Here is a 115,343-nt window from a genome sequence, read left to right on the forward strand (position 1 = left end):
CAGTTATTCGAGCAAGGCGTTCTAGCCGAAGGCGAACTGAAAGACTACTACACCACCTTTATGGCCAGTATTTTCCGCTCCGTTCGTTTTGGTGCTTCAAGTGCGCACGGCAAAGCCAACATGATCCGCTTTAACTACTTTGCCGACGCAGGTGCCTTTGAGCGTAACGCCAGCGGCCAATACGCCATTAACATGGAAAAAATGCGTGGCGCCATGAACAGCCTGTCAGAAAAAATTCTGACACTACAAGGCGACGGCGATTACAACGGCGTAGCTGAACTAGTCGCAACGCTAGGCGTTGTCAGCCCACAGTTAAAAGCCGACCTGGACAAACTAACCGACGCCGGCATACCAGTTGACGTCACCTTTGACCAAGGCAAAGAGGTGCTGGGGCTGTAGCCTGGGCGCTAACGGGACAGGTTGCTCACTTTTTTCGCTTGAACATTGAGCCCCTTGTGACGGAGACGCTACGAGTTCATCCATGAACGCTTGACGAAGGCCATCCTTGGCCTTCGACACTCCGCCACAAGGGGCTCAACATTCATAACGCTTAAAGTGAGCAACCTGCCCTATCTACATCTGCGAGATCCAGCCTGGCATTGATATTAGGATAGGGACTGAAACAGGAGCGCGTACGACGGTTACAGTGGACCACGGTGAAGGTGTGCAGCGCCACGGATGGCGCTCTTGGTTCAGTCCCTATCCTGTTGCACCTTCTACATATTCGATCTACCATATATATGAAATATCGAATATATGGTGATACCCATGACCATGAAGGTTCTATTTCTCTGTACCGCCAACTCGGCTCGCTCTTTAATGGCCGAAGCCATTTTGCGACAGTTTGGTAATGATGAGCTGGAAGTTTACAGTGCTGGCACTGAACCAACCCAGCCTGAACCTAAAGCTATTGAAGCGCTGCAAGCCCTTGGGATTAGTACCGAAGGGTTATGCTCAAAGACCATCTCAGATTTAAGCATTGATGAATTTGATTACGCTATCAGCCTGTGTGACCGCGCCCGCTCTGAATGCCAGCTACAATACAAAGAAAATCACTTTATCGCCTGGAACTTCCCCGATCCGGTAAACAGTAAAAAGCCCAATGCCTTTAAGAAGACCGCTCATGAACTGAGTGAGCGTATCAAAATGTTTTTGCTCATTTTGCGCAAAAACATTGGCAACCCGCATTTATTTAATGCACCGGAAGATTTCTTCAAAATTATGTCGGACCCGCTACGTTTAACCATGATAAGCCTGTTAGCAAAACACCAAGAACTGTGTGTATGCGAGTTTGTTGATGCTACCGCCATGTCGCAGCCTAAGGTTTCGCGCCATTTGGCACAGCTACGCGAATACGGCCTATTGATTGACCGCAAAGACCAACGCTGGGTTTACTACCAGCTGAATCCGGCACTGCCTGACTGGATGCGTAAAATCATTATCACCACCGCCGACTATAATCCCCAACTGATAAAGGACATCGATAATGGGTGTGTTTGAACGTTTTCTCTCTGCCTGGGTAGCTTTAGCTATTATTGCCGGAACCGCCCTGGGCAGCTTCTTCCCTAGCGTTTTCGAATGGCTTTCAGCTTTTGAATTTGCTCAGGTTAACTTAATTATTGCAGTACTTATCTGGCTGATGATTTACCCGGTCATGGTGCAGGTGAACTTTGCTGCTATCACGCAAATAGCGAAAGAGCCCAAAGGTTTAATTCTGACGGTTGTCATTAACTGGCTCGTGAAACCTTTTACCATGGCCTTGGTGGGCTGGTTATTCTTCAAAGGTATATTTGCCGACTTTATTGAGCCCGAAACTGCAAATGAATACCTGGCCGGAGTCATTTTATTAGGTGTTGCGCCCTGTACTGCCATGGTTTTTATCTGGAGCCAGCTGACCAAAGGCGACGCTAACTACACGCTGGTACAAGTGTCGGTTAACGATATTATTATGATTTTCGCCTTTGCGCCTATTGCCGCCTTGTTACTCGGTGTTACCGATATTATTGTGCCCTGGCAAACCCTGCTATTAAGTGTGGGGCTCTATGTTATTGCCCCGCTTATTGCCGGATTTATAACGCGTCAGTACATTACACGCTCAAATTCAGACAGTGATAAAGCACTCGCGAACTTTGACCAGAACATGAAGCCCTGGTCAATTGTGGGTCTGCTTCTGACTGTGGTGTTGCTGTTTGGTTTTCAAGCCGAGGTTTTGCTGAGCCGTCCGCTGGATATCGCCATGATTGCTACGCCATTATTGGTACAGACGTACGGCGTTTTTGCTATTACCTTTATTATTGCGTTACTCATTAAGCTGCCCCACCGCATTGCGGCTCCGGCCTGCTTAATTGGTACCTCAAACTTTTTCGAGTTAGCAGTAGCCGTTGCTATCAGCCTTTTTGGTTTACAGTCCGGTGCAGCGTTAGCCACGGTTGTTGGTGTGCTGGTAGAAGTACCGGTAATGCTCTCATTAGTCTGGTTCGCGAATAAAACCAAACACTGGTTTGCATCAAGTTAAGGCGTGGAGTGATGAGCGCAAAAACCCTTTAGATATTGGAGGGGGAGTTTGTTGTCTTGTAAGCGTTATGAGTGTTGCGCCCCCTGTGGTGGAGTGTCGAAGGCCAAGGATGGCCTTCGTCAAGCCCTCATGGATGAGCTTGTAGCGTCTCCGCCATAGGGGGCGCAATGCTTAAGCGAAACAAGACAGCAAACTCCCCCCGAGCCCTATAGCAGGCAGGTAAGAGATACACAAAAGGAGTCTTTTATGACTATTAAGGTTGGAATTAACGGTTTGGGTCGTATTGGTCGTTTGGCGCTTCGCGTAGCATGGGAAAACCCTGATCTGGAAATTGCTCAGGTGAATGACCCGGGCGCTGATGCGGCTACTTTTGCCCATTTACTGAATTTTGACTCGGTACATGGTCGCTGGGGTTATGAAGCCGAAGGTCAGGACAACGCCATTCAAATTGGTGATGAACGCATAACTTTCACTCAACACAAAACCATTGCTGACAATGACTGGAGTGGTTGTGATGTGGTTCTGGAAGCCTCCGGCAAGATGAAAACAGTGAAAGTGCTCAACGACTACCTGTCACAGGGCGTTAAGCGCGTGGTGGTTTCAGCTCCGGTCAAAGAGCCCGGCGCGCTGAACATTGTTTTGGGCGTTAATGATCACCTTTACGACCCTGAGAAGCATCAAATACTCACCGCTGCATCCTGCACCACCAACTGTCTGGCACCTGTGGTCAAAGTACTGCAGGACAAAATTGGTATTAAGCATGCGTCAATTACCACCATTCATGATTTAACCAATACGCAGACCATTCTGGACGCGCCACACAAAGACTTACGGCGCGCACGCGCCTGTGGCATGAGCCTTATTCCGACATCCACCGGTTCGGCAACCGCCATTGTGGAGATTTTCCCGGAACTTAAGGACAAAATTGACGGACACGCGGTACGTGTACCTCTAGCAAACGCGTCATTAACCGACTGCGTGTTCGAGGTGGAAAAAGCCACTTCTGTTGAAGAAATTAATGGCTGGATGAAAGAGGCTTCTGAAGGCGAACTCAAAAACATTCTTGGCTATGAAAAGCGACCGTTAGTATCAATAGATTACAAAACCGACCCTCGCTCCAGCATTGTGGATGCGCTGTCGACCAAGGTTATTAACGGCACGCACGTGAAAATTTATGCCTGGTACGACAATGAATGGGGTTATGCCAACCGCGCGGTTGAACTGGTCGAAAAGGTCGGCTAATGCTGAGTCAGCTGTCGCCGGCTATACGCCAATACTTAATTGTTACGGGTAACTACTGGGCTTTTACCCTGACCGACGGCGCACTGCGCATGCTGGTGGTGCTGCACTTCCACCAGTTGGGTTACAGTGCGCTTGAAGTGGCTATGTTGTTCCTGTTCTACGAGTTTTTCGGCATAGTCACCAACTTATTTGGTGGCTGGCTGGGGGCTCGTTGGGGGCTCAATCGCACCATGAACATTGGGCTCGGTATACAGATTGTGGCGCTTGCCATGCTGCTTGTACCGGGTTCTATGCTCACCGTCATTTGGGTGATGGCCGCACAGGCGTTGTCTGGCATTGCCAAAGACCTCAATAAAATGAGCGCCAAAAGCACCATTAAACTGCTGGTGCCGGACGACAAACAAGGCCAGCTATATAAGTGGGTCGCCATACTAACCGGTTCAAAAAACACCTTAAAAGGCGTTGGCTTTTTCCTTGGTGGCTTGTTGCTTACCTTAATTGGCTTCCAGGGTGCCGTGCTCGCCATGGCGGTTATGCTCAGCCTGGTCTGGGTAGCCAGTTTAATTTTCCTGAAAAAAGAGTCGGGTAAGGCCAAGTTCAAGCCTAAGTTTAAGGACATTTTATCGAAAAGCCGACCTATCAATATTTTATCGGGCGCTCGCTTTTTACTCTTTGGTGCCCGCGACGTCTGGTTTGTGGTTGCCTTACCCGTGTTCTTAGCCAGCCAGCTGGACTGGAACCACTGGCAAGTCGGCAGCTTTTTGGCCTTGTGGGTTATTGGCTACGGTTTTGTGCAAAGCATTGCGCCTAAATTCACAAAAACGGGCAATGATGTACCGAAAACTCAGGCCGTGGTATGGAATGCGCTACTGACTCTTAGCCCTATAGCGCTTGCTCTGGCACTTTGGCAGGGCTTACCCGTTACCCAGAGCATTATTATTGGCTTAGGACTGTTCGGCATTCTGTTTGCCATTAATTCGTCGCTGCACAGTTACCTTATTGTCTCTTACTCACGCGCCGACGGCGTATCTTTAGATGTTGGCTTTTACTACATGGCCAATGCCGCCGGGCGTCTATTGGGTACCGTTTTATCCGGTTGGGTGTATCAGCAATGGGGGCTGGTTGCTTGCCTAATGATATCAACGCTGTTATTGCTATTATCCACCGCCGCTATTAGTTTTTTACCAGCGCGGGATTCAGTTAAGGAGGAACCACAATGAAATATTTAGTGTTTTTAGGCACGGTACGTGACAGCACTCCACCCAAACCAGCCAGGTTGGGCGAACGTGTCGCAAAGGCCTGTGTTAACTACCTGGAGCAAAGCTTCGATAACGCAGAGGTCGAACTTATTGACCCTTTAGATTACTCATTTGACGATGTTTTTAAGCCACATTTTTCATACCATGAAAAAGACGTTCCAGAGCAATTGGACGCCCTGGCTAAAAAAATAGAAGCCGCCGATGCTTACGTGGTGGTCAGCCCTGAGTACAACCACTCCATGAGTCCTGCCTTAGCAAACTTACTGAACCACTTCGGTGCGTCTTTGTACTCTTATAAACCCAGTGCCATTGTGACTTACTCGGCTGGTCAGTGGGGTGGCGTTCGCGCGGCGGTTAATATGCGCACCTTCCTGTCTGAATTAGGCTGCCTGCCGGTATCCGCTATGATCCACGTGCCTAAAGCGCAAACCGTGTTTGAGGAAAACGGCAAATTCACTCAGGAGGTTGAAGACACTGAGCGCTGGATCCAATATTTCGGCCGCACTCTGAATCAGTTATTCTGGTGGGCCGAGGCGGCACAAAAGCAACGCGAAGCGCTGAACCCGCGCAAGCTGGTCAGCGAATTTAAAAGTGACCCGTCACAACGCAATGCACCAGACAGCAACCGAAAATAATTTTTTCGGTTGTAGTTGGCACATTTTATGCTAAAATTCGCGCTCTTTTTTTGACCAGCCTCAAACTATAAGGAGCCACCTACGTGCTGACGCGTATTACGCCACCCTAGCCGTCACTTTCCTGTCACAGGTGCGCAGTAGGCTGTTCACTGCTTTTCTGGCCATTCCGGCCGCTTTATATTTACGATTAAAATTTGGTGTTATCTATCTATGTTGAAGTCTATCCAGCAGAACTGGTTTTCTAATATACGTGGTGATTTGCTCTCAGGTATTGTCGTTGCTCTAGCGCTTATTCCTGAAGCCATCGCATTCTCTATCATCGCCGGCGTTGACCCTAAAGTGGGCCTGTATGCCTCTTTCTGTATTGCCGTTGTTATTGCCTTTACCGGCGGTCGTCCGGGGATGATATCTGCCGCAACCGCCGCCATGGCGTTGCTTATGGCGTCGCTGGTCAAAGAGCATGGGCTTGAGTACTTGTTGGCGGCCACCTTACTGACCGGGTTGCTGCAAATTGCTGCCGGCTACCTTAAACTGGACGAGCTTATGCGCTTTGTCTCGCGCTCGGTGGTCACCGGTTTCGTAAATGCTCTGGCCATTCTTATTTTTATGGCGCAGTTGCCTGAACTGACAAACGTCACCTGGCATGTGTATGCCATGACCATAGTTGGCCTCGCCATTATTTACGGTTTCCCGTACATTCCGGTGATTGGCAAATTCCTGCCGTCGCCGCTTATTTGTATTGTTGCGCTGACTATTACCTCGGTTCTTTTAGGACTAGATATTCGTACCGTTGGTGATATGGGTAAATTGCCGGACACCCTGCCTATTTTCCTATGGCCTGATGTTCCATTAAACTTCGAAACCTTAGCCATTATCTTCCCTTACTCGGCGGCGCTTGCCGTAGTGGGTTTACTTGAGTCCATGATGACGGCGACTATCGTTGACGACTTAACCGATACCCCCAGCGATAAAAACCGCGAATGTAAAGGTCAGGGCATTGCTAATATAGGTTCAGGTTTACTCGGCGGTATGGCCGGTTGTGCCATGATTGGTCAGTCGATTATTAATGTGAAATCGGGCGGGCGTACGCGGTTGTCTACATTAGTTGCCGGCATCTTCCTGCTAATTATGGTTCTGGTTCTGGACAATCTGCTAGTACAAATTCCTATGGCGGCACTGGTTGCCGTAATGATCATGGTCTCTATTGGTACCTTCAGCTGGAGTTCTATTAAGAACTTAAAGAAACATCCGCTGTCCACCAATATTGTCATGGTTGCAACAGTTGCGGTCGTTGTCGCAACGCATAACCTGGCTTATGGTGTATTGGTTGGTGTTCTGCTGGCTGCCATGTTCTTTGCGAACAAAATTGGACATTACCTGTACATTAAGTCGGAGATTGACTCTGACGGCATAAAACGCACTTATCGGGTCATTGGTCAGGTATTTTTCAGTTCATCTGAAAAGTTTCTTGGCGCATTTGATTTCAAAGAAGGGGTTGAGCAGGTTGTCATCGACCTCAGCCAGGCTCATTTCTGGGATATCACCGCCGTCGATGCTCTTGACCGTGCTGTAGTAAAATTCCGCCGTGAAGGTGCTGAAGTGGAAGTAATAGGGCTTAATGAAGCCAGCGCGACCATCGTTGACCGCTTTGGCGTGCATGATAAACCCGACGCTGTTGATAAGCTGATGGGCGGACACTAATGGAAAAGGATTCAATAATGAAACATGTTGTTGCTTGTATTGATGGTTCTGCGTCAACTCAATCTGTTTGTGATTACGCCAGTTGGGCGGCCTTACGCTTACAAACGCCTTTGACGCTTTTTCATGTTCTGGACGAAGCACGTTACCCGACCGAAACCAATATGACCGGGAACATCGGCTTAGGCAGCCGGGAAGCTTTGCTTGCGCAGCTAGCAGAACTTGACCAGCAACGCAGCAAGTTGGCCTTAGAACAAGGCCATCACATGTTGGAAAGTGCAAAATTGCGCGCCGCCCAAAGTGGTGTTGAACAGGTTAATTTACGCCAGCGACACGGCGACTTAGCGGAATCCTTGTTAGAAATAGAGGATTCCATGAGACTGCTTGTTATGGGTCTTCATGGCGAAGAAACTACCCGTACCAACCGTGTCGGAAGCCAACTTGAGACCGTTGTAAGAACCATGCACAGACCGATTCTGGTCGCACCTGAGGAATTTGCTGAGCCTAAAAACGTGATGTTAGCATTCGACGGCAGTGATTCCTCCCGTAAAGGTATTCGCATGCTTGCGGAAAGCCCGATATTCAGAGGCCTTCCGTTACATTTGGTTATGGTCGGCGCTGATACAAACGACAGCCGCGCATCCATCGAAGCGGCCTCTAACCACTTGCGAGAGCTGGGACATGACTCGCGGTTTGAAATACGCTCGGGCGAAGTTGAGCCTGCACTTCATGCGTACCAGGAAGAGCATAATATTGATCTTCTGGTCATGGGAGCTTATGGTCATTCACGTATTCGTCAGTTTTTAGTAGGCAGCACCACAACCAGCCTGCTACAGACAACTAACTCCGCTTTATTGCTGCTACGTTAATTGCAGCAGACAAGACGATTTCAAGGAAAATAACATGACGCCAGACTGGGAAGAGTTTGACCTCGATGACCGCTTAATAGCGGTTCTTCGCGATGCCGAACTGAACAAACCAGCAAAAGTACAACAGCAAAGTATTCCTGCCGCTCTGGATGGTCGCGATCTTCTTATTAGCGCACCAACCGGAACAGGTAAAACTTTGGCTTTCCTGCTGCCGGCACTGCAACATTTGCTGGATTTCCCGCGTCAGCAACCGGGACCAGCTCGTATACTGGTGCTGGCACCAACGCGCGAACTGGCTGAACAAATTCATGAGCAGGCAAAACAGTTTGAGGGCAAAACCGGATTAACCTCTGTGGTTGTTACCGGAGGCATCAACTATGGTTCGCAGCTGTCGGTATTAGAGAAGACACACGACATACTGGTAGCGACTCCTGGGCGACTTATGGATTTGCTCGAAGCCGAGCAATACAACCTGGAAGGCATTGAATGGCTCATTATTGATGAAGCCGACCGCATGCTGGATATGGGGTTTGCCGCAACAGTAAAAGAAATGGCATTGCAGGCACGTCATCGCCAGCAGTCGTTATTACTTTCGGCAACGTTAAACAGTTCTGGCGTTATTAAGTTTTCCCGCGAGTTATTAACTGAGCCCGAATACATTGATGTGCAGCCACCTAAACGTGAGCGCGGTAAAATTCTTCAATGGGCTCATTTAGCGGATACCGATGAACATAAGCGCAAACTGTTAATGAGTGTGCTTCAAACGCACCCTGGCCGGCAGTTTGTCTTTGTCAGAACGCGTGAGCGCGTGGAGCTTATTGCAAACTTTCTGCGCAGCCAGTTTGGTACCGGCCGTAAAATTGTGACGCTACGGGGCGATATGCCACAAAGCGATCGCCAGCGCATTATGAATGAGCTTAAGCAAACGACAGACATTACCTTAGTAGCTACTGATGTTGCAGCGCGAGGACTGGATGTAGACGACATTACTTTGGTAGTTAACTACGACTTACCTAAGCAGGCTGACGTTTATCTACACCGTATTGGGCGCACAGCCCGTGGCGGACAAAAAGGAACGGCCATATCACTGGTAGAAGCGCACGATGCTCTATTACTGGGGCGTGTCGAGCGTTACCTGGACGCCAAACTCGACAGGCGGACAATTGAAGGATTAAAGCCTCAATATAAATTTCCGTCGACTGAAAAGTCCCGCTCGAAGAAAAAAGTGAAGAAGAAAACGGATAAAAAGAAGAAGTCGCGTTAACGCGGCTTCTTGCTTAATAAATGGTGCAAAATAAAGTAAGCAACAACCCCACTGGCATCCGCTAACCAATCGTAAACATCAGCACTACGCCCGGGCGCATAAGACTGGGCTATTTCTATTAATAAGCCATAACAAACTAAAATCAGTAGCGACAGTTTAACTGACAATGCAAACGCTCTGTGAAAGGTCAGTGCCAGAAAAAAGAAGATGCCAAAGTGAACCAGCTTATCCAGGTGCGGAATGCTCTGAGCTCCGGCACTTGGGAATTGCCACAAAAAGAGAAAGGTGGCTGTCGATAACACAATTAAAAAAAGGGCTCTTGCCAGCATAGTTTCCTTCTCTCTTATTTAGGGCTTATAAACCGATACGTTGTTATAACCACTTTCGTGCAATAACAAGGCTTGCATCCGACTCATAATGCCTTGATCACAGAACAGCAAGTATTCCCGGCTTTGATCCAGTTCAGCAAACTGAGTGGCTAGCTTAAAAAATGGAATTTCAATAACCTCGGCTGTTACTGACAAAGGCGCTGCTTCAATTTCTTCCGCGTTTCGAATATCTATGATGGTTGTCTGGCTACTGAGTTCCGTTGTGGTATCCGGCAGTGCCAGTTCTGCGTCTGTTTGCGTCGCTATATCCTGCATGCTCAGTACGTTTGCCGCCTGAACCACCTGCTCCAGTAAATCTTTGTTAAGCTTCGCTTCTTCGGCTTCGATAACCGCCGGAATGGCTTTAACTGTGGGCTTATTAGAAATAACACCGCAATATTCAGGAATGGATTTAGCCAATGGCTCGGTGCCAATGCGCTTTGCTTCGTCCACAATTTCCTGTTTGTCTTTGGTTATTAACGGGCGTAAAACCAAAGCAGACGTAGCCTGATCAATTACCCTCAGGTTAGACAGAGTCTGGCTGGACACCTGCCCCATAGCTTCACCAGTGACCAACGCTTGCGCTTTGACATAACGAGCAACTTTATCCGCAGCCCGCAGCATTTGCCGTTTTAATACCACGCCCATCTGACCGTTATCCACGTTTGTCAGAATGTCGTCAACAATAGGGGCAAAATCAACACTGATAAACTTAATGGGGTGCGAGGAGCTGTAACGCTTCCACAAGTAATAGGCTATTTGGCGAACCGCCAGCTCGTGGGCGTCACCACCTAAATTAAAGAAGCAAAAGTGAGTTCGTGCACCGCGCCGGATAAACTCATAGGTTGCAACGCCGGAATCGAAACCACCACTTAACAATGACAGTACGGTTTCCTGAGTAGGAATGGGAAAACCACCTAAGCCGTTAATTCGTTCACCGACCAAATGCACAATCTGGTTAGTAATTTGCAGCGCAATGTCCAGGTCCGGATTAGAAAGTTTTACAGAAGTATCCGGAGCTCGCTCCAGCAAATAGCCACCCACATAACGTTCTAACTGCTGTGAATTAAACTCGTGGTGACCTTTACGTTTAACCCGCACAGCAAAGCTTTTACCCGGTAAGCGCTTTAACCAGTGTTCACCAACTAATTCGGCAATCGCCTCAAAATCGGTTAGTGGCCTCTCTATAACTTCTGCAAACCAGGAAATACCGGGAGTGCTTTGTAAAATGTCATTGATTTCACTACGCACCGCCGCGTCATCACCACGAGCTGAGACTTCGATGCGATCCCACAACCATTTGACGTATATCGAGTCGTCGACCGGAGCCAGAATTTTACGCAGGTTATTGGTCAGTACTTTACCGTGACGCTTACGAACAGAACGGCTTTTTATGGTAATTTCAGCGTGCAGGCGAACAACAAACTTCATAGCAAAATCGTCAAGTCTTTAGGAAAGTGCGCAATTATACGTGTCCTGCCCGGCAGAAACCAGCGCTCAGTCGATAACATCAACGGGGTCTGATTCTGCCGCCTTACCCTGCATGACCGATATTTCAACACGACGGTTTCGCTTACGGTTCTCTTCCGAGTTATTCGGTACCAGCGGTTTTGTGTCGGCGTACCCCATCACCACCAGCCGCTCTTCGTTAAAGTCATCCACTTTCAGCATTTCTTCTGCAACCGCAACCGCCCGCTTACTGGAAAGGTCCCAGCGTGACGAGTAAATTTCAGATACCAGGCGCTCGTTGTCGCTGTGACCCGAAATGGCCACCTCACCGGGAATATCTTTCAGTGCCCCGGCAACTTGCTGAATGATAGGCCGGAACTGCGGCTGTAAAAATGCCGAGCCCTCTGGGAATGAGCCCTGTTCGCGTATGCGAATAATAATTTGCTGCCCGTGCTGCTCAAGCTCAATCGTGCCGGCTTTAATCTCATTCTCAAGCTGTCGCTCGATACGACGCATAAGTTCCTCGGATACTTGCGTCATAGCCTCGGTGTTTTCCGCTTCGGCCTCTTTTTGGTCTTCCGCGCTGTCGGACTCCTGTCCGCCACGCTCAGTTTGCTGACCACCGGCAAAGTCAGACTCGCCTTCCTGGAACTCAAGCATCTGCTGCGTCATTTCCACGGTCTGCTGCTGGATAGTTTCAATGGGCGTTGGCTCCGGCCGCCCGGGCCGGAACTCCTGGGCAATAACACTGGTGCCTTTCGGTATGTCTTTGACTTCTATTTTATTTTGTACACCCAAAGCGTATTTCATTGAACCCGCTATTTGCTTAAACTTCAGCACGTCCATTTCTGAGAAAGCCAGCAAAAGCACGAAAAAGCACATGAGCAAAGTCATGAGATCGGCAAAGGTTGCCATCCACATAGGCAGTCCCGGGGGCGGACAGTTGCAGTCCTCTTCTTCTTCGTCTCTGACTTTCTCTGAGGCCATAACTACTCGTCCTCATCCTCATTGCCAATACGCTTAGATTCCGCTAAATAATTACGTAAAATACCTTCAATGACTCGAGGGTTCTGACCGTCCTGAATACCTAAAATGGCGTCCAGTATCAATTGTCGGTTCAACTTTTCCTGTTCAGCACGCAACAACAGTTTATTCGCAATAGGGATGGCAATAACGTTAGCTAAAAAGGCACCATAAAGCGTTGTTAACAAAGCAACGGCCATCGCTGGCCCTATCGCTTTAGGGTCATCCATATTAGACAGCATAGCCACCAGACCAATCAGGGTACCAATCATACCCATAGCCGGTGAAACTTCACTAAGCACCTTAAAGACGCGAGCACCTTCCTCATGGCGGGCAAAGCTCATTTTTATGTCTTTCGACAAAGTTTGGCGGACAACTTCGGCATCGTGGCCGTCAACCAGCATGTCTACGCCTTTACGAAAAAATTTATTCGGAATTTCTGCTTCTTCAAGCGCCAAAAAACCACCTTTACGCGCAGAGTCGGCCATCTCAACAGCAGTATCGATAAGCTCTTGTGGATGTTCTATTTTAAAGAAAAACGCTTTAACGACCACCTTTCCTGTGCCCAGAAACTGACTCAGAGAAAAGTTTGCTAAGGTTATAAATAATGAGCCACCGAATACGATAAAGAATGATTGAGTCTCTAAAAACAGCCCTATATCCCCACCCAGAACCATAGCGGCGACGACAAAGCCGATGGCCCCTATAATTCCTAAGAGCGTTGCTATATCCACTCAGTCTTCCTCCCCGATTTGAGTTTTATTTACGCTGTTGTGCTCATTCTTAAACAATCACGTCGCGCTTACAAGCGACATCTGTTCATCTTACACAGGAATAATGAGATCATCGGCTGACATTCCGGATTCTTTATCGGATAATTAACTTTCATTCTAGTAGCAATGCAGCTCATTACAGATTTTAAGGCAGACTCAGCTATGGCAGACGAACAGAAACAGCAATCCTTTGAACAAGCTCTGGATCAGTTAGAACAGCTGGTTAATGAACTGGAACAAGGCGACTTGCCGCTTGAACAATCGCTGAAGAAATTCGAACAAGCCATTGCCTTGTCATGGTCCAGCCAGCAGCAGTTGCAGCAAGCCGAGCAAAAAGTGACAACCTTACTGGCCGAGCAGCAATCTGGAAATGATGAAAGCAATGGAGAACTGATGTGACGATTAACTCGTTAACAGCAGCAACACGAGAACAAGTCGATACCTTCTTAAAGCAAACGCTTGCGCAGTTAACCCTGAATTCGCGTCTGAGTCAGGCCATGCAGCACGGTGTGTTAATGGGCGGAAAACGTATTCGCCCCTACCTGCTAATGAGCGTTGCCGACATTTGTGGCGCCAATAAAAATGATGCTCTGCGAGCCGCTGCCGCAGTTGAGTTGATACACGCGTATTCGTTAATTCATGACGATTTGCCAGCAATGGACGATGACGACTTACGCCGTGGTCAGCCAACTTGCCACATTGCTTACGACGAGGCGACAGCCATTTTAGCCGGAGATGCGCTACAGACACTGGCTTTTGAAGTCTTAACCGAAAGCCGTATGGAACAATTGCCCAGTGAACGGCAACTGCAATTGGTTCAGGTACTGGCTAAAGCCAGCGGTGCCCGAGGAATGTGTGCAGGTCAGGCAATCGACTTACAGGCAACAGCAAAACGTCTTACCGAAAGTGCGCTGGAGCAAATGCATTTAAGTAAAACCGGTGCATTGATAACAGCCGCCGCCACTATGGGTGTGTTGTGCGGCAATGACAATTCACAACCATGGCGGGAAAAGTTTGAGCAGTTCGCTCATTACCTGGGGCTGGCATTTCAAGTACAGGATGATATCCTCGACGTAACAGGTAACACTGAAGCTCTGGGGAAACCTCAGGGGTCAGATACCGCGTCTGAAAAGTCAACTTATGTGCGTTTGCTTGGTATAGAAGGTGCTCAGCAACGCCTGCAAAACTTACATCATAAAGCACTACAGTCGTTAAGCGATATCCCTTACAATACAGACAGACTTGAACAATTTTCCGACTTGCTGTTAAAGCGGGACCACTAACTGAATGACTCAACAATATCCGTTACTTGATAAAATTAATTCCCCCGCTGACCTGCGCCGTTTACCACGGACGCAATTGCCGGAACTGTGCGCAGAAATCAGACAGTTTTTATTAACTTCAGTGAGCCAAAGCAGCGGCCATCTGGCGTCAGGTTTAGGCACCGTAGAACTCACGGTTGCCCTGCATTATGTATATCACACACCAGAGGATAAGCTGGTTTGGGACGTTGGCCATCAGGCTTACCCACATAAAATTCTGACCGGGCGTAAACAGCGGTTGCACTCTATTCGTCAAAAAGACGGGCTTCATCCTTTCCCCTGGCGTGAAGAAAGTGAATACGATGTCCTCTCAGTCGGGCATTCAAGTACGTCTATATCAGCAGCTTTAGGAATGGCGGTTGCAGCACAAAGACAAAGCCTGCGACAGAAAGTTGTCTCTATTATCGGTGACGGTGCAATGACCGCCGGTATGGCATTTGAAGCCATGAATCATGCTGGTGATATAAAACCGGATATGCTGGTCGTACTGAACGACAATGACATGTCTATTTCAGAAAACGTTGGTGCTCTGAACCATCATTTTGCCCGCTTATTGTCAGGTCGCTTTTATACCTCATTGCGGGAAGGCAGCAAAAAATTACTCAGCCCGCTCCCTCATATTCGCCATTTTGCCAGCCGTGCCGAAGAGCACATGAAGGGCATGATGGCACCAGGTACCATTTTTGAAGAGCTGGGATTCAATTACATCGGTCCGATAGACGGTCATGATGTCGATACCCTGGTTGAAACCTTATCGAACATGCGCAGTTTAGGCGGTCCGCAATTGCTGCACATTGTGACGCAAAAAGGCAAAGGTTACCGACCTGCGGAGAAAGATCCGATTGGTTACCATGGCGTGCCAAAGTTTGATCCTGCGGAGTCTAGCCTGCCTCAGAAAGCACCAGGCATTCCCAGCTATTCTGAAATTTTTGGTCAATGGCTGTGCGATACCGCGCGTAATGACAAGTCACTCATGGCAATAACACCAGCCATGCGTGAAGGCTCTGGTATGGTGACGTTTTCACAGCAATTTCCACAACAGTACTTCGATGTTGCTATTGCTGAGCAGCACAGTGTGACTTACGCAGCGGGTCTGGCTATTTCAGGACTTAAGCCTGTTGTCGCCATTTACTCCACCTTTTTACAGCGCGGTTACGATCAGCTCATTCACGATGTCGCTTTGCAAAACCTTGATGTGCTCTTTGCCATTGACCGTGCTGGCATTGTCGGTGCCGACGGCCCCACTCACCAGGGCGCATTTGACTTAAGTTACCTTCGCTGCATACCCAATATGATAGTCATGGCCCCCAGTAATGAACAAGAGTGTCTGGACATGCTAACCACTGGCTACCAGCACAGAGGCCCGGCAGCGGTTCGTTACCCTCGTGGAGCCGGCGTTGGCCTGGAGGTTCGTCAGGGTAAAGTTATTGAGATAGGAAAAGCTCAAACCCTTACTCAGGGACAGAATATTGCTTTCCTTAATTTTGGTACCCTGCTGCCTGAGGTAGAAGCCGCGGCAACCAAATTTAATGCCACCGTCGTTGATATGCGTTTCGTAAAACCTCTGGACACTGCTTGTCTGGACCAGTTAATGACAACCCATTCAGTGCTGGTAACCGTAGAGGAAAACGTCATAACAGGCGGTGCAGGCAGTGCCGTGAGCGAATACATTGCCCGTCAGGAAGCAAGCCCGAAAGTGTTAACAATAGGCTTACCGGACGAATTTATTAAACACGGTTCGCAAGGTGAAGTTCGTGCCGAACTGGGCCTGGATGCTGCAGGTATTGAACGTCAGGTGAATGACTTTACTAAGAAAAATTGAAGTATGATAAGGTCAGGTTTGCTTTAGCCAAGCAGACCTGACAACCACCAGCCTAAATGCAGTATTACTGCCGAGAAAATCCCCGCCAGCACGTCATCCATCATAATACCGTTACCGCCGCTTAGCTTTTTATCTGCCCAGCCTATAGGCCCGGGTTTCAAGATATCAAAAATACGAAATAAGACGAAAGCTGCCAACAACCAAAGAGGCTCTACCGGTAACGCAAACATGGCGATGGCATAACCGACTATTTCATCCCAGACAATAGACGGATGATCATGTTCACCCATTGCCTTAGCGGTGTATTGGCATATCCAGATACCGACCAGGGTCATTACCACAAGAGCCAGCAGATATTCCCACCAGTTAAGTGAAGCTAATAAAAAAACGGCCGGAATTCCAATCAGGGTTCCAAAAGTACCCGGCGCTTTGGGAGCAAGACCGGAGCCAAAGCCCAACGCAAGCCAGTGTATGGGGTTACACCATGAAAGTTTCGCATGAGACATGGGCTTGCGGCTCCTTTAGCGTCTTATTTAGTGGCTTCGTTCTGTGGAAAATGATTAAAGCTGCTATAACCTTCAGCCAACAACCAGTCTTCACCATTATAGCGCAGCTGAATGTCACCGGGCTCACCGTTCGCTACGCGACCAATACACACCGGCCGGGTCTTAAGGTGCGTGGTTAATGTTTCCATACGCCCCCGATGTTCCTCGGGTAAAGTAAAGCAAAGCTCGTAGTCGTCTCCGGCGGTCAAAGCCAAAGCAAGTGCGTCATCCACCTTAAGGGTTTCGGTTAACGCCAGCGACAGGGGCAGCTTTTCCAGTTCCAGTTGCGCCTGAGTGCCGGCTTCTTTCATTAGATGTCTTAAGTCGGCCAGAAGACCGTCAGAAACATCAATGCAGGAGCTTGCGACGCCCCGCAGGCTTTGTCCTAAAGCGACCCTGGGAGTGGGGTAATGCAGTCGTTCTATTACCTGCTGCAAATGTCGTCCGGTCGCGCTCACTTTATTCTGCGTAACCTGCAAGCCCAGGCCCGCATCACCCAAAGAGCCGCTGACGTAAATCCAGTCGCCCGCCTTTGCCCCGGAACGCGGTATCGCGCTACCCGAGGGCAGCTGACCATGAGCTGTAATGGTTATTGTCAGCGGGCCTTTGGTTGTGTCGCCCCCAATTAACTGGCAGTCGTAATAACCGCAAATTTCATCCAGGCCACCACTAAATTCCTGAAGCCAGTCTTCATCCATACTAGGAAGCGTCAAGGCCAGATTAATCCAGCATGGTTGCGCCCCCATAGCTGCCAGGTCGCTTAAATTGACAGCAACACTTTTATGACCAATAGCACGGGGTGGTGTGGTCATATCAAAATGCACACCTTCTACCAACGTATCGGTAACAATGACCAGGTCATGCTCAGGCATTGGCCGGACAACAGCGCCGTCATCTCCAATGCCCATAGCAACATCGCCCCGTTTTGCGGAGCGATGAGTGAAGTATTCATTAATGAGCGAAAATTCATCGCGGGGCATAAGTTACTGCCTGGTTGGGCGGAGAGTGTCTACAGCTTTATCGAGTACACCGTTGACAAAACGATGGCTTTCGTCGGCACCAAAAGATTTAGCCAATTCTATTGCTTCGTTAATAGCCACTTTATAAGGAACATCAACGCGTTCGCGCAATTCATAAGCAGCCAACCTAAGAACAGCCAGTTCAATCGGGTCAAGCTCTTTAATCGGCCTGTCTAAAAATGGTCCCAGCGCTTCGTCCAGTGCCCGGCAATGCCCGCCAACACCACGAAGTAACTCTAAAAAGTAGTCAACGTCCACTTTGCTGGTGTCATTTTCTGTTAAAAATTGAGCCTCAATATCGCTAAAGCTATTTTGCGATAATTGCCATGAGTAAATTGCTTGCACGGCCAACTTACGGGCCTTTCTTCTTGCTGCGGGTTTCATTTGAAGTATCTCAGAGTTGTTTCAGTACATTGACCATTTCAAGCGCGCTTAATGCGGCTTCCGAGCCTTTATTTCCGGCTTTAGAACCACTGCGCTCAATGGCTTGTTCCAGGGTATCAGTAGTGATAACGCCAAATGCAACAGGTAAATCAAACTCGGTCGCAACCCGGCCTAAACCACTATTACATTCACCGGCAACAAACTCGAAGTGTGGCGTACCACCGCGAATAACCGCGCCGACCGCAATAATTGCGTCGTATTTACCAGATCTGGCCAAGCGTTTCGCTGTTACCGGCATTTCATAAGCGCCGGGAACACGCACAACGGTTATATCGTCGTCCGCTACTTCACCATAATGCTTTAATGTCTGCACAGCACCGTCTAATAAGCTTTCAACCATAAAATGGTTAAAGCGAGAAACGATAATCGCAAACTTTTTACCAGCCGCGTTTATTCCACCTTCAATTACCTGCATGAGTTTTCCTTATTAACCGTTCGTTAATTGCGCGCGATCATAGCACAGTGTGGGGCTATTTGCGTGAAATTGAGTAGGAGAAATACTTTTCTTCGGCATCTAAGTCACGACCCAGCGAGCGGGCACTACTACTTTCCAGCAGCTGCAAAGCTGTTTCGTTATTTTCTGATACGGGAAACAGCACTTGGCGCCAGGGCCAACTTGCTTCAAGCCAGTCTTTTAAAAGCACAAAAAAATCATTATGCAAGTTGTCGTCAATAGCCGATTTTAAAAGCCACCAACTGACTTCTGCGTTATACGCAGTGAGTGGAATGCCATTTTTTTCTTGTCTACTGGCAGCCACCGGTACCATATAAACGGCACCAATAATCGACTTATCTTCCTTATCAATCACCAAATACGTAAATGCCGTTTGCGCTTTTGCCTGCTCGAGATGGTAATTCACCATGGTTTCGTTTTGCTGAGATGTACTTTTTTCTGACGGCCAGGACCAGCCCAGGCGCTCATAAAGCCACCTCTGCGAGGTCATATAGCTGTGGAAGAAACGAGCAGTGTCGGAGCGTTTAATGGGGCGGATAATTAAGCTGTCACCCTCAGCGTATTCAGGAACAGCCCATTCTTTTTGCCAGAAGTCTGCCGCTGCTGCCGCATTAAATAGCGGCAGTATCGACATGAGCAGAAAAATGCGAAGCAGCATTTTCAACACGCTTCTCCATGCTTACCCTGCGCATGCTCGAAATACGATTTAACCCTGGCAAGCTCTTTTTCCAGTTCGTCGCCAATCATTAGTGCTGGGCCTATATCAATGGCTTTGCGCGCATAATCAAAAGCAATAGGAACAACTGGGACACGAGCTTGTTGTGCCATGTGCAAAAAGCCTTTTTTCCACTCTTTTACGCGCTTTCTTGTGCCTTCCGGAGTTATCACTAAAATCAGTTCATTTTTTTCGCGAAACTCTCTCACCATATTACCTACAACACCATTCGCACTGCTTCTGTCTATAGGAAGCCCACCCAGTTTGGTTAACAAACCTTTCAGTGGAAAGCGGAACAAACTGCTCTTTGCCAAGTAGTTAAGCTTTAAGCCCATAGCCAACATGACGCAGGCCCCAACCGGAAAGTCCCAGTTAGATGTGTGCGGCGCAACCGGAAGAATCGCCTTTCTTACGTGAGGCATTTCGCCATTAATTTTCCAACCGCCCAATACGCGTAAGCCAAAGCGACCCACCCAACGTAAAAAGCGGTTCTGGGTAACAGGGAATTCGCCTTTAACGAATTCCGGGATTACTTGTTTATCGGTCATAAAATTACTTTAGTACCTGTCTTATTTCGCGTAACTTTTCTTTCACTCGCTGAATATTTTCAGGTCCCATGCGCAGTAATTGCTTTTGCGCTGCGGGTAAGGACTCATAAGAATCGTTAGCGAAAGTATACATAACGCTGTCATCTTTTACCTGTACCAGCCCTTCTGGCACCGGCGTTTCAAGCATGACATTAATGGCTTCCAATAAGGTGTCATCAAAATCTGACTCCGGATAGCCAATTTCGGCGTAAGCTTCCTGTACTAATGGCTTAAACAAGTCATAATTTTCCGCCAGCGCATCAGGTTGCAGGCTCACAAACCAGTCCACTAGAGTGTCGTATCGACGATAGCTGTTTTCGTCAATATAGAGCTCACCATCAACCTCCAACACACTAAAGCGACCGTCGGGGCGCTGAACAATCGTGCGTTCACGAACAACGCTGCCATTACTGATGTTATCCATCAGCACAACTGCGTCGCGAATAATCTGAGAGCTTTTTAATGGACGAATGTTGACGTCGGTTGAATCTAGATTCTGAAGCACCGTCGGTGTGCTGTTGTCCAGCTCCGGTAAAGCAATAGGTTCTGGCTCAGGTTCAGCCTGCTCTTGTTCCGGTTCAGACTCTGGTTCGGTTGGAACCGGTTCTGGCTCAACTTCAGGCTCAGGTTCTTCAGACGCTTCTTCATAATCCTCAACCTGAACTTCGGTTGATTGTTGTTGATCAACCTCTACCGTTTCGGTTTGTTGCTTCTTGTCTTCAGAAGCCGGCAGCCACCACCATACTATGGCAGCGATAACCGCTAACACAATAAGCGTAACAACAACCCAAGTCGTTTTGCGACTTGCTTCTTCTGTTGCCGTTGATGTTTCAACCTGGTCGTCACTCATTGTGCGCTCCTTTATTTTTGCTCAGCACGACAAAAAACCAATTGTTTATCGCTGGACATAGCTTCATTAAAACTATAGCCATTTGCATCAAATTCTTTTAAATCAGACACGGATTTTGGCTTTTGGTTCAGGATAAATCGCGCCATTAGCCCCCTTGCCTTCTTGGCATAAAAACTAATGACCTTATATTGACCATTTTTTTCATCCTTAAACACGGGAGTAATCACGTCCGCATTAAGCTCTTTTGGCTTGACCGCCGAGAAATACTCATTGGAAGCTAAATTCACTAAAGTTGAACTACCCAGCTCAGCTAAGTCATCATTTAGCATCTGCGTAATGGTATCGCCCCAGTATTCATACAGGTTTTTGCCTTTAGGGTTATCCAGCTTGGTCCCCATTTCCAGTCGGTACGGCTGCATCAAGTCCAGAGGACGTAAAACACCATAAAGACCAGACAAAATCCGCAACTGCTTTTGTGCCGTATCAATGGCCTCTGAATTCAGGCTGGCAGCACCTAAACCAGTATAGACGTCACCATTAAATGCAAACATGGCCGGACGTGCATTATCTTCATTAAAAGGCCGTTGCCACTCCTGAAAGCGAGCAGCATTCAAGCCCGCTAGCTTGTCGCTAATTTTCATTAGCGACCCCAGTTGTTGCGGGCTTAATTGCCGACAAACCTCAACCAGTTCCTCAGCGTTATCCAGCAAACGTGGCTGAGTAGCATTCAGTTCCGGCAAGTCACTTTCGTAATCCAGGTTTTTAGCAGGTGAAACAACGGCCAACATGTCTATGCGCTCCATTCAAATTATACCGTAAGACTAGTTCAGCGGATCTTGATCCGCGCCTTCTTTTTCCACTTCTGGTGGCATTAAGTCTTCACGACTCACACCAAATTTCAGTGCGACGGTACTGGCGATATAAATGGATGAATAGGTACCAATAACCACACCAAATAACAGCGCCGTAGCAAAACCATGAATTAATGGTCCACCCAGGAAGAATAAGGTCAATAACACCAGTATCGTTGTCAACGAGGTCACTATTGTACGGCTTAATGTGTCGGTTAGTGCCCGATTGACGGTTTGAATTGGCGTCAATTTAGCAAACTTACGGAAGGTTTCCCGAATACGGTCACAAACCACCACCGTATCGTTAATTGAGTAACCGATAACCGCCAGCAAAGCCGCTAAAACCGTTAGGTCAAACTCTAACTGCAATATGGAGAATAACCCTAAGGTTAAAGTGACATCGTGCGCTAGTGCTGCTACAGCCCCCACGGCTAAACGCCACTCAAAACGCATCGCAATGTAGAGCAAAATACAAATAAGAGCGGTTAGCATCGCCAGCCCGCCCTGCTCGATAAATTCGTCACCCACATTTGGGCCAACAAATTCTATACGACGCATTTCAACGGTCTGATCAAACTCGGCACGCAACGACTCGAGTATTGTAGTACCCAATTGCTCAGCTTTAACCCCTTCACGAGGTTCCAGGCGAATCAGTATGTCTTCCTGCGACCCGTAGTTCTGCACTACAGCGTCACCGAAATCACTTTCATCTAATGCACCACGGACACGACTTAAATCAGCTGCACTTTCAAATCCAACTTCAAGCAAGGTTCCGCCAGTAAAATCCAACCCTAAATTGAGCTTATTCACTGACAACGAAACAATGGATGCCACCACCAGTAATGCACTGATAATGCCCATAATTCCGCGGAAGCGCATGAAGGGAAGTCGTTCATCGGTTTTAATTATCTCTTGCATGGCTCCCCCTAAATAGACAGCTTAGACAGCTTTTTGCCGCCCCAAACTGAGTTAACAATGGCACGGGTTCCAACTATCGCAGTAAACATGGACGTGATAATTCCGATAGCAAGAGTGATGGCAAAGCCTTTAATAGGCCCGTTACCAATAGCGAACAAGATAAGCGCTGCAATCAGCGTGGTTACGTTCGCATCGGCAATGGTCGACAAGGCACTGTCATAACCGTGATGAATTGCCTGTTGAGGGCTTCGTTTTGCTTTTATTTCTTCGCGTATACGCTCAAAAATCAGTACGTTAGCATCGACTGCCATACCAACCGTCAGTACAATACCTGCCATACCCGGTAAGGTCAGTGTTGCTCCCGGAATCATCGACATAACACCGATAATAAGAATCAGGTTTGCTGCCAAAGCGCAGTTTGCAACTAAGCCAAACTTTTTGTAGTAAAGCACCATAAAGGCCAGAACTAATACAAAGCCCCAGAAAATAGCCTGGGTACCAGAATCAATGTTCTGCTGACCTAAGCTTGGACCTACAGTGCGCTCTTCGACAATTTGAATAGGTGCGATAAGTGCACCGGCGCGAAGTAACAGCGCCAGATTCTGAGCTTCGTTAGCGCCCACTCCGGTAATACGGAAATTGCTACCTAAGCGAGACTGGATTGTTGCCACATTAATAACTTCCGCGTTCTTGGTGAACTGCAAGTTACCTTCTGCGTCGCGCTCGTCTGTGGCTTTATATTCAATAAAGACGGTTGCCATAGGCTGACCAACATTGTCTTTAGTTGCCATAGACATTTTATTACCACCGGCGCCATCCAGGGTAATATTAACCTGCGGACGGTTGTACTCGTCGTAACCAACGCCTGCGTTAACAATATGGTCACCAGTCAGAATAACGTCTTCTTTCAGCAATTGAGTCGGACCGTCGCGCATTGGCATTAACTCGCTACCGAAAGGTACCCGACCGTTCTGGGCGTCACGCACATCATTCTCGGAGTCAACCATACGGAACTCCAGCGTTGCTGTAGCTCCTAAAATCTCTTTCGCCCGTGCTGTATCCTGTACCCCCGGCAGCTCTACCACAATGCGATTTGAACCCTGACGCTGAATAAGCGGCTCGGCAACACCTAGCTCGTTAACCCGGTTACGCATAATGGTAATATTCTGAGATACTGCGTAGTCACGCGTTTCTGCAAGCTTCTGCTCGCTCATCTGTAGTTGCAGCAGTTGGTTTTCATCGTCTTCCAGCAGCGTATACCCCTGATAACGACCATCCAGATACTCAGCAGCTTCCGCGTAAGCTTCTTCATTACGAAGTTCAATTTCAACCGTCGTATCATTAACGCGTACAGCGCTGTAACGAATACGCTCCTCACGCAGTTCGGCACGAATCGTGTCCTTCATGCCATCGACTATTTTGCGGACGGCTTCGTCCATGTCGATTTCCATTAAGAAATGCACACCGCCACGTAAGTCCAGCCCTAATTTCATTGGTTGCGCACCAATGCTCTTCAACCACTCAGGAGTTGCAGGAGCAAGGTTCAAAGCGACAATATAATCATCACCTAAACTCTCCAGGATGCTCTCCCGGGCTTTTAACTGCTCATCATCGGAGGTTAGTCGAACTAAGAGTTGCTCTTCTTCTAAAGCAATACTTTTAGCTTGTATCCCAACGCTTTCCAGACTGCTCTTTACGCGATCCATGGTGCTGGTATCGATGGTCGCATTTCGATTTGCGGAAATTTGAACTGCTGGATCTTCACCGTAAATGTTTGGCAGCGCATAAAGCGCTGCCATCAATACAACAAAAATAACCAGCAGATTTTTCCACAACGGGTATTTATTTAACACGTCGTGCCCCTGTTTCTAATGTCAGAGATTAGAGAGACTTCATTGTTCCTTTCGGAAGAACGGAAGTCACAGAACCTTTCTGAATGGTTACTTCAAGCTCGTCAGTCAAAGCGATAACGAGAAAATCTTTATCTTCGCTTACTTTAGTGATTTTACCGACCAAACCACCTTGAGTCAGCACTTCGTCGCCCTTGCTCAAAGCCCCCATCAGCTCTTTATGCTGCTTGACACGTTTTGCTTGTGGACGATAAATCATGAAGTAAAAAATTAACGCAAACATGACCAGCATGAAAATCAGTTCCATACCGCCACTGCTCTGGCCGCCGGCCTCTTGCGCGTATGCTGAGCTAATAAAAAAGTCCATAAAATTCCCTCAGTTAATTTAAATTTATTATTAAATTTTGGATAACCATCTCACGATATGGGGACAGTTACTCCAGAATGCAATTCAATTTTTCTAAGGCGGCTATACTACCAGAAAGTTTAACGCCGCTCAGTATTATCAAATATCATATCCCAAACTTTTAAGCCTGCGCCGTAAACCTATTTGAGACACCTGCAAATCCCACATCATTTTTTCGGTGTCAGAACGGTTCTGCTCATAACTTTTTTTAATCTCTTCTTCGGATAAATCCTGCGCTGTGTGAACCCCTTCAAAACGCTGAATAAGCTGATATACCGATGCCCGGGAGATACCCAAAGTTTTAGCGGTTGCCTGCAGCTCAAACCGGCAGTTGCGCAATGTTTCCAGTAGCTCATCTCGACTAACGCTGTTGGGTTTGCGATGAACACTGGTTTCATCTTCCCAATGGCCGGAGTTGCTCGGCTTAAGCATAGATAAAAGCTGCGGGTCGAGGTGCAATTGCTCTTGCTCGCGGCTATCAATAACGACCTGACGCGCTACATTTCGCAACTGGCGCACATTACCAGGCCAATGGAAGGTCAGCAGCTGGCTCATCAATTCACCGGGAATCTTGACATCATGAGAGCGGTCAGCGTAAAGCTTACGCCACTGCTCACGTACAAAATAATCGAATAACAAACCGATATCTTCACGACGCTCGGTTAATGGCGGGATGAATAACTGATAAGCCGAAAGCTTTTCAATTAACATGGACAGCGTTGAGTTCTCTTCAAAGCCGCCAGAGTCCTGATGACTGGTCAGCATAATACGGCATGTAATTGGCTGCGTTTCTTCTGCACCAACCGGTACAACAGATTTGCTTTGCAGAACAGTATAAAGCAAACGGTGTAAACTCGGCGAGGCATCCTCGATGTCTTCCAGTACAATAGTACCGTCGCCAGCTTGCTCAAAATAGCCAGGTTGTCGGCTACCGCCACGATAACTACCAAACAATTCAGCTTCTGCAACTGCATCGTGTATTGCAGCCAAGTTTACACTAATAAAAGGCTGCTCCCGACGTTCGCTGGCCTGATGAATTGCAAAGGCGGCCTGTTGCTTACCCACTCCGGCAGCACCTCTAATCATAACCGGCAGGTCCATACCGGCCAGTTGAGAAACGCGATCCCGAATGGCTCGAATATCAGAGCTAATACCAAACAGCACATCGTTGTCATCTACCGAGGAATCTTGCAGTGGCAATAATTTTAAAAGTAAAACAATACGGTGGTTTAGACCAATAACGACACCGTTATCGAGGTCACTTTCTTTCAGAATATATTCGTCCTGAACACCACGCCCGGCAATGGTGACCGTTGTTTTTGTGCTATGCGCTTTTAGCTTAATACGACCACCCGACTCGCGCTGAAAAATGATTGGCGAGCGGCTGATAAATTCATCAAGTAATGCTCTGCCAGCATTACCATTTTTGGCAAATTCAGGCTTTACCCTACTTAGGTAGTCACTCCCTTCACTGTGTAAATCTATTAACGCTGCGCGTTCACCTATCCGCGACCGGTCAGGATGCGCTGCGATCACTAACATGGGAACTCGTTGGTAGCTACTAACGAGATCATCAACTGCATGTTTTGTCGTGTACTCGGTTGCACTCATTCTCGCTGTTCCTTAGCTCAATAGCAGCTTTTAAATTGATGCCATCATAAAATTATGAAGTCCAAATAGCCAATCAATTTATGCTGGGAATCTATAAAGGTTAATGACAAACTAAGTCATACCATTGCTACTTTTTGATGACTCATGGAATTAATATTTTACTGGACGGACCATGCCGGTGTCGCGGTTTTTGCGGTAGCCGGTACGTTATTAGCGTTTCGCAAAAAGATGGATGGTTTTGGTGTACTGGTTTTAGCCTCAGCGACAGCGATTGGTGGCGGTACAACGCGCGATCTCATTCTTGGCTTGCCGGTATTCTGGACCCACGACCCAGTCTATCTATACACCATAATTGTTGCCGCTCTGCTCACCATTATATGGCTGCGATTTAAAGCCTATATTCCCATGAACACACTCATGGTTGCAGATGCTATTGGCCTGGCCTTTTTCGCCACTATGGGCGCGGAGAAAACACTATCAGCCGGTTTCCCACCCTTTATCGCTATCATCATGGGCACTATATCGGCCTGTTTTGGTGGTATGTTGCGCGATGTTCTGGCGCGCGATATCCCCATGGTTTTGAAAAGCGAGCTGTACGCAACCACCTGTCTTATCGGCGCCACCGTTTATGTCGCGCTCGTGCCCTACCAACCTTTAATAGCGCTAGCTGCAGGCATGACCTCAACTTTGCTCATTCGTCTAGGCGCTATAAAGTTTAACTGGTCATTGACGGTTTTTCGTGATCATCAGGATCATTAGTCATGTTGAGCATCGAAGTCACCGTTTTTGCCGCAATTGCTTATTTAACGATTCTGTTTAGCATTGCCTACCGCGGTGACCGTGCTGCATCCAACCGTGTAAAACCCTACCGCTATTCGTTAGCACAAGGGGTACATTGCACCTCATGGGCTTTTTTTGGAACCATAACCCAATCGGCTTATTATGGTTGGGCTTTTGCGCCAACCTACGCGGGCGCGATTATTGTTTTTATTTTGCTGCACGGCCTACAACTAAAACTTCTCAACTACGCCAAACATCAAAACATCACATCTATTGCGGATCTTATCGGCACTCGCTACGGTAAATCCCCCGTATTGGCCGGTGTCGTTGCCATTACCGCTTTTATAGCCGTTGTTCCTTATATTTCTCTACAGCTTCGTGCTGTCACCTCAAGCTTCGCTGCTGTTACAGGTTTTGATAACAACCCGTCCTGGCGGTTTGATTTATCTTTTCTGGTTGCTTTAACCATGATCGGATTCGGCTTTCTGTTTGGTACGCGCCGCCTGAGTCTGGCAGAACAACACTCCGGATTGATGGACGCCATAGCCTTCGAGTCTCTGGTAAAGCTTGCTGCATTTATTATTGTCGGTTTATTTGCCAGTTATACCGTATTCGATGGACTGGCCGACCTTTTTCAGACAAGTTTTCAAACCACACATACTCAGGAAGTTCTGGCTGGACGCGAATACGGAGGTTACGTCTTCGTCGTACACTTGTTGCTTGGCGGACTGTCCATGTTTTGTCTACCGCGGCAGTTTCATGTCAGCTACGTCGAGAACACCCATTCCGATGAATTAAAAACTGCGCGCTGGGCTTTTCCTTTATACCTTTTTGCTATTAATTTTTTTATATTGCCACTGGCATTAAGTGCTCTACTCCTGGCTCCGGAGCAGGCCAGTCAAGATACCTTTATGCTCGCCATCCCGTTAATAATGGATAGCCCCGGCATCACGCTTGTCGCATTTATTGGCGGTTTGTCAGCAGCCACCAGCATGGTGATTATCGCGCTGCTCGCACTGAGTATTATGCTTTCTAACGACGTTATCATGCCCGTCTGGCTGCGCATGACACGACAAAAGCTCCGACAATTTAGCTTCACACCCACCCGCATTCTCTACATTCGCCGTATGACAATGGTCGTGGTTATGTTGATGGCCTACCTCTATTATCAGGCCACTATCGAATCTATGCCGCTGGTCAATTCAGGGCTACTGTCTCTGGCACTGCTGGCCCAGTTGGCTCCGGCTATCTTAGCCACAGTGGTATGGCGCAACGCCACACAAACAGGCGTATTAGCCGGATTAGCCGTGGGCACAACCTTGTGGTTAACACTGCTACTCATTCCCTCTATCGGGCGCCAGCCGCAAGTTTCAGATATCGATATTGCTAATGGTGTTCTTATAAGCCTTGGTGCAAATTTGGTCTGTTTCTGGCTATTTTCTGTTATCAGCCGAAATGTTCAGGCTGAAACACCTAAACTGGACAACAGCGATAGTTATGTTCAGCAGCCCAGCCTAACCTGGGCTCGTTTGCGTTCTCTTCTTTCACGATTTTATGACGACCAACAACTCGCTTCTATTCAACAGCGCTTACGAATGGACTTACTCACTCCAGAAGGCCAGTCGATGGTCCCTGCACCAATGCTAGTTCGTATCGAGCGTGAACTGTCAGCTGTCATTGGCACTTCAGCCAGCCGGTTACTACTGGACACTGTGTCTGAACAACAGGAGTTTCCTGTATCCCGGGTTGTTGACTGGGCTACGGAAGCTTCCCGCCTTTATCAGTTCAACCGCGAACTGCTGCAGGCATCGGTTGAAAATATTCCACAAGGTATCAGCGTCGTCGATCAGAAACTCAGGTTAGTTGCCTGGAACCGACGTTATCTGGAAATTTTTGCTTATCCTGATGGCTTAGTCCGCTCAGGTATGCCCGTTGAAGAGCTATTACGTTATAACGCCAAACGCGGCCTTCTAAACACCACTGAAAACGGCGATGTTGAAGGTGAAATTCAAAAACGCCTAAATTACTTGCGGGCAGGGAGCGCTTATCATTACCAACGACAGCAGGGCGCTCTAACCGTTGAGCTACAGGGGAATCCGATGCCAGGAGGCGGTTTTGTCACCACCTACAGCGATATTACCGAACGAATTGAGGCACAGAAACAGCTGCAGAAAATTAACCAAGAACTGGAAAATCGGGTTGATGAGCGTACCCAACAGCTACTGTCAGCAAAGCAGGCCGAAGAAAGAGCCCATGAGAGTAAATCTCGGTTTTTCACCGCGGTAAGTCACGACTTAATGCAGCCATTTAACGCTGCCAGCTTATTTTGCGAGATGCTGCAGTCCCGGCTTCCAGAGCAACATTTGCCATTGGCACAAAACATTCAACGGTCGCTAGAACATGCTGAAGAGCTGCTCACCATGCTGCTCGACATGACCAAACTGGACACAGGGAACTTACAGCCGGATCACCAACTCTTTTCTGTTGACCAGGCTTTACAGCCCTTAGCTGAACGTTACCAGATGATGGCAAAAGAAAAGCACTTACAGCTTAGCTACCACAAAAGCTCAGCTCTGGTAAACACTGACCGAAAGTTGTTAACGCGCATTGTTCAGAACTTACTTTCTAATGCCCTGCGTTACACTGAGAAGGGCCGAATTGTATTGGGTTTCCGTCGGCACCAAAACTCTTTGACAATCTGTATCATCGATACTGGTGCTGGTATCCCTGAACACAAACAAAAAGAGATATTCCGGGAATTTCATCAATTGCAGTCCAGTGGTGATAATCCCGGACTCGGCCTTGGCCTATCAATTGTAGAGCGAATGTGTCGGCTTTTGAAAATAGATTTGAGTTTGTCCTCCAGCCCCGGGAGAGGAACCGCTTTTAGTCTGACACTGCCTGTAGCTGGCTGGCAGAAAGAACCACAGCCCGTGGCTATTCAAAATTATTCAATTGATGAACAGTTACTCCGAGGTATGCGAGTTCTGGTAATTGATAACGACCCTCAGGTATTGGCGGCGACAGCTGGTCTATTAACTGACTGGGGCGCCGAAACACAGACCGCCGCAGACTTAAGACAGGCGAGCACGCATACCCCCTGCGATCTTATTTTAGCGGATTATCATTTAGATAACGGCAACACCGGGGTTGAATTGGTCATTGCAATGAGAAAAGCGTGGGGTACCGATACACCAGCGATTATAAACTCTGCCGATCCCGATGAACTATTGCGGGAACAAGCGTTAGAGATTAACGCGCATTTTATTCCAAAACCCTTGAAAAGCGGCGCGTTGAAGCGGTTACTCAAACGTATCCGACGTATCTAGCATTTGTCGAAATAAGATTCCCGCCTGAGTGCGGTTAACGCATTTAAGTTTGCGCAGAATTGCAGAAGCATGCTGCTTTATGGTGGTTTCCTGAACCCCGAGTTCGTAGGCGATTTGCTTATTCAGCAACCCATCTGCGATGCATTGTAGAACCTTGAACTGCTGCGGAGTTAATTGTTCTAACTTATTTGCGAAATCACTTATCTCGGCATCGGGTTCAGATAAGTTAATAGCCCGCATTGACTCAGGTAGCCAGTTGTCTCCGGCTAATACGGTAGCCACTGCCGTTTGCCATTCCGGTAAGGGCACTGATTTGGGAATATAGCCACTTGCCCCCAATGCCATTGCCTGACGTATAACCCGAGTATCTTCATTAGCAGAAACAATAACGACAAGAATATCAGGAAATTGACTTCGCAAAACAGTGAGTCCGGTAAGTCCCCTGTTACCCGGCATAGAAAGATCAAGAAAAACCAATTCAATTTGGGGAAACTGCAACAGTAATTGCTCCAACTGAGAAAAGCTGGAAGCTTCAATAATCTCGCTTTTTAAACTGTCGCTGAGTGCCTGCTTCATTGCCGCTCGAAAAAGCGGATGATCATCAGCGATAATTGCTCTGGCCATATTTCCTGCTAACGTTATTGGTTGTTTCATGACCATGCTATCGACTTAGAAGAAAAAAGCCAGCGATACCTATGAAGACGGTAGCGCTGGCAAAAGCATCAGAAGCGATAACCAACTGACAGCGATACAGTACGAGGATTACCGTAATAGCCAGTCACAATATTTTCTCCAAAGGTTGAGCCAAAGTTGTATCCTGATAAGCGATACTCTTTATCAAACACATTTTTTGCATGCAAACCAACCGTCCAATTCGACGAATCTGAGTACCAAACTAAACTGGTATTTACCAATGAATAGGACTCTTCATCCAGCGGCGACGGCTCTTCAAATATTTGAGTTTCATCTCGGTAAGACACAGCGCCTGACCAGACGAGAGCCCCACCTGATAGAGTGAACTCCTGATTGAAACCAAGATTGGCTGTTAGCTCTGGCGTATTGGGGAATGACCAACGATTTGAAACATCTTCGACTTGCTGAGTGTTTGGATTGAAGAACGCGACTTCATCAAATTCTGCATTAATATAACCAATGGAACCCGTAAAGTTCAGTGTTGATGTTGCAGCAAAACTACTTTCTAGCTCTACCCCCTTCACAGTTGAATCCGCCGCATTCAATACTTGTGAAGCCACACCGTTAGGAACAGCGCGCTGAACAGTTACCTGCATATCCTGATAGTCAGAATAGAACGTTGCCCCATTGAGCCTTAAACGACCATCAAGAAGCTCGCTTTTCACGCCAATTTCATAAGTGTCGACTATTTCTGGGTCATAAGGGTTTTGGGCGTCTGGGTTTAGCGACACGTCCGCACGCATATCAACCCCACCCGATTTGAAACCATTGCTGTAACTTGCATAAAACATCAAGTTTTGATCCATTTGATAGCGAATACTCGCGTGCGGAGAAAACTTGCTCCAGTCTGCTTTTGTACTAAAGTCCGAGTTTACAGCTATAGGATCCGCTGAGTAATCACCCCGATCCAAAAATTTTACGCCGGCATAGGTATAGCGGAAGACATCAGCATCTTTCTCATCACGAGTGTATCGACCACCCAGGGTTAAAGCCCATTGCTCATCTATCTGATAAGTCCCCTGCCCGAACAAAGCAGCGCTTGAGGTATCAACACAACCGCCGTTATCAATAGTTAAGTTCAGTAAGCCGAGTACGGTACCGAAAGCACCACAAGCTTCACCTTCATAAAAATAAAGTCCGCTAATGAAGTTAAATCTATCGCTGCTGTAATTTAACTGAAATTCCTGCGTAGTCTGTTCGTCTTCATAAACTGCGGGCACTAATAAGACCGGGTTCACCGTCGAGTCAAAATCAATATTTGTATCGGTATTGCCTTCACGATATGCCGTCACCGATTTAAACGCCCAGGAATTATCAATATCCCAATCGACAGTTACTGAGTACCCCTCGGTTTCAACGCTGTTGTCGGTTGGCATTGCGGTGTAAGAATCAAACACATCGTCCAATGCAGGTTCTGTGCTTAATAGGCTCGGTTGTAAGCGATGACCACCTCTTGCATTCGAATCATCCTGCGTCCAGTCTGCCGCAAACTTCACGGAAACATCTTTGGAAGCAAGCCATTTTGCGTTTATACGCCCTGTCATTAACTCTTTATTATAGTTTTCAGCGCCAGTATTAACGAACTCACCAAAACCATCACGGTTTAAAGTGGCAAAAGCACCACCAATAAAGAAGTTATCTGCCAGCGCAGTTTGACCTGATACTTTTAAATCACGCTGATTATGAGTACCCACTGTGCCTTTTATTTCAAGCTCATTATAGCCAGTTAGCTCGCGGGTCACATATTTCATCGCTCCGCCAATGGTGTTTTTACCGTACAAAGTCCCCTGCGGTCCACGCAAAACTTCCACACGCTGCACATCCAGTACTTCTAATACGGCGCCCTGAGGCCGGGCGACGTAGACATCATCAATGTAAATACCGACGCCAGGCTCGAATCCCCAAAGCGGATCCTGCTGACCAATACCCCGAATATAAGCCGTTAAAGTAGAGTTAGTGCCCCGGCTGACCTGAAAAGTGGTATTGGGCATTTTAAACTGCAGCTCGGTAATGTCTTCAATGCCACTTTGTTCCAGTTCTTGTTCGCCAAAAGCACTGACTGACACTGGTACTTCCTGCAAGCTCTCGTTGGTACGGCGTGCGGTCACTTCAATTCGCTCTAGTTTGCCATCTTCAACTGCAGCATTTTCACTCTGCTGCGCCAGAACCACAGGACTACTAAGCAACGTTGTTACCGCTACTGCAATGAGTGATTTCTGAAATTTGGGTTGTTTCATTGTTGTTCCCCTGACAAATAATGTCGTTGTATTTGTTATTTGTATTTACAGCAATTTAGCGTTTCAGAGTCATGGCTGCTTATTAACCTAGCGCAAATTGTTAAGATTGTGATCTGTACCATAGTACTATAGGGTCAAATCCCTTTATCACGCACAATACATCCATGCAGCGATTCAGAGCATGGCCCGTTTTCTTTTCGTTGCGAGGTAACTCATGTTAAGTATGATTGGTTTGGTTGGCGGCCTTGTGTTGCTTATCGTACTCACTTTAAGAGGGATGAACCTGTTTATCAGTGCCCCTCTATGCGCTGTTATAGTTGCATTGTGTAGCGGAGTGCCGCTACTGACCGGCGAGGTCAACTTCGTCAGCGCCTATATGGATGGTTTTGCCAGCTTTGTCGCAGCCTGGTTCTTTATGTTCTTACTCGGCTCTATGTTTGGTAAGTTCATGGAAGACACGGGTGCTGCCGACAGTGTCGCCCGTTGGATAATCAATAAGTTAGGTCGTAAGCAAGCTGTGCTCGCAGTGGTGTTAGCCTGCGCAATTCTAACCTACGGCGGTGTCAGCGTGTTTGTTGTCGCTTTTTCGGTTTATCCAATGGCGCTCAGTTTATTTAAAGATGCCAACTTACCTCGTCGTTTTATTCCGGCCGCATTGGCGTTTGGGTCTGTTACTTTTACTATGACCTCAGCAGGGTCACCGGAAATCCAAAACTGGATTCCAGTTAAATACCTAGGCACTTCGCCTTATGCTGCCTGGGAAGTTAGTCTGGTGGTCGCCGTATTAATGGCAACCTTCGGCTACTGGTGGTTAAGAAAAATAATTAACCGCGCCATAGCAAATGGTGAAAAATTCGAAGCGCGTGAAGGCGACCCGATATTGCTGGAACGCAAGTTGCCTTCACCCATTAGCGGCTTAATTCCACTGTTAGTTGTACTGGGGCTCTCTTTCACCTTTCACGACACCTTGCAACAGAACGCCCTGATCGTTGCTTTGCTGGGCGGTGTAATTGCTATTGCAGTCATAAACTTTAAGCACTTTCATAAACCACAAACCGCCATTCATGAAGCCACGACCGGGGCATTAGTCGCAATTGGTAATACCGCTGCAGTGGTTGGCTTTGGCAGTATCGCCAAAATTACACCAGCCTTTGATGCTGCCGTTACCGCCATGACCAGCTTGCCTGGCAATGAATTAGTCGGCGCCGCAGTTGCTGTCAGCGTTATTGCCGGGTTAACCGGCTCGGCATCCGGTGGCCAGGCTATCGCATTACCTGAAGTCGGTCCGCATTATATGGCCGCAGGCGTTAACCCGGAGCAACTGCACCGCATTGTTTCGATATCTTCAGGTGCGCTCGACTCTTTACCTCACAACGGTTACGTGGTCACAACTATTCGCGCTATTTGTAACGAGAAGCACAGCGCTGCTTATTGGGCAGTTGCCGCAGTTACTGTTGTGGTGCCATTAATGGGTCTGGCCGTGGCCATTGGACTGTTCATGCTGTAACCCGGCAGTAAGGGGATTTGACCATGTTAGGAAATATGATGAAACGACCGCTGCAAATTATCGACTTATTGAAATTTGCAGCAAACCGCCACCCCAAACAGGAAATCGTCACACGGCGGTTGGAAGGGGATATTCACCGTTACGGCTACGCAGATTGCTGGCAACGAAGCGGACAAGTAGCTCATGCGCTAAAAAAATTGGGTGTACAGCCCGGCGAACGAGTAGCCAGTCTGGCCTGGAATACCTACCGTCACATGGAGCTTTATTATGCCGTAAGTGGCAGCGGCGCAGTCATGCATACCGTTAACCCTCGCTTATTCGGCGAACAAATTGCCTGGATACTGAACCATGCAGAGAGCGGCTGGGTGTTTGTCGACCTAAGCTTTGTCAAGCTACTGGAATCCATTGAAGAAGAGCTCCCGGAAGTGAAAGGTTTTGTGGTGATGACAGACAAAGCCCATATGCCGGAGACACAGCTGAAAAACGTGCTCTGCTATGAAGAGCTTTTAACGCCGGAACCCACTACCTTTGACTGGCCGGAGGTTGATGAAAACAACGCCGCATTGCTTTGTTACACCTCGGGAACCACAGGTAACCCCAAGGGCGTACTGGCTTCGCACCGTGCTATGGTATTACACGCGCAGGCAACCGTTAGTCCCGACATGCTGGATTTACGCTGCGATACCGTACTGATGCCTATGGTCACTATGTATCATGTAGCCGCCTGGGGTGCTCCATATGCAGCCCCATTATCCGGCTGCAAGTTAGTATTTACCGGCGATGGCACTTCAGGTGAAGCCATGACGGATATGATACGCAGCGAAAAAGTCACGGTTGGCTTAGGCGTTCCCACTATTTGGCTAACTTTGCACAACTATTTAACCGAACAGCAACTGGACATTCCCTCGCTGCAACGTGTTTGTGTTGGCGGCGCGGCGTCACCAATGGGGTTAGTCAAAACTTACGATCAGCAATACGATGTTTATTGGCAGCCTATCTGGGGCATGACAGAAACCGGACCTCTGGTTCATTCGGTGCCGCCGCAGGCCGACATCATTCGCCGCCCCAAAGATGAACAATACAAATTACAAACGACAGCAGGACGCCCGGTTTTCGGTATTGAACACCGCATTGTCGATGCCGAAGACACCCCCTTGCCAAACGACGGCGAAACCCGCGGTGAACTGCAAGTCCGGGGAAACTGGATAGCCTCGCAGTACTTTCGTAATGACGATTTAAGTAGCTTTCCCGACGGTTGGTTAGCTACAGGTGACATTGCTGTTATCGATCCAGAAGGCTTTATGAAAGTAGTCGACCGGAAAAAAGATGTGATTAAAAGCGGTGGCGAGTGGATAAGTTCTTTAGATATAGAGAACTTTGTCAGCCAGCACCAGGCCGTTAATGAGTCCTGCGTGATTGGTGTGAAACACCCTAAATGGGATGAGCGCCCGCTGCTGCTGGTTGTACTGAATAAAGGTGAAAATTTATCGAAAGAGGACATTAAAAACTTTTTAAATGGAAAAATTGCACGCTGGTGGATGCCGGACGACGTGGTGTTTGTTGACGAACTGCCGCACACCGGAACCGGCAAACTAATAAAAAATACATTACGTGAGCAATACCAGAATTACTTACAGGAGAACCAATCATGAAACGGCTATGGACAACTTTTATAAGCCTGACGGTGCTGCTCATCAGCTTACCGCTAAGCGCTGACCAGTGGGTCGAAAAACAAAGCTTTACCATGGATAGTTATACCACCCATGGAGGAGAAACAATTAAAGACGTAAAAGTAGGCTGGGAAGCCTATGGCAAACTCAATGAAGCTAAAGACAACGTTATTCTGATTACTCACTTCTTTTCCGGGAACAGCCACGCGGCGGGCAAGTATAGCGAGGATGACCCACAAGCCGGCTACTGGGATGCCATTATTGGCTCCGGCAAAGCCATTGATACCGACAAATACTACGTTATCAGCGTCGATTCACTGGTCAACGCCTACCCTAACCTGCCCAGTGTTATTACTACAGGCCCCGCCAGTATTAACCCGGACACGGGGAAACCCTACGGACTGGACTTTCCGGTAGTCACCATTCGCGATTTTGTGAACGTGCAAAAAGCACTACTGGAAGATTTAGACATTAATAAGCTGCACGCGGTGATTGGTGCATCCATGGGGTCATTGCAGGCCATTGAATGGGCAGCAGCTTATCCGGACTGGGTTGAACGCATGGTGTCCGTCATCGGCGCAGGCTCACTGGACGCCTGGACCATTATGGGGCTGGAACAATGGGCACAAGCCATTAAGCTGGACCCTAACTGGAACGGCGGTGATTACTATGACGGCGACGCACCTTTAGACGGCATTACTATGGCACAGGCGATGATCACCCACGGTGCTATGCATCCGGAGTACATTAACCAGGCAGTGCCTAAACAGGAAACTCTACCTGAGAAAGGACTGGAGTCGGTAACTAATGAACTGCCCGCAGTAAAATGGTTATACGGAGCCAGCCGTGAGCGCGCACCTTTGGCTGATGCGAACCACATTCTTTACCTAGTGCGGGCGAACCAGTTGTTTGTAGCTGGTCATCAGGAAACTCTGGAACAAGGATTGGAAAATATTTCAGCCAAAACCCTATTTCTTCCCTCCAGTAACGACTTGCTGTTAATGCCCTACATGGCAGAACAAACTTCAAGCAAGCTCAGGAAAATGGGTAAAGAAGTTCAATACGAAGAAATTAGTGGTCCCTGGGGACATTTAAACGGGTTGTTTTCTATTCAACAAAAAGCCGGGCTACTCAGCGAGTTTTTAACTACAGAGTAACCCGGACGAGACTCAAGAGCCGCCAAACAGGCGGCCCTTAAGTTTATCTTTAAGACTGTCTCCGACTTTAGCTTTTAAAAGCTCTTCTAGTTGCTTGCTCTGTTCACCAGACTCATTGTCCCATTGAGTGAGGTTTTCCAACAAACCTTGCTGACCACCTAATTGCTCTGAAACCTTGGCAGTAAGATCTGCTTTTATTTCGGCCAGTTTTTCGTCGGCTTCACCCATCGCGGATTGAGCCAACGCATCGCCTAGCTGGTCATCTAAATCGGATTCAAAACTCAGCGATGGCCGTTGAATATCGCCGCCAATGTTAGTGGTAATATCTAACCGCTGTAGTTGCTTTAAAGCACCCGCAACCGCAGAGGTCAGTTTGCTGCTGCCTTCGGCTTCTAAATCAAGCTTCAGCATGCGTACCATGGCTTTGCCGTCCAGTTTGTTCTCACGAACTAACACGGTTCCATCACTGTCCATCATGGACGACAAAATATTGGCACTGAGTTCGCTGCTGTTGCTAAGCCCCAGGTTATTCAGTTTTGCACCTTTTAACTGCCATTGTTGTTTCGCATCAATGCCCAGATCTGTCAGCGACAATTCACCATTAAGGTTAAACGCATTCCACAAGTCACTGTTATCGGCACGAGCCTGATAGGTTGTCGGTTGACCCAGTAAATTGTGTTGGTGGGTAATATTTTGCCAGTCGACATCAATAACCGTACCGCCAACCATAAATTCAGTGCGCGCCTTCTTAATTAAAAACTCCGGCGGTGCGTTGTCATCAGCAAAGGAAATTCTCTGCCCCTCGCCGCGAACCGGCTCTACCGTTGCAGAATTGTCCGAACGCGCCAGCATAGGACCCAGCTGTTCATAGGCCAGAAGTACGTACTTACTCCACTCCCGGGCTTTTTCGCCTAATAACAAGCCAGTCACGTTCTCTAAACCGCTTCCGTCCATACTGAAAAACGACTTAATTCGGTCAATATCATTACCCGGCGCATTCTTAAGTTCGGCTATCTGCTGTTGCACCACCTCTTTCGCCTGCTTCACTTCATCACGAAAATTGCTGACAGCTTCTTTGTCTGTGCGAATCGAGTCTTTTAACTCATCTAAAGCTTTTTTTCTTGCCGCAATATCCCCCAGACCTTCCACTTTGCCTTCGGTTATCTGCTTAATTTTCTCTTCGTATTCTTTTATCTTATCTTTACTCGGCAAAGCTTCTCTGGCGGCTTTAACCTCTTGTTCTTGCTGTTCATAGGCTGCTTTTGCTTCGCCAATCACCGTTTCCGTACGTAAATCAACCTGGCTGACAATTTCGTCCACAGAAGGTAAGGAGGTGGTCAGTTTATCCCAGGACTGGTTAGCCCAATTTTGTACATCTTCTTTGTCTGGCATGACATAAACGTCACCCTCGCTTTCTCGTGGCTGGTTAACACGCACGCCGGTCATAGTCAGCTGTTCAATTAATGTTCGGCCAAGTACTATTTCTGTAGGGCTAATGTCAGCTGAAGCTTCACCAACCTGAACGCGGTTATTTTTTGGTTCGTTAGGGTCGGTCACCTGAATACCAGCCATGGTAAGGGATAAGGGCACCCAAGTATGCTCGACACGCTCAATATTAACCTCAGCGCCGTTCAGTCTTCCCAGCGTATGCTCTAATGTGACTTTTATAATAGCGTCCAGAAACAACCAGGAAATAGCGACCAACAACAATACGAACCCGGCGAAAACGGCCAATCCTGGCCAGCGAATGATACTGCGCTTCATACTCACCCCCTCAAGTCCGTATAAATCTGCCAGAAACGGCTACCGCGAATAACCTGCACCACGCGTAGTTTCATTATTCGAGCCTGAATTCTTTTACGATAATTGGCAATAACCCAGTAACTCAACGCTGCGACTACCGGCGCGGCAATCAACGCGATAACAAAGCTGCCCATGGTAATAGTATGATTAAACATGGACAGGCGTCCTAATGCAGTCGCATACAGTGCTTCATAAATGCCCTGCCAGCCTGACGCTTCTAATAAGCTCAAACCGACACTATGGAACCAGGGGTCCAGCAGGTAAGCAATACCCGAGAAAATACCAAAAGACACAATGAATAGACTGAGGTTTACGCGAAATATTAGCGCCGCCAATAAAATGACTAAGTTATGAATTCGCCATAGCGGTGTTATCCCCATAAACATTCCTAATACTACAGCTAACGCCAGTGCCCAGGCACTGGTTTCAGAATTCAAAGCTTTTAACAGCTTTGCCAGAATTGTCAGCATTCACCTGACTCCTTTGATAAAGATAAAACAGCAAATCTGCTTGTTATCCGTCGTCTTTCTAATATAGTGTGAGTTGCTTTTATTACGCAAATAATAAGCAAATAACTTATATAATTTTTAACGGCTTCTGAGTACTTTACGACATGCAGCAACACGTTCACCTTATCATAGATAATGCCGCCGACTGGCAGCCTTATTACCCAAGTCAAAGCTTACTCACCGCAAGTGAATACTTACAATCAGCACACTTGCAGAGTCGTTATCATGTCTTAAATTTGTGTAACGACCTATCTTACCTGTCAACCGGCTATTATGTTAGTCTGCTGGCAGAGGCTCGTGGACAAAAAGTTATGCCGTCGGTTGCGACCATTAATGATCTGAGTAACTTCTCTCACTATCAGTTACTGATTAATACCGCCGACCGATCACTCACTAAATATTTGCAGAGCCGTGACGAAAATTCCCTGTCGTTACTGATTTGTTTTGGCTTATGCGAACAGCCTGAGCTCGCTTCTTTTGCGCGCCAAATATTTGAGCGCTACGCCTGCCCTATTTTAAAAGTTGAGCTGGAATTTAATGGCCGCTGGCACATTAACAAACTAACCTCAGGTGCACTGAACCAGTTAACGGACGAACAACAAAGCTTTTTTGGTAACTCACTGGATCATTTCAGTAAACGTGTGTGGCGCAAAGCGCGTACCCGCAAAGAATACCGTTTTGATTTGGCCATTTTGTATAACCCGGACGAGGCCATTCCAACCAGCGACAAAAAAGCGCTGGCACAATTTATTAAAGCCGCGAAAGAGGCCGACATTGAAGCCGAGCTGATTACCGCAAACGACTTCAACCGTTTGCTGGAGTTTGATGCGCTTTTTATACGGGAAACCACCCGCATTAACCACTACACCTACCACTTTGCAAAAAAAGCCGAAGCCAATGGTATGGTCGTTATTGACCACCCGGAATCCATTGTTAAGTGTGCCAATAAGGTGTTCTTAAAAGAGTTACTGGATAAACATAAGGTGGCGACACCAAAAACAGAGCTCTTGTTGAGTCAGTCAGAAATTGATTACGAAGCAATAGGCGAGCGCCTGGGTTATCCGGTGGTGCTGAAGATTCCTGACGGCTCATTTTCTATTGGCGTGGAAAAAGCAGAAGACTTAGCCCAGTTTAAAAAAGTAGCAACGGAGCTTTTTAAGCAGTCCACTATACTGCTGGCGCAAGAGTACATGAGAACCGACTACGACTGGCGTATTGGTGTGCTGAATAACCGCCCCATCTATGCGTGTCAGTACTTTATGGCGCGTAACCATTGGCAAATTTATAATCACAGCGAATCGTCATCCCGTGGTAAAAGCGGTTCTTTTTCCACTTTAGGCGTGCATCAGGCTCCTAAAGATGTGGTGCGTCTGGCATTACAGGCAACTCGCTTAATTGGCGACGGCCTGTACGGTGTGGATATTAAGCAAACACCACAAGGCCCGGTAGTTATTGAAATTAATGACAACCCGTCAATTGAGTCTGGTGTGGAAGACAAACACTTAGGCTATGAGCTTTACCGGCTGATTATGGCTGATTTTGGGCGACGCCTGGATGAATACTGAGTTTTGCATTGGGCGGGCAAACAAAAATGACCTTGAACAATTAATCTCTTTAGAGCGTGCGACTTTTAATTACAGCTGTATTAGCCGTCGCAGTTTTAAGCGGGTAATTGAGTCCAGCCACAATTACTGTTGGGTAGCACGTTCAGGTAATGATTTAGCCGGGTACGCTATTGCCTTTACCCGGCGTAACAGCAAAGTATGGCGCTTATACTCCATAGCCGTAGCTCAGAGTTTTCGTGGTTTAGGAGTAGGCAACCTGCTGATGAACAAGATACTGAGCGAGGCGAAGAGCAGCGGCGCTAATGCCATGTCGCTGGAAGTGAAAAGCGACAACAAAGCCGCTATTCATTGGTATCAAAGCTGTGGTTTCGAAACCATCGATATTCTGCCGGAATACTACGATGACGGCAGCGACGGTTTTAAAATGCGTTTTACTTTTTATCCGGGAAGTCAGTAAATACGCCTTCTACGCCAGCTTGTTTTAACCACTGGCGTAATTGCGCATGAGACTCCACACCTTTTGGTAAGTTATCGGCCCGAAGGGTATAAACATGAACATCCAGGCCTTTCTCTTCCGCAGACTTTAAAACGCTGCCCCATTCAGGCTCACCGTTCTCCGACACTCCGGTCAATACGTGATTTACCCACAAGCCAATACCTTCAGCGTAGCTTTTTACTGACTCCAGCCCGGCGCCAGTGCGCATCGCACTGTAATCAATATCGGTTTCTCCCCAGTTATTGTCGCCCACCAGCTGAATTAACGGAAAGTCCCAGTTAAATTCACGCTTTAAGCGACGTAGCACTTCCGGGTCAAAAGACTGCAGATAAACCGGTGTCGGGCGTTTGTCGTGGTAGCCGTTGTGGGCTAAAACAGACATCACTGCCGCCGTCGCATCGTACCCTTGCTGCTGATACCAGCGCGGAGATTTGATCTCGACATAAATGCCTGTCGACATACTCCGGACGCGGTTCAGCTCCTGAATCAGTTTGATTTCCTCATCCAGTGTTTGTATCGGAAACTGAACGTCAGGGTGAGAAAACCGCTTAGGGTAAACCAGCTCATAATCTTTATGCCGGGCAACAATGGTTAACTGCTTAAGTTCTTCCAAGGAAAAATCGACCACATAGTATTGGCCATCAGGCCGGTGTTTTTCCGGGAACACCTCCGACACATTCGTCACATGATCCAGGATTTCATCATGCAGAACCACCGGAACACCATCGCGGCTCAGTTGCACGTCCTGCTCTATATAATCCGCTCCCAGACCATGAGCCATAACGGCGCTGGCCTGAGTGTGCTCGGGTAAATAACCGGATGCGCCACGATGCGCAATATCCAGGAACTGCGGAACTTTAAGGTCATGAAACGGTGCATCCGGCATCTCGTCCTGCGCCTGAACTGCGGTTGCTGATACCAATAAAAACAAACACCCGAAGATACGTTTAGTCATTGTTCCAGTTAACCTCTAATACCTTATCGCCTAGCTCGCGATAACGCTTCATTAATACGTCAATGGATTCCGGATCAGGGTTTAACCCGCGTCCGCGCAAATATTCCGGGTTGTACAGTTTACTTACTGAACGTTCACCTAAGTCACAGGAGAAGGTCACAATGCGGTGCCCCGGACCTTTTCGTAAAGCCGCAGCCAATGCGCCAGCAACGTTCAGAGCCGAGCTACTCCCCAGAACAATACCATCTTCGTCTCTGATATAACGTGACAGGGTCACTAAATCTTGATCGGGCAAATTGACCGCGTGATCAATGCGTGCCTGGCGGAAATTATCGACTAACCGCATAATGCCGATGCCCTCGGTCATAGAGCCGCCATTCGACACATACTCACCACTGCGTAAAAACTCATAAATACCGGAACCATTCGGATCAACCACCCAAACATCCAGCCCCGGATTCTGTTCTTTTAAGAAACGTGAGTTACCGCCAATGGTGCCGCCGGTTCCGGCCACAGACACTAAAACGTCTATTTTTCCTTCGGTTTGCTCCCATATTTCGGGGCCGGTATGAAGGTAATGCGCACGAGCATTACTGGTGTTTTCAAACTGGTTAGCCCACCAGCAATCATCGCGTTCTTCCGCTAAACGCCGAGCGGTATGGTAAAAGTGGTTTTCATTTTTAAAGGGAACCGGGTCAACCGACATTAGCTCACCACCATGCAAGCGGATCATGCGCTCTTTTTCCGGCGTCTGGTCATTGGGCATAACCGCTAACATACGCAAGCCATAAGACTTTGCCACCACAGCCAGACCAATACCGGTGTTACCCGCAGTACCTTCAACCACCGTCATACCCGGCTTTAATTCGCCGCGTTCCATAGCGTCATCAATCAGTTGCTTAGCCGCGCGATCCTTAATGGAGCCGCCCGGATTCTGGAACTCGCATTTAATAAAAATATCGCATCCGGTTAAATCAGACAGCGACGGTATACGAAGTAAATCCGTCTGCCCGATAAGATCGCTCTGCCGCGCGCCAACTCTCATGCCACTGCACCTTTTATCATTCGCTACTGTAGGTAAATAGTATCTCCCCTGTACTCTTTTGGTTCAATAGCACTTTTGGTGCAATGCACAAAAGGAGCGCACGTTTTTTGTGCAGAAAAATCACGAGAGCATTATTTATCCATAAATATCAGAAATTTAAGTTATGGCACGCTTCATGAATTAAAAGGGTTGCTTAACACTATTTTAATAAGGAAAGCACCATGAAAATGCTCGTTGCGTTAATCAAACCCTTCAAGCTGGAGGATGTGAAGCAAGCGCTGTTTGAAATTGGCTGCAAAGGCCTGACAGTGTCTGAAGTTCGTGGAGTAGGACGGCAAAAGGGGCATACCGAGCTGTACCGGGGCGCCGAATATCAAGTGGACTTCCTGCCCAAAATGAAAATTGAACTGGCTGTACCCGACGAAACCGTCGAACGTGCCCTGGAAGTGGTCATTGCCGCTGCTCATACCGGCAATATCGGCGACGGAAAAATATTCGTTATGCCGCTGGAGCAATGCGTTCGCATACGCACCGGCGAAACCGACCAAGACGCCCTTTAAGGAGCCCATCATGGAAGCACAAAACTTACAACAACTCACTTTCGCGGTAGACACCTTTTACTTACTCATATCCGGGGCGCTGGTTATGTGGATGGCAGCCGGATTCTCCATGCTGGAAGCGGGATTGGTCAGAAGTAAAAACACCACCGAAATTCTGACCAAAAATATCGCGCTTTACGCCATTGCCTGTATTACCTATCTGGTTATCGGTTACTCCGTGATGTACCCCAATCCTTCAACCTCAGCTTACGCGGCTGACGCCAATTTCTTTTTCCAGATGGTGTTCGTTGCCACCGCTATGTCCATTGTTTCTGGTGCCGTTGCAGAGCGTATGAAACTCATGAGCTTTCTACTGTTCTGCGTTGTGCTCAGCGCCGTTATTTATCCAGTGCAGGGCTTATGGACCTGGGGCGGTGGAATGCTGACTGAATGGGGCTTTGTCGACTTTGCTGGTTCCAGTATTGTGCATTTAACCGGTGCATCAGCGGCGCTTGCCGCGGTTCTTTTACTGGGTCCGCGCTCCGGTAAATATCTGAGTGACGGCAGTATCAACGCGTTACCCGGCTCTAATATGCCACTGGCTGCACTGGGTACCTTTATTCTCTGGTTTGGCTGGTTTGGTTTTAACGGCGGTTCGCAGTTAGCGCTAAGCACCGTTGACGACGCCAATGCCATAGCCCGCGCCATGGTAAACACGAACACCTCGGCCGCAGCTGGTACTATCGCCACTCTGCTGTTTACTAAGTTGCTGTGGAAAAAAGCCGATTTAACCATGATTTTGAACGGTGCCTTAGCCGGACTGGTAGCCATTACTGCGCAACCGGTCACTCCGGAGCCCTGGCTTGCCGGCGTTATCGGCTTTATTGCGGGGCTTATTGTCGTGCTCTCCATTATTGGGCTGGATAAACTCCACATTGACGATCCGGTCGGTGCTATTTCGGTACACGGTGTGGTCGGTATTTTCGGCACTCTTGTGGTTCCGCTCAGCGATGACGGTGCCAGCTTTCTTATTCAGTTAGCCGGTGTCGGTACCATTTTCTGCTGGGTGTTTTTCAGTAGTCTTATTGTCTGGGCTATACTGAAGCTAATACTGGGCATTCGTGTGACTAAAGAGCAGGAGTATATCGGTTTAGATCAAGTCGATTGCGGCGTCGAAGCCTACCCTGAGTTTACGTCGAAAAAAGACGGGTAAAAGGCTCTTTATTGCCAGTTTCGCCCATTCTTGATAACGTTTTTAACTATCATTTTCCGGAATGGGCGAACAAATATGTCGACATCACGAGAGTATGTTGAAGAGCTTTTAGCGAAAGCAGATATCCGCATTAACGGTGACAGGGCCTGGGATATGCAGGTTCACGATGAAACCGTATTTGATCAGGCACTGTCGCGCGGTAACCTTGGCTTGGGTGAATCCTATATGGCTCGTTTGTGGGACGCCGAATCACTTGACCAATTTTTCTTCAAATTACTGCGCTCCGGCATTCAGGATGAAGTTAACCCCGCCCGCCTTATTTTCCATTCTTTAAAAAGCCGAGTTTTCAATTTACAAAGTAAATCCAAGGCCTGGGAGGTTGGTCAGCATCATTACGACATGGGCAACGACCTTTATCAGTCGATGCTCGATGAGCGCATGGTGTACACCTGTGGTTACTGGGAAAAAGCCAAAGACGTTGATGAAGCACAACGACACAAACTTGAACTGTGCTGCAAAAAGCTGGGACTGAAGCCTGGCATGCGTGTTCTTGATATTGGTTGTGGGTGGGGCAGCTTCATGCAGTATGCCGCTGAAAACTATGGTGTCGAGTGTGTTGGTGTCACTATCTCTAAAGAGCAGGTCGCCCTTGGCAAGGAGCGCTGCAAAGGCCTTCCGGTAGAATTCCGACTACAAGACTACCGCGAGCTGGACGAGCAGTTCGACCGCGTTATCAGCTTAGGCATGTTCGAGCATGTTGGTCAGAAAAACTACGACGACTATATGGATGTCGCTCTGCGCTGCACCAAAGAAGACGGCCTGTTCCTGCTGCACACTATTGGTAAAAATGTCAGTGATACCGCAGCCGACCCATGGATCAGCAAGTACATTTTCCCGAATGGCGAAATTCCGTCTATTTCACAAATAGGAACGGCACTGGAAGAAAAGTTTGTCTGTGAAGACCTGCACAACTTTGGTGCCGATTACGATAAAACCTTAATGGCCTGGTTTGAAAACTTCGATAAAGCCTGGCCGTCTATTAAGTCACAGTTTGATGACGAGTTTTATCGTATGTGGAAATACTATTTGCTGTCCTGCGCAGGTGCGTTCCGTGCACGCGACATTCAATTGTGGCAATGGGTGTTATCTCCTAAGGGCAGGGTTGGAGGATATTTACGGCCTCAACTTTAAGAGGCCGTATTAACCCGGCCGCTAAAATTCTGTCATAAAGATATTCCAGAAGACCAAAAACAGGGCTGCAATCAGCGGCCCTAAAACAAAGCCGGTAATACCAAACAACGACATACCACCTAAAGTAGAAAACAGCACCAGATAATCCGGTAACTTCGTATCACGCCCGACCAGAATTGGGCGCAGTACGTTGTCGGCCAGGCCAATCACTATTGCGCCGTAGGCAACGAGTATGGTGGCGGCTATCCAGCTGCCTGTCGCGTATAAATAAATAGATACCGGTAACCATACCAAACTGGCACCAACCGCCGGAATTAACGACAAGAAGGCCATAACCACACCCCATAGCAGGGCGCCCGGAATACCCAGCAAGGCGAAAATTATGCCCCCCAGTGCCCCCTGAACTATGGCAACAACAATGTTTCCTTTCACTGTCGCCCGGGTCACACCGGCAAACTTACTAAAAAGCATGCGCTCGCGCTCATCGCCCAGAGGCAAGGCTTTTACCATCAGATTAATTAAAGACTGCCCGTCTCTTAGCAGAAAAAAGGTTAGATAAATCATCAACCCCAGACTGATAAGAAAAGAAAACGTATTTTGGCCAAAGGCTAAGGCCTCTTCGGCTAAGAATTTACTGCCACTGGCTGCGCCCGAAGATATTTTTTCCCGCACGTCGCTGGCTTTAATATCAAACTGAGAAAGCAAGTCACTAATAATCGGAAAGGCTTTTTGAACGTCATCAAAGAGCTTACCGGGGTTAATCTTACCTTCGTCCAGCCTCTGGTAAAAACTCACCCCCTCCTGGACAAAGGAATATGAAATACCCAAGGCAGGGATCACCACGATAACCAATGCAATCAGCAAAGTTACAAGAGCTGCCCTATTGGGTTTGTTTCCAAGTTTCTTTTTCAGTTTTTGTTGTAGTGGATAAAAAATAACAGCTACCACACAAGCCCAAAAAATGGCGCCCCAAAACGGTATAAGTATACAAGCGAAGGCGATACTGACTATAACCATTGTCAGTAAAAATGCCCGCCTTTCTAAAGATTCCCGCATAGCTCGTTCCTTGATGTTAATGATTCTCGGCTCAAATACTTGACAGAAGTTAAGATTGATAACAACCTCAAGATAGTTAACTGCCTAATTTATCACAACCGATAAGAATAAATGCGTAAATTGAAAGACCCAAACAGCTTTACTAGCTGGCTCAAAGAAAGTGTCGTCAACTTCACCGAGATGAACGCCGAAAAGCAGGTGTTCACGGGCTTCGTGTTGGCGATATTGATTGCGGCTATTATCAGGGTCATTGAGATAACGGGCGGGCTTCCGAGCCTTTACGAGCACCTACTTTACTTTCCCTTAATTTTTGCCGGTTTACTGCTGGGATCACGCATTGGCGCTTTGGCTGGTTTCATGTGTGGCCTATTACTCAGCCCCTTTTCTTTTTCCGAGTCGTTGATAAGCGGCAACGAAATTGTTGGCGGCTGGATGCTCCGTATGGTCGCCTATACTCTTGTGGCCACTATGGCGGGAATGGTTGCCAAGGTCATAAAAGAATTAAGCGGCGCTGAGCAAACGGCCAAATTTAAATATCAGGGAACCGACCTTCCCAATATCAACGAGCTACTAAAACAGTTAGAAAGCATTGGCCATAGAAAGGGCAGCTCACCCAATGACCTGGTCGATATTTTCAACTTCCGTTTGCAGAATATGGATAAAATTCAGCAGCAAATCGGAACCGAAAAAGCCAACGAGCTGGTTAAACAAATGGCAGTTCAACTGAAAAAGCTCCTTGGAGACCAGGTTCACGTTGGTCAGACATCAAGAAATGAGCTGGTTGGGGTTCGTTCTGAGGCTGAAGGGAACTCGAAAGAGCTGCAACAAAAAATCGAAAGCTTTTTGGAAAAACCTATCGTCATTGACGGCGTTTCTTATCAGATGGACAGCACCGCTGGTGTCCTTCGGGTAAAAAAAGAGCAACTTAAAGAAGACCACCAGAAAGTTTTCGACGAAGCTCAGTCACATGCGTTCAACGCTTTTCAAAAGAAACAACAGTTTTCCTTTCTGGAGCAAAATGAGGCTATTGACCAAATTGAAGAAGTCACGTTTTCGCGCCAGTTTAGTGAGGCAATGAAAAATAACGATATTCAACTTTACTATCAGCCTCGCCTGAATACCAACTCAGGCTACTTTTCCGTGCTGGAAGTTTCAGCCAAATGGGTGCACCCCAAGCGCGGCAGTATGAGTTTAGAAGAGTTTAAGCCAATGATAGAAGAGGCTTCTTTAACTCAGCAATTTACGTCATGGATTATTCAACGCACCTTTAAAGACCTGCGGGTATGGCAAAAACAAAAAGTCACGATACGCGTTGCTATTAACGTGACCATTAATGATATTGTTGATCCGCTTGTACTCAATGTTTTAGCGCACGAACTTCAGGAAACCAAATTTCCGGCACAGAATATCAATATAGAAGTCAGTGAGCGGGCCTTAATGTCACTTTCCGACAAATCGAAACGCTACCTGGAGCGTCTGCGCAGCATTGGCTGTAATATTATTGCGTCGCATTTTGGAGAAGGCCGCTCCACTATACAGTCACTTTTTGTGTTACCTGTAGACGCCGTAAAACTGTCTGAGGAGTTAGTGCAAAAAGCCACCTCCCATAGCGATCAAAAAAGAGAGCTTGCCTCTATGGTCAAAATGGCAAGATCCCGTGGCTTAACAACCATCGCTACGGGCATCAATAATCGCGCAAAGCTGCTACTGTTAAAGCAAATAGGGTGTGAAGAGTTACAAGGCTCTATTCTCAGTAAGTCATTGAAGAAGTCAGAAATACCCTGGGCACGGATACGATAATGAGAAATGAAAGAGAGTTAACACTGCATCGAGCGTCGCGTAAACGCTTTTTCAAACGGCCGGAAGTAATTCTGGCGCTCAGCTATATTATTGCTGCTATCATCTGGGAACTGGGCACTAACGCCTTAATTCCTAAGCTACCGGTTGAAGCAGGTACGAAAACCATCTTAATTCAATGGGAGCCATGGGTATTTGTCACATTATCCGTCGTTTTCCTGTTTTTCTTTATTCGACGGATTTGGTTTTTAAGGTTTAAAAAGTCTCGGGAATTATTGCACAGCTACCTTGGCAACAGTCCGACCGTGCACTACGAGGTTAAGGCTATTGATTCAGGTTTCTGCGTCGACTGGGTAAGCACAAACTGCGAACGTATTCTTGGGTACTCAACAGAAGAGGTAATGGCACCAGGCTGGTGGCTCAACAACATTCACCCAAACGACGTGAGAACCGTGAAGAAAACGGCTTTACGAGGCTTTGAAGAGGAGCAGTTTGTTTATGAATATCGTTTTCGTCACCAGCAGGGACATTACATTTGGGTGAGGGACGAAGTACGTCGTAGTAGCCAGAGACCTCTGCGTTTTCAGGGCTCTTGGACAAATATTTCTACCGACTATTATGATACCCCCAGCATTCATTCTGGGAAGAACTCGGAGCTCGAAGTGTTGTCAGGCATCGCACTACTGGATGAGCACCGCCGAATAATAGCTATTGATACGCCATTTACTGAAGTTTCCGGCTTAAACGAATCTGGGTGTCTGAATTCAAAACTTGAGGAACTACTGGCAGCAACGGAAATTGATGAAACTAACGAAGACTTCCCCTGCAACCAGAGTATTCTGACTGTCGGTCGTAATACGGATAACCAACGTTACTCCGCTATTTTAACTGTTCGTGAAGCCCCGGCGAGTTTTCCCGGGAGAGCTGCCTACATTGCAACCCTAAACGATGTCACACGGATGAAATTGCAACAGCGGCAGTTGCAAAAATTGGCCTTTTTTAATGAGTTAACCGGCTTACCTAACAGCAACTCGCTGGCGCTGGATTTAACCCGGTTAATAGATGAATTACCCAGCGACAGGTTGACTGCCGTCATTGTGATGAATGTTAATCATTTTCATCAGGTCAATGACCGGTATGGCCATCATATTGGCGATAAAATTTTACAACGCCTGGCGCTTAGGTTAAAAGAAGCGATTCCCCTCGGTACCAAGCTTTATAATCTTGGTGGTGATGAATTTGCCGTCGTTTTGAATCATATTGCTGAATACATCGATATTCAGAACATCATTTTACAAATTCAGGCCGCGTACGACCCCCCATTCATATTGTTGGGCAGCGAACGGCAAGTGCAACTGGCAGCCAGCATTGGTGTCAGTGTTTACCCGCTCGACGGCTACGATGCCGAAAAGCTCCTCGCTCAAGCCAATTTGGCCATGAATTCTGCTAAAGACGAGCACAACGAGAACAACACTTACTTTAAGCAAGAACTGGAAACCCGCTCTTACGATGAAATCCAATTAGAAGAAGATGTCCGCAGTGTGTTGCAGACCGAGCAAATACAGTTGGTTTATCAGCCTGTGCTTAACATGGAAAAGCAGGTGATCGGCGTTGAAGCTCTGCTACGCTGGGAGCACCCCGACCTCGGTACATTAAAGCCCGACCAATTTCTGCCGCAATTTGATGCCAATGGTATGTTGGACACGCTGGGAGTATGGGTGGTTGAACACGTTATCAAGCAAATTGATCTCTGGCAGGAACAAAACACCGTTCCGGGAAAAATCGGTATTAATCTGGCAACCGAGCAAATTTCACAGCAACTTTATCAGACAGTCAGCCAGTTTGTTAAACACAACCCGGAACTAGCGGAAAAGCTTGAATTTGATTTAAGTGAAAGTAGTTTAGCCGAACCGCTGCCGGATACTCTGGAAATTATTGAGCAGCTGCATCAGCTCGGTATCGTTCTGGTGATTGACCGGTTCGGCAAAGGCATTGCCAGTATGCTGCATTTGAAAAACATGCCGGTGAGTAAAATTAAAATAGAAAGAGAGTTTATTCGCGACCTTGATACTAACGAGCGCTCGCGCAATCTCGTGCGGGCAGTTATTCGCATGACCTCCGAATTGGGTCTGGAAGTACAGGCGGTAGGTGTGGAAAACCAAGCTCAGTTAGCTACACTCGCCGAATTCGGCTGCCATTACTGGCAGGGTGAGCTCTATAAGTTACCGCAAACCGCCGACACCGTCTTTATTCAGGACAGAGACTAGACTGGTCTGCCATTAAAGCCTCATAAACTTGCGTAATATGCGGGTCATTGACGTCCAGTTGTTGTAGCGCCAACTGTAATTTAACCAGGTATTCGGCATTGGGCCCGCTGGGCCCGGACGAACGAGCTATATGGCTGGCAATTTCCGGTGCTGTAGCCTCGCCAAGAAACGCTTCGTTGTCTTCTGTTGCAATATAAACAAGACCCTCTTGTTGGCTACCGTCACGAAAAGTCATAGGCGTAGTGAACCTTAAGTAGCCGTTTTTCTCACGGTGGTCTAAATGCTCAAACACATCGGGTGAAACTTTGTAGGCCATTCCGGTGCACGCTTCGCCCGGAGTCTCTATTAAAGTCAGTACCCTGCCCGGAGCTTCGGGTGTACCTCGATGGTCGTGTGACCCTTGCCAGAAACGTCGTGACCACCCTTCTATTGAAGCAGCCGCCCGTTCCAGATACGGAAAGTCGACTTTATAAATCAATGACCCATAACCAAATAACCAGACAGCCTCCAGGCCACTTAAGTCCTGCCGCTCTTTATTCATTGCAATGGTATCGTGTGACATACTGCTTAGCCTCCACCTTGGTAGCAGGTGCAGACGGGCAAAGCACCCGCCTGCGGCTTTAACACAGGAAACTAACGTTCTTTGTCGGTTTCAGTGTCGTTGTCTGAGCCCAACTCTTCCTGTTGACGAAGGTAACCAGCGGCTTCTTCGTCAGAAGTCTTAGCCTGTGACTGCTGTAGCCTTTCCTGGTCTGTCGGAATAGCGCGGGTCTGCTCATTTAACTGATGTATTTGAGAAGCATTGCCCAAATCGCGATTACTGGTAATGGAAGCAATAGACTCGCGGTCTTTCAGGAAGTCGATAACATCCTTGCGAATAGACGCCATTTGGTCATCCGATTTGTGCATCTCCAGAATGTGTCGCGGATGCTCCAGGTTTTTCATTCCTGTAGCAGCAAAAGTCGTCGACACAATGCGTGACACGATAACCCAGGGAGTAATGCTACTGCGCACCAATGTATTCTCTGAGCGGGTACTGTCATGAATACCGGTACCAGTTGAGATTTTAGACTCAGTAAAGGTTCCTTCGCACTTAAAGTAGATAAGCATGGATTCAAACTGAATTTCCGCATAGAAAAGGTGCGCGATATTCGCCGATAAGCTCGCAAAAGCACGTAATACATAGCCGATAAGGTAGAAGTGGACGGCAGTCATAAACACGCCTGCCAGGGTCATCAAGTCGTTATAAGGTGTATCTTCACCCAACCGGTAGTTCATGCTGTCAAGAACCCTCACCAAATCGACCGCGGCATAGGCTAAGAAAAAGGTAAAAAGCACGCCAATAATGAACAGACTATTACCCAACAGCAAACTGACCAAACGCGACTTATCAAATAACCCGCCCAGTCCCATAGGTTTTACCTGAGGCTGAATTTCCTGAATCATCTCGCCGCTAAAGGCGCCTTTGCCGTCAACGTGTTCCTTTAAGTTAGGGTCCAGTTCACGGTAAACCCGGTTTGGCACTTCGCGATAACGGCGATTCGCCATAACCAGATTGTCCAGGTTGATAAAAATCTCTTTAGGATGCACCGACTCCTGCCAATTTTCCCTTAATTCAGATACTTCAGAAACAGGATTCGCATGAGCTAAACGTCTTTTCAGCAACACAACAGTGACAACAGTACAAATCAAAGCACCAACAAAGACAGCAAACAAGTACCAACCCGCGTGAAAGTCCGGCAAAGCCGCATAATATTGCTCGACCGTTGCTGCTGTAACGTTTGTTGCGGTCAACCACCAAGTTACGACCAGTCCAACCACAACGGGCAGCAATAGTGCGAAGGCAATAATCTTGACCAAACTGCCACTGCCCAAAGAGTCAATAGTCTGCTCCGCACCACGGGATATCGCCTTACCAGCAGCCTTCCATACGTGCATGATATAAAGCGTTAATAAAACAGTATAGACAGGAAAAGCCAGCACTCCAGCGTCTCCGGCAAAACCAGCCAGGGACACAAAAGCAGCAAAGCCAAACGCAACCATTGCGGTAAGAGTGCGCACCCAGGCGCCTAACAGGCGTTGCGCCATGTTACGAATGGGGTAAGGCATAAACAGCAATTTGGGAAACACCGTGTGAGCTATTCGAGCCAGTAAGCCTTTGGGCTCAATAAAGGTGCTGTTTTTGCGGCCCATAAGCATTTCTTCCAGAGCCTGATCGTTATAAGCAACATAACGCGACTCTTCCTGCGCAGTACTGCGCTCAGATTTACTAAAGTTAGGAGCCAGTGAAGTAGGGTGATTACGGCCAACAAAATAGCGCAGCATTGCCATAATGCCGCCGCTCAGTACTTTAATGCCTACGGCCAGAAGTGAAATACCGAAAATAGCCAGTACCCAACCCATAATCGGGTCTTGCTTTACAGAACCAGCACCCGCTATTAGCAAATACACGCCAAACAGCGATTGCACAACCCCACGAATACTTGTTACCAAACCTTCGGTTTTAAACGGGTTTTTTAACCCAAGATCAATCGAACCGTAATCAAACGCCACCGGATTTCCCCTACTCAATGCCTGTTGAAAATAAAGGCTTTAGGTTAGCGGTAAGTTAACCACTGAGCAATAGAAAAATAAAAGCCTGAAAGCATTGAGCTTCATTGACATCAAGCCATGTGCGTAGCAATCTAAGCCTTTATTTTGTTACCAAGCGGCACAGACTATGAAAACCATCGTTGATCACCTGGCACAGTATGCGGCTTATCATCGGAACCGTAAAAATGTCATGACTCATCTTGTCGGTATTCCGCTGATTGTTGTCGGCATCATTAGTTTATTATCGCGGCCTGCGCTACCCTTGGACTACTTTTTGATTGCCCCTGCCAACTTAGTTGTTCTGGCAGTGGTTATTTTTTATATACGTCTGGATATCACATTAGGTTTGCTCATGACCATTTTGCTATGGCTGTCGCTGTCGATAGGCCGCGACATAGCCGCATTACCAACCAGCTTGTGGCTGAGCTGGAGCATTGGTCTATTTGTTATTGGCTGGGTGTTTCAATTTATCGGTCATTATTTTGAAGGACGCAAACCAGCTTTTGTTGATGATATTATAGGGTTAGCCATTGGCCCCTTATTCGTCGTAGCAGAGGTCGTATTTATGTTGGGCTTTAGAAAGGACTTAAAAGCAGCGGTGGAACAAAAATTATGATGAAACTGGATTACCCGCAGTGGTTTCATGATTGGGCGAGCTCACAACCCTGGGCTTATACCATTAGTGCGTGTGTTATCCTGGCAATTGCCGTTTGGGTATCCCAGCTCATAACTCAGCAAATTTTGCTGCGGGGTGTTTCCCGGCTTCTGTCACAGACAAAGCTAGGCAGTGACCCCGGAATTGGCATACGGACTATTGTTCACCGTTTAGCTCAGGTTGTTCCCGCTTTAGTGCTATCCGCCGGTATCTATCTGGTACCCGACCTGCCCGACAACGTTACTACCGTCATACGAAATGTCAGTATTGCTTACTTAATACTCACTCTGGCTCGTTCGTTTAGCGCAGCCATGACCAGCGTTAACGAAATATACAGCCGGCAGCCCGACGCGCATACAAAACCAATAAAGGGTTATCTGCAAATAGCGAAAATAGTAGTCTATGTGGTGGCGACCATTCTCATTATTGCCTCACTGCTGGACCGCTCTCCGGTTATTCTGCTGTCGGGAATTGGCGCCATGGGTGCAGTGGCTATGCTGGTATTTCAGGACACCATTTTATCATTAGTTGCCAGTATCCAGCTCTCATCTAATGACATGCTTCGTGTAGGTGATTGGATTGAGATGCCCCAGTTAAACGCTGACGGCGATGTCATTGATGTCGCACTGCATACGGTTCGGGTACAAAACTGGGATAAAACTATCACCAGCATCCCGACCAAACGCCTGATTTCCGAGTCGTTTAAAAACTGGCGGGGCATGCAGGAAAGCGGCGGTCGCCGCATAAAGCGAGCCTTGTATATTGACCAGAACAGCATTCATTTTTTGTCCGAGGAACAGAAGAAAAAGCTCAAACGCTTCTCGTTGCTAAATGAATACCTAGCGCAAAAAGAAAAAGATATTTCAGAGTGGAATTCAAACCTTGAGCAAACCGGAGCTGACCCGATTAATGGTCGTCAGGTCACTAATATTGGTACCTTTCGCGCCTACGTAAAGCAGTACCTCATTAGCAGACCAGACGTTCATAAAGGACTGACATTAATGGTGAGACAGTTGAATCCGGGTCCTCAGGGGTTACCGATTGAAATCTACTGCTTTAGCAATGACACAGCATGGGAAATTTACGAAGGTATTCAGTCGGACATTTTTGATCACTTGTTTGCCATACTGCCACAGTTTGATTTACAGGTTTTTCAGGAAACCTCAGGGCAAGACGTGCGCTCAGCTGTACAAACACTAGAGCTTAAACCCAAACGTGGTGATGAATAATTTAACACTAAACTAAAACGTTATTGTCATTAAGTTTTCATGTTTGCGGAGTAGTTTCTTTTACTCTGGGAAAATGCATGGAGTAAAACAGTGAAGCAATTTAATCGACGTGACTTTTTAAAGCTATTTGCAGCAACGGGCGCAGCAGTCACCGTATCAACAGCATTACAGGGCTGTGCAAGTATTGGCAAAGCCAGTGAGCGCAGCTCCGTCAGGTTTGACCAAGGCGTAGCCAGTGGTGATCCAACCTCAAACGCCATTTTGTTGTGGACTCGCGCAGTGCCGAAAAACAGCGCAGAACAACAAGTAACGCTGGGCTGGGAGCTGGCCTCCGATGAAAGCTTTTCAAATATCATTCGCTCCGGAACGGCCACCACAAGCCCCAGTCGCGACTACACAGTCAAAGTTGACGTTACCCAGTTATCGCCAAACCAACGTTACTACTACCGTTTTTTAGGTAAGAACAGCAAAAGCCACTCCGGCAAAACACAAACGCTTCCTGAATCTGGCTTAAGACCAGTAAAGTTTGCGGTTTTTTCCTGCTCTAATTACCCAGCCGGTTACTTTAACCCATACTCCGAAGCGGCAAAGGACGACTCAATTGATGCAGTCATTCATTTAGGTGACTACATTTACGAGTATGGCGCAGACGGCTACGCCACCGAAGGTTCAAAAGAAATCGGCAGAGGTTTACCCGACAACAACAATACCGAACTCTTTACCCTGACTGACTACCGCCGCCGCTACGCGCTTTACCGCACCGACGAAGGGTTACAGGCACTGCACGCACACGCTCCTTTCATTGCCGTTTGGGATGACCATGAAATTAGCAATGACACCTGGAAAAACGGCGCAGAAAACCATCAGGAGGATGAAGGCAGCTTTATTGAAAGACGCGCAGCCGCGGTTCAGGCGTACTATGAATGGCTGCCTATTCGTCCGCCGCAGGGCGAAGCCAACCTCACTATTTATCGTGATTTCAAATTCGGTGACTTAGTTGATTTGATCATGCTGGATACCCGCATTATCGGACGTGACAAGCAACTGAATTACGATGATTACCGCGACGCAGAAAGCGGCCAGTTCAACACTAAAAAATTCCAGCAGGACATGTCTTCCGACCGCAGTATCATGGGCAAGAAGCAGTTACAGTGGCTAGTTGATAAACTGAATAAGAGCTCAGCGCGCTGGCAAGTTTTGGGTCAACAACTGCTAATGGGGAAAATGAACTTTCCTGCAGCTGCGTTTGAAGCCGGTGATCGCAGTAAAGTCGCACCACTGTTGTTGCAAATAGCAGAGCTTAAGAAGCGCCTGCAGAAAGGCGAGGAGTTAACACCGCAGCAACAAGCGATGGTCACTCAGGTTACGCCTTATAATCTCGATGCATGGGACGGCTACCCTATTGAACGTGAAATGCTGTACCGGGCAGCGCAAAAAGCCAACAAACAACTGGTGGTTATTGCCGGTGACACTCACAACGCCTGGCACAGCGAACTGCGCAGTTCAGATGGTGCCCACATTGGCGTGGAGTTTGCGACGTCTTCGGTCTCGTCTCCGGGAATGGAAGCTTATTTAAGCCTTGATGCAAAAACCGCAGGCCAGCTGGCCAAAGCACTGCCTACCCTTATTGACGATCTAAAATATACGAACCTGCATCAGCGCGGTTATATGAACCTGTTTGCATCCGAGGACGCGGTAGAAGCAGAGTGGGTGTTCGTGGACACGATTCGTAGCAAAGACTATCGGGTAGTGAATACACACAAAGCGCGTTATACGGGAAGCTAATCTCTATAAAAAAGGGAGCCGTGACACAGGTTCCCTTTTCTCGTTTAGCGTAAATTTACATGCCAAACTTCTTGGTAAACTCTAAATAGAATAAACGCGGTGGACCTGAAATAAAGGTTGGGTTACCAAAGCTTCCGCCCGTATTCCCAGCATCAACCAGGTATTCTTTATCGAATAAGTTGGTTGCTTTCAACGCCAGACTCCAGTCGGCTGAATCATTATAAAGACCTAGTGACGCATTCACTAAAGTGACAGAGTCCTGGCTAATATCCAGACCAGCTACTGGCGCATTTTCCGGTTCAAAGAACACTTCAGACCGGTAGGTTCCGACCACAGAACCGCGCAAGGCGTATTGACTGGAAAGCGCTGCTTCGTATATCACCCCAAGGCTTGAAGTCCACTCAGGCTGAAGGCGGAAACGGTTTCCGGCTAAACTGCCGTTGGTACTGTCGTCATCAATTTTTGCATCCAAATAAGCCAAATGACCAAACAGCTCAATGCCTGCGCCTAAATTCGCATTAATTTCAGTTTCGACACCAAAATTGGTCGCAGAGCCTGCATTTGCGGTGTAAAAGTTACCCGACTCGTCCTGCAAAGAAACCTGAAAGTCCGAATAGTCCTGATAAAACACTGACGCAGAATAACGCACACGGTTTTCCGTTAAGTTTCCTTTAAGGCCGGTTTCGTAGTTCCAGATGATTTCAGCCGGAATCAAACCAAAATCACCTGCTGCTTCACCGTCGGCATCAAGCGTCGAGCTCACATCAACTACTTCTGAGCGACGCCCCTTTGAAACCGTCGCAAACCAGTTGTTGTCGTCATTCAGCTTGTAAATAATATTGAAGCGAGGCAACCAGGCGTCTGAACTGTTGCTCGCAGTGAAAACCTGTCCGTCCGTTGAAACGGTCGGCAGCAGCGTTTGGGTTGGCTCTCCAAGTAGAGGCAACAACTGACTGTCAGGCATGGTCGCAGCAAAACCACTTTCACGATCTTCTGAAACATAACGCAAGCCCGCCGCTACTTCGGTCTTATCGTTTATTTGGTAAGTTAAGTCGACAAAAGCAGACCAGGATTCGTTGTCGCCAAAGTTTGCAAACTCGGCTGCGTATGGAATTTCCTGCAAAGCGCCACCTGTTAATACCGGCGTTAACTGATTAACCGAACCATCAGCATTAATACAAGGTAAGCCACTTGGCAAAGCACCCACGCAGTTCAGGAAAATAGATTCTTCTGTGCTAAAGGGTACACGCTGGCTGCCGTCTTCTGTGAAGTAATTGATGCCCCACAGCGTTAAGAGATCATCGCCAGCATAGTTAAAGCGAAATTCCTGACTGAACTGGTCACCTTCGGCATCTTCACCAAACTCCAGGAACCAGGCCTGGGTGCCGTCTGCGTCAAACACTTCCAGTGAATCGAAGCTGCGGTAACCAGTCACCGAGGTAAAGCTCAGACGCGGACTCATAGTCCAGTCTACGGTTAAGTTAATGTCATCGACGGTTCTGTCCAGACCCAGCTTTTCACGGCCTAATACCGAAGCCGAGTAAGGACTACCGGTCATTTCAACAAAACTATACGGGCTGGTGTCGCCGCCGGTTGGTGCGAAAATACCGTTCTTAAATGAGGTTCCGGTATCTTCGTTTTTCTCGTAACTGTAAATTAAGTCAGCGGTCACCGCATCGCTGGGCTGAAAACGAAGTGAGCCACGCAAGGCTTGTCTGTCAACGCCATTCATGTCGTCCTGGCCCGGCGCAATGTTCTCAATGAACCCGTCACGTTCACGGTAACTGAACGCCAGGCGTCCGCTAACTAAGTCGCTGCCGCCGTTAATAAAACCACCCAGCCGTTGCTGAGATTCGTTTCCTGCACCAGCGCTTAGCTCGGCAGAGAAACCAGGCTCTGGCTTACGGGTTATAACACTGATAGCACCAACTGATGCAGCCGTACCAAATAAAGTCGCTTGAGGGCCTTTAACTACCTCTACACGTTCTATATCGAACAATTCAAAGTAGGAGCCACGTGAGCGTGAGACATCCACTCCGTTGTAATAAACTGACACCCGCGGAGATGCCTGAGCAGAGCCGCTGTCTGAGGTAATGCCGCGAATAACAAAACCAGGGTTGTTGGGGCTTTGTTCCTGAATAACCAAACCCGGCGTCAGGTCTGAAACCATATCCAGTTCGTTTAAGCCCAGTTCGTCCAGACGGCTTCCTTCAAACGCACTGATACTGGCAGGCACGTCATTAATAGACTGCACACGTTTTTGTGCAGTTACTTCAATGCGCTCGAGCTCACCTGATGTGTCCTGTTGCGCAAAAGCAGCAGGCGCACTTAGTGCACAAAGCGCTGCAACAACAGAGTTTAATACTTTATTTATTGGAAACGGTAATGCCGATGTTTTCTTATGAGTAGTCATAACCCTTGAAACCCTAATTAAAATGATTAACGCGTTAACGCCGGGCTAATGTACTTGGGGCAGTTGACGATACGATGACAAATAAGTGACGCATTTGTTGCTAATCTGTCAATTTCGTTGAGTCACCTCTGAAATACTTGTATGGTCTCTAATCCTTTACGCTTAAACATATTGAGACTGGTGGTACTACTTAATGAAGTGTCTTTCAAAACAGTCAGCCTTAGGGCTCGTTTTTTTCAGCCTGGCTGTTTCTAGTGCCTTTGCCGATGACAACTCGCTGCAACAAACACCTTTCCAGTCAGTGCTCGAACTGACTTCTGATAGCCCGGATAAACGCTACGATTATGGGCCTCACTCCTCGCAGTTTATTCAATACTGGGATGCGTCAAAACAGTCCGACTCGGCCGCTAATATCATTTTCATTCACGGTGGTTGCTGGCTAAAAGAATACGACATGACTCACACTAACCCAGCAAGCAGCGCATTAAGGAAAGCGGGCTTTAATGTCTGGTCTGTTGAATATCGGCGCCTGGGCGAGCCAGGCGGAGAATGGCCAGCGAGTCTGAATGACGTAAAAACCGCCATTCACTCTATACAGCAAAAGCTCAATAACCAGCCGGTGGCAGTTATGGGGCACTCTGCCGGTGGTCATCTCGCACTTCTGGCAACGACTCAAGAAACGCCTTCGGCTAAAAATATAAACACGGTAATTGGCCTGGCGGCCATTACTGATATGGTCAGCTACACTCAGGAACAAGGCAGTTGTAACCAGGCTGCCAGCAACTTAATGAGAACAGCTTACACCAGCGAAGCTGACTACCAGATTGCCAGCCCCAAAGCACAGAAGTTACACGTTAATACCTGGCTAATACAAGGCACCGAAGACAAGATTGTGCCTATGAGCCAAACCGCGGATCTCGACGTAAAACTAGAACAACTTGAAGGCGCAGGTCATTTTGACTTGATACACCCGAACTCAACTGCGTGGGAAGCCATTATTCAGCGACTGAACAAAGAGTTAAAACAATGAACTTCACTGACATAAAAGAACTCGACAGCATTGACCCATTTGTCGGGCATCGCGAACAATTTCAGTTGCCGGTTAATAAAATCTATCTGGATGGTAACTCTTTGGGGGCAATGACCAAAGCAACAGCAACCCGTTTGCAGCAAGTTATTCAGCAGCAGTGGTCGCAAGATCTTATCAGTAGTTGGAACGAGCATAACTGGATTAACCTACCGCAACGTGTCGGCGAAAAAATTGCACGCCTTATTGGAGCACAGCCGGAGCAAACCATTTGCTGTGACTCAATTTCGGTGAATTTATTTAAGGCGCTGGCAGCAGCGCTTTCCATTGCACAGAGACAGGACTCAGGGCGTAATATTGTGTTATCCACAAAAGACAACTTTCCGACTGACTTATATATGGTACAGGGAATTTCGCAATTTGTGGGTGAGCACCGTTGCCAGCTAAAACTGGTTGAAGAGAGTGAGCTGGAGCAACAGGTTGACGATAAAACCGCGGTAGTTTTAGCTACCGAAGTTAACTTCAGAACCGGAAAGCGACTTAACGCTAAACAACTTATTACCAGCGCGCACAAGCAGGGTGCGCTGGTAATTCTGGATTTAGCCCACAGCGCCGGGGCAATGCCCGTGCACCTGGACGACTGGGAAGCGGACTTTGCGGTTGGCTGTACCTATAAGTACTTAAATGGCGGCCCCGGGGCGCCAGCGTTTATTTATGCCGCAACACGCCATCACCAGAATATGAGCCAGCCTTTAAGTGGCTGGTTCGGACATGCCCGTCCGTTTGACTTCACTCCAGACTACGAACCCGCTGCCGGTATTCAACAGATGCTGACCGGCACCCCTTCCATTATCGCTATGGCAGCGGTCGATTCGGCGCTCGAAGCTTTCGAGAATGTCGACCTGGAAAATTTAAGAGAAAAGTCCTTACAACTGGCCGAGGTTTTTCACCAATTGTTAGAAAGAGCGGCACTGAGTAGCAGCCTACAGCTTATTTCGCCACAGCAACGGGAACAGCGAGGCAGTCAGTTGTCGTATCGTTATGAGCACGCCTACGGCTTATGTCAGGCGCTTATTCAAAGAGGTGTAATCGCCGACTTTCGTGCCCCAAATTATATCCGCTTTGGGTTTACCCCTCTTTATAACAGCTTTGAGGATATCTGGAAGGCCATTGAGCAGTTGCGGCAAGTTATTGAAGCCAAAGAACATCTCGATCCACGCTGGCAAAGCCGTAATACCGTAACCTGAAACAAAAAAGCCTCAGCCGAGTACATCCGCTGAGGCTTTTCATTACTGTACATTTACCACCAATCAATCACAGCATTTTAGTTAGTGGCATTCTGTGACCATTAAGTATTCCCCAGCCGTCTTCCATCTGGAATTCGCTGCGGTACACGTCGTCTTCTTCCTGAAGCAAGCCTTGTTGAATGTACATGTTTATCATCGTTGGTGCCTGTTGCTCTGCCATTTCTTGCAGTTCAGCTTCATCAGCGCCTGGCATTTGCATACGCATTGTTGACAACATCTGTTGTTCAGCAACCCATTTCAATAGTGGCTTATCGATAGCAATAGATGAATCGACAATCAGGCTGGAAAGCCAGAAGTCAATATTCTCGATACTGTCCGGCACCTGACTGATACCGACTAGTTTAGCGCTTAGATCGCCTTTGAATTTACCCGGTTCCATTTCACCGCTAAATTCACTAATAACGAACTCTGGCTCTGCCTGCAGCAGTTGAGGTAAGTTTTCTTTAACCAGTTTTTGTGTTGCGACTTCTATTTCGTCAGGATTCTGGTCATAAACCTTTTTCATCATTTGGTTATAAGCAAACAAGAACTCGGAATCAATATTATTAAACGCCATTTTTAACTTAAGATCTTCAAGATCAAAGTCTTCGGCTTTCAACGACGCCACAGAATAGTCCATATCAATATTCATGCGCTCTTTATCGTCGCTAAAGTAATTAACGAACTCAACACCAAGGTCTTTCAACTCGAACAGGTCGACATCATCTGGCTGACGCACAATGATTTCATTAAGCTTCATAGACATGTCGCCTTCATAAAGCTCGCCTTTCATAATTTCCAGCATGTCGCCTTTGGCTTCGGTTTCCAGTTCCAGCTTGCCAATGCTAATAGCCTGACCTGAAAGAAGAACTTCCGCGCCTTCCAGCTCCCCTTCATAACTGAACTCATCTGAAGATATTTCACCCTCACCTTCATAACCCAAAGAGGTCAGTTCGGTCTGTTCTTCATCTGATTTAGAACTGAATGGAGCAATTGAATCGTTATAGCTGATACCGCCAGAGAACCCAGCTGAGCCAGTCAGGTGATAAAAAGGCGTGTTTTCTTCCCAGTCAAGATACTCGCGCAATCCGTCGTCTTTAGCGAAAGCTTCGAAAGAGGCCATACCCAACCCTGGAGAAAACTGAGCCAAAACAGGTCCATGCTGAACATTAACAACAACTTCAAAAGATAAGTCATCTGGGGCTGACGCATCTGGATACAAAGAGCTGAAATCTGCGCCCAGCGATATCGTTGCGGTGGAGCTGAACCAACCACTATTAAATGAAACCACGCTGGCTTTATAAGCAGGTAATTCATTTATAACTTGAACATGCTGTTTTAACGTGTCTTCAACTTGAGGGCCAACGAATTTGGGGGCGATTAGAGCAGCAGCAACAATGACGATACCGACGCCGCCAAGGAGTCCTTTCTTATTCATATTATACCTTTCATTTATAGGGTTGGGTTGTAATTATATTGTTGTAAATGATACAGAATTTTTCTTACAACGGCAAAACTTTAGAATGTAAAGGAGCGTTAATGAACCCCACGCGGATAATGATCAATAAGTAAAAAAATGGGATAATGGTAACTATTGCTCGCTGACAGCAGTCAACTTATCAACCGCGGTGCCCCCTAAATGGAAATCAATGTAAACTTTCTCGACAATATGCGCCTTGAGGCGAAATTCGATGACTTCACGGTTATTTCGGATCAGCCTATTCGATACAAAGGCGATGGCTCTGCTCCCGGTCCTTTTGACTACTTTCTGGCGTCTTCTGTTATGTGCGCAGCACACTTCATTCGCCTGTATTGCGACACCCGCGACATTCCAACCGAGAATATCCGCATTTCACAAAACAACGTTGTTGACCCGGAAGACCGCTACAAGCAGCTGTTTAAAATTCAGGTTGAGTTACCGGCCGATATTTCCGAGAAAGACCGCAAAGCCATTATTCGGGCCGCTGAGCGTTGTGCCGTTAAGCGCGTTATAGAAAATGATCTGGAGTTTGACGTTGAAGCGGTTGAAAGCATTACTCAAGACGCTCAGGCGTTACTGACCATACGCCCGGACAGCGACAGCAGAACCTTTATTGAAGGCAAAGACTTACCGCTGGAGCAAACCATTGCCAACATGACAGCCATACTGGCGGACTTAGGCATGAAGATAGAAATATCCTCCTGGCGCAATATTGTTCCCCATGTGTGGTCACTGCACATTCGCGATGCCGCCTCTCCTATGTGCTTTACCAACGGTAAAGGCGCGACCAAGGAAAGCGCGTTATGCTCCGCACTGGGCGAGTTTATTGAGCGTTTAAGCTGTAACTTCTTCTATAACGACCAATATTTTGGTGAAGAAATAGCAAACGCTGAGTTTGTTCACTACCCCAACGAAAAATGGTTTAAACCCGGCGCAAACGACGAGCTGCCGACGGAAATTCTGGACGAATACTGTCGTGAGCTTTATGACCCGGAAGGTGAATTGCGTGGCTCACACTTAATTGATACTAACTCAGGCCGTGCTGACCGCGGTATTGTGTCCTTGCCGTTCACACGTCAGTCCGACGGCGGGACGGTCTATTTTCCGTCGAACTTAATTGAAAACCTGTATTTAAGTAACGGTATGAGCGCGGGTAATACTCTGCCAGAAGCTCAGGTTCAGTGTTTATCGGAAATTTTTGAACGCGCGGTTAAAAAGCAGATTATTGAAGAAGAAATTGCCCTTCCGGATGTACCGCAAGAGGTGCTTAACAAGTACCCGAATATTCTGGAAGGTATAAAAGCCTTAGAAGGACAAGGCTACCCAGTGTTAGTTAAGGACGCATCACTCGGCGGTCAGTTCCCGGTAGCTTGTGTCACCTTAATGAACCCGCGCACCGGCGGTGTCTTTGCTTCTTTTGGTGCGCACCCAAGCTTTGAAGTGGCGCTGGAGCGCAGCTTAACCGAGTTATTACAAGGCCGTAGCTTTGAAGGTCTGAACGATCTGCCGGCACCAACCTTTAACTCAATGGCCGTCACCGAGCCAAATAACTTTGTTGAGCACTTTATTGATTCATCGGGCGTTGTGTCCTGGCGCTTCTTTAGTGCTAAGTCTGACATTGATTTCGTTGAATGGGACTTCAGCGGCTCTAACCAGGAAGAAGCCGATACGCTGTTTGGTATTTTGCAAAACATGGGAAAAGAAGCTTACGTGGCCGTGCATAAAGATTTAGGCGCACCGGTGTGCCGAATTCTGGTACCGGGCTATTCTGAAGTTTACCCAGTAGAAGACCTTATTTGGGACAACACCAATATTGCCATGCAATACCGCGAAGACATTCTCAATCTGCACCGCTTAACCGATGACCAGCTAGAAGACTTGGTTGAACGCCTGGAAGACAGTCAGCTTGATAACTACATGGACATTATCACCCTGATTGGCATTGAGTTTGACGAAAACACGGTTTGGGGTCAGCTCACCATTCTTGAGTTAAAGCTGCTTATTTATCTTGCATTGCAACGCCATGACGACGCTTTCGAGTATGTAGAAATGTTCCTGCAATTCAACGACAACACCGTTGAGCGCACACTGTTTTACCGTGCCATTGAAGCCGTGCTGGAAATTACTCTGGACGAAGAGCTGGAATTAGAAGACTACCGCTACAACTTAGGCCGTATGTACGGCGAAGAGACCATTGAAGCCGTTATAAGCTCTGTTAAAGGCACTACACGCTTCCACGGTCTAACGCCAACCAATATGCAGCTTGAAGGTCTGGACAGACATTTACGCTTAATAGAAAGCTACAAAAAGCTGCATGCGGCACGGGCTGAACGGCAGGTTCAGAACTAAAAGTTCAGCCCGACAAAGGCGCCGCGGTTACGCTTAGCAACAGCCTGCATAAAGGCAGCGAAGGTTTCCGCGTTACCTTGTGAACGGCTAAAGCCTACTCCATGAATACGCATTACCGGCTTACCATCGGTACCCTGATTCTGGCTGGTTATCTGCCGTACTACGGCATCTAAGTCACTGGCGCGGTAGTCGTCACCAAAAACGTACAAGCTGGTTGTGCCCCTGGTTTTTTTATAAAGGTTAATGGCTTTCAAAATGCCCAGCTCTGGTGCACTTTTACCGCCGGTAAAGTTTGGCATTTGTTGCATAGCCATTTGTCTGAACCGTTTGCTGTCAGGTAACCAGTCACCCGCTTTACTGCTGAACATAAAGTCACCGTCGGCGGCCATAATTTGAAAGCCCTTCATTTTCGGGTGGCTTTCTATAATGTCGTTAACAACGCTAATGACCCGGTTCCAGCCCCGGCCTCCGGACATAGACCCGGAATTATCAATAACAAAAATGACGTATTCAGCGTCGGTTGGAATACCACCGACGTCATCGTCTGGTGTGTCAGTGCTGTTCGGCGTGTTTAGCATTGCGGTGGCTTGGCGTATTTCAGCCCTTAACGACGAAGCTTTATCCTGCAATTGTTGCAGGGTTTTCTGTGCCCGCGGAATAGAGCTTTCTAAATTCTTTTCCTGCTCAGTGACTGATGCGGTCTTTTGCTCGGCAGCAGACAGTTGATCCTGTTTGTCTGATAGAGCTCCCTGAAGTTCCTCCACCGACTGCTGCGCCTGCAATACTTCTGCAACTAAGGTACTGAGGTTAGCCGGTCCGCGTTCGGTATCCTCGGTACCGTTTTTCGCTAACAACACCAGCATAATCACCGCACCAAAAGCACAGGAAATAATATCCAGAAACGAGAGGTTAAAAACCTCTACTGGCGCGCGTTTGATGGTCTCAACCATCAATGCCTGGCGGCAGTCTGAGGAAATGGACTTTTTCGTCGAAATAAAGTTACGACAGGAAATCGGCAGACCGTCTCCCAATGTTGGCAGGCCATCCGTTACAATATACACGTCGGTAATATCCGGGTTTGTCTCAAATAACGTACTAATGCCCAGCTGAAGATTGGTTCCGCCCTCTGGCACAACCGCGCCTAAGTCCTTCACAATAGAATTCATAGAGCCACTGACTGATGCTGTACTCACATTACGCATGCCCAGTCGTTTGGCGGTATCGGAAAAAGTCACCACGCTCACTTTTGAGGTTTGCGGCAGCCGTGCCAGCAACCATTGTGCAACCCGCCGTGTCCTTATCCATTTAGCAGTAGAGACTTTTTTGCTGTCGCTTAAAGCCAGTTTGCTCAGCACGTCAATTAAGTTGTCGCCCATCATGGAGGCGCTCTTGTCCACCAGAATGCCTATTTGCTCGCCTTCCACTTTCATGCCGGTGATAAAGTTCTGCTCACCCGTACCCGAAAGCTCAACGTTTGCTGACTTCTCAACTTCTTTGGACAAGGCCGCTAACTGGTTTTCCAGATCGGCAACTACGGCCAACTGAGTCGACAAGTCCTGCAGAGCTTTGGTTTGTTCCTGGGTGGTGTCGTTTTTCGCTTCTTCGGAATCATCCTGCTTAGCCGACTCCAGCGCTATTTTGTCATTAATTTCGTCAATGGATTTTTTCAGACGCTGCTGCTCGTCCATTGACGCCGCCAGCTCCTGCTCAAGCTTTTCTTTTTCTTCTGAAGGGTCGGGCGTAAAAGCTTTAAAATCTATCAGGATAAAAATAAGAATGACGGCGCCCAGCCCACATGCCATGACATCCAGAAAAGATAAGTTAAAGCCGTCGCCAGCCTGGCGTGTTCGTCGCATCTGAGTCGCTCAATTAACTGTGTAAATGAGACAGCAAGTGTTTCTCGCAGGACTCTTGCGTACGGATCACCATCTTGTCCTGACGGCTGTTCAGCAAATGCATAAACAACATCAGAATCAAAGAAATAAACAGTGCCACCAAAGTCGAGTTAAAAGCTACGCCCAGCGATGCAGTCATACCGGCAATGTCACCATCGAGTGCTTTGTCAGCCTGCGCCAGCGCCGAGCCAATACCGCGAACCGTACCCACGAAACCAATAGACGGAATAGCCCAGATAATATTGTTAAAATAGACTGGCTAGCGTAAGCTCACAACCATGAGTAACTATAAAGCATGATGTTATGAGGAAGTATGTCAGTGAGGCAATGACGTATTTATTTGTCTTCACTATTATTGTCGCTGTCAGTCTGACGACGAACGCTCGCCCAATACAGCAACATAAAGAGTTCTCGCGGGTTGCTCAAAATATGGCCGCGAGACAGTCCTCTGTATATCAAGTAACACAGGATACAAGCGGATTATTGTGGTTAGCGACAGATACCGACGGAATTCTGCGTTACGACGGCTATCAGTTTTCTCGCTGGACAGAGGCTGTTTTACCCTCAGTTAAAACGGCTGATTTCTCTAAGCTACTCATTGACGACGACATTATTTGGGCTGCTACCTGGGGTCATGGTTTAGCTGCCTGGAATTCAAAAACACAAAAAGCTCATCAGTTTAAACAAACCAAACACAGCAGCAGCCTCAAAAACAATCGTGTGCAAACCCTGTTTAAAGACAGTCAAAACCGTCTTTGGGTTGGCTCACTGGGGGGCCTGCAATACATTAAGCCCGGCCAGACGATTCAAGAGGATCTAACCTTTAAGTTTTTAGCAGAGCAGCACCCCCTTAATAACCTTCGAATATGGTGGATTACGGAATCAAGTTCTGCTTTGTGGGTAGCCAGTTCTCAGGGCGTTTTTAAAGTCTCACTCGACTTAAAAACTTGGGAGCAGTACTTTGTCGATCCTGACAATATTGGCGAAAACAGGGCAAATCAGGTACGGACCATTGAGTTGGTAGGTGATACGCTCTGGGTAGGCACGGCTCAGGGGCTATTTTATCTTGGTAATGAAACCAACACGTTCAAGCCGACACACTTTGAGGGTGTGAAAACACCGGCCAGTTTACGCGTTAACGATATGATTGTTGAAAGCAACAACGGCAAGCAGTCTTCGCTATGGGTTGGCGCCAGCGAAGGGCTCTACCAAGTCAATACCGAAAGCCGGACCTTTATAAAACAAAAAAACGACTGGGCAGCCCTTAAAAATGTTGACATTCGCTCCTTGCACTTTGATAAAACAGATACATTATGGATTGGCACTCGATCGCAAGGTTTATTTAAAGGTATAACCACAGTCAACAACTTTACCGACCCGTTAGCCGGCGTAAAGGCCCTCTCTAATGTGCCGGCCACTGACAACCCCGTACAAGCTATACATTACGCCAATAACAACGACCTTTGGCTAGCGAACACCGCGGGGCTTTATAAACGCGATTCCGTAACCGAGTTATGGCAGTTTTTTCCTTTTAACAACGAGTACCCCGTAAGAGAAGTTAATGTACTTATTACCGACAGCCATGGCAACCTTTGGGTGGGTACCAACCAAGAGCTTTTTAGAACACAGAGCGATAACCCAAAACTCGATCCGGTAGATGCCATAGAGATTCAGCTTGGGCTTGAAGAAAATACAGTCACAGCGATACATGAATCAGACAATGGCACAATTTTACTGGGCTTATGGGGCCAGGGAATCGTCAAATTCGATCGAGACTCGGGAATGTTCTCCTGGCACAACCAAAAATTTGGCGAGCTTCGGAACGATCAAGCTTACTCCATAGTTACTGTTGAAAGCTCGGGAATTTATAGTGCGACCGGCTACTCAGGTCTGCTTAACCTAACGAACCAGTCACTGGTAGAGGGTCCTTTCAACAATGAAACTCTACTCTGCGCATACTCATTTAGGCCAAACACCATTTGGTTATGCAGCGACAACGGCTTATGGGAGTACAACACTCAAAGCAAAACAACCCGACATTTCACTGAATCTGACGGATTGCCGTCTAACCGGATATTGGGCATAACGGCAGATAAGACCGGTAACCTCTGGGTAATCACGTCACTGGGCTTGGCTCGATTAAATTTAACCTCTCATAAAATTATTACACTAAACGAAGCCGATGGCTTGCCATCAAGTAATTTTATAGAGCACGCAATTGACAGTTCCTCTACCGGAGAAGTAACCATTGGTAGCACAGCGGGAGCAAGTTCATTTTCGCCCGAGCAGGTTAAAATTAAAGAAGTGGTTGCCAATACTGCATTGACCTCTATTGAGGTGAATGATGAAAATATTACCGATCGATACGCTTTAACATCAAAACGTTTCATTTTGCCAGAAGATTACCAAAGGTTTCGTTTATCATTCGCTATTACTGATTTTCGGGCCCCCGAAAAGAACTCAATTCGCTATCAATTATCAGGAGTAAATGATCAATGGAGCGAATGGACAACTGATCTTTCACTCAACTTTAACGCGCTACCGCCGGGCAAGTACCAGCTCACTGTTCAAGGCAGAAACAGTCAAGGCATAGAGAGTAAAAAACCACTGACCTTGTCACTCGTAGTCCGTGCGCCGTGGTGGTACAACTTTTGGACATTTTTTGTTGGCACCTCAGTGTTCATAGTATGTATTTATGTTGCCATTCGACTACGTACTAAAACGTTGGAGCGTGCGAACCTTAAACTTGAAGCTGAAATAGCGCTGCGTACGAATGAACTCAAATTCGCAAACGAAAAGCTCCAAAAATTATCGGAAACAGATCCGCTCACAGGACTGTTGAATCGCAGGGGGTTCGAAAACAGTTTTCAGCGTTTGATACTACTACATCAAAAGAGCAAGGAGCCATTAAGCATCCTACTTATTGATATCGACCATTTTAAAAAGTTTAACGATAAATACGGTCACAACGCTGGCGATAGCACATTAAAAGCCGTTAGTCAGACACTCACTAGCTGTGTCAGAGAGCAAGACATTGTTGCTCGTTGGGGCGGTGAAGAATTCGTCCTCGCTTTACCGAACCTCGACATTAAAAAAGCTGAAGAGACTGCGAACAGGCTTCGCCTGGCAATTGCTAACCAAGAGCTCGACTGCGAAGGGATTCCGGTAGCTATTACCGCTACGATAGGCATTAGCAGCTTCAATGCCGAAGAAGACAATTTAGCGGTCTGGATTAAAGCCGCAGATGATGCACTGTACGAAGGCAAAGAAAAGGGAAGAAACAGGTTTGTTGCCAATACGAATCCCTTTAAATAGCCTTCTATAAATAAACACCAGTCATACAGCTGCTTCCATGAGCATAACATCTCATAGGTGGAACTCCGGCATTTCACCATGCAGACACTCAAACGCAACGGTCATCTGTTCAACATCATCACTGATATACAGCTGACCATCACTGATCATCACGCCCCAATGTGTCGAGCGTTGTAGTTTGGAAGCAATCTCAGCTAACTCATTTTGCGGTAAAACAAACACATTCACGTTGGTTAAGTGAGCAAACTGAGGTAGCACTTTTTCTCGCCACAACCGCGCATTACCATAAACAACTACCGACATCCGCGGTGCACGCCGACTGGCTTTGATAACCCGAGCGGCATCAGGAAGGCCAACATCAATCCAATGCTGAATTTCACCAGTGAGATCCATTTCCCAGAGTGCCGCTTCATCGCTGTCAGATAACCCTCGGCCAAAGGCTAATTGAGGATGATAGAACATCGCATAAGCCAATACTCGTGTGGCTAAACGAAGCTCCGTCTCGGACGGATGTCGTGCAACGGTAAATTTCACACTCTCGTAAACGCCGCGATCAGTATCCGAAATATCCAGAGAGATTTTATAAGGGGTTGCTTGCAATGCCATTTCGGTACCTAAATGAGCGAGTGTGGTAGCGCGAAAGTCACATGAGCTTCGCGCTATTGATATAGTTAATCAGTTGTTCCGGTCTGCCTCTGAATAAACTGTCGGGTATCTTCCAGTAAGGCCTTTCGCGCTGGTTCATGCACATACATCATGTGGCCGCCGTGATAGTAGTGATAGATAATATCGTCAGGTGCGATGCCGTGGCGATTAAGTGTGTACTCAGCATCAAAAAACGGAGTAACCAGGTCATAATAGCCCGAGCCCACCATAACTTTTAATGCGGGGTTACTGCGCAGAACTGCGGCCAAATCCGGAGCCGTATTCACGTAATGCGGCTCCCATGAACGACCTTCAGGCAGAGGACTCCAGCGCCATTTCCCAGAGAGTTCCGGGTCAGCCGGGTTCAAATATTTGCGGTTCCAGTCAATTCCTAATTCACTGCGCATGTAGTGCATCAGCGATGCCTTATAGGCCGGCGAAATAGCACGAGCAGCATCTTCACGCGGGCTTGCAGCAACATCGTCGCGTTCGTCTTTGGTGTAGCGACTATCGAGCAGGCCTACGGCAATACCTTCGTCGCGTCGCAGCTCTTTAGCAAAACGAAACGCGTTAATGCGCAAATCAACGCGCTCAATATACTCTTTGCTCAAGCCGGTAAACCGTTGCAGTTCGCTGACTAACTCTGCTCTTTTCTCTTCGCTTAGCAAATTCCCTTCAAACAACGCAGGTAGTAGTTCTTGTGATGCGAACTCACGGCTTTGCTGGATAAAAGCCTCAAAGTCACCCGAGTTATCTACTTTGCCGTGATACCACGCCGTGGCAGCCATGGTCGGAATATAAGTAATGTAGGAAATGATATTGTCATCGACATAAGGTGTAGAGCCCTGATAATCGAGCGCCTGAGACACAAACACAATACCGTTAACATTAATCACGTAGTCATCGAGCAGTACCTTAGCAACAGCAGCAGCCCGGGTAGTACCAAAACTCTCACCCAACAAAAACACCGGCGAGTTCCAGCGGTTGTTTTCGGTTAGCCACTGGGCAATAAAAGCAGCCATGGAATCTGCATCTTCCGTCAGCCCCCAAAAGTCTTCTTTTTCACCCTTGCCAACAGCGCGTGAGAAGCCCGTGCCTACCGGATCCACAAACACCATGTCGGTAACATCAAGAATGGTTTCAGGTGCATCTTTAATGGTATAAGGCGCAACGCCTGGGTGCTCTGCATCACTGGGCACGACAATACGTTTTGGACCATAACCGCCCATATGCAACCAGTTTGAAGACGAACCCGGACCGCCGTTCCAGACAAACGTCACCGGGCGATTTTCTTCATCCTCGGCAACATAATCAAAAGAGAAAATGCTAGCCGTCGGCTCGCCCTCAGCATTTTGCAGATACGTCTCGCCGGCAGTCACCCGATAATCAATGCGTTCTCCGTTAAAAGAGCCGGTATGCTCGGAAACAAACTCCGCTGGATCAGGAACCGGTTTTTCTTCACTTTCCGATTCAGTGGTTTGTGCCAGCACGTTTAGCGATAAAGGTGCTAACAGCAGCAAGGCTGCTAAGTTGATATAACGATTTGATTGTTTCACGGATTGTTTCCTGTTCATTCTGTTTTATCTGAGATTACCACAACTCAGTATCTCATAACTTACTTATTGAGAAGACGACGCTCAAGTGCAATACCGATCACTCCACACATCGCCAAAAACAAACCTAACGCTTGCAAAATGCCGTTGATCATTCGTGGCTGTTGAATGGTTCCGTCAGCATAATAAGTGCGATTTTAAACCGTCCGTGATAACGGGGTAGAACCCTCATGCATATTTTCGGTGCGACTATCACCTCGTTAAGATGTTGGGAGTTGCCGTCACAAAATTGAAGAAAGCAACGTTATACAAAATCGGCGCGACCAGACAAAACAACCGAAGCAAAAGGCTCAGGTGCCGCTATACCGACCTACCCTAAAAACAACTTGGTTTTCTATATTTAACAGCTTAGAGTGATCTACAGGGCTCCTTAAGAGCATTTCAGTAATATAAAAATAATGAACAAAAAAACAGTGCAAAAAGTAGCGGTTATCAGCGATGTTATTTGCGATATCTGCCAGAATAACGTCATAAACGACTTCGAAAGCGTACTCGGACAGTCTAGACGAAAATTCAAGCCACGCGCAATTGCAGGCGCAGTTTGGCTATGGCTAAAATAAAGATGGCCAAAAGTTCGACTTTGACTTTTGCGAGCAATGTTTCGACAAACTACAATCACAAATCGATGAGATGAAAAATTATATCGACAAATGAAGTGCACCTTGAAGTCGTTGATAGCGCTGAAAATTGATACAGACAGCAGCTGAATGGTTCAGCGCACGCTAAAAGCGTGTTTAAGGAACAAAGCTAATGGAAGAAAATAAGCAAGTCCAAATCTTCGAAAGCCAGGATGGTCAAGCGCAAATCGAAGTCGCGTTACAGGAGGATACCGTCTGGTTAAGTCAATCTCAAATGGCCGAATTGTTCGATACATCGACCGACAACATTAGCTTACACTTAAAAAACATCTATCGGGAAGCTGAACTAGCAGAAAATTCAACTACCGAGGATTTCTCGGTAGTTCGCCAAGAAGGTAAGCGCGCAGTGCGTCGTCAAATCAAGCACTACAACCTCGACGCCATTATATCTGTCGGCTATCGGATCAGTTCCAAGCGCGCTACTCAATTTAGACAATGGGCAACAAGAACACTTAAAGATCACTTGATCCAAGGCTACACCCTCAATGAGCGCCGCTTGCAAGAGCGCGGTATTGAGTTTGAACAAGCACTCAGTCTATTAAGCAGAACGCTTAGCAACCAGGGACTTGTGACGGAAGCCGGCGAAGCAGTCGCTCTGGACTTCAAAGCTTCCCCCGTTGGCTAAAGCTATTTTTGGAAGTATCGACAAAGGGGCTCCCCAACGCTACGGAAGGCGTTAGCCAAGCGTTCCATAATACTTCTTTTAATCTACAAGCTCATCACTATTACAAAAGCAGATAAACTTATAAAACTCCTTTTCAAGTTACAATTTGCGACACATAAGCGACATGCTACATAAGAAAGGATTTAAGTTAGTGATAACTTCGGCTTAAAGCCTTTAAAAGTGGTGGCCCCTCCCAGATTTGAACTGGGGACCAACCGATTATGAGTCGGGTGCTCTAACCACTGAGCTAAGGGGCCATTTCTGGTTGGAATGCTTGAAAGCGGCGCAAATTATACGAACTTTTTACCCTTTTGTCATGGGTATCAGCACGTTAAATCGCGATGTTTTTTCAAGTTTTTCATAATTTATGTCGCCGCCCTGGCTGTGAAGCGTATCCCGCACTACTTTAAGCCCTATGCCATACTGAGTTGGTGCCAATTCGTCGGCGTGGAAGAGCAAATGCTTGTTTTTCTCTTCTATACCCGAGCTTTCGTCGCTAACAGCAATTTTTATAAAGTTTTCTTCTGCGTTTGCCTGCAGCATAATTTCGGAATTTACCGGCACAAAACTCATGATATGGCGTATTAAATAGTCCATTGCAAAGCGAACAAGTAACGGATCAGCCTCTAGTTTTAACCCATCCTCCGCTATGGCGGTTAGAGTTATGTCTTTCTCGTTACCATGGCCTTCGTGGTAGTCAGATAAGCTCTGTAGAAAATCTCCTACGTCAATTGAAACGGCTTTCCCACTGCCCATTTCTGAGGTGACTTCCCCAAATGAACTAAACAATTCAGTTAGCTGCGAAAGCTTACGCTTAATGTCGTCTTCGCTCATTTTTGAGAGCTTGCGCTGCATGTCTTCCAGGTCAGCTAATGCAAGCGCTGTCATTGAGCGCGCTATGCGCCCTACCAACGTTTTTTGGTTAGCCATAATGACTTTGTTCATCTGGTGGCTAAGCTCACGTTCTTTGGCCTGAATTTTTTGACGCGCCTGGTATAACAACAACAACAATGGCTGAATTTCTGGTATTTCCGTGGTAACGGTAACGGCCTGAGAATTGTCTTCAGCTTGCGCCACCATGCGGTCACGCTCAGAGTGCCAATTGCGGTTAAATACCGACTCGCACACCACCAGTATGCCGCCAATAATAGCCAGCAGCACAAACAGTACGCTGACAATAATAGAGAAGTCTGCCGGTACCAGCTGCACGTCTTTTTTTAGCCAAATACCCAGGTTGTAATGGTTTGTCTCTGGGCAAGCGGCGACCACTGTTGCCACTCGGTCATTCGACTGTACAGAAACCACCTCGCGTTGCTGCTCTAACGAGCGCTGCACTGCAGAACGAACAATAGGAACATCGTCATTACTAATGCCAATTTCCGAGCTATTGTTATTGCTGGTAGGGAATGCAAAGCCCATAAAGCCTTGTGCAGTGTGCCAGAAGCCACCTTTAACACCCTGAGTGTCGGCTATAGCGTCACTGAGTGCCTGATGCATCAAGTCGGGGTTGCTCACTTGTTGTTGCGATGATTCAGAAGCAGGGAAAAGGCTGTTTACCGCTAACTGCACCTTCTGGCAAGAGCTGCTCATGGCGTTTTGATTGCGCTGCAGGGTTTCGCCTGCAGAAAACCAGAACGCAACTAACAAACCGCCGACAGCTACTGCAATTATGGCAATAGCTAACCAGCGGTTATGTTTAGTGTGAGATGAGAGAGACTGCACTTACCTCACTCTCTATTTTTAAGGTAAATTATAAAAGCTGCGGGCGTTTTGATAAAAGACTTTATCAACTGCCTCTTCGCTATCCAGAGCATTCACAATATTGGTGATGTCTGAAGGCTCAAATGAACGATTACTGCGTGTGCCCGGTAAATCGGTACCAAACATCAACGCGTCTGGGTTCGTTTCATTCAGAGTTTTAATGGCCTCTTCAATATTCACTTCCGTACGCCCAAACCCGCTGGCTTTAATTTTTACACCACCTTCGGCTAAACGACGAACCTGGGACAAGCCCGACTTCGCCATACCTAAGTGGTCTACACTGAGTTTCGGCAGTTTAAGCAGAGTAGGAACCATGTCGTCCAGCTCGCGGCTGTCAACATAGATTTCCAGGTGCCATCCTGCTAAGTCCCAAATGCGCTTACCAAAATCAACAATACCTTCAATATCACGATGCACACCGCGCTTTAAGTTAACGCGCACACCGCGAATACCGTGCTCTTTCAATTGCTGAATTTTCTCATCGCTAACGGTTCCCGGCAACTGGGTAACACCCACAAAATTGTTGCCCAGGTTTTCCAGCGCAGCTTTCAGGTAGCGCTGTTCAAAACCCTGGAACGAACCTGACACAATGACTCCACCTTCAATAGGCATGCCACGTACCAGGTTACGATAGTCATCAATGTAAAAAGGCTCAGGGATATGACCTTGGTTTTCAATTAGCGGAAACTCGTCATCATAAATGTGCAAATGCGAGTCAATTATACGTTTCGGCCAATTGTCACGGTTGTTACCCATGCTGCCTCCTTTGTCAGATAGTATCTTACTCATCCAAGAACGATTTAAGCTGCTCTGAGCGGCTTGGATGGCGAAGTTTTCTTAATGCTTTGGCTTCAATTTGACGAATTCGTTCACGAGTCACATCAAACTGCTTACCCACTTCTTCTAAAGTATGGTCGGTATTCATATCAATACCAAAGCGCATACGCAATACTTTCGCTTCACGTGCTGTTAAACCACCAAGTACATCGCGAACCGAGTTACGCAAGCTCTCCGACGTTGCCGAGTCGATTGGCAGATCCAGAGTGCCGTCCTCAATAAAATCACCCAGGTGAGAATCTTCGTCGTCACCAATTGGAGTTTCCATTGAAATAGGCTCTTTCGCTATTTTCAGTACTTTGCGAATTTTGTCTTCCGGCATCATCATGCGCTCTGCCAGTTCTTCCGGCAGTGGCTCGCGCCCCATTTCCTGCAGCATTTGGCGAGAAATACGGTTCAGCTTATTGATGGTTTCAATCATGTGAACCGGGATACGGATAGTACGTGCCTGGTCCGCAATTGAACGGGTAATTGCCTGACGGATCCACCAGGTTGCATAAGTTGAGAACTTATAACCACGGCGGTATTCGAATTTATCCACGGCTTTCATCAAGCCAATGTTACCTTCCTGAATTAAGTCCAGGAACTGCAAACCACGGTTGGTGTACTTTTTCGCAATGGAGATAACCAAACGCAGGTTAGCTTCAACCATTTCTTTTTTTGCACGACGCGCTTTGGCTTCGCCAATGGACATACGCCGGTTAATTTCTTTCACTTTAGCAATGGTTAAGCCGGTTTCGCGTTCTACGTCAACCAGCTTATTAACGCAGCGTTCAATTTCGCCGCGTACTTCTTTCAATGTGTCGGAATAGCCAGCACCAGAGTCAATCTCTTTATCAACCCAAGCCAAGTTGTTTTCATGGCTAGCAAAAGCTTTCATGAAGTTGCGTTTAGGCATTCCGCCCTGTTCAACGCTTATCTTCATGATAATACGTTCCTGAACGCGGACACGCTGCATCATGGCACGCATGTCTTTAACCAGACGGTCAAATTGCTTAGGAACCAAACGGAACTGTTTGAATAAGTCGCTTAACTTATCGATTTCAACACGAGCATCGGCACCATCACGACCATGCTTAGCAATGGCCTGACGTGTTGCTTCATACTGTTCACGAAGTGCATTGAATTTGCTGCGTGCGAATTCCGGATCGATACCGGTATCCGCTTCTTCCTCGTCTTCGTCATCATCGTTTTCTTCTTTTTCCAGCTCTTCGTTAGGAAGTTCAGAACCAATATTAGTGGCTGCTACTGGCGCTTCGTCTACTTCGTCTGGGTCGATGAATCCGGAAATAATGTCGGTTAAGCGCAGCTCTTCAGCTTCGTAGGAGTCCCACTGCTCAAGCAAGAAGTTAATAGCTTCTGGGTACTCTGCGACAGAGCATTGAACCTGATTAATGCCTTCTTCAATACGCTTGGCAATGTCAATTTCGCCTTCACGAGTCAGTAGCTCAACAGTCCCCATTTCACGCATGTACATGCGTACAGGGTCGGTTGTACGGCCGATTTCGCCATCAACAGAAGCTAATGCTTGCGCGGCTTCTTCGGCAGCGTCTTCATCTGCAGCACTTTCTGCCATCATCAGATCATCGGCATCGGGAGCGCTTTCAAACACGCGTATACCCATGTCGTTGATCATGCGAATAATGTCTTCAACCTGATCGGAATCAACAATTTCCTGCGGTAAATGGTCATTGACCTCAGCAAATGTCAAAAACCCTTGTTCTTTGCCTTTCGCAATAAGGACCTTAAGTTGCGATTGCCGATTCTGCTGCATACAGACGTTCCACCTGTGACTGTGAATGTAGAGTATCCAAAATGACCGAATAGTATATCAGAATACTGATTTTGAAGCTAGCGTAAGGCGTACCCAGATGTACTATCTTGCCTTACTCAAATACTGAATCAACGTCTGATATTCCTGACGCTCAACTCGTGTTAATGCGCTTTCCTGTTCTTTCTTTAAAAGTGCGTTCGCACGCTGCTCAAAATATTGGTCAATTAGATAAATAAATATATCGTTAAATTCTTGCTCAACGTTGTCCTCGTCAAGCTGATGTTGCCATAACGCGAGTTTCTGCAAAGGCTGATAATATTCAGTATCGCGCCAGCCTTCCAACACTTGCGCCGTAGTCATTTGACGTTCTGCACACTGCTTGTGCAAAGAAATTAGTAAATCAATGCCGCTAACCCGAAGTTCTCTTAGTTCTTCACGAACCGGAACCGACTGCGCCAATTGCGGATATTGCAGTAACAAAGCAATGGCTTTACGTAATGGCGTCATTTTTACGCTTTCTTTTGGTCGCGACTGACGTTGCGGCTTTTCAAACTGACGTTCCAGTTGCGACGTTTCTCGGCGAAGCTTTTCTGCTAACCGCTGCATTAAAGTGTCGCGATAATATTCACTTGCCACTTTCTCAATTAAGGGTTTAGCAATATTCAGTAATTGAGAGCGCCCGGCGTCGCTACTAACATCAATGTCGGCCTGCAAGTGCTCGAAGAAATATTCAGTGAATGGTGTCGCCTTTTTCAATTCACGCTCAAAGGCTTCGGCACCGTGCTCGCGCACAACTGAATCAGGGTCTTCGCCTTCCGGCAAGAACAGAAACGCCATGTCCAGGCCGTCGCGCAACAGTGGCAAGGCATTTTCTAATGCACGCCAGGCGGCGTCGCGGCCTGCGCGGTCACCGTCGTAACAACACACAATTCTACTACTAGTACGGAATAAACGCTGTAATTGTTCACTGGTCGTGGCCGTCCCCAAAGAAGCAACGGCGTAATGAATGCCCGCTTCGGACAAAGCCACCACGTCCATATACCCTTCGACAATACAAACCTGTTCTGGTTTCCTTATGGCCTGCTGCATATGCCAGTAACCGTATAACTCACTGCCTTTATGAAACAGGCGAGTCTCCGGAGAGTTTAAGTATTTGGGTCCGTCGCCATCAATAATGCGACCACCAAAGCCCACCACCCGGCCGCGCCGGTCATGAATAGGAAACATGACCCGGTCACGAAAAAAGTCGTAATGCCGGCCTTTCTCGTTGCGGTTAATAAGCTTTAATTCCAGTAACTGCTGGCGATGCTGAGCCGAGTTGCCAAACGTACTTAGCAGGCTGTCCCACGCGTCGGGCGCATAACCAATTTGAAAACGCTTTACCGTTTCGCCGCTTAAACCCCGCCCTTTTAAGTAGTCTATAACTCGATTTGAGTTTTCATGGTGCTTTAACTGATGCTGGAAAAAACGAGCTGTTTTACTCATAAGCTCGGAGTCGTCCTGCACCTGTTGCTGTTTTTTTTGTGCTAACTGAGGGTTTTCAGGCTGTTCCCGCGGAACCTCAACGCCCATAATGCCGGCCAGCTCTTCCACCGCATCGGGAAAATTTAAGCCGTCAAATTCCATTAAAAAATCAATAGCGTTACCGTGCACACCACAGCCAAAGCAATGATAAAACTGCTTGTCCTGACTAACAGTAAACGACGGCGTTTTTTCATTATGGAAAGGGCAACAGGCCTGATGGTTTCTACCGGCCTTTTTCAGCGGTACGCGGCTATCAACTATTTCAACAATGTCTGCTCGTTCGAGCAAATCATGGATAAAGCTTTTGGGGATCAGGCCTGCCATATTGTTTCAATACCGAAGTTGCGAAAACAAGAAAGTTGTGAAAACAAAAAGTAGCAGAAACACGAAAGCCGCGACGATATAGTCACGGCTTTCAGCACTTTACGGAAAAGTGAACACTCAAATTGTCGTAAGTACAGTCTTAGTAAAGACGAGTACGACGAGCGTTATCACGAGACAGTTTTTTCGCGTGACGCTTTACCGCAGCCGCTTTCTTGCGCTTGCGCTCTGAAGTCGGCTTTTCATAGTGCTCGCGACGACGGACTTCAGAGAGAACACCTGCTTTTTCACAAGAGCGCTTAAAGCGACGCAAAGCTACGTCAAACGGCTCGTTTTCTTTCACTTTAACGACTGGCATTAAAAAATCACCTCGGGTAAATTATCTGTTTCGGTTAAAAATTAACCACTACGGGTTCAATTGGTGCTGAATTGTACCGACTCAGATTCGCCTTGTAAAGTGTTATCCGAACCATCCCATCCAGGGTCATTATCGCTAAGCAGTTCGCGGACTGGCGTAGAGTGCAGGAAAAGCTTACTGACTAAATCCTGTAAATTATTTGGTTTTTCTTTGTAAGACAAACCGAGCTGCCATAACTGCGGGCCAACCGACTTAATGCTCCGGGTTACCAGTTGCTGAAGCAAAATGACTTCGTCGTCTGTTTTTACTCTGACTTCAGCTTTTAGGCCTCTGTTGTCCTCTATATCAACTGGCGAAGTACCAAAATAATTAAATGCGATACCTTTATTGGAAATATCCACAATTTTTCCGGTAAGAGGCTCTCCAAGTCTCTCTTTTAGTTGCAGCTGGAGCCTTGCATCGCAGTTTACCCCAACCCTTGGCGACGAACGCAGAATTTCCACACTGGCATTTCTGGGGTAACTGACAAACAAAAGTTTTTGCGGGTATTGGGTAATATGGAGAATATCGACCACGCCCGTTACCTGCTCACCTTTTGGAGAGACTGTTTTTATTGCAACATTCTTTTCTGTAGCCAGCATTGGCAAGATATCTTGCCAGCAATACTGCCTGGAAAGCTCCAGAATAAGGTAATCGGGATGCTGTTGACCCACCAGTGTCATATTTAAACGTTTATAGCCCTGGCTATCTTTAATCTGAACTTCGACGGACTGCCTGAATCCACTGTTTGCCAAAACATCGCTGTTCTCCCGCATCAGTGTTAACCCCTGCTTTGTTATTTTTATGAGACTCATCATAGCCTATATCTAAGTTTTTTTAAGCCACAGACTGATTATTTTTATTTGATGTCAATTGACGTCACTTAATGCGTACACTGTAAGCTCTTCCTCAAAACCTGTTGTTTGATGTTTGTCATCGTTAGACTGGATTTGAGCTTAAGTAGTAAGGATACGAGTTTGGCTGAAGTGCATCCGGACAACAATTTTCCCTATCCAATACCAGCGCGTTACCAGTCGATAAAGTTACTGGGGCAAGGTGGCAGTGGACTAGTTTATAAAGCCTACGACCAGCGTTTAAAACGCACGGTTGCGATTAAGTTTGCCCGGTCGCCCTCTATTGTTAGCCGCCACAGGCTGGTAAATGAAGCGCGCCTTTTGTCCAGCGTTGACCACCCCGCTCTTTGCCGCGTGTTTGATGTTGGCGAACCGGAAGTTTCTTCCTCTTCATTGTTTATGGTGCTTGAGCACATTGAAGGTAAACCTTTAAGTGAGCAACGCAGCTGTCTGTCTGTCTATGACGCCACCAAAGTGGTTAAATCTTTGACTGACGGGGTTTGTCGTATGCACAAGGCCGGTTATGCACACAACGACATTACTGCCCAGAACATAATGATCCGCTCAACAGAGAATACCGAAGACGAGTCTGATAATGCCGCGGTTTTAGTTGATTTGAGTATTGCTGCGCCAAGTTCGCCCACAACAATTAAGCGAGACATATACCAACTGGGCGCGTTGCTTTTATCACTACTGGCCAACATGAAACCTGAGCAATTTTTTCAGCACTCAATAACACCCCCCAACCGGCTTCCTGCGGAACTCAGTCGTATCTTAAAAAAAGCGCTCTCGGCTGAGCCAAACGAAGGATTTCAGCATTGCTGCGAGTTTCAGCAAGAGTTGGGTAGCTGGCTCCGTAACTATCAGTTAAGAAAACGTTTCTTCTGGCTGGGGGCTGGTGGTGCTGCCATTTTGGTTATTATTTTTGTCTTGTTCATTTTTTTACGAGAACAGACAAACCGGCATTTGCTGGATGGTTACTCGATTGAACAAAACCAATACGCGCATGCGCTTGTCTTTGCTCATTACTCTCAACACCTTGCCAACGGCGGTCAGCTTCAACAGGCGGCTGAGCAGGCCGAATTAGCACTTACCCACTTTGACGATGCTGTAGAAAGTAGCCCGGGGGTGTTGAAATACCATTCGGAACGCGCTCGTTTTGTGCTGAATTCAGGCGACATTTTTACCCGCTCACAGCTCACGACTATGCTGCTTAATGCGATTAATGAACTGGGTAACCCAGATGCGTATGAGGAAAAAGCGGCAGCCCATTATTTGCGGGCAGAAATGTACTTAGGTCTTGCTGAACTTAATAGCGAACAGCCTCATTTAGTTGAACGTTGGAAAGCTTCGGCGCTGAGTTCGGCAAAGGCAGCGATCAAGCACCAACCGGGCGTCGACCGCTACCAGCAATTACATGATGAACTCGATAATTCTCAGTCCAGTGCCGGGACAGACTGATCTCTTAAACGGTAAAACTCTTTGACGTAGTCATCGAAAGTGCCGGCATCCAGTGCGTCACGCATGTCACTCATTACTTTTTGATAAAAGCGCAGGTTGTGAATGGTGTTCAGGCGTGACCCCAGCATCTCGTTAGTACGATCCAAATGATGCAAATACGCCCGCGAATAGTTTTTACAGGTGTAGCAGTCACAGTTTTCATCCAGCGGAGATGTGTCCGTACGGTGCACTGCATTACGGATTTTTACTACGCCGGTGCTAATAAATAAGTGACCATTACGTGCATTACGGGTTGGCATAACGCAGTCGAACATATCAATACCGCGGCGTACGGCTTCAACTAAGTCTTCCGGCTTGCCTACCCCCATTAAATAACGAGGCTTCTGCTCGGGCATTTGCGGTGCGGTGTGCTCTAAAATGCGCATCATATCTTCTTTCGGCTCACCTACTGATAAACCACCAATAGCGTAACCGTCGAACCCGATATCGGTCAGACCTTTCAGAGAAATATCGCGCAGCTCTTCGTACATGCCGCCCTGAATAATACCGAACAACGCCGCTTTGCTCTCACCGTGCTCTTGTTTAGAGCGTTCAGCCCAGCGCAACGATAATTCCATGGAACTGCGCGCTTCTGCCTGCGTGGCAGGAAACGGCGTGCACTCGTCAAATATCATGACTATGTCTGAGCCCAGTTCGCGTTGAACCTGCATAGATTTTTCCGGGGTCAGCAGTATTTTCTCGCCGTTAATGGGCGAACGGAAAGTCACGCCCTCTTCGGTAATTTTGCGAAGCTCACCCAAACTGAACACCTGAAAACCGCCTGAGTCAGTCAGAATAGGTTTGTCCCAGTTCATAAAGTCATGCAAGTCACCGTGCTGCTGAATAATTTGCGTACCCGGGCGCAACATTAGATGAAAGGTATTGCCCAGGCAGATTTGTGCGCCAGTGTCTTTTACCTCTTCTGGTGTCATACCTTTTATGGTACCCAGAGTACCTACCGGCATGAACGCTGGTGTTTCTACGGTTCCACGTTCAAATACCATGCGCCCACGACGCGCGCGACCACTGGTTTTGTCTAATTCAAATTTCATTGTCATAAGTATTCACTTCAGTGTATTAAGTTTAGCGCTGTAACAGCATGGCATCGCCGTAACTAAAGAATCTATAACGCTCTTTAATGGCTTCATTATAAGCTTTCATAATTAAATCACGACCAACAAATGCCGAAACCAGCATAATGAGTGTGGACTCGGGCAGGTGAAAGTTGGTTATCATGCTATCGACCACTTTAAATTCATAACCCGGATAAATAAAAATATCGGTGTCATCAAAAAACGGTTCTATGCTTTCATTAGTTGATGCCTGAGCGGCCGATTCCAGCGAACGAACCGAGGTTGTCCCTACAGCAATAACCCGGCCACCTGAAGCTTGGGTCTGCTTAATGGCATGACAGGTTTCGGCACTGACTTTCGCGTATTCACTGTGCATAACGTGGTCGTTAATATCGTCCACGCGCACTGGCTGGAAGGTTCCTGCGCCTACGTGCAGGGTAACATAGGCGAAATTCACGCCTTTCTCACGTAATTGTTGCAGTATTTCGTCGTCAAAATGCAAACCGGCGGTTGGGGCCGCAACGGCACCCGGCTCGCGGTTATAAACGGTTTGGTAGCGCTCTTTGTCAGAGTTTTCATCCGGACGGTCAATGTAAGGCGGCAATGGCATATGCCCGTATTGCTCAAGTAATTCCAGCACGGTTTCATCGTGTTCAAACTTCAGTTCAAACAGTGCATCGTGACGCGCCAGCATTGTTATTTTTACATGGCCTTCCAGCAGCAATTCAGCACCCGCTTTGGGTGCGCGGTTAGCCCGGACATGCGCAAGCACCCGATGGTCATCCAGTAATCGCTCGACCAAAACCTCGACTTTACCACCGGACACTTTTTCACCCAGCAAACGCGCAGGGATAACCCGGGTGTCATTAAACACCAACAAGTCACCGGCGTTTATCTCATCCACAATATTTTTAAAGTGTTTATGCTCAATGCTGTTTTCACTGGCTTTTACCGAGATCAGCCTACTGGCACTGCGTTGTTCTTGCGGATAGCGGGCAATAAGCTCATCGGGGAGCTCAAATGAAAAGTCACTGACTTTTAAAGAAGAATGATTGGTATCTGACATATCCGTGCTGCAATTGCGAGTCTAGTGAAGCGCGGATTTTACTGGAAAGTAGGCAGCCTGTCACTGTTGCAGGCTGCCTGTTTATCGCAAGTTTATGCGACGCCGAAAATTGCTTTTAAAATGTAGAAGAAGGCAATGGACATAATGGCACCTGCAGGCAGTGTAACTACCCAGGAAATAACGATATTGCGAACCACACCCAGATTCAGGGCAGCGATACCACGCGCCATACCGACACCTAACACAGCACCGACCAGAGTTTGTGTTGTAGAAATTGGTAAACCGGTACCCGAAGCAAGAACCACGGTTGACGCAGCAGCAAGTTCGGCAGCAAAACCACGGCTTGGGGTTAAGTGCGTAATGCCGTTACCAATGGTCGCAATGACGCGTTTGCCCAGCATAGCCAGGCCGGCAACAATACCAACCGCACCTAAAGGCAGTACCCACCAGGCTAACTGCGCCTTACTGCCAATATCACCGCCGCTGGTAACCACACTGACAACAGCAGCCAATGGACCAATAGCGTTAGCTACGTCGTTTGAACCGTGAGCAAAGGCCATAGCACAGGCGGTTACCACCATTAATACCGCAAAGACTTTTTCCACGTTGGTGTAGTGCATGTCTTTGTCATCTGACGGATTAAACTTAAGACGTCCAATTGCTACTTTACCAATAGCAAAGACCAGTGCGGCAATACCAAGAGCCCACAGATAACCCTCAAGGCTGCCAAGGTCCAGCCCAACGTGCTTAAGACCTTTCTTGATGGTGACCAGCGACAACACAAAGCCCGCTAACCCCATATAATACGGAACATAGCGCTTGGCCATTGCTAAAGGATTAGAGCGGTCAAAAATAAGCTTTTGTGCGCTCATAAATATGAGGTAAGCAATAAACCCGGATATAGCCGGAGTGACAACCCAGCTTCCAACGACACCTCCAACTTTCATCCACTGAACCGACTCCATACTGACGCCAACGGCTGAGAAACCAACGATAGCACCAATAATTGAGTGAGTGGTTGATACAGGCCAACCCAAGTAAGAAGCAATTAAGAGCCAGAACCCGGCAGCCAATAACGCTGAGATCATACCGAACACTAGCAGCTCGGGTTGATTAACGAAATAACCGGAATCGATAATGCCTTTTCGAATGGTTGACGTCACTTCGCCACCAGCAAGATAAGCACCAGCGAACTCAAAAATCATGGCAATAACAATTGCCTGTTTTATTGTCAGTGCTTTAGAACCAACCGATGTTCCCATAGCATTGGCAACGTCATTCGCACCAATACCCCAGGCCATAAAGAAACCAAAAACCGCAGCCATCCCAATAAGCAGGAGGCTATAGCTAGAAATAATATCCATAAATCAGACTCCGCTTAGACGCGCGCTAGCATTAGTTCGAAACGTGCACCGACTCGTTCAGCCAGGTCGGCTAAGTCGCCAACCCAATCAAGAATACGGTATAGGAACATCGCATCTACAGGGTTCATATCGAGCTCGATTTTACGTAGATCCTGACGCAGTTTAATCTGAAGTTCATCGGTATCGGCTTCAATGGCGTCAAGTTCTGCAATGAAGTTATCGACAAGATCGCGTTCGCGGCCTTTAAAGCCTGTTTCCAGCAAATCATCAAATTCGCCGATGGTTTCGCGTGCTTTATCGGTTGCGTCCAGACAACGGCTTAAGTAGGCATCAAAGTCTTTAACCAGTGGTTCCGGGATAATCAATTCACGCCCTGTAACCAGACCGGAGATATCTTTGGCTTTATTGGCAATTTTATCCTGCTGCGAAACAAGTTCGAGCAAGTCGGCTCGCTCTACAGGCATAAATAAGCCGCTAGGAAGGTTCAGACGGATTTTACGTTTCATATCATCCGCGGTTGATTCGTGTTTTACGATGGTTGTACGAGCAACTTCTGCGCTCTGCCAGTCCTTGGAATAAACCGCCTTAAAGAAATCTTTCAGCGCATAGGCGCAGCGGTGCACTTCGTCCATGTGCTCAATCATCGGTTTGATAGGAGACTTTGCAAAGACCCCAAGAAATGAGTTCACTGACATAACATTATCCGATTTTTTTCAGCCGATGTTAGCTGCCGCGAATGTTAGCGAAATCTAAAGGTAAAGGGAACCGTAAGATTTGATTAATTCATCATACGCTGAACGCTCGTTCTATTTCAGTTCTCTGAGTATCCACTTCAGCCTCCACTTGCTTTAACAACTGGTGTGTGTTGTCCATTTCGTTGACTAATTGCTGTAACTGTACTGAGAATCCGTTAACTTTGTCTGTCTGCTGTTCTGCCAGCCGAAATGAGGTTTGAGCTTCTTCGGTTGACGCCTGCGCCTGAGCAGAAACCTCATTTGCAGTTTTCACCAAACGTTCAACGAATTGTTGCTGCGAATGACCAGCCCCAGCAATGTCCTGGTAGCCTTTTTCAATAGAGAGCGAGGCGTCCGTCAGTTGGTTTAAAGAGTCATTAATGCCGCCAAGAGAGGATTGTGTTTTCTGCGCCAGCTGCCGAACTTCATCAGCCACCACCGCGAAACCACGGCCCTGCTCGCCCGCCCTGGCAGCTTCAATGGCGGCATTCAGCGCCAGTAAATTGGTCTGATCAGCAATACCGGAAATAATCGACAGCGCATCTTTTACCTCTTTTACCGAATGATCCAGCTGTTCGGCAGAGCGTTTGGCTGCTTCTATGGCTTTTTCATTCAGTTCTGAGGCGTCTCTCAATTTAAGAATATGCTGGTGACTCTGTTTCATTGAGTCCTGTGTATCGAATGCATTTTTTTCCAGTGTATTGGTGCACTGGTTTAATTCTTCGGTTAACTCGCTCAATTCAGTTATGCCCTGAATAGTGACCGATGCGGATGACTGCGTATTGGCTGATGATTGCACAATATGCTGCAACTCCTGTATTACCCGCTTCAGCGCTTCATTGACCACGGTCATTTGCTGGGACTTTTCCTCGTCGCGACGCTGTGTCTGTTCAAGTATGCCGTTAAAGAATCGGGCAATTTCAGCCATCTCGGTGTCGCGATCGGCGTTGGGTAAATAGTTGAGCTCCTGCTTAACCAATAAAGTCTCCATGGCATCGCGCAAGCTTCGCAGAGGCGTCAGGACCATGCGTTTGAGTAACACAAAGTTCAGTAGTGCAAACACTAACAGCACCGCCACCAAAGCCACGAGACTCAGCTTTATCTGCATCAAGCTGGCTTGCTGGCTTTGTAAAAGACTCTGCTCTACCTTTACGGCCAGCGACTGAATGCTGGCAATGTCTTCCGAAATAGAGGCAAAGGCTTCACGCCGTAACTCAATAAACTGTAGCGTTGAAGACAACTCTTTGGGGTAACGCTGAATTAAGCTGTTCATTTCTGATACAATTCTCGGGCCCAGCTCCTTTGCCTCCCTTGGCACCAGCATCATTGACTGGTCAGGCAGTTCTTCTTTTACACCGAGCTCGGGTAACTTTTGCAGCCGGGCAATTTCTTTTTGAATAGCGTTAAGCACCTGATTCAATGCCTGCTCCTCGGCTTCACCGCTGGATAAACGCTCTCGCGTATGTACCAAATCGGCAATTAATAACACTAAGTCACTACCGATACTTTGATAACTTTCGGCGGCCACCGGGTTATTGCTGCTGCCTTTTTGCACGTAGTCAAACAAACGCGATAACTCGTTAAATAAAGACCGCTCAGCGTTCACCAGCAGAGCGGCCTCCTGACCAGAGAGTTTACCTATGGCGCGGTAGTCATCAGAAATTCGGCTGCGAATAGTATCCAGCTGTTCCTGCATAACCGAAATGGAGGTTAAGTTCAGTGTATCGAGCTGGGCGTTCACTTCATTGACCGAGGACTCGGCTTGATTTAATAGCAGCGCATTACCCGACTGCAGGTAACCACTGAGCTCAGTGATTACTTCAACCATTAGTTTCTCTTTTATCGATGAGTAAATAGTCTGCTGTTGTTCAAAGCGCTGTAACTGACTATTAGCCCAAATGAGCACTGACAAAAACACCAACGACAAACTCAGTAAAGAGAAAGAAGAGACACGACTAAAGGTTGAAACGCGCATAAATAAGCCCAGTTGATATCACTGCGACAGCTTAAGACGTTTTTATGACAGCTTAATGAAAAAAGCCGCGGCAATTGCCACGGCTTTGAGGTTTTATTAGGTGTAACGCTGAGTTTGCTTAGAAAGAATAAACCAGCGTAACGGCGGTTTCTGTATCGAGTTTCTCGATACTTTCATCAGAAACATGAGAGTTGTGATTCGCACCCAGCGACACTTTCATAGCTAACGCACTGTTAATATTTGCTGACACTGAAAATTCAGCTTTGCTCTTCGTGTTGTCTTCACCAACTTCAGACGACAACAAGGCACTAAAGCGCGAGTTTTCACTAATTTTCCACTCCAGGCTACCGGCTAAACGCAAAATCATTGAGCCATCGGATTCAACCGGAGGTTCACCCTCAGCCTGTACGGGTTTGGTACGTGAATAACCCGGACCAATTTCATAGTCAGCGTAAATGTCCTCATTATAACGATAACGAGCACCATAACCGGTTGCGACAGTAGCCTGATAGTCAAAGCCACTGAATTCGTCCTCTTCGTATGAACCGAAGACAAATAATGAGTCGCGGCTGTCAGGATCAAATTTATAGTTACTTTGCGCCGAAATGAACATGCGGTCTGCGGTTTCGTTCATTTCACCTGTACTCTGATCTTTCTGCTCAGAGGTGTAATAGTCGAATACCCCTTTATGACGCCAATTCTGCACGTCGCGCGATGCAGTAAACTTACCTTTCAGACTTTCTGTTTCAGTGTTACCTGAAGTATAAAGCAGGCCAAATTCAGCACTGGCTTCCCACTCTTCGACAGTTTCAGTATCGATGTCGTCAGCATCGTCGAACATAAACGTTTGAGCACTTGCTACAACGGGTAAAAACAAACTCGCGAATAATAAAGAAAATCGCACACTAACCTCGTATCTGTATCTTTTATAAAGTCCTTAATTACTTAACTATGGCGTCTAATTCGCCATTTTCGTAACGTTGGAACATTGTTTCTAAATTAATTGGCTTTATTTTGCTCGCCATACCCGCACAACCAAAGGCCTCGTAGCGCGCGCGACAAATATCTTCCATCGCTTTAGTTGCAGCAGTAAAGAATTTGCGCGGATCAAAATTTGACGGGTTCTCTGCCAAATGACGACGAATAGCACCGGTTGAAGCCAGGCGTAAATCGGTATCAATGTTCACTTTGCGCACACCGTGTTTTATACCTTCCTGAATTTGCTCTACCGGCACGCCGTAGGTTTCCGGAATTTCGCCGCCAAATTCATTAATAATTTTAAGCCACTCTTGCGGTACAGATGATGAACCATGCATAACCAGGTGTGTACCCGGAATGCGACGATGAATCTCTTTAATGCGGTCAATGGCTAAAATATCGCCAGTTGGTGGACGAGTAAACTTGTAAGCACCGTGTGATGTTCCACAAGCAATCGCCAGTGCATCAACATTTGTAGCTTTCACAAATTCAGCCGCTTCTTCAGGGTCAGTCAGCAGCTGTTCATGCGACAATTTACCTTCGGCACCAACACCGTCTTCTTCACCCGCTTCCCCGGTTTCCAGTGAGCCCAGGCAACCCAGCTCGCCTTCAACAGAAACGCCACACGCGTGTGCCATCTCTACGGTTTGTCTGGTTACTTTTACGTTATAGTCGTATTCTGCAGGTGTTTTTCCGTCCTCAAGCAAAGAGCCGTCCATCATTACCGAGCTAAAGCCCAGTTGAATAGAACGCTGGCATACCGCCGGAGAAGTACCGTGATCCTGATGAACAACCACCGGAATGTGTGGCCATTCTTCAACAGCGGCCTGAATTAAGTGACGCAGGAAAGGGGCACCGGCATACTTACGAGCACCCGCTGAAGCCTGCACAATAACCGGGCTGTCAGTAGCATCGGCGGCTTGCATAATTGCGCGCATTTGCTCTAAGTTGTTGACGTTAAACGCCGGTACGCCGTAATCGTGTTCTGCGGCATGGTCTAGTAACTGTCGTAATGACACCAGGGCCATAAAAATACTCCTTAATTAAAAAACTTGTGTTCAGGCGTCTTTAGCCCGTTCTTGTAAAATAGCAACGGCTGGCAATGTTTTACCTTCGAGGAATTCAAGAAATGCCCCGCCACCTGTCGAGATATAACTGATCTTATCAGCGATAGCGTATTGATCAATTGCTGCTAAGGTGTCACCCCCCCCGGCAATTGAAAACGCATCGCTTTGTGCAATTGCGTTGGCTATGGTTTTTGTACCATGCCCAAACTGCTCAAATTCAAAAACACCAACCGGCCCGTTCCAGACAATCGTTCCTGCGTTTTTCAGCATAGACGCTAATTGCTCTGCGGTTTCAGGACCAATATCAAAAATCATGTCGTCATCAGCAAGGCCGTTAACCGCTTTTGTTTCTGCTGTGGCTTCTGCGCTGAATTCTTTACCTGTTACTACATCGACAGGTAATGGAATGTCGCCGCCTTTAGCTTTTGCCTGCGCCATTAGTCGGTTAGCTTCGTCGGTTAAGTCTGCTTCGTAAAGCGACTTACCCACATTATGGCCTGCTGCAGAAACAAAGGTGTTTGCAATACCGCCGCCCACAATCAACTGGTCAACAACGCCGGACAATGACTCCAGTACCGTGAGTTTAGTCGAAACCTTTGAACCACCAACAATGGCCACCAATGGCCGCTTAGGGTTTTCCAGTGCTTTGCCTAAAGCTTCTAATTCACCAGCCAGCAAAGGTCCGGCACAGGCAACTGGCGCATATTTAGCGACACCGTGAGTGGAGACCTGAGCGCGATGCGCGGTGCCAAACGCGTCCATCACATACACATCACATAAGCTGGCTAATTTTTTAGCGAGCTCGTCATTGTTTTTCTTCTCACCAACATTAAAGCGGACATTTTCAAAAACTACCAGTTCTCCAGCCTTTAGTTCAATTCCGTCGAGGTAGTCTTTACATAGGCGAACAGGGCAATCCAGCGCCTCTTGTAAGTAATCAACAACAGGTTGCAGCGAAAACTCCTCGTCGTACTCACCTTCGGTTGGCCGACCCAGATGAGACATTACCATGACTTTAGCACCTGCTTTCAGCGCTTGCTGAATACTGGGCAGCGCCGCTTTTAAACGCGCATCAGAAGTGATTTTTCCGTTTTTAACCGGAACGTTTAAATCTTCCCGAATCAGTACACGTTTGTTATTTAAATCCAAATCAGTCATAGCGATGACAGACATGCAGTATCCTCTCTAAGCTTAATATTCTATTTGTTCAGCCATCGTTTTTGCTGTATCCAGCAAACGATTAGCAAAGCCCCACTCGTTGTCGCACCAGCACAGCAGCTTAACCAGCCGCTTATGACTAACGCGGGTTTGCGTCCCGTCAACAATGGATGAATGTGGGTCATGGTTAAAATCTATTGAGACTAAAGGCTCTTCGGTGTAATCCAGTATGCCCGCCAGCTGCTGCTCGCTCTGCTCACGTAAAACCTGATTAATCTGCTCAATAGTGGCGTCGCTGTTTAGCGTAACGCTTAAATCCATAGCGGTAACATTGGTCGTGGGCACGCGCACGGCGATGGCCTCAAACCGCCCTTCTAAATGCGGCAATATTCGTTCGATACCGCGCGCCAAACGGGTATCTACCGGAATAATAGAGCGCCCGGCGGCGCGGGTTCGTCTTAAGTCCGGGTGGTATGCATCAATAACCTGCTGGTCATGCATAGCAGAATGGATGGTCGTAATAGCACCGGAGTCTATTCCGAAAGCATCGTCCAATACCTTAATGACCGGCACAATGCAGTTTGTTGTGCAGGAGCCGTTCGACACCACTTTATGTTCAACGGTGAGTTCTTTTTCATTCACGCCATAAATGGCGGTGAAATCAACGTCCGGCTTGCCGGGATGAGAAAACAATACACGTTTTACGCCTTGCTGCAGATAAAGCTGACCGTCGGCCTGACTGCCGAATACACCGGTACAATCAATGACAAAATCAACCCTATGAGCACGCCAGTCAATGGCTTCAATCTCGGTCTTGTGAGTTAAAGCAATATTGTCTCCGGCAACTGTCAGCGCATCACCCGACTGCGTTACTTTTTCTCCAAAACGACCGTGGCTTGAGTCGTATTTGAGCAAATGCGCTATCGCTTCCGACGCCGCAGGCTCGTTAATCAGTACTACCTGCACACTGTCGCGATAGCCGTTTTCGTACAGCGCGCGCAAAAAGCTCCGGCCAATGCGGCCGAAGCCATTAATTGCAATACGAGCCGGTTCGCTCATTTAAGCTCCCAACAAGCGTTTAGCGGCGGCCACGGTATTTTCTGTGGTAATGCCAAAATGTTTGTATAAGTCGCCAGCCGGAGCAGATTCACCAAAGGTTGTCATGCCAACGATTTCACCGTTAAGCCCAACGTATTTGTACCAGAAGTCGGCAATACCTGCTTCAACGGCAACTCGACGCGTAACGCTCGATGGCAACACAGACTCTTTGTATTCAGTATCCTGAATATCAAACACATTGGTCGATGGCATAGAAACAACGCGTACCTTGTGCCCCTCATCAGTCAGTTGCTCAAAGGCGTTAACGGCTAAATCAACTTCCGACCCGGTAGCAATTAAAATAACGTCCGGCTCGCCTTCACAGTCTTTCAGCACATAGCCACCGCGGGCAATATTGGTTAACTGATCTTCATTACGCTCTTGTTGCTGCATGCCCTGACGGCTGAAGACCAACGCCGATGGGGTTTTACTACTTTGTACTGCAGCCCCCCAGGCTACGGCTGTTTCAACCTGGTCGCACGGACGCCAGCATTGCAGGTTTGGTGTCTGACGCAAGTTAGCCAATTGCTCGACCGGTTGGTGTGTCGGCCCATCTTCACCCAAACCGATAGAGTCGTGGGTGTAAACAAAAATGCTGGGCTGCTTCATGAGCGCTGACATACGCACAGCGTTGCGCGCGTATTCCATAAACATCAGGAAGGTAGCGCCATAGGCTTTAAAGCCACCGTGCAAAGTAACACCATTCATAATGGCGGACATGCCAAACTCACGGACACCATAGAATACATAGTTGCCACTCGCGTCGTCGGCAGAAATGCCTTTTGCATCCTTCCATAAGGTAAGATTAGAGCCGGCTAAGTCGGCGGAACCGCCTAACAGCTCCGGTAGTTTAGGACCAAACTCATTCAGTACATTCAGTGACGCTTTGCGGGTAGCTATGGCGTCAGGGCTGCTCTGCAGTTGCTTCGCGTAATTGTGCACTGTGTTTTCGAAGTTTTCCGGAAGCTCGCCATTCAAACGACGCTTCAATTCTTTTGCCAGTTGCGGGTATTCTTGCTCGTAAGCAACCCAGCGCTTATTCCAGGAAGACTCAACCGCTGCACCCTTATCAACTGCAGACCATTTTTGGTATACGTCTGCCGGCACTTCAAAGGCTTGGTGTGGCCAGTTCAGTTGCTTACGCGCAGCAACAATTTCTTCGTCACCCAGAGGTGCACCATGGCAACTTTCAGAACCTTGCTTGTTCGGTGCGCCATAGCCAATTACCGTTTTGCAGATAATAAGAGTCGGTTTATCTTCAGTTGCACGGGCTTCATCAATTGCTCGGGTTATCGCAGCAGAGTCGTGTCCGTCAACTTTGTTAATTACGTGCCAGCCGTAAGACTCAAAACGACTTGCTGTATCGTCAGTGAACCAGCCTTCCACTTCGCCATCAATGGAAATGCCGTTATCATCGTAAAAGGCAATGAGCTTACCTAAACCTAAAGTACCGGCCAGAGAGCAAGCTTCGTGCGAAATACCTTCCATCAAACAGCCGTCGCCCAAAAAAGTGTAGGTGTGGTGATCCACAATTTCATGATTATCGCGGTTAAATTGCGCAGCCAATACTTTCTCAGCCAGCGCCATACCTACGGCATTTGCAAGCCCTTGTCCCAGCGGGCCGGTAGTGGTTTCCACACCTGGTGTATAGCCGTATTCAGGGTGACCCGGGGTTTTTGAGTCTAACTGACGGAATTGTTTAATGTCTTCAATGCTCAGGTCATAACCGGACAGGTGCAATAGCGAGTAAATTAGCATTGACCCGTGCCCATTCGATAACACAAAACGGTCGCGATCGGCCCAGCTGGGGTTGTGGGGGTTATGTTTTAAATAGTCACGCCAGAGAACTTCTGCGATATCTGCCATACCCATGGGCGCTCCGGGGTGTCCTGATTTGGCTTTCTGAACCGCATCCATACTAAGCGCACGAATGGCATTGGCGAGATATTGACGTTCTGACATGAAAAACCCCCTGGAAGGTGAAGAGCAACTTGCGATGCGCGTATTCTCCACATTTCAGGGGGTACAAGCAAATTTATAGGCAATATTTTGTTTAAATATCAGCCTGTAAATCGGAGGCTTTGTCCGTTTGCTCCCACGGCAGGTTGTCCCGCCCAAAATGCCCGTATGCCGCTGTCTGCTTATAGATCGGGCGTTCCAGGTCAAGCATTTTTATTAATCCGTAAGGGCGTAAGTCAAAATGACGACGCACCAGCGCAATTAACTGCTCTTCTGAGTGTTTAGACGTGCCGAAGGTATCGATACTGATAGAAGTTGGTTCTGCCACACCAATGGCGTAAGAAATTTGCAGTTCGCAACGTTCAGCCAGACCAGCAGCGACCAGGTTCTTAGCGACATAACGCGCTGCATAAGCCGCACTGCGGTCAACTTTTGACGGGTCTTTACCCGAGAAGGCGCCGCCACCGTGACGCGCCATGCCGCCATAGGTATCAACAATAATTTTACGCCCGGTCAACCCGCAGTCACCCATCGGCCCGCCGACCACGAAACGACCGGTTGGGTTAATGTGAAACTGCGTGTCTTTTGAAACCCACTGCTCCGGCAATACAGGCTTGATAATTTCTTCCATCACGGCTTCGCGCAGCGTTTCCTGAGTAATGTCTTCTCGGTGCTGAGTGGAGAACACGACTGTATCAATGGCAACAGGCTTACCGTTTTCATAAACGAAGGTCAGCTGACTTTTCGCGTCCGGACGCAACCAGTCCAGTGTGCCGTTATTGCGCACTTCCGACTGACGCTGCATAACCCGGTGCGCGTAAGTAATAGGGGCGGGCATTAAAACTGAAGTTTCATTCGAGGCATAACCAAACATTAAGCCCTGATCACCTGCGCCTTGCTCTTCTGGGTTAGCACGATCAACGCCCTGATTGATGTCACCACTTTGTTTACCAATAGCGTTTAGTACAGCACAAGATGCGCCATCAAACCCCATGTCAGAATGTCGGTACCCAATATCTTTTACGGTTTGACGCGCCAAGTCTTCAACATCAACCCAGGCCTTTGTTGAGATTTCGCCGCCAACCAGCACCATGCCGGTTTTCACGTAGGTTTCACAAGCAACCCGGGCTTTAGGATCTTTTGCTAAAATTGCGTCTAGAACCGCATCGGATATCTGGTCGGCAATTTTGTCCGGATGCCCTTCGGACACTGACTCTGAGGTAAACAGGTGACGTGACATATGCCCACTATTCCTTAATTTTAATGAAATCGTTTAGTACTGGTTGCATAATGTAACCGATCACTCTTTTTTTTTCTACTTCTGGACGTCTAAAAGTCCGAATAAGGCTGACGACATGCGAGTACCGCGGATTTATCACCCCGACTCTATCAAGTTACAAACTGAAACCGAATTGAGTTCGGATGCTTTTCAGCACCTGATCAAAGTATTGCGTTTGAACGTAGGTGATAACATTGTTTTATTCAACGGTGACGGCCAGAATTATGAAGCAAAGATTGCTTCAGTTAAAAAAAAGTCCGCGCAGTTTATTGCAACGGGCAGTCAGGCTAACGCATCTGAATCATCGGTCAATGTTCATTTGGCGCAGGTCGTTTCACGTGGCGACCGTATGGATTTTGTCCTGCAAAAGTCGGTCGAGCTGGGAGTAACCGAAATTACCCCACTGTTTAGTGAGCGCTGCGGCGTTAAATTAAGTGGCGACAGACTGGAAAAGAAACAGTTGCAATGGCAAAAAATTGTCCATTCTGCCTGTGAACAGTGTGGCCGTAGCGTGGTTCCACAAGTAAAGCCAGCACAGCAATTCGCGGATTTTATTGAAAGCGACTTCGCAGGGTTGCGCCTGACCTTAGACCCGACCGCTACCCAGCCGTTGTCGTCATTTCAGCAGGCCGAGAAGGGAATACAATTATTGATTGGTCCTGAGGGTGGGTTCACTGATGCGGAAGTCAGTACCGCCGGGCAACAAGGATTTAAACCCATGCGTTTAGGACCACGAATACTAAGAACAGAAACCGCCGCGCTTTCAGCGCTAACCGCCGTGCAATATCAGTTTGGCGACTTAAGCTAAAGGAGTTTATATGAAGAAGTTAGCTATGGTGATGGACCCTATCGCCACCGTTAAAACCGAGAAAGACACCAGTTTTCGCTTATTGCTGGAAGCTCAGGCGCGTAGTTATCAGTGTTTTTATCTGGAAATGGGCGACTTAGTCATCGATAACGGTCAACCAATGGCTTTTGCACGGGAAATTCGTGTTCAAGATCAAAAAACGGACTTTTACAGCTTAACCGATAGCGAATACCGCCCGCTAGAGGATTTTGACGTCATTATGATGCGTAAAGATCCGCCTTTTGACAGCGAATTTCTATACGCCACGCAAATGCTGGAACTGGCCGAACAGCGCGGTAGCCTGGTAGTGAATAAACCGCAGAGCCTGCGCGACTGTAACGAAAAGCTTTTTACTTCGTGGTTCGCAGACTCTATTGCCGACACACTGGTGAGTTCCAGAGCGGATGTCATTAAAGCTTTCCATAAAAAGCATGGTGAGGTGATTTTAAAACCCCTGGATGGCATGGGTGGCGCTTCAATTTTCAAAGTGGGTGCCGATGGTAGTAACTTAGGCGTTATTATTGAAACTCTGACCGAGAAAGGTCAGCGCTACGCCATGGCGCAAAGATATTTGCCAGAGATTAAAGACGGCGACAAACGCATTTTGATTATTGATGGTGAGCCTGTGCCTTATTCTTTAGCGCGTATTCCCAGCGCCGGAGAAACCCGTGGAAACCTTGCCGCCGGTGGCAGCGGGCGCGCCCAGCCTTTATCGGAAAGTGACTGGGCTCTGACTCGTAAAGTGGCACCGGAATTAAAAAAACGTGGGCTCATTATTGTTGGACTGGACGTTATTGGCGACCGCATTACAGAAATTAATGTAACCAGCCCAACCTGTATGCGCGAAATTGAAAACGCCTACGACATCAACATTGCCGAATTAGTCTTTAAGGCAATAGAAGAAAAGCTGAATTGAAATTCAACTATGCGCCCCCATCTTGTCAGTAGAGATTATCGTTAAGGAGTCGGTGAGTCGATGAACAGTTTGCAGAACCATTTATTGATAGCAACACCTATGTTGAACGATCCAGCATTTAAACGGACCGTGACCTACATCTGCGAGCACGATGAAGAAGGCGCTATGGGCTTAATTATTAATCAGCCTGCCGATTTAAGCGTGACCTCGCTGTTGGATAAACTGGAAATTGTTTACCCGGAAAATAACCAACACTTACAGGGCAGCGTCTATCAAGGCGGGCCTGTAGGCCGTGAGCGTGGCTTTGTGATTCATCCTCCGCAGGACAATTGGCGCGCCAGCCAGAAGATGAGTGACGATATTATGGTGACCACCTCGCGCGATATTCTGGAAGCGCTGGGGTCATCTGCTGCACCGCCACAGTTTCTTTTGACTTTAGGTTATGCAGGTTGGGAGGCAGGACAACTGGAAGAAGAGCTAGGAGAAAACTCCTGGCTAGCTATTCCGGCAGATCCGGAGCTCTTATTTAATACACCGGCAAGCGAGCGTTGGCAAAAAGCCACAGAACAGCTTGGCTTCGACGTGTGGCAACTGGGCCCGGATGTAGGACACGCATGAGCACAGTAATAGGCTTTGATTTTGGTACTAAAAGTATTGGCGTTGCGGTGGGCCAGACCATAACAGCAACCGCATCGCCTTTAGCAGCTATCAAGGCCAAAGAAGGCATTCCCGACTGGCAACTCATTGAGAAACTGTTTACCGAATGGCGACCCGAACAGTTGGTGGTGGGTCTGCCCTTAAATATGGATGGTACCGAACAGCCGCTAACCCAAAGGGCAAAAAAGTTTGGTAACCGGTTACATGGACGATTCGGCTTACCCGTAGCATTTCAGGACGAACGACTGACGTCGACCTCAGCACGAGAAAGCCTGTTTGCTGAAGGTGGCTTTCGTAAATTGAAAAAAGGTGCAATTGATAGTCAGGCGGCATTAATTATTGTTGAAGATTTTATGAACGGTTATTTGCCAAAAAGTGATAATTCGTTATAGTGTCGTCAGTAATAAGTTAACGCGATAGGAGCTGGCCTTGTTTGGTAATGAAGAACCCTATTCAGTAACCGGTAACACCATTTTACTGAAAGATGAAAATAAAAAACTGCTTTTAATTACTGGTCCTCGTTACCAAAACATATTGGTTTCGCGCGGCTCTGTAGAATTAACGGACATGTCGGCTGAGCGTCGCCCCGGTTTCCGGATTGTGACTCTGCAGGAAGTCTTTAAAAAAGATAAAACCTACTTTTTTGTTCGTGCCGGTGGCGTCGAGTATCAGGTTGACCTTAAATTTGAAGACAGCCCTATTACAGAAATGAAGTTCTAGAAATTAACGGGAGTAGCCAGAATGACACATAAACTCTGTGCTGTTGTCTGGTTACTCTTTGTCATCCCCTCTGCCGCGTACAGCCAAAATTTCTTCCAGCTTAACGAAACCGATAACGATCAACTCGCTTTTTCTTATCAGTGGCGTGATTTCGATGACCGTCAACAGTCATTCAGTTTCCAGGTCGATAAAAAAGACTTCCTACAGCCACTAAAACGTTATCGCGGGTTTAATCTTGAACGCAGTCAGCGTGAACTGGCACACCAGCTCAACCGTTACATTAAGCAACAGCAGTGGCAAGGCATTCAGGCTCGTTTAACGCCGCGCCAGCAGTCCGTTGAATTGGTTACGGCCAAAGCCAGAACAGCACAAAAACAGCAACAGCTTAACGAGTACAAAAAGCGTTTACGTGACTATTACGATGAGCGCTGGGACGACTATCTTGATGCGAACTTCTACCGCCAATTGAGTTTGCCTCCGGGAGAGCAGGGCATTATCCCTGATCATCCGGCGATAGCCAGTGAGGTGACCCCAACGCTGAAGCCCTTAATACAAGCTATTGGTGAGCAGTTAGCCACAAATACACAACGTAATTACATCAACTATATCGCCAGCTTTATTCAGCAAATACCGTACAACGATTTAAACAGCAAACTGGATAGCCGGGGCGATGGCTTTGTCCCACCGAACCAATTGCTTTATTACAATCAGGGGGACTGCGACAGCAAGGTCACTTTAATGACCTCTTTGATAAAGCAAATTATCGAAACGCCCAAAATGGCCATTATTTATTTGCCTGAGCACGCAGTCTTTGGCATTGCCATTAGTCGGCAGCCCGGAGATACCACCGTTAAACACAAAGGCAATAACTACGTACTGGTCGATGTGACTGGCCCCGCGGCAATGCCGATGGGCCAGGTTGGCGAAGAAACTAAATTTCAGGTCGAAACCCAGCAGTACACCGTGGTACCGCTGAATTAGTTACAGATGCTCTTCCGCAAACTGCGCCAGTGGACTACGCACTACACCGTTTAAGTTGATGGTCGCGCTGCCCGGATAGTCTTTAAACCGCTCAACAATGTAAGTCAGCCCTGAGGTAACGGCAGTTAAATAGTAACTATCAATTTGTGCCAGGTTACCCGAAACTACTAATTTAGTGTTCTCGCCACAGCGGGTAATAAGCGTTTTTAGCTGAGACGCGGTTAAATTCTGAGCTTCATCCAAAATGACAATCGCGTTTTGTATGCTGCGCCCGCGCATAAAGTTCAGTGACTTAAACTGAATATTCGCCTTTTTCATAATGTAGTTCAGACTCGACTCCATGCTTTCATCCTGCTTATGCAGGGCTTCCAGCGAATCAGTTATAGCCGACAGCCAGGGCGCCATTTTTTCTTCTTCGGTACCAGGCAAGTAACCAATAGACTCGGCAATTTCGGGTGTATTGCGGGTAACGATAATTTTTTCATAAATGCCCTGCTCCACCACCATTTGCAGCGCTGCTGAAAGCGCAAGAAATGTCTTCCCGCTGCCGGCAGGTCCGGTAAGAGTCACCATGTCCATGCTGGTATCCAGTAAAGCGTGCAATGCCATAGCCTGATAAATATTCTTAGGGTGAACCCCCCAGGCTCCGTAAGACATCATTCGTTCTACGCCTAAATCCATCAGCGTTACAGTTTCACTGTCGTATTCTTCTACCCGCGCCGCAAAATTATTGGTTGAGTCAATAATGTATTCATTAGCAAAAACCTGAGGCAGCAGTTCGCGGCTAACCGTATGGTAGGCATCACGACCTTCCTGTTGCGTTTGCACTTCACCCACCTGCGACCAGAAGTCGCCTTCAAACTTATAAAACCCTTTGGTCAGCAAGCGAATGTCATCAATAAGCTGGTCGGTACGATAATCTTCAACATACTTCATACCGGCGCCTTTGGCCTTCAGGCGCATATTGATGTCCTTGGTTACCAGTACGACGCCAGCGGGGGCTCGCTCCCGCTGAATTTCCAGTGCAGCCTGAATAATGCGGTGGTCGTTTTCTGCCAGAGACAATACCGACTCTGTTTGCTCCAGCTGATAGTCAGGAAAAATGGCCAGGGTTCCGTTCGCTGTGTGCTCGCCTTGCACCCGGTTTAACGGAACACCAGCAACAATTTCTTCCGGTGTTGCCTCTTTCAGAACCTCCTCGAGCGAGCGAATGGCGACCCGTGCTTCGCGGCTCACATCTCTATTGCGGTCTTTTATATTGTCAAGCTCTTCCAGAACCACCATAGGGATAATCACGTTGTGTTCATCGAAGTTAAGAAAAGCGAGAGGGTCGTGCAGAAGAATATTGGTATCGAGGATAAAGAACTTGCCGGCGTTTGTTGTCATTAGCGCGTACCTTTGCTTGTGATTATTCTTTTCTTACAGCTTAGCCCAAAATTCATGACACAACGGTTACAGAAATAAATTTTTCCTCGGAATTGGCGAGCGAATTAAGTACCATTGCGGCCTTGGAAAATGGCGCGCGGGAGTGTGTAGTGAGCGAGTTTAGAGTTGGACAACGTTACCTTAGTGAAACTGAAACCGAATTAGGGCTAGGCATGATCACCCAAGCTGAAGGTCGTCACTTAACCGTGATGTTCCCAGCAACCGGTGAAGTGCGGCTGTACTCTGCTCAGGAAGCCCCTCTTGCCCGTTATCAGCTTCAGGTACAGCAACAGGGTAAACACGCCGAAGGCTGGAGCTTCACAATTCAGGAGTTGACAGAGTCGCAGGGCATTGTGACCTACCATGGTTTACGCGATGACAGTCAGGAGTCGGTAGTGGTTCCGGAAACCCAGTTATCGCATCAGGTGGACAGTAACCCCGCGTTGACTCGTTTACTGGCTGGTCAGGCCGACCGCCTGGATATGTATCAGTTGCGCTGCGAAGCCAGTGAACATCTGGCGCATCATCAGGCCAGCGAGGTTGCGGGTTTATTAGGTGTTCGTACTCATTTGCTGCCGCACCAGTTGTATATTGCAAAAACCGTTGCCGACCGTTACCACCCACGAGTGCTTTTAGCCGATGAAGTGGGCTTAGGAAAAACCATTGAAGCCGGCATGATCATCAAGCGCCGCCTGAATACCGGCCGCTCGCAGAGAGTGTTAATTGTGGTACCGGAATCGTTAATGCATCAGTGGCTGATTGAGTTACGCCGCCGCTTTGCGCTGAACTTTACCCTGTTTGATGATGAGCGTTGCGAACAAGCGGAAGCCGACAGTGAAAATCCGTTTTTGACTGAACAGCACATTATTATCAGTAGCCGCTTTATGCACGAGTCGCGCTGGAGTCAGGCGTTGCTTGAAGCGGAATTCGATCTGCTGATTATTGACGAAGCACACCATTTACAGCCAGAGGCGCCGGAATTTAGTGCGGTTAAAAACCTTTGTGAAGCGGTGCCCGGCTTGTTGCTGTTAACGGCAACCCCGGAGCAAGAAGGTGCCGAAGGCCACTTCCAGCGACTGCAGCTGCTGGACCCGGACAGGTTCTCTGACTTTGCCAGTTTCCAGAAAGAGCAAACCCAGTACAAAGAATTAGCAGAACAGGCCGAATCAGTTACTGACCCGGCAGAACTCGACGATCTGTTGGATAAACATGGTACCGGCCGCGTTATGTTCCGTAACCGCCGGGCCGATATTGGCGGCTTTCCTGAACGCCATTTTCATCCGGTAAAACTGGATGAATGCGAACCCGATGAAGACATGCCCTGGTGGATGGAAGATCCGCGCATTGACTGGCTATTGAATCACATTAAACAAAACCGCTCGGAAAAAGCACTGCTGATATGCAAAACGGCAGAGCAGGTTCTGGATTTATCCGAAGCCCTGCGGGTATTGGCGGGCGTGCAGGCGGCAACCTTCCATGAGGGCATGACGCTGACCGAACGAGACCGTTCTGCCGCCTTTTTTGCCAGCGAAGAAGACGGTAGCCCTATTCTGCTGTGCTCAGAAATTGGCAGTGAAGGCCGCAACTTCCAGTTTGTACACCAACTTATTTTATTCGACTTGCCGAGCAACCCGGACTTACTGGAGCAACGCATTGGCCGCCTAGACCGCATTGGTCAGCAGCAGAATATTGATATTTATCTGCCTTACTGCAAAGGTTCGCCAGAAGCTATATTGCTACCCTGGTACGAGCAGGGTATGAACGCTTTCTCTCAGTGTAATGCGATAGGTCGTAAACTGTACGATGCTTTTGGCACGGACATTGAGCAGGCTATTGCTGAGCAAAAGCCACTCAGTGACGAGCTCCTGGAGCAGACGAAAGAACTGCACAAAATCTGGCTGGAGCGCAACCGTGAAGGGCAGGACAAGTTACAGGCACTAAACGCCTGTCGTCCTGAAGCCGCTGAAAAAATTATAGAGCAAATTGATAGCGACAGCGATACCGACACCCTGGCCGACTTTATGATTGCCTTCTTTGACCGCTTTGGTGTGAATAACGAAGTGCTGGATGAAGAGCGCTGGTTTATTCGCCCTGGCGAGCATATGCGGGTCGGCAGTCTGCCGGGACTGCCGGATGATGGCATTACCATAACCTTTGACAGAGTCACCGCACTGAACTTTGAAGATACTGACTTCCTTAGCTGGGATCATCCCATGGTGCAGGCAGCGCTTGAACTGCTGACTGCGGATGACTTTGGCAGCACCTGCGTTGCTGAGCTCAAGAACCCGGCGATTCCGGCCGGCAGTTGGTTCCTCGAGCTGGATTTTGCCAGCATAGTACCGGCACCTAAAGCCGCGGCGTTACAGGAGTTCTGCCCATTACAAAGTTTACGCCTGCTGTTTAATGGTCAGGGGCAGGAGCTGTCCGCTAAAGTGTCGCGCGAGCTGCTGGACCAACAATCCAGCTTTATTGACAAGAAAACCGCACGGCAGATATTGCGTCAGTTACGTGACCCGGCACAAAAAATTATTCAGTCTGGCCAGCAACAGGCTCGCGAGTGGCAGCAAAAGCAACTGGGTGAGGTGAAGAAAACTGCACTGGCTGCATTGCAACACGAACGTACGCGCCTGCTCGAGTTACAGAAGAAAAACCCCTCGGTACGCAGCAGTGAAATAGAGGCTATAAACTGGCGCGAAGAACAAATTACGGCGGCTCTGAAAAGCCCGCAGTTATCGCTTCAGGCAGTTCGTATTCTGGTGAATAACCATTAATGACTCTGCTCCATTATCAGCCGCCGACAACGCCATTTCTTCAGGTTATTTATGAGGACAACCAGTTGTTGGTGGTTGATAAACAAAGCGGGCTACTCAGTGTTCCAGGGAAGCGACCAGAGCATAAAGACTCGATTTATACCCGAGTACAGCGCGTACATCCGGAAATAAGAGTGGTCCACCGGCTGGATATGGCAACTTCCGGAGTTCTTTTACTGGCAAAAACCAAAGCCGCGCAAAGCCACCTAAACCGGCAATTTCAGAATCGCACAACTCGTAAAAGGTATATTGCCCGGGTTTGGGGTAAACCACCCGCGGCACAAGGAGAAATAGAGTTGCCGTTGTCCTGCGACTGGCCCAACCGCCCGCGCCAGCACATGGACTTTTTCACCGGTAAACCCAGCACGACCTTCTATCGGGTGACGAATTTTGACAACGGTTGCAGCCTCGTTGAGCTGACACCTCATACCGGACGCTCACATCAGCTTAGAGTTCATATGCAGGCCATTGGCTGCCCGATACTAGGCGATAAATTTTATGCGCACAGCGAAGCATTCTCTGCCGCTGAGCGCTTATTGCTGCACGCTGAAGACCTTTGCGTAACACACCCACAAACTGAACAGCCTATAGCCTTTCATAGCCCGGTTCCGTTTTAATACTTTGCACTCAAGCTAGCGCCGCTTCAGCCGATACAAGCTTCATGAAGCGCTATCTATTAATGCTACTGATGGTTGTTTTTATCAGCCCCGCAGTAAGCCAGGACGACCTAGAACGTTATTTGCCGCAAGACCAACTCCATTGGTTGACCGGAGATGACGACGAGCGCTATTTGGCGTTAAAAAAAGAATACTTACAGGCCTTTGAACGCGGACAAATGGTGCTTTTACCAGATTGGTACTACCATCCACTGCAGTCTTTTTATATTCGTCCGATTTATGAAAACGCACCGGATTTTGGCTGGACCACCTGGGCTTTAACCCCGCCTGACCATGACATACGCACAGACAATTTGCAGACACCTGCTACGACAACGCATTTCCCTGAGGCTGCGGACGAAGAGGTATTTACGCCACCAGTTAATGCCTTACAGCAGCGCATGACTCTGCTGCTGGACGAGACACTGGATCGCCCGGGCTTTTCGGTATGGGTCGTGGAAGGAATTACCGCTGACATCACCCTGCGTCTGCTGGAAAGCGAGCCCTCAATAATGCCCGATGCCATTGTACTGGTTAATGCCTATGTACCGCAGTTCCAGTATAACCGCGCTCTTGCCGATCGCATCAGTCAGTCGCAGTTGCCGGTTCTTGATATTCGCAGCGCAGAGAGTAATCGCTGGGTGAGTGAACACTGGGCTTTGCGAAAAAAACTGGCGAGTAAATACCAGCACCCAGCATACCGCCAGCGTCAGCTGGTTAATTCCGGTAACACCGGGCAAAGTGAATTAATCTCGACCATAAAAGGCTGGCTGGAATTTCACGGCTTCTAATCTATTCAGTTTTATCATTACTTTTTAACACCCGTTGTTCTAACGAATGTCGCGCTTTTCTTTGATTTTCTCATAAGCTGCCTGAATGTCCTGAGCACGTTGCTGAGCCTGTTTCATTACCTCTTCCGGTAACCCCTTAGAAGCCAGCTTGTCTGGATGATGCCGGGCCATTAGTTTACGGTACGCTTTCTTAATTTCGGCGTTACTGTTTTGAGCTGTGACGCCAAGCACTTCGTAAGCATTGTTTATTTCGTCCTGGCTGGTGGTTTTTCTCTGTTGCTGATGCTGCTGCCGACGATGCTGATGAAAACGAAACGCCGCTTTTTCCATCATCAACCATTGGTCCAGCTGAAAACGAGTAAAGCCAAGATGTTTAGCCACGTTAACCAAAACTTCATGCTCTGACTTTTCCAAAATGCCGTCATTTAACGCCAGGCCAATTAACTGCTCCATAAACAACTGAAGAACGTCGCGGTTACCGTAAAAGGAGGCACTAAAATCCTTCATGACTTGTTGCAAAGGAAACGTCGGTTCTTTCCCTTCGCGAAAAGCTTCCTGGGCTTCGCGGGTGGCGTCTGTATTTAAATTCAAACGGCGCATTAGCTCCTGCGCCTGAGAAATGTCGTTAGTGGTAACTTTTCCTTTTGCCTTGGCAACGTGCCCCATTACCGCAAACAGTGTGTAAATAAAATTGGCGTCTCCGGCAGCTTGCTCTGCCCCATACAAAAAGCGCCCCCAGGCACCTTTTTGAGAAAAGTCCTGAGCCATTCCCCTGTCAAACCAGTGACCAATTAGCGCACCTAGAATAGCCCCTGGCCATTTCATAAACGCAAAGCCAGCCAACGCGCCGACTACTTTTCCCCAAACCATGTTATTTCTCCAACCGCTGGTTAAGTTGATGCAGGCGCTCCGGCGTACCTACGTCTGTCCAAAATCCACCCAGATGGCTTGCTGCCAGTTGCTTTTTATCTATTGCCCTGTCAAAAAACGGCTTTAATGGTTGCTTCCCTTCAGGGTATGGCGCCAGAAGTTCTTTGCGGTACAGGCCTACACCGGAAAAAGTTTTACGGGCATCATTCTCATTTTGCCCATTAACCAACAATTCGTTTTCAATAGCAAAGTCACCATTTGAATGATGAATCGGATTATCTACCATAATTAAATGTCCCAGCAGCCCTTTCTTCAGGTCCGTTGGTAAATCTCGGTAATCCCAGTCTGTCCAGATATCACCATTAATAACCCAAAACGGGTCATCTCCGAGTAAAGGCAAAGCTTTAATAATACCGCCTGCGGTTTCAAGTCCACCCTCAGGTTCCGCAGAAAATGAAACCTGCAGACCCCACTGGCTGCCGTCCCCGACAAAGTCTTCAATTTGCTCACCATGCCAGGCGTGATTAATAACCACCTCATTAACACCTGCATTTGCCAGCTTTTCCAGGTGGTAACCTAGCAATGGTTTGCCCGCCACGGGTAACAAAGGCTTTGGTTGATTATCCGTTAACGGGCGCATTCGACTGCCCCGTCCGGCAGCTAAAATCATCGCTCTCATAGGTTGTCCTTCCAGGCTGGGATAATGCGCTCACGCAACCAGCGGTTATAGTTTGAAAGCTGAGAGTAGTTAGCGCTTACTCGCTGCAAATAACCCAGAGTTCTTGGCACATCCTGTAAATAGCCAGGCTTGCGATCCCGGTGCGCCAAGCGGGCAAAAATACCTGCGGCTTTGGTGTGACGCTGCAGCCCCATCCAGTCAAACCAGTGTTGCCACTGCTGCGGCCCAACCTGCGCAGCTAAACAGTCAGACTGAATCAGTTGTTGCCTTAACCCTTCACTCAATTCGTTGACCAACTCTTGCGGCCACTCAATATAGCAGTCGCGTAGCAACGACACCGCATCATAGGTCACCGGCCCCAGTACCGCGTCCTGAAAATCGATAATACCGATACGATCATCGTCCAGCAGCATTAAGTTGCGTGAATGAAAGTCGCGATGAACTCCCACCTGCGGTTGCTGCAATGCGTTCTCAATCATTTGCTGGCTAAACTGGTTCCAAATTTCATCGTCCCCGGCATGCCAGTCTAAATTCAGGTGCTGTCTCAATAACCAGTCTTTAAATAACGACAGTTCGCGTTCCAGCAAAGCGGTATCGAAAGCCGGCAGTTCGCCCTGCTCAGTCCGGCGTACCGACATAATGTCAGGCAGCGCGGCGAGTGCCTGCTGGTAATATTGCCGGGCATTACGCGGATGCAGTTTACTCAGCAACAGTATCTGGCCGAAATCGGATTGCAGCATAAAACCCTGGTCTAAATCTGCCGCAATAACGTCTGGCACAGTAACCCCTGCTTCAGAATACGCTTGTGCAACAGCTAGAAAAGGCTTCATTGGCTCTTTTTCGGGAGGGCAATCGACCGCTATCAGGCTTTCCTGACCATTTGTTGCCCGAAAATAGCGACGGAAACTGGCATCACCGGATACAACTTCTAAAGTCGGCTGTGAAACACCTGTCTGGGCTTCACACCAAGCCTGCAGAGCCACTTCTCGTTTGTCTTCCAAAATATCCCTCACCAAATTTGTTGCATAGCCTTAAAACTAGCAGTGTACCAAATAGCGAAACAAACAAAATTGCTTTATTATACTCCCGCGCTGCAAAACAGAATAAATGCATTTTACAACAACGACGGAAGATTAAATTGCTGCAACGGTTTATTACTTCGCTAATGCTACTGCCCTTTACGGGCAGCGCGCTAGCGGCTTTACAAAATCAAGACGCACCGCAAAACATGACTTGTACGGTGGCTCAGTCTACTGTCAATACGATTGCTGCCGTCCAGTTGCAGAAAACCGACGCCGGAACCATTGGCGTTGAGTCGCGTAGTGCAGAAATTCTCGCCAATGAAAAAGCGTATTTTACCGGTAACGTCATCATTCAGCGTAACGGACAATGGCTGTCAACTTCAAAAGCCACGATAGACCAGCAGCGAGGCGAAATTCTCGCCTCAGACGGCATTACTTTTAATGACGGTTACTTAAGCGTTACCGGTGATTCGTTATCGCTGGACTTAAACGACGACGAGGCCAAACTCTACAACAGTTATTACCGCCTGCGAAATCATAACGCACGCGGCCATGCAGAATTACTTTCGTTGTCCCGGCAGGAAGTTTTATTGCAAGACTCAAGCTTCACCACCTGCCCGGGCGAAACTCCCGCCTGGCAATTACGCGCAGAGCGCATTGAGATAAATGAAACCAGCGACTTCGGTGAAGCCTGGCATGCCCGGTTTGAGCTATTTGACATACCGGTACTCTACTTACCCTATTTTAATTTTCCATTAAGTGACGCGCGTAAAACCGGTTTGCTCTACCCCACGTTTGACTCATCATCAAACAGTGGTTTTGAAGTAGAAGTACCTTACTACTTTAATATTGCGCCCAATATGGATGCAACAATAGCTCCTGTTTATATGTCTGAGCGCGGCACCATGATGAAAGGCGAGTACCGCTATTTGTTTGAGCAAAATGCAGGGCAGTTCAATTTAGAATATTTAGGCAATGACGACACCCGCATTGCAAATAAAAAACGCTACCTCTGGCACGTTCAGCATTCGGCACAAATAAACCAAAATTTGAGTTTTTATCTGGACGCGACCGAAATTAGTGACGACAACTATCTGAATGACTTTGGTAGTGACTTTGCAGGCCGGGCCGACACTCATTTATACCGTGTTGCTCAACTGGATTACGAGAACCAAAACTGGACCGCACAATTACGCACCGAAGACTACGAGCTTATTGGTGACTACCGCAGCCCTTACCGCACATTGCCGCAGCTTAGTATCGACTATAATACCGGCGACTTCACCGGCTTCAGCGCCAGCTTATACAACGAACTAACCTACTTCCAGAATCAGGATCAGGCGCGCGAATACGCGACCCGCGCGCACATAGAGCCGAGCATTCAGTACCGTTTTGAAAAACCGGCTTTTGACACAGAAGCAGAACTGTCTTACCTCTATACGCGCTATTGGCAAGAAAGCCCGGATAGCGATATTACTGAAGAAGTTTCACGGACACTGCCCCGCGTCCGGGTAAGAGCCCGTTTGCATCTGGAGCGAGCCATTGAACTGGACGACAGCCAATATCGCCAAACGCTATCACCACAAATTCAGTACTTGTACGTGCCCTATGAAAACCAACAGAACATCGGCATTTACGATACGTCGTTATTGCAGGACGATTACCACGGACTGTTCCGTAGCCGCCGCTTTTCGGGATTGGATCGTATCGCCGAGGCTAATCAGATAACTTACGGTCTCAGCAGCAGCTTATTCACTCAAAATGAACGCGAAGTGCTGCGAGCCAGTATTGGGCAAATTTACAATATTAATGACAGTCGCACACAATTGTTTACCAGCGATGAAGAAACCACAACCTCCAGTAATAGCGAGTGGGTTGCCGACATTAACTGGGCCGTTGATGAGAACTGGTCAATACGCAGCTCAATTCAGTACGATACGGAACTTAACAGCACCCGTAAGAGTCAGACCGCGGTAGAGTTCCGTAAAGATGAATCAAATCTGATACAGGTCAGTCACCGCACGGCAACCAACATTCTGAACAACGATATTGAACAAGTTGGAACGCAGGCAGTTTGGTCGGCAAGTTCACGCTGGCAAGTCGCATCAAATGTCTTTTACGATCTCACACATGATCGTTTAAATGATGCTATGGTGGGCGTTCAATACAGCAGTTGTTGCTGGGCATTACGGGTTAGCGCATACAGACGCATAAACCGAGATCTTGAGCCCGCTTTTAGTGCGACTCAGATAAACGGCGAAACTCAATTTGACAATGGCATTAGTATACAATTTATTATCAGCGGTTTAGCTTCTGATAGCAGTGGTCTAATTAACATGCTTGAGAAAAGTACGTACGGTTACCGCCGTCCTTTTTATCTCAGTAACTAGTGGTAGGTATAATGAAAAAAATTGCATCGTTTTGTTCAGCAGCTGTGCTGATTGCATCGTCTTTTTTGCTGAATAACACCGTTCAGGCTCAGCAAATTCTGGATCGCGTTGTCGTCGTAGTGGATGACGGCGTGGTACTGCAGAGCCAAATTGACCAACTTATCCAACAGGTTAAAAACGGTCAAAACTTCAACGCAAGTAATGCACCTTCAGACGAAGTTTTAGAAACTCAGGCTATAGAGCGCCTGGTTCTGCAGGAAATTCAGTTGCAAATGGCTGACCGTATGGGTATCGAAATTGACGACAATCAGTTAGAGCAAGCCATTAACGAAATTGCGAATAATCAAGACCTGACAACCGCTGAACTTCGTGAAAATATGATCAGCAGCGGTATGAGTTGGGCGGCCTACCGCGAAAATATTCGTAACGAACTGGTTATCCAGCAAGTTCAGCGCGCCGCCGTACAGCAACGCGTGTCTATTACGCCGCAAGAAATTAACAACCTGGTGAAACTAATAGACAGTAACCAGGAAGTTCAGACCGAGTACCGTTTGGGACAAATTCTGATTTCTGCTGACTCAAACTCCTCACAGGCTGAGCTAGAAAAAGCCAAAGAGCGTGCTAACACCGTTCTGAGCTTACTCGATAAAGGCAACGACTTTTCTGACCTGGCGGTACGTTCGTCTTCAGGTTCTGCCGCCCTTGACGGCGGCGACATGGGCTGGATGACCGTTAACAGTATGCCGACCTTATTTGCTGAAGCTGTAGATGGGAAGTCTGTAGGTGACGTTGTTGGCCCAATCCGCAGCGGTATCGGCTTTCATATTTTGAAAGTACAGGACAAGCGCGGAGAGCAGACTGTCGAAGTTCAGGAAGTTAAAGCACGTCACATTCTGATCAAGCCTTCCGTTATTTTGTCGGACAACAAAGCAAAAGAAATGCTGGCTCAGTATCGTCAGCAAATAGCAAGTGGTGAGAAGACCTTTGAAGAACTGGCGCGCGAGCACTCGTCTGACCCCGGTTCAGCTTCTCGCGGTGGCGATTTAGGCTGGGCTCGTCCTGATAAATATGCGCCGGAGTTCAAGCAAAAAGTAGAAAACATTGAACAAGGCACAATAAGTGAACCGTTCAGCACACAGTTTGGCTGGCACATTGTTGAAGTGACCGATCGCAGAACGCTGGATGCAACCGAAGAAAATAAGCAAGAACGCGCATATCAAATGCTGTTTAGCCGTAAGTTCCGGGAAGAGCTCGATAACTGGCAGCAAGAAATTCGCGACCAAGCCTTTATCAGAAGAGTTGCTGAGTGAGTATACCAACCCTTGTATTCACACCGGGTGAGCCGGCAGGTATTGGCCCGGATTTGATTATAAAAATAGCACAGCAGCCCTGGTTGGCTGCTGTCGTTGTCTGTGCAGATAAGAATTTATTAAAACAACGTGCTGAGCAATTGGGTCTTCCTATTACTTTGCACAAGTACAAAAAGGGTGAAGAGCTACCGCAACATGAACCAGGCCACCTTTGGGTAGAGCATATTCCGGTGTGTGACGAAGTGACTCCGGGCGAATTATGCACTGCCAATGGTCATTATGTCGTTGATTGCCTGAAAAGAGCCTCTGACGGTAATCTTTCAGGCGAGTTTGATGCCATTGTTACAGGGCCTGTACATAAGGGTGTGATTAATCAAGCCGGCGTGGCGTTCTCAGGACATACTGAATTTTTAGCCCATGAAGCGAACTGCAACGATGTGGTTATGATGCTAGCCACAGAAGGCCTGCGCGTGGCTCTGGTCACGACTCATATTCCGCTGGCGTACGTGGCAAAAGCCGTTACGGCCGAGCGTCTGACCAACATTATTACCATACTGCATAACGACCTGACCAAGAAGTTCGGCGAGTCATCGCCCAAAATATTGGTTTGCGGATTAAACCCTCATGCGGGCGAATCGGGTCATTTAGGCCGGGAAGAGATAGAGA

At 47.7% G+C, this 115,343-nt stretch carries 96 protein-coding genes, 1 tRNA gene and 2 pseudogenes (2 of these 99 running past the window's edge); 45 read left to right on the forward strand and 54 right to left on the reverse strand.

All coding sequences use genetic code 11. The annotated features are described in order from the left end of the window. From Q5L94_RS05240 to srmB, 9 genes are all read left to right on the forward strand, one after another. Window positions 1–399 carry the 3' end of a dipeptidyl-peptidase 3 family protein gene (locus tag Q5L94_RS05240; RefSeq protein ID WP_317497392.1) on the forward strand. Its footprint begins 1,266 nt before the window's first position, so 399 of the gene's 1,665 nt are visible here — the last part of the coding sequence; the start codon falls outside the window, past its left edge; it ends in the stop codon at window positions 397–399. A gap of 369 nt (window positions 400–768) precedes the next feature. Continuing rightward, window positions 769–1,500 (forward strand): metalloregulator ArsR/SmtB family transcription factor, encoded by a 732-nt coding sequence (locus Q5L94_RS05245; RefSeq protein WP_317497393.1) that lies wholly within the window; start codon window positions 769–771, stop codon window positions 1,498–1,500. After that, window positions 1,487–2,515, forward strand: coding sequence for an ACR3 family arsenite efflux transporter (gene arsB / locus Q5L94_RS05250; RefSeq protein WP_317497394.1), 1,029 nt, complete (start codon window positions 1,487–1,489; stop codon window positions 2,513–2,515). Before Q5L94_RS05245 ends, arsB begins: the two co-directional genes overlap by 14 nt. 246 nt (window positions 2,516–2,761) lie before the next feature. Next, a complete protein-coding gene (locus tag Q5L94_RS05255) occupies window positions 2,762–3,757 on the forward strand; it encodes an ArsJ-associated glyceraldehyde-3-phosphate dehydrogenase (protein WP_317497395.1) in 996 nt (331 codons plus the stop codon). Continuing rightward, a complete protein-coding gene (gene arsJ, locus Q5L94_RS05260) occupies window positions 3,757–4,977 on the forward strand; it encodes an organoarsenical effux MFS transporter ArsJ (protein WP_317497396.1) in 1,221 nt (406 codons plus the stop codon). Before Q5L94_RS05255 ends, arsJ begins: the two co-directional genes overlap by 1 nt. Next, entirely contained in the window at window positions 4,974–5,651 is a 678-nt protein-coding gene (locus Q5L94_RS05265; protein WP_317497397.1) for an NAD(P)H-dependent oxidoreductase, read from the forward strand. Before arsJ ends, Q5L94_RS05265 begins: the two co-directional genes overlap by 4 nt. Before the next feature lie 210 nt (window positions 5,652–5,861). Continuing rightward, window positions 5,862–7,352 carry a SulP family inorganic anion transporter gene (locus Q5L94_RS05270; protein ID WP_317497398.1) on the forward strand — a complete coding sequence of 497 codons (1,491 nt, stop codon included), beginning with the start codon at window positions 5,862–5,864 and terminating at the stop codon, window positions 7,350–7,352. 17 nt (window positions 7,353–7,369) lie between these two features. Further along, window positions 7,370–8,218, forward strand: coding sequence for a universal stress protein (locus tag Q5L94_RS05275; RefSeq protein WP_317497399.1), 849 nt, complete (start codon window positions 7,370–7,372; stop codon window positions 8,216–8,218). A 34-nt stretch (window positions 8,219–8,252) separates the two neighbouring features. Next, window positions 8,253–9,482: an ATP-dependent RNA helicase SrmB gene (gene srmB / locus Q5L94_RS05280; protein ID WP_317497400.1), complete on the forward strand. Its 1,230-nt coding sequence runs from the start codon at window positions 8,253–8,255 to the stop codon at window positions 9,480–9,482. On the opposite strand, the gene Q5L94_RS05285 is transcribed toward srmB, so the two are convergent. The 4 genes from Q5L94_RS05285 to pomA form a co-directional block, all read right to left on the reverse strand. Beyond that, the gene (locus Q5L94_RS05285; RefSeq protein ID WP_317497401.1) at window positions 9,479–9,811 is read right to left on the reverse strand and encodes a VanZ family protein; all 333 of its coding nucleotides are present in this window, start codon (window positions 9,809–9,811) and stop codon (window positions 9,479–9,481) included. The genes srmB and Q5L94_RS05285 overlap by 4 nt on opposite strands. Window positions 9,812–9,829: 18 nt before the next feature. Then, window positions 9,830–11,281, reverse strand: coding sequence for a tRNA uracil 4-sulfurtransferase ThiI (gene thiI, locus Q5L94_RS05290; protein WP_317497402.1), 1,452 nt, complete (start codon window positions 11,279–11,281; stop codon window positions 9,830–9,832). A 66-nt stretch (window positions 11,282–11,347) separates the two neighbouring features. Further along, complete coding sequence (locus Q5L94_RS05295) at window positions 11,348–12,286, reverse strand: flagellar motor protein MotB (RefSeq protein ID WP_317497403.1); 939 nt, start codon at window positions 12,284–12,286, stop codon at window positions 11,348–11,350. A gap of 2 nt (window positions 12,287–12,288) precedes the next feature. After that, on the reverse strand, window positions 12,289–13,056 hold the full coding sequence (pomA, locus tag Q5L94_RS05300) for a flagellar motor protein PomA (RefSeq protein WP_317497404.1): 768 nt from the start codon (window positions 13,054–13,056) through the stop codon (window positions 12,289–12,291). Window positions 13,057–13,257: 201 nt separating this feature from the next. On the opposite strand from pomA, the gene Q5L94_RS05305 reads away from it, so the two are divergent. Genes Q5L94_RS05305 through dxs form a run of 3 tightly spaced genes read left to right on the forward strand, consistent with a single transcriptional unit; the run spans window position 13,258 to window position 16,239 of the window. Continuing rightward, window positions 13,258–13,494: an exodeoxyribonuclease VII small subunit gene (locus tag Q5L94_RS05305; RefSeq protein ID WP_317497405.1), complete on the forward strand. Its 237-nt coding sequence runs from the start codon at window positions 13,258–13,260 to the stop codon at window positions 13,492–13,494. Further along, a complete protein-coding gene (locus Q5L94_RS05310; RefSeq protein ID WP_317497406.1) occupies window positions 13,491–14,378 on the forward strand; it encodes a farnesyl diphosphate synthase in 888 nt (295 codons plus the stop codon). The genes Q5L94_RS05305 and Q5L94_RS05310 overlap by 4 nt, the downstream gene beginning before the upstream one ends. A 4-nt stretch (window positions 14,379–14,382) precedes the next feature. Further along, window positions 14,383–16,239 carry a 1-deoxy-D-xylulose-5-phosphate synthase gene (dxs, locus tag Q5L94_RS05315; protein WP_317497407.1) on the forward strand — a complete coding sequence of 619 codons (1,857 nt, stop codon included), beginning with the start codon at window positions 14,383–14,385 and terminating at the stop codon, window positions 16,237–16,239. 23 nt (window positions 16,240–16,262) lie between these two features. Here dxs and Q5L94_RS05320 read toward each other — a convergent pair whose 3' ends face one another. The 12 genes from Q5L94_RS05320 to Q5L94_RS05375 all read right to left on the reverse strand — a co-directional run bounded on the left by Q5L94_RS05320 (window position 16,263) and on the right by Q5L94_RS05375 (window position 26,489). Further along, window positions 16,263–16,745, reverse strand: a complete 483-nt coding sequence (locus Q5L94_RS05320) for a phosphatidylglycerophosphatase A (RefSeq protein ID WP_317497408.1) — start codon at window positions 16,743–16,745, stop codon at window positions 16,263–16,265. Window positions 16,746–16,768: 23 nt separating this feature from the next. Beyond that, a complete protein-coding gene (thiL, locus tag Q5L94_RS05325; protein WP_317497409.1) occupies window positions 16,769–17,764 on the reverse strand; it encodes a thiamine-phosphate kinase in 996 nt (331 codons plus the stop codon). A gap of 3 nt (window positions 17,765–17,767) precedes the next feature. Beyond that, the gene (nusB, locus tag Q5L94_RS05330) at window positions 17,768–18,187 is read right to left on the reverse strand and encodes a transcription antitermination factor NusB (protein ID WP_317497410.1); all 420 of its coding nucleotides are present in this window, start codon (window positions 18,185–18,187) and stop codon (window positions 17,768–17,770) included. Window positions 18,188–18,197: 10 nt separating this feature from the next. Then, window positions 18,198–18,662: a 6,7-dimethyl-8-ribityllumazine synthase gene (gene ribE / locus Q5L94_RS05335; protein ID WP_317497411.1), complete on the reverse strand. Its 465-nt coding sequence runs from the start codon at window positions 18,660–18,662 to the stop codon at window positions 18,198–18,200. A gap of 55 nt (window positions 18,663–18,717) precedes the next feature. Next, window positions 18,718–19,359 (reverse strand): GNAT family N-acetyltransferase, encoded by a 642-nt coding sequence (locus tag Q5L94_RS05340; protein WP_317497524.1) that lies wholly within the window; start codon window positions 19,357–19,359, stop codon window positions 18,718–18,720. Between the two features lie 2 nt (window positions 19,360–19,361). Further along, window positions 19,362–19,964 (reverse strand): 1-acyl-sn-glycerol-3-phosphate acyltransferase, encoded by a 603-nt coding sequence (locus tag Q5L94_RS05345; RefSeq protein ID WP_317497412.1) that lies wholly within the window; start codon window positions 19,962–19,964, stop codon window positions 19,362–19,364. Window positions 19,965–19,968: 4 nt separating this feature from the next. Continuing rightward, entirely contained in the window at window positions 19,969–20,853 is an 885-nt protein-coding gene (locus tag Q5L94_RS05350) for a DUF3014 domain-containing protein (protein WP_317497413.1), read from the reverse strand. Between the two features lie 11 nt (window positions 20,854–20,864). Continuing rightward, on the reverse strand, window positions 20,865–21,641 hold the full coding sequence (gene yaaA, locus Q5L94_RS05355; protein WP_317497525.1) for a peroxide stress protein YaaA: 777 nt from the start codon (window positions 21,639–21,641) through the stop codon (window positions 20,865–20,867). 33 nt (window positions 21,642–21,674) lie between these two features. Next, a complete protein-coding gene (gene secF, locus Q5L94_RS05360) occupies window positions 21,675–22,622 on the reverse strand; it encodes a protein translocase subunit SecF (protein ID WP_317497414.1) in 948 nt (315 codons plus the stop codon). 8 nt (window positions 22,623–22,630) lie between these two features. Continuing rightward, window positions 22,631–24,475, reverse strand: coding sequence for a protein translocase subunit SecD (gene secD / locus Q5L94_RS05365; protein ID WP_317497415.1), 1,845 nt, complete (start codon window positions 24,473–24,475; stop codon window positions 22,631–22,633). Between the two features lie 28 nt (window positions 24,476–24,503). Next, the gene (yajC, locus tag Q5L94_RS05370; RefSeq protein WP_253619051.1) at window positions 24,504–24,839 is read right to left on the reverse strand and encodes a preprotein translocase subunit YajC; all 336 of its coding nucleotides are present in this window, start codon (window positions 24,837–24,839) and stop codon (window positions 24,504–24,506) included. 138 nt (window positions 24,840–24,977) lie between these two features. Next, a complete protein-coding gene (locus tag Q5L94_RS05375) occupies window positions 24,978–26,489 on the reverse strand; it encodes a sigma-54-dependent transcriptional regulator (RefSeq protein WP_317497416.1) in 1,512 nt (503 codons plus the stop codon). A 144-nt stretch (window positions 26,490–26,633) separates the two neighbouring features. On the opposite strand from Q5L94_RS05375, the gene Q5L94_RS05380 reads away from it, so the two are divergent. Together Q5L94_RS05380 and Q5L94_RS05385 are read left to right on the forward strand one after the other, a co-directional pair. Beyond that, entirely contained in the window at window positions 26,634–27,248 is a 615-nt protein-coding gene (locus tag Q5L94_RS05380) for a trimeric intracellular cation channel family protein (protein ID WP_317497417.1), read from the forward strand. Between the two features lie 2 nt (window positions 27,249–27,250). Continuing rightward, window positions 27,251–30,598, forward strand: a complete 3,348-nt coding sequence (locus tag Q5L94_RS05385) for a PAS-domain containing protein (protein ID WP_317497418.1) — start codon at window positions 27,251–27,253, stop codon at window positions 30,596–30,598. Here Q5L94_RS05385 and Q5L94_RS05390 read toward each other — a convergent pair. Together Q5L94_RS05390 and Q5L94_RS05395 are read right to left on the reverse strand one after the other, a co-directional pair. After that, window positions 30,572–31,222 carry a response regulator transcription factor gene (locus tag Q5L94_RS05390; RefSeq protein ID WP_317497419.1) on the reverse strand — a complete coding sequence of 217 codons (651 nt, stop codon included), beginning with the start codon at window positions 31,220–31,222 and terminating at the stop codon, window positions 30,572–30,574. The two genes, Q5L94_RS05385 and Q5L94_RS05390, sit on opposite strands and share 27 nt — an antisense overlap. A gap of 98 nt (window positions 31,223–31,320) precedes the next feature. Further along, window positions 31,321–33,528, reverse strand: a complete 2,208-nt coding sequence (locus Q5L94_RS05395; RefSeq protein ID WP_317497420.1) for a TonB-dependent receptor — start codon at window positions 33,526–33,528, stop codon at window positions 31,321–31,323. 214 nt (window positions 33,529–33,742) lie between these two features. On the opposite strand from Q5L94_RS05395, the gene Q5L94_RS05400 reads away from it, so the two are divergent. From Q5L94_RS05400 to Q5L94_RS05410, 3 genes are read left to right on the forward strand one after another with little or no spacing between them, the layout of a single operon-like run. Then, window positions 33,743–35,035, forward strand: a complete 1,293-nt coding sequence (locus tag Q5L94_RS05400) for an SLC13 family permease (RefSeq protein ID WP_317497421.1) — start codon at window positions 33,743–33,745, stop codon at window positions 35,033–35,035. Window positions 35,036–35,070: 35 nt separating this feature from the next. Then, complete coding sequence (locus Q5L94_RS05405) at window positions 35,071–36,687, forward strand: long-chain fatty acid--CoA ligase (RefSeq protein ID WP_317497422.1); 1,617 nt, start codon at window positions 35,071–35,073, stop codon at window positions 36,685–36,687. Further along, on the forward strand, window positions 36,684–37,862 hold the full coding sequence (locus Q5L94_RS05410; protein ID WP_317497423.1) for a homoserine O-acetyltransferase family protein: 1,179 nt from the start codon (window positions 36,684–36,686) through the stop codon (window positions 37,860–37,862). The genes Q5L94_RS05405 and Q5L94_RS05410 overlap by 4 nt, the downstream gene beginning before the upstream one ends. Window positions 37,863–37,874: 12 nt before the next feature. On the opposite strand, the gene Q5L94_RS05415 is transcribed toward Q5L94_RS05410, so the two are convergent. Beyond that, a complete protein-coding gene (locus Q5L94_RS05415) occupies window positions 37,875–39,626 on the reverse strand; it encodes a TIGR03545 family protein (protein WP_317497424.1) in 1,752 nt (583 codons plus the stop codon). Between the two features lie 2 nt (window positions 39,627–39,628). Beyond that, window positions 39,629–40,135, reverse strand: a complete 507-nt coding sequence (locus tag Q5L94_RS05420; protein ID WP_317497425.1) for a DUF2062 domain-containing protein — start codon at window positions 40,133–40,135, stop codon at window positions 39,629–39,631. Between the two features lie 143 nt (window positions 40,136–40,278). On the opposite strand from Q5L94_RS05420, the gene Q5L94_RS05425 reads away from it, so the two are divergent. Both Q5L94_RS05425 and Q5L94_RS05430 read left to right on the forward strand, forming a co-directional pair. Beyond that, window positions 40,279–41,739 (forward strand): RimK family protein, encoded by a 1,461-nt coding sequence (locus Q5L94_RS05425; protein ID WP_317497426.1) that lies wholly within the window; start codon window positions 40,279–40,281, stop codon window positions 41,737–41,739. After that, window positions 41,729–42,196, forward strand: coding sequence for an N-acetyltransferase (locus Q5L94_RS05430; protein ID WP_317497427.1), 468 nt, complete (start codon window positions 41,729–41,731; stop codon window positions 42,194–42,196). Before Q5L94_RS05425 ends, Q5L94_RS05430 begins: the two co-directional genes overlap by 11 nt. Here Q5L94_RS05430 and glpQ read toward each other — a convergent pair. Beyond that, a complete protein-coding gene (gene glpQ, locus Q5L94_RS05435) occupies window positions 42,171–43,190 on the reverse strand; it encodes a glycerophosphodiester phosphodiesterase (RefSeq protein ID WP_317497428.1) in 1,020 nt (339 codons plus the stop codon). The genes Q5L94_RS05430 and glpQ overlap by 26 nt on opposite strands. Continuing rightward, window positions 43,183–44,235 carry a cysteine synthase A gene (locus tag Q5L94_RS05440; protein WP_317497429.1) on the reverse strand — a complete coding sequence of 351 codons (1,053 nt, stop codon included), beginning with the start codon at window positions 44,233–44,235 and terminating at the stop codon, window positions 43,183–43,185. Before Q5L94_RS05440 ends, glpQ begins: the two co-directional genes overlap by 8 nt. A gap of 221 nt (window positions 44,236–44,456) precedes the next feature. Here Q5L94_RS05440 and Q5L94_RS05445 point away from each other — a divergent pair, with 221 nt between their 5' ends. From Q5L94_RS05445 to cfa, 3 genes are all read left to right on the forward strand, one after another. After that, entirely contained in the window at window positions 44,457–44,795 is a 339-nt protein-coding gene (locus Q5L94_RS05445) for a P-II family nitrogen regulator (protein WP_317497430.1), read from the forward strand. 10 nt (window positions 44,796–44,805) lie between these two features. Then, window positions 44,806–45,987, forward strand: coding sequence for an ammonium transporter (locus Q5L94_RS05450; RefSeq protein ID WP_317497431.1), 1,182 nt, complete (start codon window positions 44,806–44,808; stop codon window positions 45,985–45,987). A gap of 75 nt (window positions 45,988–46,062) precedes the next feature. After that, entirely contained in the window at window positions 46,063–47,178 is a 1,116-nt protein-coding gene (cfa, locus tag Q5L94_RS05455) for a cyclopropane fatty acyl phospholipid synthase (protein ID WP_317497432.1), read from the forward strand. Between the two features lie 21 nt (window positions 47,179–47,199). Here cfa and Q5L94_RS05460 read toward each other — a convergent pair whose 3' ends face one another. Beyond that, window positions 47,200–48,234 carry an AI-2E family transporter gene (locus tag Q5L94_RS05460; RefSeq protein ID WP_317497433.1) on the reverse strand — a complete coding sequence of 345 codons (1,035 nt, stop codon included), beginning with the start codon at window positions 48,232–48,234 and terminating at the stop codon, window positions 47,200–47,202. A gap of 111 nt (window positions 48,235–48,345) precedes the next feature. On the opposite strand from Q5L94_RS05460, the gene Q5L94_RS05465 reads away from it, so the two are divergent. Both Q5L94_RS05465 and Q5L94_RS05470 read left to right on the forward strand, forming a co-directional pair. Continuing rightward, window positions 48,346–50,034, forward strand: a complete 1,689-nt coding sequence (locus Q5L94_RS05465) for an EAL domain-containing protein (RefSeq protein WP_317497434.1) — start codon at window positions 48,346–48,348, stop codon at window positions 50,032–50,034. After that, entirely contained in the window at window positions 50,034–52,298 is a 2,265-nt protein-coding gene (locus tag Q5L94_RS05470) for an EAL domain-containing protein (protein ID WP_317497435.1), read from the forward strand. The genes Q5L94_RS05465 and Q5L94_RS05470 overlap by 1 nt, the downstream gene beginning before the upstream one ends. Here the strand turns inward: Q5L94_RS05470 and Q5L94_RS05475 are convergent. Together Q5L94_RS05475 and Q5L94_RS05480 are read right to left on the reverse strand one after the other, a co-directional pair. Next, window positions 52,279–52,860: a gamma-glutamylcyclotransferase gene (locus tag Q5L94_RS05475; protein WP_317497436.1), complete on the reverse strand. Its 582-nt coding sequence runs from the start codon at window positions 52,858–52,860 to the stop codon at window positions 52,279–52,281. The genes Q5L94_RS05470 and Q5L94_RS05475 overlap by 20 nt on opposite strands. Window positions 52,861–52,931: 71 nt before the next feature. Further along, window positions 52,932–54,851 (reverse strand): hypothetical protein, encoded by a 1,920-nt coding sequence (locus Q5L94_RS05480; protein ID WP_317497437.1) that lies wholly within the window; start codon window positions 54,849–54,851, stop codon window positions 52,932–52,934. Window positions 54,852–55,017: 166 nt separating this feature from the next. On the opposite strand from Q5L94_RS05480, the gene Q5L94_RS05485 reads away from it, so the two are divergent. The 3 genes from Q5L94_RS05485 (at window position 55,018) to Q5L94_RS05495 (ending at window position 58,559) form a co-directional block, all read left to right on the forward strand. After that, window positions 55,018–55,506, forward strand: coding sequence for a DUF962 domain-containing protein (locus tag Q5L94_RS05485; RefSeq protein WP_317497438.1), 489 nt, complete (start codon window positions 55,018–55,020; stop codon window positions 55,504–55,506). Next, entirely contained in the window at window positions 55,503–56,774 is a 1,272-nt protein-coding gene (locus tag Q5L94_RS05490; RefSeq protein ID WP_317497439.1) for a mechanosensitive ion channel family protein, read from the forward strand. Before Q5L94_RS05485 ends, Q5L94_RS05490 begins: the two co-directional genes overlap by 4 nt. Before the next feature lie 90 nt (window positions 56,775–56,864). Next, window positions 56,865–58,559 carry an alkaline phosphatase D family protein gene (locus tag Q5L94_RS05495; RefSeq protein ID WP_317497440.1) on the forward strand — a complete coding sequence of 565 codons (1,695 nt, stop codon included), beginning with the start codon at window positions 56,865–56,867 and terminating at the stop codon, window positions 58,557–58,559. Between the two features lie 55 nt (window positions 58,560–58,614). On the opposite strand, the gene Q5L94_RS05500 is transcribed toward Q5L94_RS05495, so the two are convergent. Then, the gene (locus Q5L94_RS05500) at window positions 58,615–60,972 is read right to left on the reverse strand and encodes a TonB-dependent receptor (protein ID WP_317497441.1); all 2,358 of its coding nucleotides are present in this window, start codon (window positions 60,970–60,972) and stop codon (window positions 58,615–58,617) included. A 193-nt stretch (window positions 60,973–61,165) separates the two neighbouring features. Here Q5L94_RS05500 and Q5L94_RS05505 point away from each other — a divergent pair, with 193 nt between their 5' ends. Then, entirely contained in the window at window positions 61,166–62,002 is an 837-nt protein-coding gene (locus Q5L94_RS05505) for an alpha/beta hydrolase (protein ID WP_317497442.1), read from the forward strand. Then, window positions 61,999–63,246 (forward strand): kynureninase, encoded by a 1,248-nt coding sequence (gene kynU, locus Q5L94_RS05510; protein ID WP_317497443.1) that lies wholly within the window; start codon window positions 61,999–62,001, stop codon window positions 63,244–63,246. Before Q5L94_RS05505 ends, kynU begins: the two co-directional genes overlap by 4 nt. A gap of 67 nt (window positions 63,247–63,313) precedes the next feature. On the opposite strand, the gene Q5L94_RS05515 is transcribed toward kynU, so the two are convergent. Beyond that, window positions 63,314–64,723 carry a YdgA family protein gene (locus tag Q5L94_RS05515; protein WP_317497444.1) on the reverse strand — a complete coding sequence of 470 codons (1,410 nt, stop codon included), beginning with the start codon at window positions 64,721–64,723 and terminating at the stop codon, window positions 63,314–63,316. 201 nt (window positions 64,724–64,924) lie between these two features. Here Q5L94_RS05515 and Q5L94_RS05520 point away from each other — a divergent pair, with 201 nt between their 5' ends. Next, window positions 64,925–67,114 carry an OsmC domain/YcaO domain-containing protein gene (locus Q5L94_RS05520; RefSeq protein WP_317497445.1) on the forward strand — a complete coding sequence of 730 codons (2,190 nt, stop codon included), beginning with the start codon at window positions 64,925–64,927 and terminating at the stop codon, window positions 67,112–67,114. Here the strand turns inward: Q5L94_RS05520 and Q5L94_RS05525 are convergent. The 3 genes and pseudogenes from Q5L94_RS05525 to Q5L94_RS05530 form a co-directional block, all read right to left on the reverse strand. Continuing rightward, the gene (locus Q5L94_RS05525) at window positions 67,111–68,064 is read right to left on the reverse strand and encodes a VWA domain-containing protein (protein ID WP_317497526.1); all 954 of its coding nucleotides are present in this window, start codon (window positions 68,062–68,064) and stop codon (window positions 67,111–67,113) included. The genes Q5L94_RS05520 and Q5L94_RS05525 overlap by 4 nt on opposite strands. A gap of 102 nt (window positions 68,065–68,166) precedes the next feature. Further along, a pseudogene (locus tag Q5L94_RS14265) lies at window positions 68,167–68,970 on the reverse strand (VWA domain-containing protein); the annotation flags it as partial. A 13-nt stretch (window positions 68,971–68,983) separates the two neighbouring features. Beyond that, window positions 68,984–69,250 (reverse strand): annotated as a pseudogene (locus tag Q5L94_RS05530) (MotA/TolQ/ExbB proton channel family protein); the annotation flags it as partial. Between the two features lie 62 nt (window positions 69,251–69,312). On the opposite strand from Q5L94_RS05530, the gene Q5L94_RS05535 reads away from it, so the two are divergent. Beyond that, complete coding sequence (locus Q5L94_RS05535) at window positions 69,313–72,324, forward strand: diguanylate cyclase (protein WP_317497446.1); 3,012 nt, start codon at window positions 69,313–69,315, stop codon at window positions 72,322–72,324. Window positions 72,325–72,375: 51 nt separating this feature from the next. Here the strand turns inward: Q5L94_RS05535 and Q5L94_RS05540 are convergent, their stop codons facing one another. Both Q5L94_RS05540 and Q5L94_RS05545 read right to left on the reverse strand, forming a co-directional pair. Next, window positions 72,376–72,930 (reverse strand): YaeQ family protein, encoded by a 555-nt coding sequence (locus Q5L94_RS05540; RefSeq protein WP_054489537.1) that lies wholly within the window; start codon window positions 72,928–72,930, stop codon window positions 72,376–72,378. A gap of 65 nt (window positions 72,931–72,995) precedes the next feature. Next, a complete protein-coding gene (locus Q5L94_RS05545; RefSeq protein WP_317497447.1) occupies window positions 72,996–74,525 on the reverse strand; it encodes a S10 family serine carboxypeptidase-like protein in 1,530 nt (509 codons plus the stop codon). An 807-nt stretch (window positions 74,526–75,332) separates the two neighbouring features. On the opposite strand from Q5L94_RS05545, the gene Q5L94_RS05550 reads away from it, so the two are divergent. Then, a complete protein-coding gene (locus Q5L94_RS05550; protein ID WP_317497448.1) occupies window positions 75,333–75,845 on the forward strand; it encodes a virulence RhuM family protein in 513 nt (170 codons plus the stop codon). 220 nt (window positions 75,846–76,065) lie between these two features. Here Q5L94_RS05550 and Q5L94_RS05555 read toward each other — a convergent pair. From Q5L94_RS05555 to Q5L94_RS05585, 7 genes are all read right to left on the reverse strand, one after another. After that, window positions 76,066–76,141, reverse strand: a tRNA-Ile gene (locus tag Q5L94_RS05555). A 46-nt stretch (window positions 76,142–76,187) separates the two neighbouring features. Continuing rightward, window positions 76,188–77,606, reverse strand: coding sequence for a HAMP domain-containing sensor histidine kinase (locus tag Q5L94_RS05560; protein WP_317497449.1), 1,419 nt, complete (start codon window positions 77,604–77,606; stop codon window positions 76,188–76,190). A gap of 18 nt (window positions 77,607–77,624) precedes the next feature. After that, window positions 77,625–78,401: an amidohydrolase family protein gene (locus tag Q5L94_RS05565; protein WP_011235426.1), complete on the reverse strand. Its 777-nt coding sequence runs from the start codon at window positions 78,399–78,401 to the stop codon at window positions 77,625–77,627. A 25-nt stretch (window positions 78,402–78,426) separates the two neighbouring features. Continuing rightward, complete coding sequence (gene rpoD / locus Q5L94_RS05570; protein ID WP_317497451.1) at window positions 78,427–80,256, reverse strand: RNA polymerase sigma factor RpoD; 1,830 nt, start codon at window positions 80,254–80,256, stop codon at window positions 78,427–78,429. Between the two features lie 102 nt (window positions 80,257–80,358). Beyond that, complete coding sequence (gene dnaG / locus Q5L94_RS05575) at window positions 80,359–82,104, reverse strand: DNA primase (RefSeq protein ID WP_317497452.1); 1,746 nt, start codon at window positions 82,102–82,104, stop codon at window positions 80,359–80,361. Between the two features lie 139 nt (window positions 82,105–82,243). Further along, the gene (gene rpsU, locus Q5L94_RS05580; RefSeq protein ID WP_011235429.1) at window positions 82,244–82,459 is read right to left on the reverse strand and encodes a 30S ribosomal protein S21; all 216 of its coding nucleotides are present in this window, start codon (window positions 82,457–82,459) and stop codon (window positions 82,244–82,246) included. A gap of 56 nt (window positions 82,460–82,515) precedes the next feature. After that, window positions 82,516–83,316 (reverse strand): glycosyltransferase, encoded by an 801-nt coding sequence (locus tag Q5L94_RS05585; RefSeq protein WP_317497453.1) that lies wholly within the window; start codon window positions 83,314–83,316, stop codon window positions 82,516–82,518. A gap of 168 nt (window positions 83,317–83,484) precedes the next feature. On the opposite strand from Q5L94_RS05585, the gene Q5L94_RS05590 reads away from it, so the two are divergent. After that, on the forward strand, window positions 83,485–84,813 hold the full coding sequence (locus Q5L94_RS05590) for a serine/threonine protein kinase (RefSeq protein ID WP_317497528.1): 1,329 nt from the start codon (window positions 83,485–83,487) through the stop codon (window positions 84,811–84,813). On the opposite strand, the gene tgt is transcribed toward Q5L94_RS05590, so the two are convergent. The 11 genes from tgt to metK form a co-directional block, all read right to left on the reverse strand. Further along, a complete protein-coding gene (tgt, locus tag Q5L94_RS05595; RefSeq protein ID WP_317497529.1) occupies window positions 84,789–85,904 on the reverse strand; it encodes a tRNA guanosine(34) transglycosylase Tgt in 1,116 nt (371 codons plus the stop codon). The genes Q5L94_RS05590 and tgt overlap by 25 nt on opposite strands. Before the next feature lie 31 nt (window positions 85,905–85,935). Then, on the reverse strand, window positions 85,936–86,991 hold the full coding sequence (queA, locus tag Q5L94_RS05600; protein WP_317497454.1) for a tRNA preQ1(34) S-adenosylmethionine ribosyltransferase-isomerase QueA: 1,056 nt from the start codon (window positions 86,989–86,991) through the stop codon (window positions 85,936–85,938). Between the two features lie 92 nt (window positions 86,992–87,083). Beyond that, complete coding sequence (locus Q5L94_RS05605) at window positions 87,084–88,355, reverse strand: anion permease (RefSeq protein WP_317497455.1); 1,272 nt, start codon at window positions 88,353–88,355, stop codon at window positions 87,084–87,086. A 14-nt stretch (window positions 88,356–88,369) separates the two neighbouring features. Next, window positions 88,370–89,050, reverse strand: a complete 681-nt coding sequence (locus Q5L94_RS05610) for a TIGR00153 family protein (protein WP_317497456.1) — start codon at window positions 89,048–89,050, stop codon at window positions 88,370–88,372. 91 nt (window positions 89,051–89,141) lie between these two features. Beyond that, a complete protein-coding gene (locus tag Q5L94_RS05615; protein WP_317497457.1) occupies window positions 89,142–91,064 on the reverse strand; it encodes a methyl-accepting chemotaxis protein in 1,923 nt (640 codons plus the stop codon). A 118-nt stretch (window positions 91,065–91,182) separates the two neighbouring features. Next, window positions 91,183–91,968, reverse strand: a complete 786-nt coding sequence (locus Q5L94_RS05620; protein ID WP_317497458.1) for a DUF481 domain-containing protein — start codon at window positions 91,966–91,968, stop codon at window positions 91,183–91,185. A gap of 37 nt (window positions 91,969–92,005) precedes the next feature. Beyond that, the gene (gene fba, locus Q5L94_RS05625; RefSeq protein WP_317497459.1) at window positions 92,006–93,070 is read right to left on the reverse strand and encodes a class II fructose-bisphosphate aldolase; all 1,065 of its coding nucleotides are present in this window, start codon (window positions 93,068–93,070) and stop codon (window positions 92,006–92,008) included. A 30-nt stretch (window positions 93,071–93,100) separates the two neighbouring features. Further along, on the reverse strand, window positions 93,101–94,282 hold the full coding sequence (locus Q5L94_RS05630; RefSeq protein ID WP_317497460.1) for a phosphoglycerate kinase: 1,182 nt from the start codon (window positions 94,280–94,282) through the stop codon (window positions 93,101–93,103). A gap of 18 nt (window positions 94,283–94,300) precedes the next feature. Next, window positions 94,301–95,326: an erythrose-4-phosphate dehydrogenase gene (gene epd / locus Q5L94_RS05635; RefSeq protein WP_317497461.1), complete on the reverse strand. Its 1,026-nt coding sequence runs from the start codon at window positions 95,324–95,326 to the stop codon at window positions 94,301–94,303. Further along, window positions 95,327–97,327 carry a transketolase gene (tkt, locus tag Q5L94_RS05640; protein WP_317497462.1) on the reverse strand — a complete coding sequence of 667 codons (2,001 nt, stop codon included), beginning with the start codon at window positions 97,325–97,327 and terminating at the stop codon, window positions 95,327–95,329. Between the two features lie 91 nt (window positions 97,328–97,418). Then, the gene (gene metK, locus Q5L94_RS05645) at window positions 97,419–98,564 is read right to left on the reverse strand and encodes a methionine adenosyltransferase (protein ID WP_317497463.1); all 1,146 of its coding nucleotides are present in this window, start codon (window positions 98,562–98,564) and stop codon (window positions 97,419–97,421) included. Window positions 98,565–98,679: 115 nt separating this feature from the next. Between metK and Q5L94_RS05650 the strand changes: the two genes are divergently transcribed. From Q5L94_RS05650 to Q5L94_RS05675, 6 genes are read left to right on the forward strand one after another with little or no spacing between them, the layout of a single operon-like run. Beyond that, on the forward strand, window positions 98,680–99,411 hold the full coding sequence (locus tag Q5L94_RS05650) for a 16S rRNA (uracil(1498)-N(3))-methyltransferase (protein WP_317497464.1): 732 nt from the start codon (window positions 98,680–98,682) through the stop codon (window positions 99,409–99,411). Window positions 99,412–99,421: 10 nt separating this feature from the next. Beyond that, window positions 99,422–100,366: a glutathione synthase gene (gshB, locus tag Q5L94_RS05655; protein WP_317497465.1), complete on the forward strand. Its 945-nt coding sequence runs from the start codon at window positions 99,422–99,424 to the stop codon at window positions 100,364–100,366. Window positions 100,367–100,426: 60 nt separating this feature from the next. Beyond that, on the forward strand, window positions 100,427–100,984 hold the full coding sequence (locus Q5L94_RS05660; protein ID WP_317497466.1) for a YqgE/AlgH family protein: 558 nt from the start codon (window positions 100,427–100,429) through the stop codon (window positions 100,982–100,984). Next, on the forward strand, window positions 100,981–101,415 hold the full coding sequence (ruvX, locus tag Q5L94_RS05665; RefSeq protein WP_317497467.1) for a Holliday junction resolvase RuvX: 435 nt from the start codon (window positions 100,981–100,983) through the stop codon (window positions 101,413–101,415). The genes Q5L94_RS05660 and ruvX overlap by 4 nt, the downstream gene beginning before the upstream one ends. 37 nt (window positions 101,416–101,452) lie before the next feature. Next, the gene (locus Q5L94_RS05670; protein WP_034822093.1) at window positions 101,453–101,743 is read left to right on the forward strand and encodes a hypothetical protein; all 291 of its coding nucleotides are present in this window, start codon (window positions 101,453–101,455) and stop codon (window positions 101,741–101,743) included. 21 nt (window positions 101,744–101,764) lie between these two features. Continuing rightward, window positions 101,765–102,724 carry a hypothetical protein gene (locus Q5L94_RS05675; RefSeq protein WP_317497468.1) on the forward strand — a complete coding sequence of 320 codons (960 nt, stop codon included), beginning with the start codon at window positions 101,765–101,767 and terminating at the stop codon, window positions 102,722–102,724. On the opposite strand, the gene Q5L94_RS05680 is transcribed toward Q5L94_RS05675, so the two are convergent. Continuing rightward, window positions 102,725–104,110, reverse strand: coding sequence for a PhoH family protein (locus Q5L94_RS05680; protein WP_317497469.1), 1,386 nt, complete (start codon window positions 104,108–104,110; stop codon window positions 102,725–102,727). It abuts the gene before it with no gap. 149 nt (window positions 104,111–104,259) lie between these two features. Here Q5L94_RS05680 and rapA point away from each other — a divergent pair, with 149 nt between their 5' ends. The 3 genes from rapA to Q5L94_RS05695 are packed head-to-tail and all read left to right on the forward strand — an operon-like array spanning window position 104,260 to window position 108,406. Beyond that, window positions 104,260–106,920, forward strand: a complete 2,661-nt coding sequence (rapA, locus tag Q5L94_RS05685; protein WP_317497470.1) for an RNA polymerase-associated protein RapA — start codon at window positions 104,260–104,262, stop codon at window positions 106,918–106,920. Beyond that, a complete protein-coding gene (gene rluA, locus Q5L94_RS05690; RefSeq protein ID WP_317497471.1) occupies window positions 106,920–107,576 on the forward strand; it encodes a bifunctional tRNA pseudouridine(32) synthase/23S rRNA pseudouridine(746) synthase RluA in 657 nt (218 codons plus the stop codon). Before rapA ends, rluA begins: the two co-directional genes overlap by 1 nt. A 44-nt stretch (window positions 107,577–107,620) precedes the next feature. Next, window positions 107,621–108,406, forward strand: a complete 786-nt coding sequence (locus Q5L94_RS05695; RefSeq protein ID WP_317497472.1) for a DUF3530 family protein — start codon at window positions 107,621–107,623, stop codon at window positions 108,404–108,406. Window positions 108,407–108,445: 39 nt separating this feature from the next. Here Q5L94_RS05695 and djlA read toward each other — a convergent pair whose 3' ends face one another. Genes djlA through Q5L94_RS05710 form a run of 3 tightly spaced genes read right to left on the reverse strand, consistent with a single transcriptional unit; the run spans window position 108,446 to window position 110,956 of the window. Then, window positions 108,446–109,276, reverse strand: coding sequence for a co-chaperone DjlA (djlA, locus tag Q5L94_RS05700; RefSeq protein WP_317497473.1), 831 nt, complete (start codon window positions 109,274–109,276; stop codon window positions 108,446–108,448). Between the two features lies 1 nt (window position 109,277). Then, window positions 109,278–109,955 (reverse strand): N-acetylmuramate alpha-1-phosphate uridylyltransferase MurU, encoded by a 678-nt coding sequence (gene murU / locus Q5L94_RS05705; protein ID WP_317497474.1) that lies wholly within the window; start codon window positions 109,953–109,955, stop codon window positions 109,278–109,280. Further along, on the reverse strand, window positions 109,952–110,956 hold the full coding sequence (locus Q5L94_RS05710; RefSeq protein WP_317497475.1) for an aminoglycoside phosphotransferase family protein: 1,005 nt from the start codon (window positions 110,954–110,956) through the stop codon (window positions 109,952–109,954). Before Q5L94_RS05710 ends, murU begins: the two co-directional genes overlap by 4 nt. A gap of 137 nt (window positions 110,957–111,093) precedes the next feature. Between Q5L94_RS05710 and Q5L94_RS05715 the strand changes: the two genes are divergently transcribed. The 3 genes in view from Q5L94_RS05715 to pdxA are tightly spaced (at most 11 nt apart) and all read left to right on the forward strand, a layout consistent with a single transcriptional unit that may run on beyond the window. Then, window positions 111,094–113,367 carry an LPS-assembly protein LptD gene (locus tag Q5L94_RS05715; RefSeq protein ID WP_317497476.1) on the forward strand — a complete coding sequence of 758 codons (2,274 nt, stop codon included), beginning with the start codon at window positions 111,094–111,096 and terminating at the stop codon, window positions 113,365–113,367. A gap of 11 nt (window positions 113,368–113,378) precedes the next feature. Beyond that, window positions 113,379–114,677 (forward strand): peptidylprolyl isomerase SurA, encoded by a 1,299-nt coding sequence (gene surA, locus Q5L94_RS05720; protein WP_317497477.1) that lies wholly within the window; start codon window positions 113,379–113,381, stop codon window positions 114,675–114,677. After that, a protein-coding gene (gene pdxA / locus Q5L94_RS05725; RefSeq protein ID WP_317497478.1) for a 4-hydroxythreonine-4-phosphate dehydrogenase PdxA crosses the window boundary here: on the forward strand, window positions 114,674–115,343 show its 5' portion. 323 nt of this gene lie beyond the right edge of the window; 670 of the gene's 993 nt are visible here — the first part of the coding sequence; it begins with the start codon at window positions 114,674–114,676; its stop codon lies beyond the right edge, outside the window. Before surA ends, pdxA begins: the two co-directional genes overlap by 4 nt.

Origin of the sequence: Idiomarina sp. Sol25, from assembly GCF_033052775.1 — a bacterium.
Classification (GTDB): domain Bacteria; phylum Pseudomonadota; class Gammaproteobacteria; order Enterobacterales; family Alteromonadaceae; genus Idiomarina.

Excerpts from the sequence above, each read along its gene's own strand:
- Q5L94_RS05245 (WP_317497393.1), top strand. The coding sequence starts at position 769 with ATGACCATGAAGGTTCTATTTCTCTGTACCGCCAACTCGGCTCGCTCT.
- arsB (WP_317497394.1), top strand. The coding sequence starts at position 1,487 with ATGGGTGTGTTTGAACGTTTTCTCTCTGCCTGGGTAGCTTTAGCTATT.
- Q5L94_RS05255 (WP_317497395.1), top strand. The coding sequence starts at position 2,762 with ATGACTATTAAGGTTGGAATTAACGGTTTGGGTCGTATTGGTCGTTTG.
- arsJ (WP_317497396.1), top strand. The coding sequence starts at position 3,757 with ATGCTGAGTCAGCTGTCGCCGGCTATACGCCAATACTTAATTGTTACG.
- Q5L94_RS05265 (WP_317497397.1), top strand. The coding sequence starts at position 4,974 with ATGAAATATTTAGTGTTTTTAGGCACGGTACGTGACAGCACTCCACCC.
- Q5L94_RS05270 (WP_317497398.1), top strand. The coding sequence starts at position 5,862 with ATGTTGAAGTCTATCCAGCAGAACTGGTTTTCTAATATACGTGGTGAT.
- Q5L94_RS05275 (WP_317497399.1), top strand. The coding sequence starts at position 7,370 with ATGAAACATGTTGTTGCTTGTATTGATGGTTCTGCGTCAACTCAATCT.
- srmB (WP_317497400.1), top strand. The coding sequence starts at position 8,253 with ATGACGCCAGACTGGGAAGAGTTTGACCTCGATGACCGCTTAATAGCG.
- Q5L94_RS05285 (WP_317497401.1), bottom strand. The coding sequence starts at position 9,811 with ATGCTGGCAAGAGCCCTTTTTTTAATTGTGTTATCGACAGCCACCTTT.
- thiI (WP_317497402.1), bottom strand. The coding sequence starts at position 11,281 with ATGAAGTTTGTTGTTCGCCTGCACGCTGAAATTACCATAAAAAGCCGT.
- Q5L94_RS05295 (WP_317497403.1), bottom strand. The coding sequence starts at position 12,286 with ATGGCCTCAGAGAAAGTCAGAGACGAAGAAGAAGAGGACTGCAACTGT.
- Q5L94_RS05305 (WP_317497405.1), top strand. The coding sequence starts at position 13,258 with ATGGCAGACGAACAGAAACAGCAATCCTTTGAACAAGCTCTGGATCAG.
- dxs (WP_317497407.1), top strand. The coding sequence starts at position 14,383 with ATGACTCAACAATATCCGTTACTTGATAAAATTAATTCCCCCGCTGAC.
- Q5L94_RS05320 (WP_317497408.1), bottom strand. The coding sequence starts at position 16,745 with ATGTCTCATGCGAAACTTTCATGGTGTAACCCCATACACTGGCTTGCG.
- thiL (WP_317497409.1), bottom strand. The coding sequence starts at position 17,764 with ATGCCCCGCGATGAATTTTCGCTCATTAATGAATACTTCACTCATCGC.
- nusB (WP_317497410.1), bottom strand. The coding sequence starts at position 18,187 with ATGAAACCCGCAGCAAGAAGAAAGGCCCGTAAGTTGGCCGTGCAAGCA.
- ribE (WP_317497411.1), bottom strand. The coding sequence starts at position 18,662 with ATGCAGGTAATTGAAGGTGGAATAAACGCGGCTGGTAAAAAGTTTGCG.
- Q5L94_RS05340 (WP_317497524.1), bottom strand. The coding sequence starts at position 19,359 with ATGCTGCTTCGCATTTTTCTGCTCATGTCGATACTGCCGCTATTTAAT.
- Q5L94_RS05345 (WP_317497412.1), bottom strand. The coding sequence starts at position 19,964 with ATGACCGATAAACAAGTAATCCCGGAATTCGTTAAAGGCGAATTCCCT.
- Q5L94_RS05350 (WP_317497413.1), bottom strand. The coding sequence starts at position 20,853 with ATGAGTGACGACCAGGTTGAAACATCAACGGCAACAGAAGAAGCAAGT.
- yaaA (WP_317497525.1), bottom strand. The coding sequence starts at position 21,641 with ATGTTGGCCGTTGTTTCACCTGCTAAAAACCTGGATTACGAAAGTGAC.
- secF (WP_317497414.1), bottom strand. The coding sequence starts at position 22,622 with ATGCAAGAGATAATTAAAACCGATGAACGACTTCCCTTCATGCGCTTC.
- yajC (WP_253619051.1), bottom strand. The coding sequence starts at position 24,839 with ATGGACTTTTTTATTAGCTCAGCATACGCGCAAGAGGCCGGCGGCCAG.
- Q5L94_RS05375 (WP_317497416.1), bottom strand. The coding sequence starts at position 26,489 with ATGAGTGCAACCGAGTACACGACAAAACATGCAGTTGATGATCTCGTT.
- Q5L94_RS05380 (WP_317497417.1), top strand. The coding sequence starts at position 26,634 with ATGGAATTAATATTTTACTGGACGGACCATGCCGGTGTCGCGGTTTTT.
- Q5L94_RS05385 (WP_317497418.1), top strand. The coding sequence starts at position 27,251 with ATGTTGAGCATCGAAGTCACCGTTTTTGCCGCAATTGCTTATTTAACG.
- Q5L94_RS05390 (WP_317497419.1), bottom strand. The coding sequence starts at position 31,222 with ATGGCCAGAGCAATTATCGCTGATGATCATCCGCTTTTTCGAGCGGCA.
- Q5L94_RS05395 (WP_317497420.1), bottom strand. The coding sequence starts at position 33,528 with ATGAAACAACCCAAATTTCAGAAATCACTCATTGCAGTAGCGGTAACA.
- Q5L94_RS05400 (WP_317497421.1), top strand. The coding sequence starts at position 33,743 with ATGTTAAGTATGATTGGTTTGGTTGGCGGCCTTGTGTTGCTTATCGTA.
- Q5L94_RS05405 (WP_317497422.1), top strand. The coding sequence starts at position 35,071 with ATGATGAAACGACCGCTGCAAATTATCGACTTATTGAAATTTGCAGCA.
- Q5L94_RS05410 (WP_317497423.1), top strand. The coding sequence starts at position 36,684 with ATGAAACGGCTATGGACAACTTTTATAAGCCTGACGGTGCTGCTCATC.
- Q5L94_RS05415 (WP_317497424.1), bottom strand. The coding sequence starts at position 39,626 with ATGAAGCGCAGTATCATTCGCTGGCCAGGATTGGCCGTTTTCGCCGGG.
- Q5L94_RS05420 (WP_317497425.1), bottom strand. The coding sequence starts at position 40,135 with ATGCTGACAATTCTGGCAAAGCTGTTAAAAGCTTTGAATTCTGAAACC.
- Q5L94_RS05425 (WP_317497426.1), top strand. The coding sequence starts at position 40,279 with ATGCAGCAACACGTTCACCTTATCATAGATAATGCCGCCGACTGGCAG.
- Q5L94_RS05430 (WP_317497427.1), top strand. The coding sequence starts at position 41,729 with ATGAATACTGAGTTTTGCATTGGGCGGGCAAACAAAAATGACCTTGAA.
- glpQ (WP_317497428.1), bottom strand. The coding sequence starts at position 43,190 with ATGACTAAACGTATCTTCGGGTGTTTGTTTTTATTGGTATCAGCAACC.
- Q5L94_RS05440 (WP_317497429.1), bottom strand. The coding sequence starts at position 44,235 with ATGAGAGTTGGCGCGCGGCAGAGCGATCTTATCGGGCAGACGGATTTA.
- Q5L94_RS05445 (WP_317497430.1), top strand. The coding sequence starts at position 44,457 with ATGAAAATGCTCGTTGCGTTAATCAAACCCTTCAAGCTGGAGGATGTG.
- Q5L94_RS05450 (WP_317497431.1), top strand. The coding sequence starts at position 44,806 with ATGGAAGCACAAAACTTACAACAACTCACTTTCGCGGTAGACACCTTT.
- cfa (WP_317497432.1), top strand. The coding sequence starts at position 46,063 with ATGTCGACATCACGAGAGTATGTTGAAGAGCTTTTAGCGAAAGCAGAT.
- Q5L94_RS05460 (WP_317497433.1), bottom strand. The coding sequence starts at position 48,234 with ATGCGGGAATCTTTAGAAAGGCGGGCATTTTTACTGACAATGGTTATA.
- Q5L94_RS05465 (WP_317497434.1), top strand. The coding sequence starts at position 48,346 with ATGCGTAAATTGAAAGACCCAAACAGCTTTACTAGCTGGCTCAAAGAA.
- Q5L94_RS05470 (WP_317497435.1), top strand. The coding sequence starts at position 50,034 with ATGAGAAATGAAAGAGAGTTAACACTGCATCGAGCGTCGCGTAAACGC.
- Q5L94_RS05475 (WP_317497436.1), bottom strand. The coding sequence starts at position 52,860 with ATGTCACACGATACCATTGCAATGAATAAAGAGCGGCAGGACTTAAGT.
- Q5L94_RS05485 (WP_317497438.1), top strand. The coding sequence starts at position 55,018 with ATGAAAACCATCGTTGATCACCTGGCACAGTATGCGGCTTATCATCGG.
- Q5L94_RS05490 (WP_317497439.1), top strand. The coding sequence starts at position 55,503 with ATGATGAAACTGGATTACCCGCAGTGGTTTCATGATTGGGCGAGCTCA.
- Q5L94_RS05500 (WP_317497441.1), bottom strand. The coding sequence starts at position 60,972 with ATGACTACTCATAAGAAAACATCGGCATTACCGTTTCCAATAAATAAA.
- Q5L94_RS05505 (WP_317497442.1), top strand. The coding sequence starts at position 61,166 with ATGAAGTGTCTTTCAAAACAGTCAGCCTTAGGGCTCGTTTTTTTCAGC.
- kynU (WP_317497443.1), top strand. The coding sequence starts at position 61,999 with ATGAACTTCACTGACATAAAAGAACTCGACAGCATTGACCCATTTGTC.
- Q5L94_RS05515 (WP_317497444.1), bottom strand. The coding sequence starts at position 64,723 with ATGAATAAGAAAGGACTCCTTGGCGGCGTCGGTATCGTCATTGTTGCT.
- Q5L94_RS05520 (WP_317497445.1), top strand. The coding sequence starts at position 64,925 with ATGGAAATCAATGTAAACTTTCTCGACAATATGCGCCTTGAGGCGAAA.
- Q5L94_RS05525 (WP_317497526.1), bottom strand. The coding sequence starts at position 68,064 with ATGGTTGAGACCATCAAACGCGCGCCAGTAGAGGTTTTTAACCTCTCG.
- Q5L94_RS05535 (WP_317497446.1), top strand. The coding sequence starts at position 69,313 with ATGAGGAAGTATGTCAGTGAGGCAATGACGTATTTATTTGTCTTCACT.
- Q5L94_RS05540 (WP_054489537.1), bottom strand. The coding sequence starts at position 72,930 with ATGGCATTGCAAGCAACCCCTTATAAAATCTCTCTGGATATTTCGGAT.
- Q5L94_RS05550 (WP_317497448.1), top strand. The coding sequence starts at position 75,333 with ATGGAAGAAAATAAGCAAGTCCAAATCTTCGAAAGCCAGGATGGTCAA.
- Q5L94_RS05565 (WP_011235426.1), bottom strand. The coding sequence starts at position 78,401 with ATGGGTAACAACCGTGACAATTGGCCGAAACGTATAATTGACTCGCAT.
- rpoD (WP_317497451.1), bottom strand. The coding sequence starts at position 80,256 with ATGCAGCAGAATCGGCAATCGCAACTTAAGGTCCTTATTGCGAAAGGC.
- dnaG (WP_317497452.1), bottom strand. The coding sequence starts at position 82,104 with ATGGCAGGCCTGATCCCCAAAAGCTTTATCCATGATTTGCTCGAACGA.
- rpsU (WP_011235429.1), bottom strand. The coding sequence starts at position 82,459 with ATGCCAGTCGTTAAAGTGAAAGAAAACGAGCCGTTTGACGTAGCTTTG.
- Q5L94_RS05585 (WP_317497453.1), bottom strand. The coding sequence starts at position 83,316 with ATGATGAGTCTCATAAAAATAACAAAGCAGGGGTTAACACTGATGCGG.
- tgt (WP_317497529.1), bottom strand. The coding sequence starts at position 85,904 with ATGAAATTTGAATTAGACAAAACCAGTGGTCGCGCGCGTCGTGGGCGC.
- queA (WP_317497454.1), bottom strand. The coding sequence starts at position 86,991 with ATGTCAGATACCAATCATTCTTCTTTAAAAGTCAGTGACTTTTCATTT.
- Q5L94_RS05605 (WP_317497455.1), bottom strand. The coding sequence starts at position 88,355 with ATGGATATTATTTCTAGCTATAGCCTCCTGCTTATTGGGATGGCTGCG.
- Q5L94_RS05610 (WP_317497456.1), bottom strand. The coding sequence starts at position 89,050 with ATGTCAGTGAACTCATTTCTTGGGGTCTTTGCAAAGTCTCCTATCAAA.
- Q5L94_RS05615 (WP_317497457.1), bottom strand. The coding sequence starts at position 91,064 with ATGCGCGTTTCAACCTTTAGTCGTGTCTCTTCTTTCTCTTTACTGAGT.
- fba (WP_317497459.1), bottom strand. The coding sequence starts at position 93,070 with ATGGCCCTGGTGTCATTACGACAGTTACTAGACCATGCCGCAGAACAC.
- Q5L94_RS05630 (WP_317497460.1), bottom strand. The coding sequence starts at position 94,282 with ATGTCTGTCATCGCTATGACTGATTTGGATTTAAATAACAAACGTGTA.
- epd (WP_317497461.1), bottom strand. The coding sequence starts at position 95,326 with ATGAGCGAACCGGCTCGTATTGCAATTAATGGCTTCGGCCGCATTGGC.
- tkt (WP_317497462.1), bottom strand. The coding sequence starts at position 97,327 with ATGTCAGAACGTCAATATCTCGCCAATGCCATTCGTGCGCTTAGTATG.
- metK (WP_317497463.1), bottom strand. The coding sequence starts at position 98,564 with ATGTCACGTCACCTGTTTACCTCAGAGTCAGTGTCCGAAGGGCATCCG.
- Q5L94_RS05650 (WP_317497464.1), top strand. The coding sequence starts at position 98,680 with ATGCGAGTACCGCGGATTTATCACCCCGACTCTATCAAGTTACAAACT.
- gshB (WP_317497465.1), top strand. The coding sequence starts at position 99,422 with ATGAAGAAGTTAGCTATGGTGATGGACCCTATCGCCACCGTTAAAACC.
- Q5L94_RS05660 (WP_317497466.1), top strand. The coding sequence starts at position 100,427 with ATGAACAGTTTGCAGAACCATTTATTGATAGCAACACCTATGTTGAAC.
- ruvX (WP_317497467.1), top strand. The coding sequence starts at position 100,981 with ATGAGCACAGTAATAGGCTTTGATTTTGGTACTAAAAGTATTGGCGTT.
- Q5L94_RS05675 (WP_317497468.1), top strand. The coding sequence starts at position 101,765 with ATGACACATAAACTCTGTGCTGTTGTCTGGTTACTCTTTGTCATCCCC.
- Q5L94_RS05680 (WP_317497469.1), bottom strand. The coding sequence starts at position 104,110 with ATGACAACAAACGCCGGCAAGTTCTTTATCCTCGATACCAATATTCTT.
- rluA (WP_317497471.1), top strand. The coding sequence starts at position 106,920 with ATGACTCTGCTCCATTATCAGCCGCCGACAACGCCATTTCTTCAGGTT.
- Q5L94_RS05695 (WP_317497472.1), top strand. The coding sequence starts at position 107,621 with ATGAAGCGCTATCTATTAATGCTACTGATGGTTGTTTTTATCAGCCCC.
- djlA (WP_317497473.1), bottom strand. The coding sequence starts at position 109,276 with ATGGTTTGGGGAAAAGTAGTCGGCGCGTTGGCTGGCTTTGCGTTTATG.
- murU (WP_317497474.1), bottom strand. The coding sequence starts at position 109,955 with ATGAGAGCGATGATTTTAGCTGCCGGACGGGGCAGTCGAATGCGCCCG.
- surA (WP_317497477.1), top strand. The coding sequence starts at position 113,379 with ATGAAAAAAATTGCATCGTTTTGTTCAGCAGCTGTGCTGATTGCATCG.